Origin of the sequence: Methylomonas sp. EFPC3, from assembly GCF_029643245.1 — a bacterium.
In the GTDB taxonomy this organism is placed as follows: domain Bacteria; phylum Pseudomonadota; class Gammaproteobacteria; order Methylococcales; family Methylomonadaceae; genus Methylomonas; species Methylomonas koyamae_B.
The window spans coordinates 403,251-518,593 of sequence record NZ_CP116398.1 but is presented as its reverse complement, the minus strand read 5'-3'; the positions used below and the strand labels follow the sequence as shown (position 1 = coordinate 518,593).

The window sequence follows — 115,343 nt, the reverse complement described above, 5'->3', positions numbered from 1 at the left end:
ATTGCTGCCGGCCGAGTTGGCGTAGTATTCCTTGTCCAGCAGGTTGTTGATATTCAATTGCGCGGTCAGCCGCTGCTGACCGATTTTTTGGGTGTAAGCCGCCATCCCATCCAAGCGGACGTAACCGGGCAGCAGATAGCTGTTATCGGAATCTCCCGGCCGCGGCCCGACCGCGACCGCGCCCAGGCCGGCTTTGAAGGCCTGGTTAAACTGCCAGGTGCCCCACAGGCTGCCTTGGTGGCGCGGCACGTTCTCCAGCCTGTGGCCTTGCAGGCCCTCGAAATCCTGGGTGTAATTGACCTGGGTATAAGCGTAGGTCGCCAGCAAATGCAGTTGGTCCGTGACTTGCCCGGCCAAATCCAACTCGATACCCCGACTCCGGATCTGCCCGGCCAATATCCGAAAATTGGGGTCGGCCTGGTTCGGATCGTCGGTCAGCATATTGCTTTTGGTCAGATAGAAAAACGCCAACGTCGACGAAAATCGCTGATCCGCCGATTCGGTTTTAATCCCCAATTCGTATTGCTTGCCGCGCTGCGGATCGAATTTCTCGCCGCTGGCACTGACGCCGTTGTTGGCGCTGAACGATTCGCTGAAACTGCCGTACAGCGACAGCCAATCCTGCGCCCGATACAACAACCCGGCTCGCGGGCTGAAGGCGTCGTCGTTGGCCGGGCTGCGCCCCAATTCCGCCGCTTGCAACGAGACCGGCGAAAAATTCGCACCGGTGGTCACGCTGTCGTAGCGCCCACCCAGCAGAATATGCAAGCGTTCGAACAAGGTGATCTGGTCCTGCAGATAGGCGCCGACCCAGGACTCCCGCCGGTAAAAGAAGGCGTTATCGGCGGTCAGGGCATCGAAGTCGACTTGGCCGTAGACCGGCGTGTAAATGTCGATCGGCGCGGTCGGTGCTTGGGCGTCATGGGCGCTGGTCAAGGCATGGAAGCCGTCGAACCCGACCAGCAGATTATGTTTGCTGCCGAAGATTTCGAACTTGCCGTTCAGGTCGATATTGCCGGAGTGGGTGATGACGTCCTGCACCCCTTTCGACGCCATCCGGTCCAGCGTGCGCAAGTCGTCGCGCAGCCCAATGTAGTTGTACAACGTCGGCCCGCTCAAGCTCCAGTCCTTGAACAAATAACGCTGGGTTATTTTCCAGTCGTCGTTGAAATGGTAGGTCCAGTCCACTGCAACCGAGGTGCTTTCCAGGGTTTGGCGGTGGAAGCCGTCCTTCAGGCTCCGGCTGAGCGGAATCCGCGCCGGCCGGCCGTTGATCGCCGGGATACCGTCATCGGCATTGAATTGGTCGTGTTTGTATTCCAGATCGACGTTGGTTTCGAAGCGGGCGTTCGGCCGCCAGGTCAAGCTGGGGGCGACGAAAAAACGCTGGTTACCGACGAAATCGCGAAACGATTGCTGGTCGGTATACGACCCGTTCAGCCGATACAGCAAGGTCTTGCCGGCATCGAGCGGCCCGGTGGCGTCCAGCAAGGTGCGATATTGGTCGAAGGAACCGAACTGCTGCTGCAACGAGTAATACGCGGTATCCAGCGGTTTTTTAGTCACGTAATTGACCAAACCGCCGGGCTCAATCCGGCCGTACAACATCGCCGCCGGCCCCTTCAGAATCTCGATTTGTTCGATGTTGGCGATATCGTAAATGTCCTGGCGGTTGAACAAACCGTTGCGGTAAGCGTCGCCGAAATCGGACCCGGCCAAGCCGCGGATCACGAAATTGTCGTACAGGTAACCGCCGCCGGTGCGGCCCAACACGCCGCTGACGTGGCCGTTGACGGCATCCGGCAAGGTCATGGTCTGTTTGTCGGCCAACACCGCTTTCGGCACGATTTGGATCGAGATCGGCGTTTCCATCACCGGGGTATCGGTTTTGGTGGCCGTGGTGGCGTTGGGCCGGTTGTAATCCGGATTGTCCGGCGCATTCCAGGCATAGACCGGCTTGCCGACCACCGTCATCGCCGGCATCAGCTCCGGGCTGGTTTTGTTGTGCAGCTCCGGCGGCTTGGGCTGAATCGTCACGGTACCGTCGCCGGTGGTTTGCGCCCGCAACGGCGAATCGGCCAACAGCATATTCAGCGCTTCGGCGTCGGTATACTCGCCCTGCACTGCCCGACTACGCAGATGCTCGGCGATGTCGGTGCCGTAAATCAACGGTTGCCGGCTCTGTTTGCCGAACTGCAACAACGCCTGGTTCAGCGCTTGGGCCGGAATGTCGTAATAATGCTTGGCGCCGACGTTTTCCGCCTGAGCCGCCGGGGCCAATGCCAGGGCCGTCGACGCGACTAGCGCACGGCAGATAAAAATCGAACGGCGATGCGTTGCGTGGGACATGAACACTCCTGATTTCGTCTCGGTTACGGGGCCGCACTGCGGCTGCTAAGGGTAAAGACGGAATTGGCGGAAGAATCCACATCGCTGCGGCCTCAATGACTGGGCCAATTACTGCTGCGAGAGGAAAACCCGCCCAAGCCTCGGGCCGGAAAAAGTCTTCATATTGTCACGGCGGCTGCGGCATAATCGATCTAGCGCGCGTCGTGGCGGGCCGCGCTACCGACTTACTCCATAATAACGATGAGGAGCGCGCCCATGTCCAGATCGAACCTGCTTGCCGTGATGTGCCTGACGCTTTGTGCCGCCTTAGCCCACGCCGACTGCGTGGACCCTAAAGACACTTACGATGCCTACAACGAGGTCGCCGACGCCGCCCAAGACCGGCCGTCGGAATTTTACGTGCTGTCCTATTCCTGGGCGCCGCGCTATTGCGCCGAGAAAGGCGACAAACGCCGCCCCGGCCAAAAAGATTATCTGCAATGCGGCAGCAACGCCCGTTTCGGCTACATCCTGCACGGACTGTGGCCGCAAGGCACCCTGGCCAAACCAAACGACTACCCGCGGGCCTGCGCCGGCGACCAGCCCAAAATCGACCGCGCACTGATGGCGAAATATTTCTGCATGACGCCCAGCGCCTGGCTGTTGCAACACGAATACGAAAACCACGGTACCTGCATGATCGACCGGAATCTGCGTACGCCGCAGGCCTATTTCGATAAAGCGCTGGCATTGCACAGCGCGCTGCATCTGCCTGACCAGCAAATCACCAACGAAGCCAAGGGCAAAGCCTGGTTCGTGCAAAACAATCCGCAACTGCCCGAAGACAGCGTCTACTTCGACCGCAAAGCCAAGGAATGGCGGGTCTGTTACGACCGCGATTTCGCCCCGTTCGCCTGCCCCCGCCCCGGCGGCCAAGGCGGCGGCGACTCGGACGGCAACAACGGCAACCCCGACGCCTGCCCGGTCAAAGGCAATATCTCCGGCAAGAACCGCAAATACTACTTCGTCCCCAGCCACCCGAGCTACGCCGGCGTAGTCATCGACTTCAGCAGAGGCGAGCGCTGTTTCGATACGGTCAAGCAGGCAATGGCGGCGGGCTGGAAAAAAGCGCCTTGATTTTTTAGTTATTTGCAGGCGATTTTCAGCGTTTCCGGCGATTTGATTTCGTCGGAAACGTCAGCGCTTGATGTTGCCTTGGCTGATTTCGGCTTTGCGGCGGAAGGAGTGAATTCGGCCAGTTGCGGACGCCCCTCTAGTTTATGATCGTCCGGTAACTTGCTTTTAGCAGATATAGGGCGGGCAAATTTGCCCACCGTTTCGACCCGCGTGGGCACAAAAGGCCGTGACCACCTTACCGGACTGCCATATGGTCGTTCGCAGTATCAAGATGCATAAGGTCTAGGGTACGGCCCTAGTTTCACTATTGAATTGATTGACCGGGAAATATTCCACATGAGCAAACCGCTGAATCATTTTTGCCAAATCACGCTCCTCACTGCCTTTATTACTTTGTCCAGCGGCTGTTCGGTCAATCCAGTAGCGTCCAAATCAACCAAATTTGGTTCGGCCTGGCAAACCGTGGCGTGCAAAATTTTTGACGTGCCTGATGCGATTGCCGCGCAATCGGATTGCGGCTATGTCACCGTCCCCGCACAGCATGACCAACCCAACGGCCCCACCATCCAACTGGCCGTGATTCGGACGCGTAGCAGTGGCAAAAACCCGGCGCTCGATCCCCTGTTTGTCGAACAGGGAGGTCCTGGGGACTCAACCATCGGTGATATTGCCGATGGGGCCTTGCCGAATTTTCCCGAACTCCCTGTCTTGTTAGAGAACCGCGATTTAATCTTCTTAGAGGAACGGGGGACACGTTATTCCAAGCCCTTCCTGTCTTGTCCGGAACTCAATGATCACTATATCGCAGTGGCCAAAGGGGAAATAGGCTACACCGATCCAAGCTGGTTCAAGGCGTGTAACGATCGCCTTAAGGCGCAAGGGATTAATCCCAACGCCTTCAATACCCGCGAAAATGCTGCCGATGTCTACTTTGTGGCAGAGACCTTGGGCTACCCGCAATTCAACTACTATGGCGTTTCTTACGGCACCTTATTGGGGCAATATGTGATTGCGCAGGCGGATAAGCACCAAGCCAAACTGCGCAGCGTGATCCTGGATGGCGTCGTCACCACCAATGTTGATTTCAATCTGGGCGCCGGACACTCGATGAGTTATGCCTTGCGGAATGTGTTCCACTCTTGCGCGCAAGACCAACAATGCGGTCAGGCCTATCCCAATCTGGAGCAGAAATTTTTGGCGCTGGTCGATCAATTTAATCAGAAACCCATTCCCATTACCCTGACCCTTCCCTCCAGCCAAAAACCGATCGCCAGTCAGCTCGATGGCAATACCTTTCTGAATGGTGTCCTACACTTTTTAGCAAGGCCCTATTCCGCTGAATCAGCCCGCGGCAGTTCGCTACCCAAGTTCATTTATGCAGCCAGCAAAGGCAACTTCGATTGGGTGACGGAAAAACTGTCAGAGGACTTGGAAAATCAAAACGGCGCGAAAGAGATGTATCACACCGTCCTTTGTGCGCGGGCAAAATCGGTGCAAGTGACGCCTTCCCAGTTATTGCCGCCAGCCTATCCGCAACTGCTGCCCATTGGCATCCGCGAGGCCGAAGGCGTGACGAAAGCGTGTGATATTCTCCAGGCCGAGTTGAAACCGCCTTTTGCTTACGAAAACCCTGACATTCCAACCCTTTTATTTAACGGTACTTACGATCCAGTCACGCCGCTGCCCTATGGGGAGGCCGTGGCTAAGAACTTGAAAACCGCCTATGTTTACACCTTCCCAGGTGTCGGACATGGGGCCTTGTTTGTGCCGAAGGATATGCCTGCCGGGACCTGTTCGACGCAAATTGCCGCCGAGTTTCTGGCTAACCCGCAGCAAGCACCCGACAGTAGCTGTCTTACTCAGATCAAACCGAGATTTGTGGTTGAATAAAACAGCTTTTCAAACATCTTTGAGCCGTTGGGCTTGATCTGGAGCGGTTAACGTTAAACAAATCCACTCGGTGCTGGTAAAGACTTTGATAGCTAAGCCCTTAATTTGTATTGGACAAACTCAAATTAAGGGTAGGCGGGAGTCTTCGATGGTTGCCGATGCTGCGCCGGGCTAGCGCAACACCACCAGATACCGGGTCAAGGACACGATTTTAAGGCCCGGCACCGCGGAACCGAAGCCGGCGACGGCCTGGTCGAGGGCATCGAGCCGAAACAGGCCGCTGATCCGTTTATCCGCCCAAGCCGAGTTCAGCAGCAATACCTTACCGGGGCGGTAGGCGTTGATGCGTTCGACCGCTTCCGCCAGCGGCACGCCGTCGAATTGCAAGTAACCGTCGCGCCACACCGCCATGTTTTCCGGCCGACCGGGGCGGACGGATATTTGGCCGCCCGCAATTGCGGCGGTTTGGCCGGCCGCCAGCGGGTTGTGCCGGTCGCCGATGCGAATTTCGACCCGGCCTTCGACCAGTTCGACCTGGGTTTGCGCACCGGTGCGGCGCACGCCGAAAGCCGTACCGATCGCCCTTACTTCGCCGGCATCGGTGGCGGCCAAAAACGGCCGCTGCGCATCCTTGGCCACGTCGAAAAAGGCTTCGCCGCGCAACAACTCGACCCGGCGTTGGAGCTTATCGAAACGAATCGCCAATGCGCTGTCGGCGTTCAAAATAAGCCGAGAACCGTCGGCCAGCACCACCCGACGCTGCTCGGCCTTACCAGTCAGATAGTCGGCCTGCCATGCCCAGGGCGGATAAAACGCCGCCAAGGTCAACGCCAATAACACGCAAGCGGCAATTGCCGGTGCCCACCGTAGCCGTCGGCGCCGATTTCGGAGCGGCGGACAGGTCGGCGCGACTGAAACGGTCGCCGCGACATCGGTAGCCGGCTGCCGGCCGCGTTCCTGCAAGCTGGGTTCGGCGCCGGGAATCGGCCGGCCGCGCAATTGCCCCAGCCCTTGCCAGACCGCCTGGGCCCGTTGCCAGGCCTGTTCGTGGGCCGGACCCGCCTCGCGCCAGGCCGCCAAACCTTGGCGGTCCGCGGCGGAAAATTCGCCGGATTCCCGTTTCGCCAGCCAAGCGCAAGCCTGCTCCAGCAAGCGCGAGTCGTCGTCCGGCAGCGGTGCGGTGGTCATGGCAGATTCCTGAGTCAACGGTGAAGGCGATATATGATAGACGAGGCCGGTAGCCTGAACCACATCGTCCGGCTAGGGCTGAGCCAAGGATTTGGCGCAATGCAGCAACGCGCGTTTGATGTTGTCTTCCACGGTGCGTACCGAGATACCGAGTTGCTCGGCAATTTCCCGCTGTTTCATGCCTTCGAAGCGGTTCAGATAAAAGATGCGTTGGCACAGCGGCGGCAATTCCGCCAGACTGCCGATCAGGCTGTCCAGGGCTTGCTCGCTCAAAGCCACGGTTTCGGCGCAGCGCAGATCGGGGGCATCGGGCAAGTCCGGTTCCGGCCAGTCGGCAATCGTCGCGTTACGCACGCTCTGACTGCGGTAATGGTCGTACAGCAAATTCTGCGCGGTGCGAAACAGGTAAGCCCTCAGGTTGCCGACTTTGCTTAGATCCTCGCTACGGCATAAGCGGACGAAGGCTTCCTGGCTGAGATCGGCCGCGGTTTCCCGGCAGCGTAGCCGGGCGAAGAGCACTGCTTCCAGCTCGCTGCGGCAGTCGAGATAAAGCTCTTGTAAGGATTGGCTGACAGAAAATGACATGGGCTGCTGGCTTGGCGGTGCGGAATGCGGGATGTCCTTTGCACACCAGCAAAATTAGCGCCGCAAACCGGAAACCGTCTGCAATCAGCAGGCTAAGCCGCCTGACGAGGTAGCGGTCGGCCCGAAATCAAATAAGCTATGTTAAATAACCCACGCTAAAGCGGCGATATGGCGCAATCGCCGACCGGGTCTCAGCCGGCCGCGGTGTAGTTGGCGGCCGCTTCTACCAACAACTCGTCGATAAAGTACCGGCAGTAATTGGGCACGTACAGTTGTTTCAAATACGCGATCTTGGTGGTGGAGCTGGGTATCAGGCCGGCCAGATCTTTCGCGAGCAAATCGCTATCCCGACCGGGCTCGTAGGACGTACCGGCGATGATGCCGACGCCCATACCCAGCCGCACGTAAGTTTTGATCACGTCGGAATCGGCCGCGGCCAAGGTAATATCCAGCGGCAAGCGCGCATTTTGAAAGGCTTTTTCGATGGCGCTACGGCCGGTAAACCCCGGCGAGTAGGTCAAAATCGGTTCGGCAGACAGACGTTGCAGCGTGATTTCGCCGTCGGCCAGCCGGTGTCCGGCCGGCATGATCGCGATGTGATGCCATTCGTAACACGGCTTGACTACCAGTTTGTCGTCGTCGGCCAACTTTTCGGTGCAAATGGCGAGATCGGCCTGATGCCGATGCAGCAAGTTGACCAGATTATCCGGCGAGGATTGCACCATATAAATCTTGATGCCGGGATATCTGGCCCGGAAGCGGGCGATCGGCCCCGGCAGCAAATATTTGGCCTGGGTATGCGTGGTGGCGATGCGGAAGGTGCCGTGGTTGTTGTCGAGAAAGTCGTCGGCGATCAGTTGAATGTTCTTTTTCGCCTGATTAATCAAATCGACTTCGTCCATGATTTTTTCGCCAAGCGGCGTCAGGCCGGTCAATTTTTTGCCTTGGCGAATAAATAAAGGCGAACCTAATTCGGCTTCGAACAATTGCAATTGCCGGCTCACCGCCGACTGCACCACATGCATTTTTTCCGCGGCCTTGCTCAGGTTGAAATCGGTTTCTTGCAGATTACGCAACAATTCGAGTTGGTTTAAATTCATCTAAATCCTCAAAAAAAACCCACCGTCCTGGAAACTTTTTTTAACTAACCTATACTGTTAGTCGACGGTAGCAAACCAAATCTGATCTGTAGATATAGGATTGTGATTATATCGTTTTATCCTAGAGGTTTAGCACGCTGACATAACGACCGCCTCGCTTTGCCGCAGCGGTCGTTATTTGTGGCTAACCTCCTCCTAGCTACAGGGAAGTTGTTTATGGCGGGTTTAATTACCCGCCATTTTTTTGCGCAGCCCGGCGGCAAATTCTGCCGACATGGCATTCAAGCGCCCCTCTTTCCCGACAGTTCCTGCAAGATTTTCCCCAACAATTCGGCCAATTGCATCGCCAGACCGGACGAGTCGGCTTTTGCGTCCTTGGCCGCCAACTCGGTTTGCTGCGCCAGTTGTAACAACGATTGGACTTGAAAAATCCCGGCAAAGGCTTTCAAGTTATGGGCGACAAATTTGATCGTCGGCAGATCGCCATGCTCTGCGGCCAGCCGCAGTTTTTCCAGATTTTGTTGTTGGCTGCCGTCGAGCGCGTTGTCGATAATTTTATCGACGAAAGTCTGGCGACCGTCGAAACGCTCCAGCATGGCTTGCCAATCGATCAAGCTCGAACATGGCGGCGCTGGCGTATCTAACACGTCCTGGGACGGCGGCGCAGGCAAGTCCTGGTCGACCGGCACTGCAACGACGGCCGACAGGCGCAACGGCACCGCCTTCACAATGGCCCTGACCAAGGCGTTCTCGTCGACCGGTTTAGTGATGCGGTCTTTCATGCCGGCCTCCAGACAACGCGCACGCTCCTCTTCCATGGCATGAGCGGTCAAGCCGATCACCGGCAAATCCGGAGCCAGCGCCAACAGCCGTCGCGTGGTCTGGTAACCGTCCATGACCGGCATTTGAATATCCATCAAAACCAGATCGAACGCCTGAGGACCGGAGCGCTGAATCAAATCCAGCGCCTGCTGGCCGTTCTCCGCGAACACCACCTCGGCGCCTTCCGTATGCAGAATGTCGGCCAGCACCAGCCGATTCAACTCGACGTCTTCCGCGGCGAGTATGCGTAGACCTTGCAATCTTGCACCGCTGGCGGCCAGTGCGCCGCTATCCCCGGTTTCCGGTTCGGCGGCCGGCAGCGGGACCGTCAGCACAAAGGTACTGCCGACGCCGTACGTGCTTTGCGCCTCGATGTCGCCGCCCATTAACCGCGCCAGATCCCGGCTGATCGCCAACCCCAAACCGCTGCCGCCGAACTTGCGCGTGGTCGAATTGTCGGCCTGTTCGAATGCGCTGAACAGGCGCTGTAACTGTTCCGCGGTCATCCCAATCCCGCTATCCATCACCGAGAAGCGCACGTTGGCGTCACGACGGCTGATTTTGACCGCCACATAGCCGCTATCGGTGAATTTGACAGCGTTAGCCAATAAGTTCAGCAGTATCTGCCGCAAACGCAAACCGTCGCCGAGCACCCATTCCGGCAATTCGCCGTCGAACTGCACCACCAACGTCAACTGCTTTTCCCGCACCCGCAGCTCCAGTAACTCGCGGACTTCGCCGATCAGGTCGGCCAGTTTGAACGGATGCGGGTCCAACTGCATTTTGCCCGACTCGATTTTGGAAAAATCCAGGATATCGTTCACCAGATTCAACAGGTGTTGGCCGGCTTCGTAAATTTTGGCCATGTTGGCATTTTCCGCCCCGGCCTTACGTAAATTCATTTTGGCCAAGCCCAGAATCGCATTCAGCGGCGTCCGAATTTCGTGGCTCATGTTGGCCAGAAAATCACTTTTGACTTGCGACAGACGCTCCGCTTGCAAGCGAGCCTGCTCTTGCGCGGCTTGGGTAGCCTTGTGGTTGCTGATATCCCGGATCACCCCGATAAAGATGTTCTCGTAATCGTCGATCAACTCGCTGACCGTCAATTCCAGCGGAAAGGTGCTGCCGTCCGATCTGAGTCCTTCGAATTCCACACAGCGGTTCATGATGGCGCGACTGCGGCTCGTCATATATTTGGCTAGATAGCCATCGTGGCTGGAACGATGGGGTTCTGGCATCAGCAGGCTGACATTGTGGTCTATTAACTGGTTTTCGTCGTAGCCGAACAAGTTACAAACCGCATCGTTAACCAACAGGATAGTCCCGACCTGGTCGATCAATACCACACCGTCGGCCATGGTACGCAAAATCGCCCGGTTGCGGGCCTCGCTCGCCACCAGCTCCTGCTTGGCCCGTTTGCGCTCGCTGATGTCGTGCACGGTTGCCTGCACCAGCTCTTCGTCGCCGATGACGATGCGGTTCAGTTGCACTTCGGCAAAGAACAGCTCGCCGTCCGCGCGCTTATGTTGCCACTCGAAGTGTTGAGCGCCCTCCATTAATGTCCGTTCGATGTACAGTGCGGCCAACTCTGCGGAACAACGGCCGTCCGGCTGATATTCCGGCGATAGCAACACCGGGGACAGACTCAACAGATGCGCCAGATCGCGGCAGCCGAACAAGCTGACCGCGGCCGGGTTGGCCGATAAAAAGCCGCGGGCCTGGCTCAAGGTCATGATCGCGTCCAACGAAAATTCGAATAAGGCCCGAAAGCGTTGCTCGCTATTCCGCAGAATGGCAGCGGCTTGCCTTTCGAACGAAATATCGCGAATAAAGGCGTTGAATTCAACGGCATCGGCCAATTCGATTGGCGTGATAGCCAATTCCACCGGAAACTCGCCGCCGCTGCGGCGCAATGCGGCAACTTCTATGCGTCGGTTGACCGCGCTGCCTTTGCCGCTACTGAGAAATATTTTCAAGCCCTGCAAGTGGGCACTGCGATACCGTTCCGGAAGAATCACATCGTGTAATGGCCGGCCCAAGACTTCCTCGGCTTGCCAGCCGAAGATGGCCTCGGCTTGCGGGTTCCAGCCGGTGATTTCGCCATGGCGATTCATTTGCACGACCGCGTCCAAGGCGGTATTGACGATGCTGCGCAAACGGACCTCGTCTCGTTTTCGCTCCGCCATTAACGCGGCGAAGCCGTCTGCCATTCGATTGAAATGCCCGGCCACCCGGCCGATTTCGTCGCCGGAATCCTGTGCCAGCCGCTGCTGCAAATCGCCTTCGGCGAACGCCTTGGCTGCCTTCGCCAAACCGGCGATGCTGGCACTGATCGACAAATGGGCGCCTATCGAAAAATAAGCGATCAACACCAGCAAAAAACCCGGCACACCCACACTCAAAGCCAATGAGGTTTGCATTTCGGCTATCCGGCGTTGGATAGCCCGCTCCGTCTCGGGCAGAAAACTGTCGTATATTTGCTCGAAAACGCTGTCTATCGTGATGGTCGCGGTAGAAAAAAACTGATCCGGATCGACGGTAAAGCGCTGCTGCAGCATATCGTCGATCAAATGCCCGGCGATCAGAGTAACCGCATCGCGGATACGATCCAACATCGCGGCCATCAGCGGCAGTTGCGCCGGGTTGTAACGCTGGATGTCTTTCGCGGCGTGCTCCAGCGTTTTGACGTCGTCCAATATCCGGCTTTTCAGTACCGCCAGTTCCTGTTTTTGCGCGGCATCGATCTGCTTGGCGGCCAGGATGCCGACCCCCATCGCCCTGACCCGGCCAATGTTTTCCAAGGCCTTTGGCAATTGCTCGACAACCAGCAAAATCAAGTGGTGGGTAGCCAGGCTGGACTCGTTGACCAAGCGGCTTTCCTCGCTGACCAGTGCTGCGAGCTCCAGCAGGCCGGCAATCAAGTTACTATGCAATTCATAGCTGCGCTGCTGACTGATTTCGGTCCCGCCCTGTTGCAACAACAGCGCCCAATCCGTCTGCAGGCCCTCGGCTATCGCGACGCCCGCAGAACCGGCATCGCTAGCGGCCACCAGCTCGGCAAGTGCCGCAGTTGTCCTGGCTTCGACCAAGTCGCGCCGTGCCCGCAAACTTTCAGCTCCGCCGATTAAGCCCGCCGACAAGCCGCGATGCTGCTGAACCAATTGAAACGCCCGGGTAACGTGGGCAATCTGGCTTAATCCGGTCACTTCCCGCTGCGCATAGGACAGCGAGCGATTCAGATTTTGATAAAGGTTAAAAAATACCGCCAGTACCGCCAACAGCGACAACAGCCCGATCACGCTGAACTTTTTGCTGAAGCTCAAGCGGTTCATCACCGCTTCGGCCGGCAAAAACAAGACTTTTATGGGGTTCTGCCCGGTCTTCACGGGTTCCGGCTCACGCTTGCCCGCTTACTTCGGCGTTGCCGGCCAGCAACGCGTTCTGTTTTTCCAGGATCTGATTCAAGCGCAATGCCAGCTGGTGGTCCTTATCGAACAAGCGGTCCAGCTGAGTCGTTAACTCTTCGACATAGCCGTGCAACAAATACTCCTGGCTATCGGTCAGCCCCAAATGGACGAACGCGTTCTCCATGTTGCTGCGGTGTTGTTCGGACAGATTGACCAGCTGCTGATGGTTGACCTGTTGGTTTTGTTCGATTTCGCTCAACAATGCATTCAATTCGCGAATACCTTCCAGCCTGGCTTTGGCCTGCAATTGGCGTTGCTGCTCGCCGACCATCGCCTCCATCCGGGCGCTGGCGCCCTCCACCAGAATCGCCAGGTGATCGCGCAAGCGGCCTATCGCGTCCGGATCGGTCACATCCAGGCCCATCACCAACAAGGTCACGTTCGGAAAATTCAATACCAGTCGGTCTCCGGCCTGATAGATACGGCCGAGTTTGCTCACATAGCTTAGAATCGAGCGCTCCAACGCCGAACATACCGGCTCCGGCCCGAAAACGTGTTCGCCGCAGCTATCGTCCAGTTTCACCAGACCGCTGGCACCGTATTGCGGCAGCGTCTCGATGATCAATGCCCCCAGTTGCGCCGGGGTCCGGCATTGAAACGAAGTGCGCAGAAAATGCAGGATCGCTCCGGTCTCGCCCAAACTGGACATGGCCGTGAATGCCGTTTGCTGGGCGTAATCGAGCTGAGTGCGTAGATTGCGTTTTTGCTGTTCGGTCTCGATCGCCAATTCGACCTTGCGCAGCAATACTTCCTTCTTGGCATTTTTCGGAATGAAGTCGTTGCCGCCGGCATCGAAGGCGGTTAACAGAATTTCCAGGTCATCGTGCGCCGAGACGAACATGACTTGCACCTCGTCGTTATCGTCGGCGCGAATCTGTCGGCAAACATCGATCCCGCTTTGGCCCGGCATCTCAATGTCCAGCAGAATCAGATTCGGCTGCAGATCCAATGCAGCCAAGCAATCGGCACCGTTGGCAAACTCGTGAATCTGATAATTTTGGCCTTGCAACTGGTCGACAATCACCAGCCGCAACAAGGCGTCGTCATCCACAACAAAAATACAGAAGGGTTTATCGGACATCTTATTTCCTCGGTGTCGCGCAAAATCGGGGCGAATACCGTCTACAAGCTTAGTTAATTTCGCCAAACTCACCAGCCGGAAAGGTTACAAAACCAGGCGAATGGTCCGTTCTCGCCAGTTCCGGGCTTTTCTGTTTCAATAGCGGCTTTTCCTTATATGCTGAATTCATGGATTACTCATCTGCGCTCGCCGCCGTTCTCGGCGGCGTTTTAATCGGCGCCTCCGCGGCCTTACTGTTGTTTACCTACAAACATACCGCCGGTATTTCCGGTATCGCTGCCGGTCTGTTGCCGCCTTGGCCGAAGGGCAACGTCTGGCGCATCTGGTTTCTGGCCGGTCTGGTCGCCAGCGCGCCGCTCGCGAAATTGGCCGGCGCCGACCCGGTCACGGAATTGCAGGCGTCGCCTACGCTTCTGGCGCTGGCCGGACTATTGGTCGGTTACGGTTCCCGCCTCGGCGGCGGCTGTACCAGCGGGCACGGCGTGTGCGGTATCGCCCGCCTGTCGCCCCGTTCTATCGTGGCTACGCTGATTTTTATGTTTAGCGCCGGCATCACGGTCTTCCTGACCCGTCATTGGCTTTGAGAGAGGGAAACGTCATGAAACACGGAGTGATACTCTTCGGCTACGGCCTGCTGTTCGGCATCGGTCTGGTGGTTGCCGGCATGAGTAATCCGGCCAACGTTTTGGCCTTTCTGGATGTGGCCGGAGCCTGGGACCCAAGTTTGGCGCTGGTCATGGCCAGCGCGCTGGCGACCTTGGGCGGAGCCCGGCATTGGCTGCACCGCAATACCGAAGCCGCCGACCACGAACAAGACACCGGTGCGGCGCCGGCAGCGATCGACGCGCGCTTGGTCTGCGGCGCAGCGATATTCGGCGTGGGCTGGGGCATCTCCGGCTTTTGTCCGGGACCGGCATTGGTCGGTCTCACCGCAGGGCTGGCCGGAAACTATGTCTTTGTTGCGGCCATGTTTGCCGGCTTCTACCTGTTCAAACGCTTACACCGCAGCAATTGACCGGAAGCGGCTTGCAGCTTTGCCGTCCAGTCTCGCCGCATTTTGTCCGCTTTACCACAACAATCCACGCCGATCCGGCGCCTGATCGGCGCCGGCTAACCGGTACGGCCTCGGCTGAGACCGCGACTAGCGGGCCTTCGGCTGTTATTTCCGGACGCTGGCAGCGGACCGCAAATTCTGGAACCGATTTTGCTGCACGTTAAGCAAACACTTGCCCAGGAGAATTACGATGAGTCTATTTATCGCTTCGATGACGCCGGACCGGGCGTTGGAAGACAGCGCCATCAGCCAAGCCATCACCAAGATTGCAATCGCTTTGGCCGGCTACCGGCAATTGCCGGTGCAAAAACGTTCGCCGGCCCTCGATATCGTATTTATGCTACCCGGCAGCCAGGAGCGCGCGGCGTTCGCCGGCCTGCGCATCCGCGGCTTCGACCAGACCGGGCAGAGCTTGCAACTCGAAGCGGCGGTGCCGGACAACATGATAGGCTCGGCGCACGCGGAACGCTACGTCATTGCCGTGATGCAGGACGCGATCGACGCCGGTGCCGAATTTTTCCGCGAACAGCAAATCTTGTTCGATGCGGCGGAGCATCTGGCTTTGAGCGAAGCGCTGGCCGAGAAACCCCGTTACGCCATTAACTGAATCGCCACTGGCGATCCGGCAATTTGCGGCGGTGATGGGGACGCTTCCGCCCCCATCGAAAACCGTCCCCTACCAGGAAAAGCTACCGGTGACGGAGCCGCCGCCATCGTACAGATAGCCGGTTTTAAACGCACTGTTGACGCTAAAAGCGCAGCTGCCTTTGGCGGAACTGGCAAACGTCGGACTTGTGATGGTGGCTTGGCCGGTGCTGCCGGTAAAGCCGATCGCGGAGGTGGCGAGCAGGGTTTTGCTGGCACCGGCGGTCAAACCACCGCTCCAAACGCCGTAAATCGCCGCACCGGAAACCGTCGAGTTCAGGTATTTCAACGTTACGTTCGCCACACACTGCGCCTTGCCGCCGGCAAGAGTCCGACGCAGAATCCGGGTCGATGCCACTTTCATACTGTTCGTTACCGGACTTTGCTGAGCTTGCAGACTGACGCTGGCGCTGTTCTTCAAACCGCTGTTGTCGGTCACCGTCAAGGTTGCAGTATAAGTTCCCGGCGTGTTGTAGCTATGGGTGACCGTGGCTGAGCGGCTCACCCCGCTGCCGTCGCCGAAATTCCATTCGTAACCGGTGATGCTACCGTCGCGGTCGCTGGAACCGGACCCGTTAAATTCGACACTCAACGGCGCATAGCCTTGGTTCGGCAACGCGCTGATGATTGCCGTCGGCGCCTGCGCCTCGACGGCTTTGGGGTAGCTGCCGCTGATCTGGTAGCGTCCCAGGCTGCCGTAATCGCTGTAGCCGGTGGTCAAGTCGCCGAAGCCGACGCCTTCGATTTGCAGATAATATTGCCCGGGGTTCAGCACCGCAGCGACACTAGCCGACAAACTGTCTGCCGGACTGGCTTGGATAACGGTTCCGCCTTTGGCGTCCAACAGCTTCAATTGAATATCCAAATTTTGCGACACCGGGTCCGGGCTGGCATTGAATTGCACCCCGCCGCCGCCGGTATTGAAGGCAAACACGTCGACGTCGCTGCTGCGTTCGATGATGCCGCTTTGGTCTACGGCACTGGAGTCACCGGCGATAGGTCCGGCGCCAGCCGCATTGTTGGCATAGTCGTCGACTCTGAGCGGGGTACCGGCAGCGTGAATCACCGTAATATCGTCCTGCAGGTTGTTGGCGCCGGGGTATTCGCCTTTGCTCCATTGCGTGACCGATTTGTAATAGCCGACCCCCATGATCGGCCCCCAACCGGTGACGCCGCTGCCGTGACCGGAGTAGTAAGTGGTCGAGGCATTGCCGTCATGGGTCAGATTCAAATTGTGGCCGACTTCGTGCGATACCGCTTCAGCGACGTATTTCGGAAAGCCGTTGCCCAATTTGTCCAGAAACACCCAGGCCGGCTGATAACGGTCCGGCTTGCTGGCCGAATAGTAGGAATAGACGTTGACGTAAGCCACGCCGCCGCAAGCCTGGTTGCACAGTTGCGGCATCGACCGGGTGATCACGGCCCGCGTGCCGTACTGGCCGTCGTCGGCCGCGGTCCGGAACAATTTATCCGCACTCGGCTCTTCCGTGGTCACATCGACATCGAACGGCGCGTAGTCTTCGGCCACCCGTTGCCAGATTTGTTTGATATTGCTCAATTCGGTGGCGCTAAAAGCCGCCGGATTGCCGTCGATGTCGTAGGCCGGGGCCGTCAAAGTCCCGGAATTCCATGCCGTAGCCGTAGCCACATGGCCGTTGAAATCCAGATAAATCAGACGGTTGGCGCCAGGCTTGCTGTGCAAGGCAAAGGCATCGGTGCTGGAAGCAACGCTCATGCCGCCGCTTCCAGCTTGGGCCGGCGCGGTAGCGGTCGCCTCCTGCCCATCGCTCTCGCCCGGCGGTAACGCATCGATGTAAAGCAAGCGACCGCCCTCGTCGATCCAGGCGGTCGAATCGGTGGCTAAAATTTCGGCCAGGCGTTCGGCCGACATGTCGTAAGCTCGGGCGACCGCTTCCAGCTTGTCGCCCAAAGCCTCGATTGCGGCCTTACCGTTTTTCTTTTCCGCCAGCCGGATTTGCGGAAACGGCGTTTCGCCGCCGTCAGCGCCGACCGCTGCCGAATCCGCAGGTACCGCGGTGGCGCTCTGTGCCAGCGTGATCGGATTGTCGGCGCCGGAATCGTTCAGACCGGAAACGAAGGCCTGCACCCGGCCGTCAGGCAAGGCTTTTAAGCCGTAGTTGTAGCCGCTCAAGGCTGCTTCGGCATCCTCCCTGGAAGAGAAATACAAGGGTTCGCCAACCGTACCCGCCCCCGGACTAGGCATGGTTGTGGTTAAATCGTCCGTACTGGAGACATTTTTTTCGGGTTCCGTCGCGCATCCTGCCGCCAAAACCGTCAACGCCAACGAAGTGAGGAATATTTGCTTGTTCATACGCCGCTCCCGAGGTCAATAAATACGCCAGAACAGTATAGCCCTGTCAACCGAGCTTTAGCGTTGGGAGGAAGATTAAAATTGCATCCCCTCGCCAACCAAACAGCGGAGGCTGCTTAACTCAATTTTCAGCCCCCGAGCCCTTGCCCGCTCGGGCTGGGTTTACTTGCCGCTTTCTTTCGACAGCAAGCTGTGGCGCAACGCCGACAACAGCAACACCGAACCGCCGGCCCCGGCCGCAATAAGCATCTCCGCCGTTTTCGGCTGCGCGCTCAACCAAATCAGCACTAGCGTCGCCATGCTCACCAGCAATGCCGCGACAGGGATGGCGCGCAAAACGGCGCGGTACGTCCTGACAGGGGCGGTACGCCGGCGCTCGGCCTGCCAGAGATAAGCACCGACACCGACCAGCAACCCGGCTATCGAGAATCCCCAATTCAATATCGACGCGCCCTGGTTGGTCCCGGTCAGCGCTTGCAGATTCCATTGCATCCAAACGCAGCCTTCCACCAACAAGGCAGCCGGTAGCAGACCACTGGCCCACGTCAGCTCCAGCGCCAAAAACGGCAACGCCAGCGACGCCACACTGGCCGCACTAAGCAAACTGAGCGGATACGCAACCAACACGGCCAACTCCAAAGCGCTGGCGTCTGCGGCGTTCGGCAAATACAAGGCCAAAATGAAACCCAACAGCGCGATAGTCATCGCCAGGGTATCGAGCTTGACGGCCCGTAACCGGGCTGAAGAAACACGACGGCGCAGCGCTTTTAGCAGGCCGCAGGTGAAACACGGCCCCATCAGCAGATAAAACACATCCGATGGCGCCGGAAACGGATTCCAGTAAAACAGTTCTTGCAGATTCCAACAGCATTGGCCGACAAAATACAGGCCGGTACCGTAACAAAACCAGCGGCGATACCAATACTGTCCGGCGTCGCCATGTAGCGTCCCCTGCCAGGCGATAACCCAGGCCGCACCGGCACTGACCGTCCAATGCGCGCTATCCAGCAACGCCAACCAGCTTTCGCCGGCAAACAGCGACAATACGGCTATGGCCAACAACAACAGGCTGGATACGGTCAGAATCGGTTTCAAATCGGCAGGCGCCATCGGTTGCGGAACGGTCATGCTTCATTTTAGCAACTGTTCCGAAATCCGAACCAAATCGGCGGCAAACGCCTGGCGACAATATACCGCTCCGGCTCTGCGGCCCCTACGCTATGAGCGGCCGGCCGTCAAAGGTCCGCCTCGTCGTAGCCGAATGCAGCGACAAACCGTGCCAATTGCGGCATCAGCTCGGCGAAGTTTTGTCGGTATGGCCGCCAGCGTGCCAGTGCCGAGTTGTACAAAGGTTGCGACACCGCGGCAAAGCTGGGCGTCGCCACGTAGCGACCGGCCGTGCGCTCGTGAAAACGCTCGACTTCGGGCCGCCAGTCGACGCCGAGCAGTTCGAATACGCGGCGGAAACTGGCTTCGAAATCGTTTACCACGTCTTCGTAGCGCAGTTCCAGCCAGGCCGGCGCGATCCGGTCGCGCAGGCTCAGCCATAAATCCATCACCGCCGCATACTGTTCGGCCACGCCTTGCCAGGACAACAGATTGACCGTGGCCGGCGACGCGGCGAAGGATTGCATCGCGCAACTCAGGCAAACATCGCGCGGGTCGCGCAACGCAAACAAAATCTTGGCATCCGGAAACAGGCAACTGATCAAGCCGGTTTCGATACTGTTCAACGCCACCTTGTTGACGAAGCGTTTACGCAAGGCCTCCGGCCCGAACTCCTCCGCCACCCGCTGCCAGTAATAGGCGCGCAGTTGTCTGGCTTGTGCTATGCCGATCCGGGCCAACGCCGCCGGCGTGTCATCGCTGATGCCGGCCATGGCCGCCAGTTCGGCGGACAGTTCCTCAAGCAGATGGTTTTCGTCGGAGGTCAATACCTGTGGATGGGCGGCAAGCACCTGTTCGGTCAAGGTCGTGCCGGAACGCAGGAAACCGATCAGAAACACCGGCGCCGGCAAGCCGTCGGCCAGTTGTTCCGGCGTCCAGCGTTTCAGCAAATCGTCGCTGTACCCCTGTTTGAACAAGGCGATTTTTTTAAAAATGTAAGCGGCATCGAGCTCTAGGTTCTCCGGCAATTGCCGCTGCAACGCGCCAGCCTTGGCAAACATCGCGAACGCCTCGGCATAGCGTTTCTGCTTATCGTAGACCTTGGACAGTTCCAGGCAGGCACGGGCCAATTGCCGGGTATCGGTTTCGGCGGCGACCACCCGCTCCAGCCGCTGCCGGGCCGCATCGTAGTGTTTGTTGTCGAACTCCAATATCGCCAGCAGGATATGAGAACCGGCATCGTGCGGCACCAGTTTCAATACCTTCTCCAGCGCAGCGATCGCCGCGTTGGTCTGATGCAAGCGCTGCAGGCAAACCGCTACCCCGTAATGGGCCGAAGCATTGTCCGGCATGGCTTTGGCGGCCGCCCGCGCCAGTTGCAGCGCCAAGTCCATATCGCCCCAAATTTGCATTTGTTCGGCAAATCCCAACAATACCCGGCCGTCGGTTTTATCGGCCTGCCGCAGCAAGGCTTTGGCGGCGCGAGCCAGATAACGTTTGCCTTCGGCCAAACGGTGGCGCCAGCACAAGCCCTGGCCCACGCCGGCCAAGGCCTCGGCATGATTGGGCTTGAGCTCAAGCACCTGGCGATAGCATTGCTCCGCCGCCGCGAAATCGCGGCGTTGGTAGGCATGGTAGCGTGCGGTTTCCAGCAATTGCTGCAAGCCGGTTTCGCCTGCCGGGGCCGCCGTCGGCTGCGCGCAGCAGTGTTTATATTTGCGGCCGCTGCCGCACGGGCAGGCTTCGTTACGGCCCGGTTTGGTCAAAGGCTTCGAATTCATGGATGGGTGTTAGGGTTAAACAGCACGCATCATAACGGGAAAACGCGAAAACGGGAGCACCGCAGCCGGCACTCCCGTCCGCTAGGTCCAAGCCCGGCCGGGTCAGACGGTCGAGGCTTTACGCCGTGCGCGCAAACTCCAACCGGCGACGACGCTGCCGAACAACCAGACCGCGCCCGGCAGCGGTACTTGCGATACGGTAATGCTGTTGCCGTTGCGGGCGAAAATCAGCGTATCGGAACTGAAGGTAATCCGGTAATCGGCGTAGTCCAAAATCGGATTGGCGTAACCGCCGGGCGCCGAGAAGCTGTCGCCGCTGTTGATGCCTGCGGCGGCTTCGGCATCGGTCAGCCGATAGTCGGCGATTACGAAACGATACGCGCCGGCAGCCAAAGCAATGTCGAAGGCGGGATCGCGGCGAAAATGGATGGAGCCGTCGGCCGCGCCTTGCTCTTGGCTGCGGGATGTCAAACTGATGGTACTGTTGCTGACCGTGGCGCAGTTATTGGCGATGTCGTCGCAGCGGGCCAAGTGGTTGGCTGCGCTCAAGCCCGCAGAACCGTCGTCCAGATACCAGTGGGTGTCCGGGTCCAACCAGGTCAGTTCGCCGTCACCGTTCAAATCGGCCGTCGCATAGCCGGCGGTCGCGACATTACTCTGTGAGGCCTCGTAGGCCGCCAGATTGACGCTGAAACTGCCGGCGGTTTGGATAGTGATGTTCCAAACGTCGAACGTGGTGCCGCCCGCTTGGCGGAACAGGGTGCCGTCGACCACCAGAGTATTGGCTTGCGCCGGCGCGGCCGCCGACAAAACCGCCGCCAAGGTGGCGGACAAAGTATATTTCATCATTTCAGTCTCCGAATGGCCTTTAAGTTGCGCCCGAATCGGCCCCGGCGATACCGGAGTTCAGGCTTAGGGCCGGACAAACAAAATCGGCCGGGATGTGCGGCCCGGCCGCCAACCCCGGCTTCCCTGCCGGGGCCGGACCGTCCTGGTCCGTAATCGAGCTTCCTTGGGCGGTCTGACCGTTAACGTTGATTGACGACGGAATTACGCCGATAGCGCTTGGCGTCGTTTCAGGCCCAACATGCCGAACAGCGCGCTGCCGAATAGCCAAACTGCGCCTGGGACCGGAACGGCATTGATCTGCACGTTATAAGACCCTGCCAGCCAGCCGCCGGAACCGTTGGCGGTACCGCAATTGGTCTGGGTATAGCAACTGCCGCCGACGGCCATGATGTAGTAGCCCGGCGCCAAATTCGCCAGATCCAAGGCCGCCCAGTCCAAACCGCCTGTGGTACCGCGGCTGGCACCGGCGCTGCCGCTGCCGACCGCATAACCGGCGCCGTTGGTGAAGCTGCTGTCGGCCGGATTGCTGTTACCGTTCGAATAACCGACGAAACCGGTGACGTGAGTCGAGGTAGCCGGCGGCGTGCCTGCGCCCAAACCGTTCATCCATTGGTTTTTATGGGCGCCGCCGCTCGCTTCCGGGCCGCTGACCTGGCTGTAACGGTGAGCGCCACTGGAATGGTCGACCGGGCCGTTGACGGACCAAATTGAAAAGCCGGGGTGCAACAAGGCATTGGCGTTATTGGCGCTGACCACGATTTTGACGTCGGTGGCACTGGTAACCTGGAATTGGTACCAGTCGGAGGTATGACCCCAACCGGAACCGGCCGGACCGCCGCCGTCGGCCCAGGCTTTAGCGGCCACGGTATCGTTATGGCTGTAAGAAGATCCGGGCGTCACGGTGGCAACTTGGCCGTTGGCAGTCATCGCGGTCAAGCTGAACGCGCTGGCATGGCTGGCGGTTAACGCCAAAGCCGCGCCGGTCAGTAGTTTGGCAACGGATTTTTTTGCGAATTTCATTTAAATTCCTCGTATGTTTTTTAGTCGGCGGCACGCGAATTCCCCGGTTTCGCGATACCACAGTTTGCATCTTCCAATTTGTTCGGCACGGACAGGCGGTACCGGCATCCCTGCATCGGCCTAAGCCGTACCCTGCCGTCACCGGCTCGACAACGAGCCGATAAGCGTGATGCAAATCACATACCAAAATAAAAACATGAGAATTTACGGATGGCTACATTCGAACTGACTCGACAAAAACCGTGCAACTGCTAGGTGATATGACTGACGTACTATGGCATTTGCCGCAGTTTGCGTATTCCTGCCAGGCACCGGCTCGGCCAAGGTCTGACCGACTTCGCTTCCGCCAGACCGATGTGCGTCGCCGCCGGTTGGCGGCGACCTGCGATCTAAACCCGGCTGGCGCCGTTCAAGCGGCCGCCGCGGCGCGATAGCGCAAATCCAAACAACGCGCCGGAAAACAAAAACACCGAAGCCGGCAGCGGCACCGGCGCCGCGGCCAGCGGCTCCATCCGCCAGGCCAACGCATAATCCCAGACGAAATCGCCGGCCGTGGCCGCAACCACCCGCAGCTCGTAAACGTGGCCGCCGCGCAAAGCCAGCCACAGGTGTTCGCTGTTGTCTACGCGGCTATCGGATAAACCGACCGTACGCTGCAGCGTGGTGTCGAACAACTCCAGATCCAGATCGTACAAGACCGTGGCCAAGCTGCTGTCGTCGGCGACGCCGATATTCCAGACCAAAGCCGCCGACAATTGCAGATCCTTTAGCGCGGTGATTTTGTAACTGGCGCTCCTATTCGAGTTCAGCCCCCCGAATGCGTCGTCGACATCGAACCCGGCCGGCCGCAGCTCGGCATTGCCGCCGTCCTCGATGCTGTCCTGCTCGCCGCCGGCGATGATCCGGTAACTATTGAACACATCGAGCTGGCCGGCACCGAAACGGTCGTCCAAGCCGTTGGCGGTCTGGTGGCCGGCGCTGCGGTAATCGGCAAGATTGGCGGCGGTCGAGGTATTATCGGTGGTCCGTTCGGCCCCGGCCATCAGCGCCGCCTTGACCGTCTCGGCGCGTTCGGCGTTATAAACCTGGCCGATACCGGCAATCGTTTGTGCCGCGTTGGACAAATTGCCGGCGCCGCTATGACCGGTTTCGACCAGCAAGGCCGCGGCCGCAGCGACCATAGGCGTCGCACCGCTGGTGGTGGAGCGCGGCGCGACCAAATCCGGCCGGGTGCGGCCGCCGCCGTAGACACTGTCGACCGGGTCCGAACCCCGGTCGTGGCCGCCGTCGCTGCGGCCGACCGCAATCGTGTTGTAAGCACTGCCGAGTAACGGCGAGTCGCTCGGCCCATTGTCCATGCCGACCACCTGAATGAATTCGTAGCGCTGGACGATGCGGTCCGCCAAACGCAGGTAGGCGCCGATGTCGGTTTCGCTGTCGGCCCTGCCGATCCAGCTATGGTTGGCGATCCGGGCCCCGGCAAGCGGAGCTTCGGCGCTAGCGGCGACCAAGCCGTGCAGCCAGTCGTCGGCGTTGTACACGGCAATGTTGGCGATGCCGGGGGCGATGGAGTCGTTACCGAAAAACATGGCGGCAACGCCGGTGGCATGATCGGAGATGCCGTTACTGGCCAGCGGCCCCGGATAACTGAAGGTTTTACCGGCAAACCGGGTTTGCCCGGTGTTGGGTGCAAACACCGGATAGCGCAGCTTGTCGGATTGTGGAACCGTGGAGGCTTCGGCCAGAACGACATTGACGCCGGCCCCGGTCGGCGCGGCACTGCCCAACAACTGCTGCAATTGCCGATAGCCGATATCGTCCCGGTAATCGGCTTGCGCCAATCCGCACCACAGGCTCGCCAGCCCCAAACCCAGCCGTTTCGTCGCACGCATCGCTAACTCCCGTTCCAAGTGACCGCAACCGGCGGGCGGCGCTTGCTTCGGTTCGGCGACTCTAACGCACCAACCGCATCCGCTTGCCGGTCAGGCTACTATAGTCGAGAAACGTGGAGACGCCAGCCGCGGGCTACAACCAGCCGGAGCGCTTCAGGCGCCAGTACAAACCCAGGCTGCCCGCCGCCACGCCGGCCAGTACCAGCGGATAACTGAAGGCCCAATCCAGTTCCGGCATGTGGCGGAAGTTCATGCCGTACCAACTGAACACCATGGTCGGAATCGCCAGAATCGCGCCCCAGCCGGCCAGCCGCTTGACCACTTCGTTTTGGCGCACCGTTTCGAAGGTCAGATGCACCTGCATCGCCGCCAGCAGCATTTCGCGCATGCCCTGAATCGCCCGATCCACGCGTTTGATGTGGTCGGCGACATCGCGAAAATAAAAGCGTACGTCTTTGTGGATCATGCCGCCGTGAAACCGCATCAATTCGTTGCAAATGTCGATCACCGGATTGATCGCGCCTTCCAGCAACAGCAACTCGCGCTTCAATTCGTACAAGCCTTCCATGGTCTGCCGGCTAGGCCGGTTCTGGAAGATGGCCGATTCCAACACATCGAAGCGTTCCTGCAAGCCGTTGATCACCGGCATGTAGTTGTCGACGATGAAATCCATCACCGAATACAACGCAAACCCGGAGCCTTTGGCCAGCAATTGCGGCATGGCCTGACAGCGTTCCCGCACCCGGGCCAGACTGTGCGAGGCGCCGTGGCGTACCGTCACCAAAAAGCGCGGCCCGACGAACAAATGGGTCTCGCCGAAGGCGACGCAGTCGTCGACCAGCTGCGCGGTCTGCAATACGATGAACAGCGAATCGCCGTATTCCTCGATTTTCGGCCGTTGATGCGCGGAACAGGCATCCTCAATCGCCAGATCGTGCAAGCCGAACTCGATTTGGATCGCCCGCAAAATGCCGCTGTCGGCCTCGCGCAGCCCCAACCAGACGAAGGTATCCTCCTTCAGCAGCACTTCGCTGATGTCCTCGATGGTAACGTCGCCGATACCGATGCCTTTCTGGTAGGCCACGCAACGCATGACCTTGGAATTATCGATGGCCTGGTTCAAGAGTTTCTCCGCTTATTTGGCAATGGTGATGGCCGGGGCGCCTTGCTGGTTCAAATTGGCGACCGTCATCTGAAAGATCTGGCACAGCAAGCGGAAACCCTCGCGGTTCCACTGGTAACCGGTTTCGGGTTGCAATGCGTAATTCTGCCCGCCGAATTCGACACTGAGTTCGCCGCCGTCGGCGCCGACCTGCAAGGCCAGGGTCTGCACCGGATTTTCGCGCACCGCCGGCGTCGCCGGGTGTTTGTCCACCGCAAACTCCGGCTCGTCGCCGAGGCCTTCGCCGATGAAGTTCAACACATTATGAAAGCTGCGCAAGCGGAAAACGCCGTGCAGCGGCCATTCGCCGCCCGGATAGCCGGCGCGGATATCGACGCCGACATCGTTATCGGCGCCCTGCCCGGCCTCTTGGTGCAGCCGCCGCCGCTCGTCGTTGCTCAGTAGCGCCGGATCGTAATTGGTCAGCAAGATACGCCCCACCACCCGTTTCTTCAGCCGCACTTGTCCCGATTGCGGCAGAAATTCGACGGCGTAGTCTTTTTCCAGCTCGGCCAGATGTTCCGCTGCCACGCTACCGGCCGGCAACAACCACTCGCGCTCGAACATCAGCGGTTCGGCAAACAGTTGGTGCCGGTCCTGAACCGACGACAGATGCAGCACCGCCTGGCGAAACACGCGGTAGCCTTCGGCATCGGCCGGCCGATTCGAATAGATGCCGTTTTGCGCGCCGCCGGCCAGACGCAGTTCGCCGGCCAGCAAACGCAGCAATAAATCCACGTCGACGCCCTGGCGCAACAGCATCGTCAGTTTGCTCTCCGGAAACGGCGTCAGCATGCGCCTGGTGAATTCCTCGCCTTCGATCGGCACGATGCTGATGGTCGGATTTTCCGAGACGGTGCCGCCGAATACCGGCGTCAACAACGATCCGTTGTCGCCGGTGACCGCCGGCGTCGCCCCGGCATTCAATTGAAAATTAAAGGTCGCGGCAATATTGGACACCCCGGTGAAATGCAGCGGCTGGTGCTGGTGGGCGCGGGCAATGTTCAGCAACAACTGCCGCGACAGCGTATCGGCCGTGGCTTTGTCGTATTCGACCACGGCGCGGTCCAGGGCCAGCGGCGACAAGCAACCGGACAAGGCCAGCGGCACGGCCAGGCCGAGAATCGCAGTCAAACTGGGGAGCGGCATTCGGTAATGAAACAGATTGGGCATCGTGGCAAATACGCAAAAAACCGGCTAAGTTTGCACGCGCAGCCGCCGAAAACACAATCGCATTTTTTCGCCGCCGTGCTCGCCGCGTCCGCAGGCCTGCGCCGCGGCCGGAGAAATTTGGGTTTACACTGTCGCCACCCGCCACTTCGTTAGCGTGCCGAACCATGAAAATCCACCATTTGACCGCTGCGGAAGCTCTGGAAAGCTTGGGCTCCAGCCTGAACGGCCTGGACGATGCCGTGATCGAAGACCGGCTGCGCGAATTCGGTTTCAACCGCCTCGAAGAAACCCGCAAGACCTCGGCTTTGCTGTTGTTCGCCCGGGAGTTTCTGCATTTTTTTGCATTGATCTTGTGGCTGGCGGCCGGACTGGCGTTCTTCGCCGAAGCGCAGCAACCCGGCGAAGGCATGCAGACTCTGGGTTACGCCATTCTGGGTGTGATCGCGATCAACGGCTGTTTTTCGTTCTGGCAACGCCGTCAGGCGGAACAGGCCATCGCCGCGCTGCAAAAACTGTTGCCGCACCAGGTCAAAGTGATTCGCGACGGCGAATTGAACCTGGTCTACGCCGACGAACTGGCGCCCGGCGACCTGCTGGTATTGCAGGAAGGCGATAACGTGCCGGCCGATTGCCGTTTGGTGGAAGCGTTGGCGTTGCGGGTCAACAACGCCACCATCACCGGCGAATCGTTGCCGAAAGGCCGCGACGCGGAGCCGTCAGACGCCGAGGATATTAGCCAGAGCCGCAACATCCTGCTGGCCGGCACCTCGGTGGTGGCCGGCGAAGGCAAGGCCGTGGTGTTCGCCACCGGCATGCACACCGAGTTCGGCAAGATCGCCCACACCCTGAAAACCACGGTAAAAGCCCAATCGCCACTGCAAAAACAAATCGCCCGTCTGAGCCACTTTGTCGCGCTGCTGGCGCTGGCGCTGGGCGTCGCCTTCTTTTTCATCGGCCAAGCCATCGGCCTCACCTTCTGGGAAAACTTCATCTTCGCCATCGGCCTGATCGTCGCCAACGTGCCGGAAGGGCTGTTGCCGACAGTCACCTTGTCGCTGGCGATGGCGACACAACGCATGGCCAAGCGCAACGCGCTGATCCGCAATTTGCCGTCGGTGGAGACCCTGGGCTCGACCACGGTAATCTGCACCGACAAGACCGGCACGTTGACCGAGAACCGAATGGCGGTCGTGCAGTTGTTCCTGGACGGGCGCCATTGCCGCCCGGACCAATTGGACCGCCACAGCCTGCAACAGCACGCTGCGTTTCTGGCCTGCGCCGCGTTATGCCACAACCTGAAGCGTATCGAAGGCAACTCGCCGCTCGGCGATCCGATGGAAATCGCGCTGGCGGATATGGCCCATGCCCGAGGCATGCGCATCGACTATCCGAAGATCGGCGAAGTGCCGTTCGATACCGACCGCAAGCGGATGTCGACGCTGCACGACACGCCGGCCGGCACGATGTTGTTCTGCAAGGGGGCGCTGGAAATGGTGCTGCCGCTGTGCCGGCAGATCGCTGTCGGTAACACCATCGAAGCGCTGGACGACGGCCACCGCCAACAATTGGCGAAAGCGCTGCAAACTATGGCCGACCAGGGGCTGCGGGTATTGGCGCTGGCCTATCGGCCACTGCCGGAACAAATACCGGACAATCCCGAACAAAGCCTGATCCTCGCCGGCCTGGTCGGTCTGGAAGACCCGCCGCGGCCGGAAGTCGCCGCCGCCATCGGCCAATGTCACCGGGCCGGCATCAAAGTCATCATGGTGACCGGCGACCACCCGCACACCGCCGTCGCCATCGCCCGTCAAATCGGCCTGGTGCGCGGCGAGCATCCCAAGGTCATCGTCGGCGACAAATTGAAGAAACTGACGCCCAGCCAATTGCAAGTGGCGCTGGATGCGGCAGAAATTGTTTTTGCCAGGGTCGGCGCCGACCAGAAAATGCAGATCGTCGAAGCCCTGCAACGCAAGCGGCATATCGTCGCGGTCACCGGCGACGGCGTCAACGACGCGCCGGCGCTGAAAAAGGCCGACATCGGCATCGCCATGGGCAAGGCCGGCACCGACGTTGCCAAAGAGGCCGCCGACATGATTTTGCTGGACGACAACTTCGCCAGCATCGTCGCCGCGATCGAGGAAGGCCGCGCCGTATTTGACAACATCCGCAAATTTCTGACCTACATCCTGACCTCGAACATTCCGGAAGTGGTGCCCTATCTGGCTTTCGTGTTGTTCAAGATTCCGCTGCCGTTGACCATCATCCAGATCTTGGCCGTCGATCTGGGCACCGACATGCTGCCGGCGCTGGGCCTGGGCGCGGAGAAGCCGGACGCGGCGGTGATGCAACAGCCGCCGCGCTCGCAAAAGGAAACCCTGATCGACTGGCGGCTGTTGGCCCGGGCCTACGGCTTCCTCGGCCTATTGGAGGCGGTCGCGGCGATGGCGGCGTTCTTTTTCGTGCTGGAGCGAGGCGGCTGGGAATACGGCCAAATCCTGCACGGCCGCCAGCCCTTGTATTTGCAGGCGACCACGGCCTGCCTCAGCGCGATCATCGTGATGCAGATCGCCAACGTCTTCATCTGCAAACAACGCCAGCGCGGCCTGCTCGGTACGGCCTTGCTGGATAACAAGCTGATCCTGTCCGGCATTTTGTTGGAAATTGCGCTGATCCTGGCCATCGTCTACACGCCGTGGGGCAACGCCCTGTTCGGCGCCGCGCCGATCGGCGGCGAGGTCTGGCTGTTCACGCTGCCCTTCGTCGTCGGCATGCTGGTGCTGGAAGAATTGCGCAAATGGCTGGTGCGGCGGTTCCAGCCGTTTCCGGTCCGGATGAAGTCGGCCAGATTGCGTAAATATGCACGCACCCAACGCTGAGTGATACCGGGAAGTAAGCCCCGTCGATGTTAGCCGGGCAGGTCGCAGGGCTCGCTGCTGATTGATACCTCAGATGCCGGAAAATTTAACAACTCAGCTCTGCCCTGAGGCCGATGCCCGAATCAGCTAGCGCGCGATACCGCGCCGGCACCCAAGATTTATGCGACATCCACCCCTAAACCGGGACGCATCTCCAAATCATACCGCCCCATTCCCGCGGTGTTGCGCTTGATTCTTCTAGTGTCGTATTTTTTTACAGTTATGTGAAAACCGCGTTACAAAAAACTCATAACTCTCTGATAAAGATCAAAATAGTCTTATAGGCATATTTCATGCTCAATCTAAAGGGAATTTTTCACTTTTTTGTAACTTATATCTCATCGGGGGAGAGACGCCATGAAATTCAAACACTTATACATTGCAGCAATTGCGATCGGCATCGGGTTTGCCGCACCGGTATTGCAAGCCGCCACCTATACGGTCGACACCTTTATCGGTTCGGCAAACCTGGGCAATTCCGGCGATGCCACCGAATTAAACGCATTGAAAGCCTTGTTGGGACCGAGCGGCAGTAATTTGGTGATGGACTACAAAAGTAGCGGCTCGGTAACGGCAGTCGCCGACGGCGCCGGCCAATGGTACCTCGACGTCACTCCGGACCAACCTGGCTATTTTCTGCTGAAATTCGGCACCGGCGGCTTGGGCGGAGTGAACGATACCTATTTCTTCGAAAACATCGGAGAAATGACCAAACTAGTATGGACCAACGCCCAAGTCAACAACATCACCGGTGGATGCGGTGCGAACAACTGCAATATCGGTAGATTGAGCCACTACGCTTACACCAACGGCACGGGTACCGACAACATTCCGACCATTCCGGAACCAGGCGTCTTGAGCCTGATGGGTATCGGCCTGTTAGGTTTCGGAGCCAGAAAAATTAACGTCAAGCGCTAATCCGTTAGCGTTTTCATACCAAGCCGGCGTCAGCCGGCTTTTTTGTGTCCAGTTTCCGCCGCGTCCTGTTTCCGGATTGGCGCGTCTCAGTCCGCTACGTCAAGCCGCAGTTACCTCGACAATACGGTTCAAGCCAAAGCTAGGCCACACCGTCCGGCCAATAATTAGCTAGACTAACTTCCCGAATTCACAGCAAACCAAACACATGCGGGAAGAAAGCAAAACCGAAGACCGAAAACTGGAGATTCAACAGGTCATCCGCTGGCTGCAAGAGGACCGGATTCTGTCGGCGCAGGATTTGGAAAAATGCCGGCAATATGCGGCAGCCAAGATCAATCTAAACAAGCATCCGCTCAAGGTTTTGTCAGAATGCGAGCTGTCCGACCAAACCCAGCTGGGCAAGGCGCTGTCGCAGGAGGATCTGACCCAGTGGCTGGCGAAGAAGCTGGCCCTGCCCTACTACTATTTCGATCCGTTGAAAATCGATGTGCCGACCGTGACAGCCCTGTTCAGCAAGGCCTACGCCGGCAATTACAACATTCTGCCGATCAAAATCAACGACGACGAAATCGTGGTCGCCACCGCCGAACCGTTCATCCGCGCCTGGCAAACCGATCTGGCGAAAATGCACCACGGCAAGATTCGTTGCGTATTCGCCAACCCGGACGAAATCAAGCGCTACCTGGACGAGTTCTATAACTTTTCCAAATCGCTGAAAGGCGCGCAAAGCCACAACGACGGCCGCACCGCGGAGGGCCAGAATTTCGAGCAATTGGTCGAACTGAGCAAAGTCGCGGATCTGGACGCCAACAACCAGCATGTGGTCAATCTGGTGAACTGGCTGCTGCAATACGCTTTCGACCAGCGCGCCAGCGACATCCACATGGAACCGCGCCGCCTGCAGGGCAATGTCCGGTTTCGGATCGACGGTATCCTGCATAACGTCTACCAATTTCCGATGCCGATCATGAACGCGGTTTTGAGTCGACTGAAAATTCTGGGACGGATGAACATCGCCGAAAAGCGGCTGCCGCAGGATGGCCGGATCAAAACCCAGAACAGCAACGGCAAGGAAATCGAACTGCGGCTGTCGACCATGCCGACCGCGTTCGGCGAGAAGCTGGTAATGCGGATTTTCGACCCGGAAGTGTTACTGCGCGATTACGTACAACTCGGCTTCAGCAAGCAGGAACTTACGCTGTGGAACCGCCTGGTCGGCCATACCCACGGCATCATTCTGGTCACCGGCCCGACCGGCTCCGGCAAGACCACGACGCTGTATTCAACCCTGAAGCGGCTGGCGACGCCGGAAATCAATTTATGCACGGTGGAAGACCCGATCGAGCAAATCGAGCCGGCCTTCAATCAGATGCAGGTCCAGGCCAATATCGGGCTGGATTTCGCCAGCGGCATCCGCACCTTGCTGCGGCAAGATCCGGACATCATCATGGTCGGCGAGATTCGCGATCTGGAAACCGCGGAAATGGCGGTCCAGGCCTCGCTGACCGGCCACTTGGTAATCTCGACACTACACACCAACAACGCGCCGGCCGCAGTGACCCGTCTGCTGGATATCGGCGTGCCGGGTTACCTGATCCAACAGACCGTGCTCGGCATCATGGCCCAGCGTCTGATCCGGGTGCTGTGCAAGCACTGCAAAACTGCGGTACCCACCGACGAAAACCTGTGGCGGGGGCTGGTGGCGCCGTTCAAGGTGGCGCCGCCCAAGCAGTTGTTCAAGGCCGTCGGTTGTAAGGAATGCCGCAATACCGGTTTCGCCGGCCGGGTCGGCATTTACGAAATTTTCGAGAACAGCCCGGCACTGGAAAAGCTGATCGTGGAAGGCTGCGACACCGCCCTGCTGCAAAAACAGGCGATCAAGGAAGGCATGCGGCCGCTGCGGCTTAGCGGCGCCGAAAAAGTCGCGGCCGGTATCACCACCATCGACGAAATTCTCAGAGTCGCGCCGGAACGTATCGAGTTGTAGTCCGGCCAATCGTCCCTCCCGGATAGCCCGCGCCGGCACCGACCGAGTTCCCGGCTGGCCGGCGATTCGTCAAGCGCAAACCGGCAAAACAGCCAGCACACAGCAGCAAATTTTCCCTCGCCGGCTCGACCGTGGGCCTGCTGTCAGCCCGTCAATGGATCGCACAGCCGGCGGCAACCCGGCTTATTGAGCGGCAGACGGCGCCTGGAATGCGCCTTGGCGGTAGAGCTGATCGTAAAGATGGTCGCCGATTCGGCCAAACATGGCGTCCTGGTTCTGCTTGGAAAACGGCAACGCAAACAGCATAAACAGTTCGACGTAGCCTTTATTGGATTCTTCGATACTGCCGCTGTACTTTTTGCCGGTCTTGACGTCGGCCAAGGTGTATTGGATGTCGTAACTCTGGGTCACGGTGTACGGGATCAAGGTCAGCGTCAGCCCGCTCAAAATCTGCATGCCGATACTGGAATCGCCGTACTGGCTGCCGCTCAAGGTCAATTGGTAATCGGCTTTACCGGTAAACTCGCCGGGTTCCACCGCTTCGTGATCGCGGATGTAGCCTTTATCTTGCCAGGCATCCATCACGTTCTGGTTGATCAAGCTACCGGCCAGATTGGACGTGACCATTTTGCCGCCTTCCAAGGTAAACGCGAAGTCGCCGACGGTGTGCTCCACCATCGGTTTCATCGTGTTGGCCGACGGCGAAATCGGCCCCAGCTTGGTCCCGTCGCTAATGTAAGCGCAGCCCGACAGGGCCATACCGCAGGCGGCGGCGATAGAACGCAGGGGTGGGCAAATTGGTGATGTCATCGGTCCGGTTCCTATTGTGGCGTTTGAGCGAAAAGGTGCCGCCATAACTTGCGGCTAAGTTCCTCGAGTACATTCGGCTGACAGCTCCCGGTCCACCCCTTGCCGACGACTTCCGCGACATTGTCGCCCTGACGCCGCAGTTGCAGCCGAACATTGTTCATCGTCCCGCAGGCTTGCTCGCCCTGGTCGATACCGATCGTTGCCCGCAGCAACAAGGCGTCGTCCGCCAACTCGTCGACAAGACGAAAGCCGGCTGCCGCCAACGCCTGTTTTACCTCGACTTTCTGGCGGGCGGCGGTGACGAAAATCGGCGTCCGCGGGCCGTTCGGCAATGCGGCCGCGGCATCCAGCGGCGGAGCGCCCGGCGTGCAGGCGGCAAGCGCCAGTAGCGGTAACAGCGCCAACCCGAGCTTATCGCCTCTTTCCATCGTCATCGTCATTATGCCTTGTGGTTATCGCCGGTCCGCTCCGGCTCAACCGGCCGACATTTTCCGGAATGTCGGCGCCGGGTGCGGACAAATTCACCTTGGCCCAGTGGAAATGCTCACAGCCGGGCCAGACCTGGCCCGATACATTACTTCTACCCTTCAAGCCGATTCGGAACCCGGAACGCCGCCAGATCCATCCGGCGCTGCAGACTCCGAGCCGACTTGGGAAAACCGATTTTCCACAGGAGTTATCATGAAATTTACTTTAATCCATATTTTGATTGCAAGCAGCGGTTTATTGTTGCCGCTGTCCGGTCAGGCGCAGTCGATTCGGGTCGATTACACCGGCACCGTCACCGATATCGGTAGTTTGCTGGTCGGTAACGGCGTTGCCATCGGCAGCGCGATGTCCGGCAGTTTTACCTACGATGTCGACACTGGCGTCGTCAGCGCGTTTTCCCACCGTTTCGGCAACGGTTTCACTGCATCGTTGGCAGCGCCGGTCAATTTGTGGGTACAGAACGACCAGCAAAACGGTTCCGCCACTTTGCCAGCGGACGGTTTGATCGTCGGCGGCGCCAGTATTTCCAATACCGATTGGAACGGACTTGCCAATCCGGCAATGCAATTCGGCTTGCTCCAAGAGAATGCGACCGGTCAACTCTGGAACGATACGCTGCCGCCGGATTTGTCCGACTGGTCCTCGATCCCGCTGGCGGCCATCAACGGCCCCGACTGGCGCTGGCTGGACTTTAACGTCCCCAATCGGCCCAATTTCGCCGACGACCAAATCCGGTTCTCGGTCGATAGTTTTACGGTTACCGCAGTGCCATTGCCAGCAGGTATCTGGCTGTTCCTGTCCGGCGTGATGGCTACGCTGGGGATGCAAAAACGAAAAAATTTTGCATAAACATACGCATAGGAGTAATGAGGGTTTGCGGCTCGCATCAGCCGCCAGACAAGCGCGCCGGGGTCCGGACGTCGACACGGCCGAAACCGGCGTGGACACTTCGATTCGGTGAAGCTAACGCTAAGCGCCCGATCGATGAAAACTAAATCTTGATTGAGGGGGAGTCGCTATGGTCATTAAAACTTGGCTAGTCATTCTCGGCGGTCTGACCGCTGTCGGCCTGTTTGCTTTGATATTTTTTCTGGCAAAGAGTATGGGCATCACCTTTGGCGTTTATGCCGGTGCGATGCTGGTGTTTTACATCCTGGCGGCTACCACCGTCTCCGCCGCGACCGGATTTTCCGAATTCATCCGCGGTATGTTGGTGGGTAGCAATGCCTCGTTAAACGGCTTGTTGATATTCGAACTGCTCAGCCAGACCGGCAATGCCGGCTTGGCGCAGGGCGTGGCGATCGGCTTTTTCGGCTTGAACCTGTTGGCCATCGTCAAATGGATTTCGCAGTTCGAGGTTTACCAGGCCTTGATCGGCTGGTCTAACTGGTGTCTGCCGATGAGTTGGCCCATCGTGCTGCTGGGCTTGCTGTTTCTGTTGTTCAGCCTGTTGCTGGCCGCCGTCACCGGCTTTCAAGTGCAGTACCTGAAACTGCAAGGTCTGCGCGTGGATTGGCCGACCGGCACGATTTTTGTCAAGGGCGGCCTGATCAGCAATCTCAACGTCTGGGATACCGCCTTCAATATGGGTAATTTCGCCTTCGTCGACATGAATTCCGGCGATTGGCACATCGAACACGAATCCGGCCATTCGCTGAATCTGGGCGCATTCGGCTTTATTTTCCATCTGCTGGGCGCGGTCGACGAATTGGTATTCCGTCAAGGCGACGCCTACTCCGAACGCCTGGCCGACAGCAATGCCGGCGGCGGCAACAACATCCCGATGTGGGCCTGAGCGAAGCGGTTCGCTTGAGTTAATCCGCAACGGCATACCGGCCGCGCCGGTATGCCGCATCTCGCAGCTTGGGTTAAGCGCGATTTTAGGGCAGACTGTGTCATCCTTTGATACCGAATGACGCCGATGCCTGTATTCATAGCCTGCAGCCTGATCCTGACCACCCTGATCGAAACCCATAACCCGGTTTTGCCCTTGCTGAATCTGGAAGCCGTTTGGATGTCCGCAGCCGCCATCGCGGCGATATTCTTGCTGGCGGGCGGCTTTAAACGCCTCAGCAGTGCGGTCTGGCAAGACGGTTTTGCCTGCGCCAGCCTATGGGCTTGGTACGGCTACTGGAAACCGCTGTTCAGCGAAGGTTCGCCGCAATTCAGCGTGTTTCCGGTCTATTTCGCACTGCTCGCCGCCTTGATGCTGTTCGGGTTTATCAACCGCAGCCCGCGCTTCGATTGGGAGTCCCAGGAAACCTTCCGCTACTTCGAGACCTACCTGTCCCGCGTCACGCCGGGTTTGATTGCCGCATTGGTACTGGTGTGTCTGGCGCTGCCGGAACATTATCTATCGTTCCCGTTGGCGATGACCTTCTTCATCATCCGGAGTGCGTTCCAGCGTTGTATCGAAATCATAGACCGCCTTTGACCGGCCGCGCCGGAAGCCGGCTTATACGCCGTTTACCGTTCGACGCCAGTCATCCTTATCCGCCGTAAGGTATCCGGTTATACTAAGCATACGCCGTCGAAACCCCTAATGCCGGGTAAGGCCAAGCCGTTGGTCCGCAAGCTGCGGCGGCAAGCGGGGCGTCTGACAAACGTAGCGAATCAGATTTTGGAGGGTGCGACCATGCTGGTGGAAGAAGGCGAGAAGATCAAAGTTCTAGTCAGAGATTTCTTTAAAAAAGGCCATAAGTCCAGTAACAAGCTTTACGACGTGGACCTTAGCGGGCATGCCGTTCTGAAGAATATGAGTACTAAAGGCACGACCCGATATCAGCAAGCGCGCGAGTCTGGCAAACACAGACTCAAAGACACCACGTCTCACTTGGACTTGGCCGAGAAATTGGTCAAGATGACCATTGCCGACCGATCAGGCAACTGCGGCGAAATGGCAGCCATGAGCGCGTATTACGCGAAGAAAATCTACAATATCAAGCGCGACTTACTCTATATCGGCATCGTTTACGACAAAGGCGACCACGCTTTTTGCCTGGTGTCCCAGGAAGCGATCCCCGATTCGGCGCAAGACTATGCGTCGATGGCCGATTTCACCAAACTTAAAGTGGCCCAGTCCTGGTTGATCATCGATCCCTGGCTGAATACCGTTTGCTACGCATCCAACTACCTGACCAAAAGCGGTGAGAAACTCGAGAAATGGGCCTCGGAAGGCAAGCGCGTGGCCTGGGCTGAAGGCTCTCAAGGCGCCGGCTGGTACGTGCCAAACGGCGAATACAAGATCGAGTTCGGCAAAGCGCCGGTGTTGTTGGAGCCTTTCTAGCCGCCCGCTCTCACTACAATAGCGGCTAACTGTACTACGCCGAAATCAACACGTCGTTGAGCTGAATCACCGGTTCAATATCGGTGTAATTCGGCATATCGCCCTGTAGCTCGGCGGCATGCGGCATAAACGCCGCCAAAAAATCGTCCACCGATTCGAACAGAAAATTACACATCGCGACGTAAGCCGGCTCGCTACCCGGCACCGCGCCGCTAAGCCCCCGCTCGACCGACACCCCGCGATACCCTGGGTGCGCGCTGAGGCGTGCTATCGACAGCGGCATGTGGGAATCCAGGTAATAAGCAAAATCGAAGCGGGCACCCGCCTGGTTAGGGTACAGAATACTGATTTTTTTCATCTCCACCTCCTGGTTGCAACCGAAATCAAACGCTATAAAAACAGTGCCGCTCCAGCGTCGGCATAGCCAACACCGAAACCGGGCGGCTTAATCCTCGCCGGCAGACCGGGCCAGCAAGCAGTCCAGTTGGTTGGCGAAGGTTTACACGTCGCGCGGATTCGCGACGGCTGCTTTTTAAATGCCGGTCCGCAAACCGGCGTGAAATTTGACTGCGCGGTAGCGACCCCATAAACCAAGGCATTTCAATCACAACATGCACCGGATTACACGATCGACGCGCTACGCTTCGTTCCGCAGCTAAGGCCCTGCAGCGAATTCGCCGGCCGCGCTATAATCCGCCGAAAACAGCCAGCAGGAGAAAATCATGGCGGAATCCGGCCCTAACGCCACCATCATTGCTACCGTAATCACCGTGATCGGCTCGGTCGCGGTCGCGGCGATCAGCAATTGGGATAAAATTTTCCCCAAACCGCAAGTCTCTCCGCCGCCGGTAACCGCAGTCGCGCCGGAGCCGGCCGCCAATCCATCCCCGCCCCCCAGCGGCAAACCCCAAGTCGCCCCGCCGGTGCCGGTCATCGATATCAGCGGCACTTGGTACAACCCCGCCGCACCGACCAACGGCTCGCGCATCGTCCAGCAAAATACCGGTTTTCAATTCAGCAGTTGGGGCATGCTGCCGCAAGGCATAGGCTACGAGTCCAAGGGCAGCGGGACAGTCGTCGCCCAGAACATCAGCTACAACTATTTCGCCCAATATCAAAACGGCTGGACCTCGCAGGGCAATTGCAGCGGCACTGTCAGCAGCGACGGCAACCAGATCACCGCGACCTGCAGCGACAACGTGTTGGGAACCTTCGTTTCCACCGGCATCAAGCAGTAAACTCAGACTACAGGCCGCCAAGCACCGGCAGCCGCAGCCTCAAGAAGCCTCGCCGATAAATTGAGGCTTAACAGCGGCGCAAACGTGCGTTTAAGCGGCGGAAATGCCGCAGCAAGGGCATTTCCAATCGGCGTGCGCCGGCGGTTTGGGATGGACGGTATTGCCCAGTTTTTGGGTACCGCCGAAATCGTGAAAGTTGCGGCACACTTTTTCGAACGCCGCTTGCGGCGACACCGCGTAGCTGAACTTGAATTTGGGGTATTTACCGACATGCTGCTTCAACCGCACGTTGAGATCTTCTTCAGCCCGCCCGACATACTTAACGACGAATTTATGCGTGTTTTGATTGATGACTCCCAGGGCATAATTGCCCTCGGAGATTTTGGTAACCAATTCGTCGATCTTAGCCAGGCTCAGATCATAAGCGCCGTACATATCCAGTGAAGCCATAATTTACTCCGGTAAAGCCCTGCGTTAAACGTCGGGCAACATCGCCCCTATGCCCGATCATACTCCCTATTGCAGAAACATCTGGTTTTATTGGGTATCCGCCGCGATCGGCCGTAACACTTTTTGATTGCGGCCATGATCCAAAGCTGGAGTTGCGGTCGATTGAACTAGCCCAAAACGGACAGAAACAATCTCCCGACGGCATGCGAGAGTAACGTGATAGGCAAAATCGAAGCCGACCCAGCTAGCACCTGAATCGAGCAGCTTAACGCTCGCCGGCAGGCCGGGCCAGCAAGCGGTCCAGTTGGTTGGCAAAGGCTTGGACGTCGCGCGCACTCAACGCCGCCGGGCCGCCGGTATCGACACCGCTGCTGCGCAAGCCGTCCATGAAGTCGCGCATCGCCAAACGTTCGCCGATATTGTGTTCGCTGTAACGCTCGCCGCGCGGATCGATAACGTGGCCACCTTTGGCGATCGCTTGCGCCGCCAGCGGAATATCGCCGGTCACGACCAAATCCCCCGCCACCATACGCTGCACGATCTCGTTATCCGCCACGTCGAAGCCCCCTGCGACGCGCAGCATACGGATATAACGCGACGGCGGGATTGGGATGCTTTGGTTCGCCACCAGCGTGGTCGTCAACTGGCAGCGCTCCGCCGCCCGAAACAGAATGTCTTTGATCGCCTTGGGGCAGGCGTCGGCGTCGATCCAGATTTGCATGAGTATGGTGTGTTTTGTTTTAGCGGTGTCGCCATCGCGACGATTGATTTACGTCGGGTCTCGGCCCGACAGCCGAGATACTTTCTTTTGCGTCGCCAAAAGAAAGTATCCAAAGAAAAGGCGACCCGGCAGTCCGCCTAGCTCACTCGGCTCATCCCAGAGCCTCGCCCTTCGGATGCTTCGCATGCGAAATAACGGGACCAACCCCGAACCGGTCCCGCAGGTAATCAGCAGCTTACCGGGCAGCAAAATAATGCTCATTGGTATGCTTCCGGCCAGCCGGCGTTAAATCAGGCTTCACGATATCTACACAACTAATACAGTTTCTGGTTCCCAAACTCCAGTTTGGGAACTTTAGCTTGAAAGCTCCAGCTTTCGTTAATTTAACCGAGAAGCGACAGCTTCCAAGATCAGGTAACCAAGCCGGAGCTTGGTTACCAGTCAAAAGGATGGTTTTCGTAGCGAAAGTATCTCGGTTGCCGGTCCGCGAACCGGCGTTAAATCAATCCTCGCGATAGCGAATCATCATTTATGCGAATCAGAAATTCTTCATTTCAATAAAATCATACGTCTGATTACGCTAAAACAAATCGGTTTCTACGAGGGCTTTTTCTCTAAAATTTTGTCGTTCAATATGTCTCTAAATAGAGCTTTGAACATATTGCTAAACGTTTCGTCTGCCGCGTCGCTCGGCGTATTCCCCGCTACAGGAAGCAACCACAACCCAATCCAAGTTGACAGGCTATCTTCGTAAGAATAGGTTTTTAGAAGTTTGCCACTTTTGTCATAAACCTTGCCAGTCAAGGTATAGTTATCCGTGGCAACACTCGGTATTACAAAAAGGGTAAGACCGGTGATCAAGCCCGCACCAGCTGCTTTGCCTGCGCTCCCGTGATTTAGCATTTCAATCTTCAAAACAAAATCCATATTTTGAGCTTGAAAGGTTTCAAACGAATAATCTTTGAATAACGACAAGTCATTTGCCAATTTTTCAATTAATCTTTTTAGAGTCGGCAATGGCGCTGCGGATTCAACATATCCTTTTTCATCACCGGATGATAAATTAGTCAGGAATGTAATTGGGATATAAACACTTGGCTTATTTGCCACATACTCTTGAGAAATCGAGATATCTTCGACTTTGGCAATTTTATGATCTGGAAAAGACGCGCAACCTGAGAAAATCAGCGACGCAAAAATGATAATTCCACGCAAAGACAAGAGTATTGATTGTAACTGGCTCATGGACATCCCTCTAGTTTATAAATCCAAGGTTTCAAAACAGACGTTATAGAAAAACAGCAGTGAATTCAACAGGTTTTAAATTCCGCGTGGGCACAAAAACCGTGCCCACCCTACGCGACTTTAGCTTGAAAGCTCCAGCTTTCGTTAATTTAATCGAGAAGCAAGAGCTTCCAAGATCAGGTAACCAAGCCGGAGCTTGGTTACCAGTCAATGCCCTGTGGCAAAACCAGTCAAAAAGGGCCGCAACGCGGCCACACCTTTTCGCGCGAAGCGCATACCCAATCCCCTATGCCGCGCCGAGCACCGGAGGGTTTGGGCGGAACAGCCCGGCAGGGGCGCGGCAGGGATGCTGCGCGTTTTCGGAGGGCTAGGACAGCCCTTCCGAAAACCCCGCTCAAACCCTTCGGCGCGGAGGATCAAAGCGGCATCGGGGTGGCCTTTTCTTTGGATACTTTCTTTTGGCCAAACAAAAGAAAGTATCGCGGTTGCCGGTCCGCGAACCGGCGTTAAATTAAGCCTCGCGGTAGCGAATCATTGTTGATCCAAACCGACAAATCCGCGTGGGCACAAAAACCGTACCCACCCTACCCGACTTGATCAATGTAAATAATACCTGGGCTACATTTGTAGCCCAGGATTTTTAGACCATCAATGCAATTATCATTTCAGCAATCTCTTTTAGAATTACCAAAACTTTAGCCACATCAATGGTGATTTTTAATGAAATCTTCTTCATAGGAGTTTCCCATAAAGAGCAGATTCCAAGGCCTTGGAAAACTGCGTTAATACGCGGCCTTCCTTTGGTGGTTACGAAATTTTTGGTGGAGTGATCCATCAAGTTTCTTTGCCACCTTACGATGTGAATGCCTCCACACCGGGGATTGCTTCGCGTCGAGAGAGTGTTCACTCGGCTCGGTGCTCCCAATTCTCATATCTTTACTATGACTTTTTGTAAATTCTTATAAAACTTTTTGACAAACACTTAAGGCGGTTCGCCTATCGGCATCCAGCTTACCAATCCAACCGAAATCGCAGTCAGGCAGCCCGATATTGCCTAATATCGAGTTCAACGCCGGCATTAACAGCGGATTCAGCCTGCTCGAGAATTGAGGCGGTAATGTTTTCGTTGAAAAACTCTTCCCCGCAGTTATTACAAATCTGCGCCGGAACGTTTTTAAAAATCAAAGTCGCTCCGCCTCTTTCCAACGTCATGCTTGCAGTACCGTTAATCGTTTCGCCATGTTTGCAAATTGGACATTTCATGACTTTTTCCTCTTAAAATCGCATTCCCACAGTTTTGGATCAGGGCGATAAGCCGTGATGATAATCGTCTGACCGTTTTCCGATTGCGCAGATAAAACGTGAATTGGGTTTCCGTCGATCCAACCCAAAATCAAACGACTGGGGTACGGAGTATCGTTTGGATAATCCGAAATTATTTCGCCTGACGATAATACCGAACGAATATCCTCATCACGGATACTGCGTTCGAACATGCGAATGATCGCATGTTTACGATATATCAAATCCATTGAATAACATCAGGCGAAATTATTAACCACACTTCGACTCCCCACAATTCAAACAAGTCATACACCCATCCATCAACACCATCGCCTTAGTCGAACACTTCACGCACAACACCGCCTTTTCCGGAAACGCCTGGGCATCCGATTCACCATGCGCGGCTTCGAATTCGCGGCGTTTTTCGGCCAGGAACTGTTTTTGGTGGTCGGTCATTTTTTCCGGCTTGATCATGCCGATGTGTTTCATGTGCGACTCGATCGCGGAGCCGATTTCGGCGACCAAGGACGGCATGAACACGCCGCCTTTTTTGAAGTAGCCACCGCGCGGGTCGAACACCGCTTTCATTTCTTCCACCAAAAAGGTGGCATCGCCGCCTTTACGAAACACCGCCGAGATCACCCGGGTCAAGGCCAGTACCCACTGGAAATGCTCCATGTTTTTGGAGTTGATGAAGATTTCGTAAGGCCGGCGCTCTTCGTGCGCTGTACCTTCGTTGAGCAGCATGTCATTGATGGTGATGTACAAGGCGTGTTCGGACTGCGGGGTTTTGATTTTGTATGTCGAGCCGAGCAGCATTTCCGGCCGTTCGACGTTTTCGTGCATCGACTCCAACGAGGGTTTTTCCGCTTCAGCTTGTTGCACCGCTTCCGCGCTGTCTTTGCTCAGCACTTTGTAGCCGACGATTTTTTTGTTGATTTTGTGTAGGGTCATGTCGTTTACCTAAAAAGGTTATCGACTCGCCGATGTAACGAGCCGTGTATGTTCTTAAAAATCAGGAGGCGTTTGCCAGTTTTACCGAATCGAGGTAGAGCGTATCCGGGCAAATATCCTGCTCGTGTGGCCAGACCACCGTGCCGTCGACCACGGCGGCGCGTTTGAAATACTGCCTGTCGCTCAATTCCTTGAATACGCCGAAATCCAACAAGGGTTTGCAGTCGTAAACGCCTTGACTACCGTCGGTGAACTCCAACATTAACGAGTAGTCGTCGCTGGCTTGTACCGATTTGACTCTCGGATTCATGGCTTACCTCAACGGTTCGATTTTGTAGGGTTGCTCGCCGGTAACAGCCAGTTGCCAGTCGGCAATCAGTTCGTCCTTATGCAGCTCGATCCAAGCTTGCAGCAATTTCATTTGGGCTTTGGGTATCTCGCCTTCCAGAACTTCGCCTTCGGGAATCGCGACTACGACTTCGTAATCTTGGTATTTGGCATGGATATGCGGCAGTTTGTGCTGCTTGTTATCCAGAAAATACATATAGACGATGATGCCGTAAAACATTGAAATCGCTGGCATGGCAAATCTCCCAAGACGAATCAAAACTTCCCGTAATACCCTTCCTTCAACGCGTCGAACAAATTGGCCGCGGTGTGAATTTCGCCGTCGTATTCCACTTCGTCGTTGCCTTTGAATTCAACCACGTGGCCGTCTTCCAGCGTAAATTGGTAGGTGGTGTTTTCCAGATCCGATTCCTTGACCAATACACCCTGGAACACTTCCGGATTGAAGCGGAAGGTGGTGCAGCCTTTCAGGCCTTGCTCGTAGGCGTATTCGTAGATCGACTTGAAGTCTTCGTACGGGTAATCGGTCGGCACGTTGGCGGTTTTCGAGATCGACGAGTCGATCCAGCGTTGGGCGGCGGCCTGGATGTCGACGTGCTGTTTGGGTGAAATGTCGTCGGCGGCGATGAAATAGTCCGGCAATTTTTGTTTGGGATCGTCGCTGTACGGCATCGCGTCCGGATTGACCAGATGGCGGTAGGCCAGCAGTTCAAAGGAAAATACGTCGATTTTTTCCTTGGATTTTTTACCCTCGCGGATCACGTTGCGCGAATAGTGGTGGGCAAAGCTGGGCTCGATGCCGTTGCTGGCGTTGTTGGCCAAGGACAAGGAAATGGTGCCGGTCGGGGCGATCGAGCTGTGGTGGGTAAAGCGACAGCCGACTTCGGCCAGTTCCGCTACCAATTCCGGCTCTTCCTGGGCGACTTTCTGCATGTAACGGCTGTACTTGGCGTGCAAAACCCGGCCCGGCACCTGGTCGCCGAGTTTGTAGCCGTCGGCTTTCATTTCCGGACGTTTGTGCAGCATTTCGCCGGTGACTTCGAACATCTGTTCCATGATCGGCGCCGGGCCTTTTTCCTTGGCCAGCTCCAGGCCGGTGCGCCAGCCTTCCAAAGCCAGTTCCTTGGTGACTTGTTCGGTAAAGGCCAGCGAATCGGCGTCGCCGTATTTCATGCCGAGCATGGTGATGGTCGAGCCCAAGCCCAAGTAGCCCATGCCGTGGCGGCGCTTACTGGTGATTTCGTCGCGCTGTTTTTCCAGCGGCAAGCCGTTGATTTCCACAACGTTGTCCAGCATGCGGGTAAAGATGCGGATGGTCTTGCGGTAATCGTCCCAATCGAATTTAGCTTCCTTGCCGAACGGTTGGTGGACGAAGCGGGTCAGGTTGATCGAACCGAGCAGGCAGGAGCCGTAAGGCGGCAACGGCTGTTCGCCGCAGGGATTGGTGGCACGGATGTGCTCGCAGAACCAGTTGTTGTTCATCTCGTTGACCTTGTCGATCAGAATGAAACCCGGTTCGGCGTAATCGTAGGTGGAGGACATGATGATGTCCCACAGGCGGCGGGCCGGCATCACTTTGGTAATGCGGCAAGCCACCAGGCCGGCTTCGTTGACCACATACCCCTTCTTATTGGGCAGATCGCGCCAGATGATTTTGCTGCTGTCGGTCAAGTCCAGTTGGTCGGCGGTGGCTTCCCGCTCGGTGATCGGGAACGACAACGGCCACTGACCGTTGTTTTTGACCGCTTCGACGAATTCGCTGGTAATCAATAGCGACAGGTTGAACTGGCGCAAACGGCCGTCTTCACGTTTGGCGCGGATAAAGTCGACCACGTCCGGGTGGGCCACGTCGAACGTCGCCATTTGCGCGCCGCGACGGCCGCCGGCCGACGACACGGTGAAACACATCTTGTCGTAAATATCCATGAACGACAGCGGGCCGGAGGTGTAGGCGCCGGCGCCGGAGACGTAAGCGTCGCGCGGGCGCAGAGTGGAAAACTCGTAGCCGATGCCGCAACCGGCTTTCAAGGTCAGGCCGGCTTCGTGGACTTTGCGCAAAATGTCGTCCATCGAGTCTTCGATGATGCCGGATACGGTGCAGTTGATGGTAGACGTGGCCGGTTTATGCTCCAGCGCGCCGGCGTTGGAAACGATACGGCCGGCCGGAATCACGCCTTTGCGCAAGGCCCACAGAAATTCCTTGTAATGCTTTTCCTGCAAGGCTTTGGTTTTCTCCACACTGGACAAGGCCTTAGCGACCCGCTTGTAGGTATCGTCGATGGTGTCGTCGATGGCGCGGCCGTCCTTGGTCTTCAAACGGTACTTGCTGTCCCAGATGTCCAGCGAAGCGCTTTGCAGCGGAATATCGGTATCGTTTGACGTCACAACATGAAGTTTTGCGGTCATTCGTAGCTTCCCTTGTTATTTTTGAGTTGATTACGGAACGGTGTTGCCGGCTGGGCCGGTACGCCGGAATGTTCGATGCGGCAAGCGGTGCGACATAAATTAGCCCGCTCAATGCATACTGGATATAGTGCTTTGTAAAAATACTAGCACAATATATTGTGTTAACCGCGGATTTTTTTACTAGTGATTCGCTACTTTCGTACTTGTTTTTTTAACTCAACGGCTTAGCGGAAACTGTTAATTCGGCAGGCTACAATTGCCGCCGGTTGGCAGCGGCGGCGGGTTAAGGCGGGGTTAATAAATCCGGCTAAAATGCGGATACCGGTGCAGCATCTCTAACGCGCCGGACAGCCACCCTGCGGCATCAGCGGCGGTGGGACAAACCTATTTTAGAAGAGGCGAACATGAACAACTTTACTAAAGCCGGCCTGCTGGCCGTTATGGCGCTTTGCCAACCCGCCTGGGCCGAGGTCGATATGCCGCGCGTCGACCGCCGCCAGGAAATCCAGGAACAACGCATCGAGCAAGGTATCGAGTCCGGCGAGTTGACCCGGCGCGAAGCCAAGCGCCTGGAGCATCAACAGATGCGGATCGAACGTCAGGAAAACGCGGCTCAGGCCGACGGCGTTGTCACGCCGGCGGAGCGGGCCCGGCTGAATCACCAGCAAAACAAGGCCAGCCGCAACATCGCCCGCAAAAAACACAATCTACGCCAACCATGAGCGCTCGGAAAATCCGGCTGCGGCCGGATTTTCGTGTTAAGCGTCCCCTTTCATCAAACTCAGCAATTCGTCCGCCGAGACTTTGCCGCTGACGTCTGCGCCGTCCAGCAGGCTATCCGCCAAATCGCGTTTGTGGCTATGCAAGGCGACGATTTTTTCCTCGATGGTCTGCTTGGCAATCATCCGGTAGATCGTCACCGGCCGCTGCTGGCCCATGCGGTGGGCGCGGTCGGAAGCCTGGTCTTCCACAGCCGGGTTCCACCACGGGTCCATGTGGATCACGTAGTCGGCGGCGGTCAGGTTCAAACCGACGCCGCCGGCTTTCAGGCTGATCAAAAACAATTCACCGTTGCCGCGCTGAAAGGCATCCACCCGTTGCTGGCGTTCTTTGGCCGGGGTGCTGCCGTCCAGATATTGGTAAGCGATGCCGCGCTGCTCGACGTATTCCTTGATCAATTGCAGATGGTCGACGAACTGGCTGAACACCAGCGCTTTGTGCTTGTTCTCCAGCAATTCGTCGACAATATCGCCGAAGGCCGCCAATTTACTGCTGGGCAAAGCCACGCCGGAATTGACCAGGCGGGTATTGCAGCAACTGCGCCGCAGCTTGCTGATTGCGGCCAGAATCTGCAATTGTTTTTGCCCGGCCGGCGTCTCGGCAGAGGCCAAGGCTTCCAGCGTTTGCCGGCGTAGCGCTTCGTAAAACGCCATTTCTTCCGCACTGAGTTCGACGTAAACCGGTATCTCGGTCCGCGGCGGCAATTCCTGCAACACTTGGGTTTTGGTGCGGCGCAGGATGAAAGGCTGGATCAGTTTCTTCAACCGGTAGCGGGCCTCGGGGTTGGCATCGCGCTCGATCGGCCCGGCAAATTGGCGGTTGAATTGTTCCAGCGAGCCCAACAAGCCAGGGTTGATGAAACGGAACAGGTTCCACAATTCGCCCAAATGGTTTTCCAACGGGGTGCCGGTCATGATCATTTTGAAATCGGCCTGCAAATTCATCGCTCCTTGCGAGCGGCGGGTGGCGATGTTTTTGATCCATTGCGCCTCGTCCAGAATCACGGTCCGGAACCGGATCTGGGCCAGTATCTCCGCCACGGTTTCCTGCTGCAGCAAGCCGTAACTGCAAATCAGCAGATCGTATGACCCCAGGCTTTCTATCACACCCTGGCGGTCGCCGCCGGCCAGGATTTGCGGGCTCAAGGTCGGGGCGAAGCGGCGCGCCTCGTTTTCCCAATTCATGCAAACCGAAGTCGGCGCGACGATCAGGCTGGGCCCGTCCGGCGCCCGCGCCAACAACAAGGCCAAGCCCTGCACGGTTTTGCCCAGGCCCATGTCGTCGGCCAGACAAGCGCCGACGCCCCAATGCGCCAGCCGCGCCAGCCAGCGAAAGCCGGCGGTCTGGTAGTCGCGCAGCTCGGCCTGGAAGGTCGACGGCAGTTGCGGCTGGTAGTCGCGCGAGTCTTTCAGCCGTTGCAACTGGTTCTGCCAATGCTGGTCGGCCTGAAATCCAGCCTCGTCCTGCCAGTCTTCCAGCGTCAATGCCGCCAGCGGATTGAGCCGGACTTTCTTACCGCTCAGATCCGCGTATGCTCTAAGATCTTCCAGTCGGCGACGAAATTCTTCGGTCAGTGCAAAAAACTGGCCGTCTTTCAATTTGAGGAAGCGGCCCTGGCGCTCGTCCAACAAACCCAGCAATTGGCGGATTTCGACTACGGTATTGTCGTCGACCCGCAATTCGCCCTGGACGCTGAACCAGTCGTTATCGCGTCTGACTTGCACGCTCAACCCGGTGCCCACCGTCTGTCCGAGCAGCTTGAATTTGACGCCTTCCGGCCATTCCAGAATCGCCACCCCTTCGTTCAACCCCTGCAATTGCAGCAATAATTCCAGGCACTGTTCGACCTGCTCCAACAAATATTCGCCGGCAGCGTCTTGTTCGGCCATGCTCAGCACCGGACAAGCTTGCAACAGGTCGAGTGCGCGCCGCTTTTCCAACGCCAAGTCGCGCACGGCCTGCACCGCGCGGCCGTCCAGCTCGGCCAGCACGCTCTCGCCGCCGTGGCCCGGACGGTAATAGGCGCCGCCGTCGGCCAAGGGCCGAATCAACACCGCCACCCGCAAGCCTTCGCCCAGCGGCAGGAGATGTACCCGCGGCGTACTGTCGGCGGCAACCTGCTCGGCGTTGGCGGAGCTGCCGCCGATATCGGAATGTACGGTCAACACGCCGGAAATCGCCGTCAGGGCCTGCAATACCCGTTCTTGCGCCGAAGCCGGCGCTTCGAGGCCGTTTGGGCCGAGGACGCCGTGAATTTTATGGTGCTCGGCGCTGAATTCGATCACCCGCAATCGGGTCGGGGTTTCCTTGCCGACATGAAATTTCTGCTCGTAACCGGGTTGCGGTTCCAGCGTGATCTTGATTTTGCCGCCGCCGTCCAGTTTCTTGACCCGCAACTCGGCATCGCCTTTCAAGACTTCCACTCTGGCGTCCGGCGTATCGGCCCAAAACAATAGCGGGTGGCCGATCAAGGCTTGCGGCATGCCGCTGTCGAAATCGAAGAACGTGGTACCGCCGTACCAGCCGCTATCCCGGTATTCCTTGATGTGGGAGCACAGTTTCAAGTCCTGTTCGGTCAAATAATCGAACTGGTCGGTTTCCTGCGCCAGCCGCTTCAAGGCCACCGCCCGGCCCTTGCTCCAACCACCCTTGGCTTGCAACTTTTGTTCGCGCGGCTCGATCCGCACCCGATGGCCTTGCTCGTCGTAAGCCAACAGCCAGACCAATCGGGTCGGTTTATCCACGGCGGGCGCACTGGTAGTTTTTTTATCGGCCACCGGGAGATTTGCCAGCGCATCCAGCGCCACTTCCCAATCGGCACGACTGGCGAATAGATCTCTCAAAGCCGGACGGCCTTGCAGAAACTCGCTATCCCATTGCTTGGAACGCGGCGGCTCAATGACTTTGAACACGGTTGCCAACTCGGCGGCCGGCCAGCGGTAGCCGTTATCCTGCAGGTGCCGGTATAGTTTCTGGGTCAGCGGATCGACTCGTTGGAAATGGTCGGCTTTGACCCAAAACTTGACCAGCAGCGACATCAGAGGCAATAGCAGCGGCGGCGTGTGTAAGGTCTCCGGTAACCCGCTGTCGCGATAACCATCGCCGATTTTGTAGGGTGGCTCCGGCGCCAGCAATTGGCTGCGCAGCTGCAGTTCGCCTTGCAGGAAGCGGTTGAACAAGGCCAGATCGTGGTAAACGCCGATCCAGTAACCGTCGCCCTTGATCGCTTGGTTCAGCAGCGTACCCAGCTTGGCGCGCTGTTTGGCATCATTGTGCTTCAGAATCGCCAATGGATAAAACACGCCGGCCAGACCGTAGAAGTAGGCGTTGCGCTGACCGGCCAGCTTGCGCTGCGCCGCCAGCGCCGCATCGTAGAGTTTGACGGCTTCGGCATGGTCGCCGCGCAGAAAAGCCAGCGCCGCGGCCAGCGCCTGCAATTCGGGATCGGCTGCGCCGCAAGTCCGAGTCGCCACCGTTTCCCAGTCGCCGCGCAGCAATTGCAACTCCAGACCGATCCGATTCAGAAACCCGAGGCCTTCGCCGTTATCGGCGAACATCAAACTCGCCAGCAATTCGTCGAGTTTCGGATCGGCATAAAGGTACAGCAGCTGATGCATTCCGGCGTAAGCGGCCAAGCCGACCAACAATTGCGGATGGTTTTTGCTGAACCAGGCGCTATCCAGCGGATTCAAAAACCAGGACAGATACAACTCATTGGCCGGCGGCAACTTGCCCAGATAGCGCTCGCCGCTTTCCAGGCATTCGTCGACCTTGCGATAGTCGCCGCGGTAAAACTGCAACCGCGCATCGCGGATACAATCCTCGACGCTGCCGTAACGGTAGTAGCCAATACCGGGCGGATTGGCCGCCAACACGGCCGACGCATAGCGTTTGAATTCGCCGGCATCGACCATTTGCCTGGCGATGACTTCCACCAAAGTCCGGCAACAACGGCTACCGCCGGATTTGGCGTTTTCGTCGATCAGCCCCAATTTCAATAGCGGCTTCAGGCGGCTTTTGACGATATCGGACTTCAATGCTTTACCGGCTTCCTTGATGCCCAAGGCGGCCAAACATTTGGCCAGATTGGTCGGCGAACTGTAACCGTAATACAGGGCCAGCAGCTTCATGATGGTCTGCTGGTCGGCGGTCAGCGATTGGTAAGCTTTGAGGCGCTCTACTAAACGTGCGGATTGCATGATGCGACGGAAAACAAAAACTAACGATGGTAACAGCTTGCCGCCGCGGGATGAAGCCGGGATAACGCGCAGGACAAAAAAAAGCCCGCTTAGCGGGCTTTCTCTCTTAAGTGCCGGACTGCTCGGCCTAGAGCTTGGCCAGTACTCTGGCCACGGTTTCGCCCATCGCGGCCGGCGTCGGCGCGATGGTGACGCCGAGTTCTTGCAACATTTCGACTTTTTCCGCCGCCGATTCGCCGGACGCCGAAATGATCGCGCCGGCATGACCCATGCGTCGGCCTTTGGGTGCAGTCAAACCGGCGATGTAGGCTACCACCGGTTTGCTCATGTTTTCCTTGGCAAACACGCCGGCTTCGACTTCCTGCGGTCCGCCGATCTCGCCGATCATCATGACCACTTTGGTTTCCGGGTCCTGCTCGAAACGCTCGAAAATGTCGCGATGCGAGCTGCCGTTGATCGGGTCGCCGCCGATACCGACCGAGGTCGACACGCCGATGCCCAGCCGCTTCATTTGGTCGGCAGCCTCGTAACCCAAGGTACCGGACCGGCCGACGATGCCGACGTTGCCCGGCATGTAGATGTGGCCCGGCATAATGCCCAGCATCGACTTGCCGGGGCTGATGGTACCGGCGCAGTTAGGACCGGTCAGCACCATGCGCTTTTCTTTCGGAAACCGGCTCAGGAAGATTTTGACTTTCATCATATCCTGGGTCGGGATACCGTCGGTGATTGCCACGCAGTATTTAATCCCGGCTTCGGCCGCTTCCATGATCGAATCGGCCGCGTAAGCCGGCGGCACGAAAACGATGCTGGCTTCGGCGCCGGCTTGGTCGACGGCTTCCTTGACGGTATTGAACACCGGCCGGTCCAGATGTTTCTGGCCGCCTTTGCCGGGGGTAATGCCGCCGACCACGTTGGAACCGTAGTTGATCATGTCCTGAGCGTGAAAGGTACCGATCTTGCCGGTAAAGCCCTGGACGATGATACGAGTGGATTTATCGATAAAAATTGCCATGTTGTTTCCTTATCCTAGGGCCGCGACGACTTGGTTACGGGCTGCAACCGCCTTCTCGGCGGCTTCCGCCAAAGTGTCGGCAGTGATGATCGGTAAGCCGCTGTCTTCGATGATTTTGCGGCCCAACTCGACGTTGGTACCGGACAGGCGTACCACCAGCGGCACTTTCATATCGATGTTTTTCACGGCCTGCACCACGCCTTCGGCAATCCAGTCGCAACGGTTGATACCGGCGAAGATGTTGACCAGCATGGCTTTAACGTTTTTGTCTTGCAATACCATGCGGAAGGCTTTTTCGGTCCGTTCCGCCGAAGCGCCGCCGCCGACGTCCAAAAAGTTGGCCGGCTCGCCGCCCGCCAGCTTGATCATGTCCATCGTCGCCATCGCCAGGCCCGCACCGTTGATCATGCAGCCGATGTCGCCGTCCAGGCCGACATAGCTCAATCCGCGGTCGGCCGCGGCCATTTCCCGCGGGTCTTCCTGAGTCTTGTCGCGCAATTCGGAAATTTTTTGGCGGCGGAACAAGGCGTTGTCGTCGAAGCCCATTTTCGCGTCCAGGGCGATGATGTCGCCGTGTCCGGTCACGACCAACGGGTTGATCTCGACCATGTTGGCGTCCAGGTCGCGCATGGCGCGGTAGCAGCCTTGAATCAGTTTAACCGCGTGCGGCACCTGGTCGGCATCCAGCCCCAGCGCGAACGCCATTTCCCGAGCTTGAAAATCCTGCAAGCCGACCGCCGGCTCGATGTGGATTTTTTTGATCGCATCAGGGTTGGTCTCGGCCAGTTCTTCGATTTCCATACCGCCTTGCGCCGAGCCGACCATGACGATTTTTTCGTGAGCGCGGTCGATCAGCAAGCTGAAATACAACTCTTTGGCGATGTCGGTGCCGGCTTCGACGTACAGGCGCAAACATTGTTTGCCGGCCGGCCCGGTTTGGTGAGTGACCAGGCGTTTTCCCAACAAGGCGTTGGCGGCGTCGCTGACTTCCTCGTGGGTTTTGCAGACTTTGATGCCGCCGGCTTTGCCGCGGGCGCCGGAATGAATCTGGGCCTTGACCACCCAGACATGGCCGCCGATTTCGCGTGCGCGTTGCACGGCGTCCTCCGGGCTGTAGGCCAAGCCGCCGTCGGCGATCTTTACACCGTATTCGGACAGCAATTGTTTTGCTTGGTACTCATGAATGTCCATGGGTTCTCTCGTGGAATTGGAAAATGTAGGTTGGGTTTACCCTTCTGGCATAAAAGCGAAGCGTAACCCAACATTAAAAGCCGTCGTGTTGGGTTACACCTATCGGCTAACCCAACCTACATGTTTTTTTATTGGCTTTTCGCGGCGATCGCCTCGGCCATGCGCACGATGTTGTTGGCCATACGCTCGGAGGCGGCGTCGATCAGGCGACCGTCCAGTGCGGCGGCGCCTTTGCCTTGGGCGGCGGCTTCCTTTAAAGCTTCCAGAATGCGTTTGGCTTTTTCGACTTCGGCCGGCGGCGGGGTGAAGACTTCATTGGCCAAGGCAATTTGCGACGGGTGAATCGCCCATTTGCCTTCGCAGCCCAACGCGGCGGCACGGCGGGCACCGGCTTTGTAACCTTCTGGGTCTTTGATATCGCCGAACGGGCCGTCGATCGGCCGCAAACCATAGGCGCGGCAAGCCACCGTCATCCGGCTGATCGCGAAATGCCATTGGTCGCCCGGGTAATCCGGATTCAAACCGCCGATATTGACGGTGCGAGCCCGGTTGCTGGCGGCATAATCGGCCACACCGAAATGCAAGGCCTCCAGCCGACCGCCGATCGAGCCCTGTTTGGCGATGTCTTCGACGTTGGCCATGCCCAATGCGGTTTCGATCAAGGCTTCGATGCCGATCTTGTTTTTCAGCCCTTGCTGCATTTCCAATTGATTCAGCATCGCTTCGACCATGTAGACATCGCCGTAAACGCCGACTTTCGGGACCAGCAAGGTTTTGATCTTGCTACCGGCCTGTTCGACCAGATCGACCACGTCGCGCACCATATATTGGGTATCCAGACCGTTGATCCGCACCGACAGCGTGATGCCGTGGCCTTCCCAATCCAGATCGTTAATCGCCTGGATCACGTTTTTGCGGGCTTGCAATTTGTCATCCGGCGCTACCGCATCTTCCAGATCCAAAAAGATGTAGTCCACACCGCTTTTCAGGGCTTTTTCGAACATATCCGGATTGGAACCCGGCACAGCCAGTTCGCAACGTTGTACACGTTGAACATTGGCTTGGTAAAGAGTGTGGCTCATGAATGCTTTTCCTAAGGGTCTGAGAGTGTACGGCCGAATCAGCCGGGACAAGTTGGCTAAAAATAGCCGGTCATTTTACTTTCGGGACCGTTAATGTCAATGTTTCCGGGCGCTTACGCGGCCATGAAAACTCAGTCCTGGCTTTAGAAGCCTAATCATGAAACGGATTTTGTCTCAATTTAACGTCGTAATCTAACGACAAACTGACTGGACGTATTTGGATTTCTGCGGAGGGCGCATGGAAAGTTGTTTTGCAGGAATAAGATAGTTTTGAACAATCAAGAAACATCACAAGTGTACAGGCCGCACATTCTGTCGGCCGCAGAAGAAAAATCGGGAATCCGCAACAATGGCCAACGCAAAATAAGGAAGGCCGCGGAACCAGGAATTTAACGAGTCTTGGCCTGTTCCGCCAACTTAGCCTTGCCGATTTGCAACATTTTTTCCTTATACTCAGGCAACATCGCTTTAAATTCGTTTTGAACCGCGTTTCGTTCCTGCTGATTGCCAAGGCTATTATCGAATCGCTCGATATCACGTTGAGCCGAATTCTCAATTGATTTGGCCTCCTCGGACAAGACCCTCAATTCACTTCGACTCGGTATGTCGGTCGGCTGTGTCGACGGCGACGGGGGGAGGAGCGGTCTTTCGCCCGAACCATCGCCTGAACCCGCGTTTTTTAGTTGAGCTGTTTCGTTAGCTTTCTCAGACCGGGCTTTTTCAGACGTAACAGCCCCCTCTTCGCCGGAACAGCCAACCAAGGTTGCGGAACTTCCACCCAATACCGCCACAATGGCTAAGCTCTTGACCGATTGCATAATCGGCGAATACCTTCCCCACCGCAGCCGGATCGAATGACCAGCGAGCTCCCGAAACATATTTACACTCCGTTCTGGTTGCATCTTATTGCACCCCCGTCGTAAATGTCCAATAGGTCCAGCCAATTCCGTTCCCGGCCTGGTCGGTCAAGCTTGCCCAGTTGGAGATGTAAACCCGGTATTGCCGGCTCGCCGTCAATGCCACGCTCGGCGTCAGTGTCACCGTCTTGCCGTCCGCGCTGACACTGTAGCTCACGCTCGGACGCTGCCCGGTCGCGGTGTCGTACAGCGCAATCGTGTCGCTGTTCACCGCCAACGGGTTCAACCGGTCGTTGAAGGTCAGTACCGGTTTGACATTCAAACCTATCCCCGTCGCGCCGTTCGCCGGGCTGTATTGCGCCAGACCGTTGCCTTGCAGGTCGGCTCCCGCACCGCTCGTAAAGCTTCTGTCCTCGGCACTCGCCAATACGTTGCCGCTCAGGTCTTCCACACCTTCGACGTGCAGGCTGTAGCCGGTGTTCGGCTGTAACGGCTGTTGCAATTTCAGCGTCAGCGTTCTCCGATCCCCGCTCAGTTCCCGCGTCACCGCGATCACGTCGCCGCCTTTGCGCAGTTCCACTCCACCCAGACTCAAACCGCTCACCGGCTCGTCAAACCGCACTTGCAGAACTCCGTTCGTCGGAACGCTGGCTTGGTCGGCCTCCACGCTGTACGCGCTAACCTGCGGCGCGGTGTTGTCGGCTGCAATCGCTGTGGTGAAATAGCGCGTGTCGTACTCGCTGTTGCCGTTCATGTCCTGGACGTAGTAGACGTAGAGTCGGTAGTTACGACTGACGGCCAGCGCCTGTTCCGGTACCAAGATCAAGGTTCGGCCGTCGTCGCTCAGACTCCGAGTTGCCGCTACATGGGCTCCGGTGGTGTAGTCGTACAGGTAGAAACTGCTGTCCGTGACCGACACCGGATCGATAGCTTCGTTCAGGCGGACTTTGAGTACGGCATTGACCGGTACGTCAGTCGCGCTCTCCGCCATGCTCCACTCTACTACCGCCGGCGCCGCGGTATCCGGGCCGTTGGCGGTATGGAAGGTGTGGCTCAACGGGGTAACCAGATTACCCGCGTAGTCTTCGGCTTTGTCCACCGCCACCGTGACGTCGCTGTCCGCCGGCCAAGGCTCGTGCGGGATGTAGGTCACTTGCCGGTTGCTGTCGCTGAAATTCAACGAGTAGGTCGACGCGTTGTAGTTCGGCACTTGCGCCAGCGGCAGGTCGGGATCGTCACTTAAGAAGCTGATCGGATTCACGGACTCGTCAAAGCGCATCGAGATGCGGTTGTTGATGCCGACCTGTTCCGCTCCGTCCGCCGGACTCAGCGCCGTGACTTTCGGCGCTACCGTATCCTCCAAGGCGTCCGCCGCCGTCGAATAGTAGTAGACGTAATCGCTGTTGTAGGTCGCTGCCACGCCGCTGGCGTCTTTGACGCCGGCACGAATGCCGATTTGATAGCCACGGTTAGTCTGCAGCAATTCGGTCGGTTGCAGGCGTACTACGCGGTTACCTTTCAGCAGACTCACCGTTGTCGGGATTTCGGCTCCGTAGTAGTAGTACCGCAACGCGAACGTACTGTTGCTGACGCTGGCCGGGTCTAGCGCTTCGTTGAATTGCAAGTCCAATACCGGATTCAGTTTGCTGCCGCTCCAGCCGGTCGCAATCACATACGGTGCCTTCTGCGCCGGATCTTCTTCAATCCGGAATTGGCTATGGAAGCTGTTCAAGGCATTGCCGCTTTGGTCTTGCGCGGTGCTGTCGAGGAACACTTCGATGTAGGCGGCTTTCGCCCACGGCTGTTCCGGCGTAAAGACCAGGGTCCGGCCGTCGCCGAGCAATTGCGGGGTGCCTTTGATCAACACGCCGTTTTGCGAGACGTGTAATGCCGCTGGCAAGCTAGTGGCTTTCAGCGCTTCGTTGCTGTACAGCACAATTTTGTTTTTCGACAGCACGTTGTAAGCGCCATTGCCCGGCAAGGCCGTGACGATACTCGGCCGTGCCGTGTCGACATCCGCCGCGGTGGCAAACACTTTGGCGGCATCGGCCAAGCGGTTGCCGCTCAGGTCTTTGATGTCGTTGGTCAGCAGGACCGTCACGACGCTGGAGGCCGGCAGGTTGTAGTTCAACGTCACCGTGCGGTTATCGCCGGAGAAGCTGATCGACGGCCTGACGATGTTGCCGTTGACGAATAGGCCGACGCTGTTACTGTTGACGGTGCTCCGGTTCAGGGATTCGGAGAAACTCAGCACGATCGGGTTGTTGCCGTACACGTCCATCGCTCCGTCGTTCGGGGTGATGGACACCAGTTGCGGTGCGACGGTGTCGCCACCGGTGCCGGTGTTGAAATAGCTGTAGCGATAGCCGCTGCTGTTGCCGGCAATGTCCTGTACGCCATTGGCATAGGCCCAGATCCGGGTGTTACCGGGGAAGGCTACTAACGGGGTGAACGTCACGATGCTGCCGTTACGGCTGAGGGTTCCGGCCACATTTCCGCTGAAGCCGTCGGCTTGGACATAGATGCCGCTGTCCAGGCTGGTGCTATCGATCTCTTCGTTAAAGCTGAAGACGATCGGCGCTGTCGCGCTGACGCCGGTACTGCCGCTCGCCGGGGTAATGACGACGCTCGGGCCTGTGGTGTCGGCGGTGGCCGAACTGGAGGTGGTGAAACGGCTGGTGACCGCCGCCAATCGGTTGCCGATATAGTCGTACAGACCGTCCAGGACAATGCTGTACTCGGTGTTAACCGCCAACGCGCTGCTGGGGGTAAAGGTGATGGTGCGGTTGTCGCTGCCCAGTACGGCGGTGCCCGCCACCTCGACACCGTTGAGTTGCAAATGCACGCTGCCGGATAGACTGAACGGACTGACCGCTTCGTCGAGTACGAAGCGCAGTTTGCTGTTCACCGCGATGCCGGTCGCGCCGTCTTGGATGTTTTGTCCGCTGATTAACGGTGCTTCCTGGTCGTTGGCCGTACCGGTCGTAAATGTCCAATAGGTCCAGCCAATTCCGTTCCCGGCCTGGTCGGTCAAGCTTGCCCAGTTGGAGATGTAAACCCGGTATTGCCGGCTCGCCGTCAATGCCACGCTCGGCGTCAGTGTCACCGTCTTGCCGTCCGCGCTGACACTGTAGCTCACGCTCGGACGCTGCCCGGTCGCGGTGTCGTACAGCGCAATCGTGTCGCTGTTCACCGCCAACGGGTTCAACCGGTCGTTGAAGGTCAGTACCGGTTTGACATTCAAACCTATCCCCGTCGCGCCGTTCGCCGGGCTGTATTGCGCCAGACCGTTGCCTTGCAGGTCGGCTCCCGCACCGCTCGTAAAGCTTCTGTCCTCGGCACTCGCCAATACGTTGCCGCTCAGGTCTTCCACACCTTCGACGTGCAGGCTGTAGCCGGTGTTCGGCTGTAACGGCTGTTGCAATTTCAGCGTCAGCGTTCTCCGATCCCCGCTCAGTTCCCGCGTCACCGCGATCACGTCGCCGCCTTTGCGCAGTTCCACTCCACCCAGACTCAAACCGCTCACCGGCTCGTCAAACCGCACTTGCAGAACTCCGTTCGTCGGAACGCTGGCTTGGTCGGCCTCCACGCTGTACGCGCTAACCTGCGGCGCGGTGTTGTCGGCTGCAATCGCTGTGGTGAAATAGCGCGTGTCGTACTCGCTGTTGCCGTTCATGTCCTGGACGTAGTAGACGTAGAGTCGGTAGTTACGACTGACGGCCAGCGCCTGTTCCGGTACCAAGATCAAGGTTCGGCCGTCGTCGCTCAGACTCCGAGTTGCCGCTACATGGGCTCCGGTGGTGTAGTCGTACAGGTAGAAACTGCTGTCCGTGACCGACACCGGATCGATAGCTTCGTTCAGGCGGACTTTGAGTACGGCATTGACCGGTACGTCAGTCGCGCTCTCCGCCATGCTCCACTCTACTACCGCCGGCGCCGCGGTATCCGGGCCGTTGGCGGTATGGAAGGTGTGGCTCAACGGGGTAACCAGATTACCCGCGTAGTCTTCGGCTTTGTCCACCGCCACCGTGACGTCGCTGTCCGCCGGCCAAGGCTCGTGCGGGATGTAGGTCACTTGCCGGTTGCTGTCGCTGAAATTCAACGAGTAGGTCGACGCGTTGTAGTTCGGCACTTGCGCCAGCGGCAGGTCGGGATCGTCACTTAAGAAGCTGATCGGATTCACGGACTCGTCAAAGCGCATCGAGATGCGGTTGTTGATGCCGACCTGTTCCGCTCCGTCCGCCGGACTCAGCGCCGTGACTTTCGGCGCTACCGTATCCTCCAAGGCGTCCGCCGCCGTCGAATAGTAGTAGACGTAATCGCTGTTGTAGGTCGCTGCCACGCCGCTGGCGTCTTTGACGCCGGCACGAATGCCGATTTGATAGCCACGGTTAGTCTGCAGCAATTCGGTCGGTTGCAGGCGTACTACGCGGTTACCTTTCAGCAGACTCACCGTTGTCGGGATTTCGGCTCCGTAGTAGTAGTACCGCAACGCGAACGTACTGTTGCTGACGCTGGCCGGGTCTAGCGCTTCGTTGAATTGCAAGTCCAATACCGGATTCAGTTTGCTGCCGCTCCAGCCGGTCGCAATCACATACGGTGCCTTCTGCGCCGGATCTTCTTCAATCCGGAATTGGCTATGGAAGCTGTTCAAGGCATTGCCGCTTTGGTCTTGCGCGGTGCTGTCGAGGAACACTTCGATGTAGGCGGCTTTCGCCCACGGCTGTTCCGGCGTAAAGACCAGGGTCCGGCCGTCGCCGAGCAATTGCGGGGTGCCTTTGATCAACACGCCGTTTTGCGAGACGTGTAATGCCGCTGGCAAGCTAGTGGCTTTCAGCGCTTCGTTGCTGTACAGCACAATTTTGTTTTTCGACAGCACGTTGTAAGCGCCATTGCCCGGCAAGGCCGTGACGATACTCGGCCGTGCCGTGTCGACATCCGCCGCGGTGGCAAACACTTTGGCGGCATCGGCCAAGCGGTTGCCGCTCAGGTCTTTGATGTCGTTGGTCAGCAGGACCGTCACGACGCTGGAGGCCGGCAGGTTGTAGTTCAACGTCACCGTGCGGTTATCGCCGGAGAAGCTGATCGACGGCCTGACGATGTTGCCGTTGACGAATAGGCCGACGCTGTTACTGTTGACGGTGCTCCGGTTCAGGGATTCGGAGAAACTCAGCACGATCGGGTTGTTGCCGTACACGTCCATCGCTCCGTCGTTCGGGGTGATGGACACCAGTTGCGGTGCGACGGTGTCGCCACCGGTGCCGGTGTTGAAATAGCTGTAGCGATAGCCGCTGCTGTTGCCGGCAATGTCCTGTACGCCATTGGCATAGGCCCAGATCCGGGTGTTACCGGGGAAGGCTACTAACGGGGTGAACGTCACGATGCTGCCGTTACGGCTGAGGGTTCCGGCCACATTTCCGCTGAAGCCGTCGGCTTGGACATAGATGCCGCTGTCCAGGCTGGTGCTATCGATCTCTTCGTTAAAGCTGAAGACGATCGGCGCTGTCGCGCTGACGCCGGTACTGCCGCTCGCCGGGGTAATGACGACGCTCGGGCCTGTGGTGTCGGCGGTGGCCGAACTGGAGGTGGTGAAACGGCTGGTGACCGCCGCCAATCGGTTGCCGATATAGTCGTACAGACCGTCCAGGACAATGCTGTACTCGGTGTTAACCGCCAACGCGCTGCTGGGGGTAAAGGTGATGGTGCGGTTGTCGCTGCCCAGTACGGCGGTGCCCGCCACCTCGACACCGTTGAGTTGCAAATGCACGCTGCCGGATAGACTGAACGGACTGACCGCTTCGTCGAGTACGAAGCGCAGTTTGCTGTTCACCGCGATGCCGGTCGCGCCGTCTTGGATGTTTTGTCCGCTGATTAACGGTGCTTCCTGGTCGTTGGCCGTACCGGTCGTAAATGTCCAATAGGTCCAGCCAATTCCGTTCCCGGCCTGGTCGGTCAAGCTTGCCCAGTTGGAGATGTAAACCCGGTATTGCCGGCTCGCCGTCAATGCCACGCTCGGCGTCAGTGTCACCGTCTTGCCGTCCGCGCTGACACTGTAGCTCACGCTCGGACGCTGCCCGGTCGCGGTGTCGTACAGCGCAATCGTGTCGCTGTTCACCGCCAACGGGTTCAACCGGTCGTTGAAGGTCAGTACCGGTTTGACATTCAAACCTATCCCCGTCGCGCCGTTCGCCGGGCTGTATTGCGCCAGACCGTTGCCTTGCAGGTCGGCTCCCGCACCGCTCGTAAAGCTTCTGTCCTCGGCACTCGCCAATACGTTGCCGCTCAGGTCTTCCACACCTTCGACGTGCAGGCTGTAGCCGGTGTTCGGCTGTAACGGCTGTTGCAATTTCAGCGTCAGCGTTCTCCGATCCCCGCTCAGTTCCCGCGTCACCGCGATCACGTCGCCGCCTTTGCGCAGTTCCACTCCACCCAGACTCAAACCGCTCACCGGCTCGTCAAACCGCACTTGCAGAACTCCGTTCGTCGGAACGCTGGCTTGGTCGGCCCCTACACTGAAAGCGATGATTTTAGGTCCACTGGCATCCTTTTCGAAGGAAGTAGTGAAATAGTAATTCGAGTAATTTAACGAGTTGCCAAACAGATCCTTAATCGCATTGGTTAGCGCAATACGGTGCTGCCGTCCGACAGCCAAAGCTTGGTTCGGCACAAACGTCGCGCTTTGACCGTCTCCGTTTAGCGTGACGACACCCAACACTTGTTGCCCCGTTACGCTGTCATAAAGCAATACCGATTGGTCATTCACCGAGTCGGTGTGCACCGGCTCGCTAAAACGCACTCCGACGACAACGTTGACCGGAACATTGCTACTGTTCGAGTTCGGATCGACTGCGGCAACAGTCGGCGGCGTAGTATCTACCGTGTTGCCGGTTTTATAGTGAAAGCTATGGGGTGAAGCTATCGGATTGCCGGCTCTATCCCTAACACCATCGACGACAACTTTGTAATCCGTGTAGTCGGCAAGAATATCGCTCGGTGTGAAAATCAATTGCAGACCGTCGCTCGATAAGCGTACCCGCCCACCCACTTTGGCGGCGCCTTCCAGTAGGCCTTGGTAAACGGAAATCGAATCGGTGTTGATGGACTTCGCCTGTAAAGGCTCGGCAAAAGTCACGATAATCGGGTTGTTTTCCGGTATATCGGTTGCCTCATTGGCCGGCGAAGTTGAATTCACCGTCGGCGGCGTCACATCCGGATTCAGCGGATCGGTGCCTTTTTGCAATTCAACGCCGTCCTCAATGCCGTCATTATCCGAATCGGCGTCGGTCGGACTGGTATGCATATCAACTTCGTCGCCGTCTTTAATACCATCATCGTCCGTGTCCGGATCGGCCGCATTGGTTCCATAAACCGCTTCCTGTTCGTCACTCAGACCGTCACGGTCGGTGTCGGCTTGTACCGTTAATGTTAAAGTCGGCGTAGTTGTTTGGTTCCCGCCGAAATCTACCGCCCTCGCTGTAATAGAAATGCTAGTGCCGACCGATCCGAACGGCACTGAAACCGGGTATTGATAAGGACGCGAAGTATCGGTGTAAATCACTTCGCCATTCAGCAGGAAAGACACCGATTTCACGCCGATGTCATCGTCTGCGTTGGCAGTAATCGTTATTTTTTTGCCTTCCACGACCACAGTGTCTTGCGGCGGCTCGGAAATTTCGATGGTCGGTGCCACACCGCCTTTGTCTTCGGTGAGCCGGTATTGGGCGATGAACAATCGGGTATTGCCGTCGGTACCGTAATCCTGACCAACTACGTAGGCTTCTTCCGTCACGTAAACATAATTGCTATCCAAAGCAATACCGGTACCGGCATAGTCGCCTAAACGGGACAGATCGATTGTACCTTGAAATACCGCGTTTTCCGGATCTTCGATGTTGACGTAAGCAGTCACGTTGGGAAACAGTTGCTCCGCTGCAAATGCGAATCCGTCGGTCAATTCGATGTCGCGGGGGACAAAATTAGCATCGCCGCCTATGACAACCGGATTAGCGGCGTCGCGGATATCGACGACTTTCCAGCCAGACGAATAGGCCGCAACGTAAGCGTAACCATCTTTTGCTACGACATCTTTAACCGGGCCGATACTCAAGCTGCCTGTCTTCAGCGGGTTGGTCTTATCGGTAATGTCGATGACGTGCAAAGAGGAGCCAGCGACCGCAACTACGGTGGTTCCTTGAACATCGACGCCTTTGGTCTCGCCTAAACCGCTCAAGGCTCCAGCAAATAGCGGTTGATTTGGCTTGCGGACATCGACGATCTCGAGCCCGTTATTGCCGTCCGCAATATACGCGAATTGGTTGTCGATCTTAACGTCCTGGGCTATGCCGGCCGTTTCGTAGGAGGCCATCAAGCTGGGCGCGGTCGGATCGGTGACGTCGATGATCTGCAAGCCGTGGTCGCCGTCGGCCAGATAAACCAAATTGCCGACAACACGCACGTCAATCGCGGTACCGGCAGTATCCAGACTGCCGACAATACTGGGTGCGGAACGGTTCGCTACGTTAAGAATTTGTAAGCCTTTGCTACCCGCAGCCACATACGCATAGTCTCCTGCGACATCGACGTTATTGGCGTAGCCAGGAATCGCGATCGAAGAAAGGGCGGTTGGATTGAAGGTGCCGATGGTCACCGTGACCGTTTTTTCCAATCCGCCGTTGCGCACGGTCAAATTCGCGGTGCCGGACTGGCCGGCGAACAATAAACCGTCCTTGGCGCCGAAACTCACTACACTCAAATTGCTGGAGCTGTAAGTAGTGCCAGTCGATTTTGCGGTGAGATCGACCAAACTGCCGTCGCCGCGTTTGCCGGAAACTTTTACCTGTAAATTGGCCTCGTTATAAACGGTATTGAAGGTCATGGTCGGATTAGCGGGCGACACCACCAATTCTAAGTAGTTACGCCCTCCGCCATCGGTACCATCCGTCGGGTTGTAGCCGGCTATGATCTCGTCGTTGTCGTTGACCCCGTCGCCGTCCGTATCGGCTTTCAACGGATCGGTGACATATCCTTTCGACCCGGAAACCTCAACACCATCACTCAAACCGTCGCCATCACTGTCGGCCAGTTTAAAATTGGTACCCGCCTGATATTCCTGTTTGGTGGTCAAGCTGTCGTTATCAGGATCTTCCAAAGCATCTAACGGGTCATTGGGATTCAAGCCGTTAGCAATCTCAAAATCGTCCGGCAAACCGTCGTTGTCGGCATCGCCGGTGGTCACCACATTGATGCGCTTAAAGGCGACAACTTCGTCCTTGCGAGCAGTGATCAATGCGCTACCGCTGGACACGGCGGTTACCAAACCTTCGGCATTGACACTAACGATGGCGGGATTACTGGAGGTATAGTTTATGCCGTTGCTCGATGCCGTGACATCCTTGACGGTACCATCGCGATAGGTCGCAGCGACTTTCAATTGCGCGGTGGCGCCTTGGCTTGACAAGGTCTCCACGGCTGGTTCGGTGACTTTCAAACTGACCGGGATCGGTTCGATGTTTTCGAACTTGATTTCAGGGACACTGACGATGCCGTTTTGCACGACGTTAAAATAATCGCTTTCCCCGGAAAAAGTGTCGCCGAGAATGGTACAGGTGGCCCGCGCCCTAACCCGGCCCATTTGCGACGGCACGTTAGGCATCGACCAACCGCCATCCTTGCTGACCTGCACGGTTCGGTTGAGAATGTTGACGACGCAGTTTTGATCCAACACATTGGCCTTAGCGGTTTGCCAACTTAGGGCCAAACCTAACCAAACAACCAAGGTATAAAAGGATTTCATTATCTGTATGTACATCGTCGTTATCTCCCGATCCCTAAGACGCCTTCTATAAAATTATTTTTTTAAACCATCAATGACTCCGGCAAAGGTTTCAAACGACTGTACGCCGTCGAACCGCCGGTAATCGACCAACTGATCATCTTTAATTTTGCCGATCAAAAAGGCCGGCGTGCCTTTGACACCCAACCTGGACCCCAAGGCTATATCACTTTCAACTTTGCTCAGCTGTGCGGGCTTTTCCATGCAAGCTTGCAATGCGGTCATATTCAGTTCCTGGTTTTTAACCACTTCGGCGACCAATTCATCGGTCACCTGCCCCCTGGCCTCAAAAATGGCGTCGTGCATTGCAAAATACTGACCTTGTTCCCCGGCGCAACGGGTAGCCAAGGATGCCTTTTTGGCATGGGCATGAAACTCCAAAGGAAAATCCTTCATCACATATTTAACGCCGCCCATGTCGATATAACGCTCCAGCAGCTTGGGTAATACGTTTTTGTAATGCTTGGCGCAGAACGGACATTCATAGTCGGAAAACTCGATGATCGCGAGTTTGGCGTCGGCCTTGCCCCTAGTCATGGCTTCGGTTCCCACCAACGAAACTGGCGCTACCTTGGGCTGCTGATCCGCCAGCCTTTGTTCTAAATAGGCGACCTTTTCCTTGAGTTGGCCGATTTCTTTACGCATTTCCGAGATCTGCATGAAGATCTCGTCTGCGACCCATTTTTCTTCGGCATAGGCGATATTCGCCAACCCCATCCACATAACTATTAATGCAATCGACTTTATCCAAATCATTTATTTTTCCTGACGCCACTCTATATAGCCTTTATTAAGCCCCAATCAACGATTAACTTAACAGGTTGGTGAAAAACTCATTTTTGACCCTGACTCAGCCTGTATTTAGTTGAAGTATCATATTGCAGACACTATATATTGAGTAAGCTGAACAAAATTAGCGCCTGAAATATGGTTTTTCACCAACCTGTTAAGCCCCGATCAACGATTAACTCAAGCCGGTCATTGATGATAAATTTCCCATCTTTATAATGCGGAACTCCTTAGGATCGATTAATAATACCCAAAAAATATCAGAAATATTAAGCCAATCAAGTGACCATCACATACTGCAAATCGTTATTGAAAAAAATACTATCGGATTCGCTTTGCCCTTATTACTGCCTTACTTAAGGTTTACGGATCAACTACAGCAACCGTCAGAGAAAGCTAATTTACGTATCTGCTCGATCTGAATTCTAGAATTCTCTACGTTTCTACAACAATTTCCAATACTTATTGAAAAATAACCTTTCGCATCCGGTGCCATCCATTTTCCAGTTTGATAAGTACCAAATACTTGGGCACAATCATTTTCATCAAGACGCAACTTTAAAATAACCGACTTAACGTTTCTTTCACTGAGCCCCACATACGATTCTCCAACTTTATCCCATAAAATAAAAATAAAACCGCTCATCTCGTTATTGATGATGTATACGCCTTTCTTATCTGCGGCAAAAACGACCCATCTACGCCACATTTTTTTACTAAGCAAAGAAAGCAGAATGCCAAAACCTATCGCGTAAACAAATAATTTGACTCCAAATGGATGCCTATTCCAATCTACGTTATAAATAAGAGCTAAACACCCCATTTCTGCGAAAATAAAAAGGGTTATACCGATAAAATGAATACCTTTTGGCACGTCAAGAACCCAGTATGGAGACTCCAATCTCGAAAGCATTGACGTATACAAAATAGAAGCCATCAAAATAACCGGTTAAATATTACTTTTTTTCTACCTCTTGCTTTATGTAATCGCCCAACTGGAATGCAATCTTCTGAAAGAAAAAATCATGCATAAGAATATTGCTCAAATAGAGATTTTTATCCTCTATTTTGATTGGATATAACTTGACATAAGGTCCTACGCCTTTAAGATCATGTTCCACATAACACAAAACAAAACCACCATATTGAAGCATAGCTAGAAACTTTGACGATAAGATGTTGTTATAAAGCGCCAAATTTTTGTCATAAGCAACAGGATCATCCATCATTGGCTTTATTTGGGATCGCTCGCTAGGATTCCAAAGCTTTAGCATCGCATCTTTATCGCCTCCTTTATAAACTTGAATTACCTGCATAATAAATTTTTCTTCCTTCGTACCACCACCTAACGAGAGTATCTGATCAAAAGTGTTTTTCTGTTTATCTGTATATAACTTGCCGTTAAATCGCAAACTTATAGGATGGGATTTATTGGAATCCGATGAAAAATCCAAACTTATCGATTTGAAATCTGAGGCATAAACCATTCCAATATGGCTACAACAGCTAATACACAAAACCAACAACAAATTATTAATAAGCCTATTTATTCTGAAATAAACCACTTAAAGATGCTCCTTCAATATAGATTCGTTTTTCATGCATGAAGTAATTCCTCCTAGGGATAACATGCAACCAAGTCATACCACGTATAGTCAATACCCGTGCCTATAAAGCCACCTAGAGTTACTGTGCCATATGCTTTAGGCGGTCCAATACAACCTTGACCGGACACATCTCCACATTTGTCGGAAATACTCACGGAACCGGCACCGCTGACCCCCCTTCAATACGAAGTATGTCATTGCTCACCACGACTAGTGCTAAGCCACCATTAATAGTTAGGCCTAAGCTACCGCCTATCTCCCAACCACAATTACCGTCACACTCGCTTTTATAACCCTTAGCACTAACGGATCCTTTACCTTCGACACCCACCGTACCAGCCAAGGTGGCGACGCCGATAGAATAGAAAGGCAAATCACATTGAAACTTAGGTAATGCAAGACCTACAGCGCCTTCGATACCGGTGGCATCAACCATTGACTTCTTGGCTTCACAGCACTCCTTGGCGAAATTCATTTTGATCTCGCCGGTTACCACCATACTACTTCCACTTACACTACAGCCAGGAACAAACTTGGCCGCTAATTCCGCTCCCTTTATGAGCTCTTTAAGTTTTGTAAGATCATATGAACGACCGGCGCTTACCACATCCGAACGTCCAATTTCCTTTCCTTCGCAGGTACCATTTACGCACTGATCTGGCCCAGGCGAAGTGCCTGATGCGGATGTACAATACTTATTGTCATCGCAAGTCGCTCCGGCGTCTTTGTTCGCGAGACTACCGTCTTTGCAGGCTTTACATTGTCCGGCATCCGCAGGAGGATCATTCGCATTTTCAGTGCTCGGCGTCCCGCCGTTGCAAATCGGTTTTTTACAATCCCCCGGCTGATCTTTAGGAACATCGCCCGGATTAGGCTCCTGAGATTCGCAATCTTTGGGCGATTGGCAATCACCTGCTGTGTCCGCCATCTTCGGCTTATTGACAATATTACAGCTGGCATCCGTCGTCTGACATTTTCCTGGGCTTGTGCAACAACCACTACCGCCCGGCTGCGATCCACAATGCCACCCGGCCTTTATCACGCCTACGCCTTGATTGGACTTGATCACACTGCCGTCTGTGGCGACGGTACCCAAACCGATCGCCACAAACTCTTCCAGGTCATGGTCGTAGGAATACATCTCGACTTGTGCGCCTGGCTTATGACCATCGACATTCGGCAAAGTAAGCCTGGCCGGCGGATCGAACTTGGCGCCGACCGGCTGAATGGTGACGATAAACTGCGGCTGCATGCCGTTGGGCGGCGCCATCGGGATTTTGCTGGCATTCACCGGCGTTACGGATAACTTGCCGGTCTTTTTGCCGTCCGGGAAGGTGACCGAGCCTTTTTTGACCTCCAACGCAAAGCCCGGCACTTCGGGCAAAGTGAGTGTAACGTCCTGATCCCCGACGATTTTGGCGTTAACGGTATCCAGTTTGACTAGATAGATCGGTGCAGACAGGGGGTTATCGGCACCGGCGATAGTGACAAGATTAAAAGCCAACGTCGGCCATTCGCCTTCGGCGGTAGTGGTACTGCCATCAGCGATTAAACGGACCGCACCAACCGGCACTTCGGTGATTTTAAACTGGCCTTTGTCGTCGCTTTGCGCTTCGCGGGTGGTGCCGTCGACGCGCACGGTGACTTTGGGTAGCGGATGTTCCTGATTGTCCAGGACCACACCGCTAATGCTGGTTTGGCCGGGATTGCCGGTCTTTAGGGCTGAAGCGGTGAAACCAGCGTACAGCTCGGTGCCGACCAAAGTGGCACTGACCCTATGAACGTCCAGCCCCTCTTCGCTACCCAGCGTGAATTCGGCGGTAGCGCGGCCGTCGCTGTCGGTGGTGCTGGTGATGGCTGTTTGGCCGTTTTGGAATTTGCCACCACCTTGGGTAACCTTGAACTCTATTTTGGCTCCAGGTACGACGTTCGCGCCGTCGTCGACCACAGCGACGACAAACGGCAACGGTAAAGGCTGACTAACCGCGCCACGTTGGTTGTTGCCGCTGTTGACGGTAACTTTGTTGCCGGCCCCGACCGTCGCGCTGGCATAAAACAGCACTTCGCCGTCAAAACCAACTGATGTAGCTCTAACGCGCTGATTGCCGGTACCGGCCCGGCTGCCGAGCTTGAAGGTGGTGGAAGCAACGCCTTGGACATCAGTTTGTACCAGCACGCCTTGGCCTTGGTCGCTGTTGCCGACGCTTAATACGCCATCGCCCTCGGTGACGCGGTAGATCACCGGCTTGTTGGCAACCGGTTTGTTGGCGCTATCCAGCAACTTTACTTTCAAAGGTTGCGCCAAAGCGGCGTTGATTTTTGCTGTTTGGTCCTGGCCGCCAAACAGTTCAATGTGCTGCGGAGCCAAGGGTTGATAAGTGACTTTGATGCTGATGCTACTGGTATTGCCCACATTATCGGCAGCATCGATCTTGATCGTGTTTTCGCCGACGTTTAATACCACGTTTTCGGCCAAATAACTGCGGTTGGCAATCGAGGCTGCTACGCCATTTACTTTGACGTTGGCTTGACCTTCGGCGACGGTACCGCGCACGATATCGTTGATCAGGCCGGATACCGCGATTTTATCGGTGCGCACGGTATCGCCGTTTTTAGGCGATTCGACTGTTAAATACGGCGGCGTCATGTCCAAGGATAGCGAAATGGCGTCGCTGACATCTTCGCCTTTAGCGTTAACTGCGCGGGCCGTGATGGTGTTATGGCCCTCATCCAACGAGACGTCAGCTTGAAAGCTACCGTTGTTGTTGGTGACTGGTGCACCGTTTAGCGTAATCTGGGCAGCAGGATCTGAGACGGTGCCTTTGACGGTTTGCGGCGTATGGCCAACGGTGAGCAGCGTCGCCGGGCTGATGATTTGCACCTTCAAGGCTTGTGCGACGGCTTTTTCGACCCGAGTGGAAAAACTGAAGGTATTGGGGCCGCCGCCAGCAACGATGACAGTCACCAAGCCGCTACCGCCAGCGGTAAAGTTGCCGCCAACGTAGCCGGTCAAATCGAAATAAGGTTCGCCGGCGTCGGTGGTACCGCTCGCATTGCTAATCGAGACTTTGCCGGCCGGTGCCAAGCCGGTGATAACTAACCGCAACGGTCCGGCGATTTCACTACCACTGGTATTTTGGAGGCTAACGCCGACCGTTGCGTCGTTGCTGCGGCGGTTGCGCACCGGAGTAGCTAGTTTGACGCCGACCTGGCTGGCAGAGACCGTTTCCCAACTTCCGGTTGCGGCTTCGGCGGTTTCCGGAAACTGCACAGACAAGAAAAACAACATAAAAAAAGCCGCGATGGGAAATAGCGGCTTTATCGGTGTTGAGAAATAAGCTCTCGACTGTGCGACTGTCCTACCCATTAACAAAACTTGCAAACGCTGGATAACCGACATCCGTTACTCCTTATTTTTCTTTTGTCATCGCGACACCCATGCATCGCCGCTTGTTGAACTGTCAGGCTCCGTAGCCTTCCTGATGGACACAAAAAACGCAGATGTGAGCAATAAACTCTGACACCTGCGCCTCCACGTTAGCCACTGAGCCGCACTCTAGCAAATTATATTTTGCGAAACAACTCTAAGTTATTGGATTCGATTTTGAACTTTACGGCGACTTACGGATACACGGCCGCAATAAGCCAATCCGCCAAGCATCATCAGTCCGAGTGTTCCGGGCTCAGGCACGCTAACCGGTGGTTCTGAGCGCTGTTCCAGACGAACGTTATCCAACAGAACCCTGGAATCCAGACCATCGTCTTCATCGTTCAATTCGAACGAAAATGCCACAGAACGACCTACGTAAGCACTAAGGTCCAGCGAAAAAGACGTTGCACTGGTCAAGGCATCAATGGTTGCCAACAAGACATCACCCAAACCATTGGCGTCGTACATCCAAAGCGATAAATTGTCGCTAAACAGACCTGCGGGGCTTTCCGAGCCGTCATTCCCCAATGAACTAAACAGCGCATCGAACTTGAGAAAATCGTCACCGGCCCCCAATAAAATCGGGCTGCCGAAACTAAACAAGCCATCGTCGCCCTGCACTATTACTGCAGAAAAAGGTGCCGTACCGGCTCCCGTGACCAGTTCAGCGGCGCCGGCTGAATTCCAATTCACCGCGCCGTTACTGGTTACGGTAGACCAGCCGTTAAGATCGCTATTGAACGTTCCGTTAACAATGGCCGCCGCGGAAACCGAATCAGCGTAGAGCATCGCAACCAAAACAGCCGCGCCGAAAGGAAACAATTTTGTTTGCATGTTAAATTCCTGTGATTTGAACAATGCCCTGTCCGCACACAAAAATTATGCCTTTTTGTAGGTTTTAACAGAAATTCAACCCATTACATTCGTTAAGGTAAATTTCCGCGCCCGCACTTGAGTACGAATGTAAAATTTCCCGACAAAAAGCCAAGCGACACCTTGCAGTGATTTACTGATCATAGGCCGCATTCGCAACCTGGGGTCTGATTTTGACCGGCAACGTCAAGGATGTCGCAGCCATTTCAACAATCGGCAATTCGAGCCGCTCATCCTTGAATGCCCAGCGGGCATAGCGGTTATTCAATTTGCGATAGTTGATGCCCGCAGTCACCGTCAACGGGCCTTTCGTGTCGTCCGAAATAGTAAAGGTGTAACTAGTCACGTCACTTCCGCCCGGCGGAATCGTGCGCTTAAAGCTGTCCCCCACCATATTGAACAAATCATGCCGCCAAACGGCATTGCCTTGCCGATCTATCGGAATCGACCGGTAGAAATAGGCGTTCGGCTCGACGTTATTGCCGGCGTCGAGTTGGCCGGATTCGTAAACCGTGCGCCCCTGGCCATCCTTAACCAGAAAATGAATCCAGACTTCGTTGATGTCGGTAGTACCTCCGGGAAAGGCATGACCGACCTGCGCATTAGTCACAGCCACTTTCAACGTCACTTTTTCACCTAAGTAACAATAGGCCGGAGCTTCGGTCGAAGGAATCAAACTCGGATCGACATGGCGCGCCGTTTCTACCGCGTCGTTACGATTCGGCTTGTCTATGCTGATCCGCACCTGATCGGCAGTCAAAAACCGCCTTGTTCTTTCCAGCTGACCTTCGTTGCGTGTTACCCACGGAACCGCCATGTTTGCACCAACATTGAAATGTGTTTTGATCAATCCCTCCGGACTCGCAGAGGGATCTTTGCCAGGCTGAAGCGGAAAATGGCAATCCTGGCAACGGCGTTGCTGGGCATGAGCAAACGTTTGCCGGGTTTGTCCCGAGTAAGGACCGTTCAACCATGCGGTGTAATCGTCCTGCATCTTCACCCAACCCCAGTTATTAAAGTCTTTGTCCATAAACTGCGCATGGCAAGTAGCGCATATTTCCGGCGCCGCCAACACGCTTTTCGCGAGATCCGCTTTGTGCTGCTCGGGTTTCAAGCGTATCAAAAAGTTATGCAGAAACACCGGCAGCGATCTATCCGCACCATCAAACAAATACGCTTGCGGTGGCGCAAACCGGTAGCTGGCAACGCCTTTCAAATGTTCTATGCGCTCGATGCCATGGCAAGCCATGCAACTGACACCCTGCTGCATGTGGCCGGGCGTGTCCAGCTTTCCGCCCTTGGTCAGTTGACCGCTCAGCAACGCGACCGGCGCGTGACAGCCCTCGCAATAGCGGGTTGCATCCATGCCCTTGCGTTCCGATAACAATTTAATATTGGTTTGGTAGGTTTTATCGGATGCGGCTTGCGCATGAATCGAGGCTTGCCATTGCTCAGCGATCTCTAAATGGCAACTGGCGCAACGCTCGGAACCGCCGACGCGCTTCACATCAAAAAACCCTCCCGTGCTGGTTTCCGTTTGACTTGGACGAAACGGATGTTCGCCGTAGCTGTAGCCGTAGGGCTCTATCGCAGGCGTGTCGCTATAGGGACTGGTGCGGAATTGATACGCAAACGTCGCCCCGGCAACGAATAAAAAACCAATTACAGTAATCGTCACCAAACCCTTTGCCGAAGAACCGGCCAATGACGGAAACCGGCTGGGCTCCTTGTTTTTGCGGCGCTCCGGCAGCGAAAGCGCGTGAAAGGCGACATGCCCGACGAGAATTGCGACCGCAACGGCAGACAACCAAACATGCGATTGAAACACCCAACGCTCTGCTTCCGATTGGCCGAACAAAACCACATGCAAGCCAGTGACAACCAAAGCGACGACTAACAAAGCGGCCAAAATACCGGAAAAAGCTACCCAAGAGCGCTTCAGGCCAATCGTTCGGCGAAAGTGCAAGAATAGGTAAGGCAGCAATGCTGCTGACAACGCCAGCCCCAAAAACGTATGTAACAACCAAAGCCATTGTTGAAATACCGAAAAAGCCGGCCAACCCCAACTCAAGTATCCACTCCAAATCAGCACCAGGATCAGCCCGGCAAGCGGCCTGGCATAACGCCGTTCTGCGAGCATTTGACTGTTTTGTAGACTCATGTCTTACCCTCCGAACCTTGACCAAATATCAGCATTTTCGCCGACGGGTCGTTGCGTTTAAGCAAAAACTCGACCCCACTCAGCCGAAGATCGTCTTGCTCGTTAGCGCTACCGGCAATCTTGCGCGCGAACTCGACTAACGAATCGTCGTTAAAGCTGAATAATTTTTCCAACAGAGCAGGCCGTAGCGGATCTTTCTTGTTTTGTGCCGCGGCGTAAAGCTGATTCAATGCATCGGGATCGAACTCAGTGGTGTATCGTTTCAACACCGCTTCGCGTAACGTTAAGTCGAGCGTAGTATCCAGCAACATCCGCCGCGCGGCTTCGCGCTTGTCCGGGCTTGTTTCTCCCGCGTAGATTAACACCGGGCAGAATTCCTTGAACGCGGCGTCCGCAGTGAAGCAAACCGCTGTCAGACTCGGCGTTGATTGCGAACCCGTATTTTGTGCCGACAATACTGCTAACAACCTATTCGGCGAGGAAATGCCGTGTGCCGACCAAGACCGTAGCGCCTGACCCCGCAATACCGGATCTTCTATCAACGTCCGGAGTTCTTCCTCGCGAAAATCGGCGTTTCGCGCCAGCATCTCTCCCAGCGCCCACTCTCGAATCGCCGGATCAACATCGCGCCATGCTTGGCGTGACAATTCGTTCGTGGCACCCTCGGCCTTGACCGACAATGCTCGGTAAGCCGACGCTCGAACTTCCGGTTCTTTGGCTTTCAACTGTTCCCACAACCAGCTACGAACGTGGGGATCGTCATAATGCTGCCAAATACTGATCCACGCCAACCGCTGGCCAATATCGGCCGGCTTGAATCGACTGAATAGGTCGAGCGCTTTTTGCCGTAGCGGCCCGCCATCGAACACCGCCGCGTCGTCTCCCAAAACCAGCAATTCGTTTAACACAGCCAATCGTTGTGCCAGTAGCCGATCGCGAAATGCGCCGCTTCCATCTAGAAAATTCGTCAATTTGGCTGGAGCGTCAACATCGCCCAGGCGCTTCGCCGCGACAAACAGTCGTGCAATAACATAGGCAGGTTGTTTGTCGTCCGCCAACAAAGCGTTTAATTTTGGCAACGCTTCGGTCTGACGAATCAGCCCCACTGCCCTGACCAATTCGCCGCGCGCGCTCACATCGCTGTCATCTAACCGGTCAAGCAACGCATGAACACCGCGAAAACGCTCCGCGTCGGCCAAGGCCCTGGCAGCCGCGCCCCTGACCTGCGGAGAGATATCGTCCAATAATCGGATCAGATAAGGTACTGCAAGATACTTACGGTAGACCACCGCCTCTTCCTCGCGGAAAAAATACCCAAACGTGTCCGCTAGAGCGACTTTGACCTCGACACTGTCGCGACTGAAAGCACCTAATAACCAACGCACCGACGCTTCGTCTTCCATAGTTCGCAAACCCGCAATGGCTGCAACGGCATTCTCCGGCTCAGAATCGTCTAACCCCCTTACCAATACCGCCAATCCGCGTGGATTTGCAGCCTCTGTAGCCAGTTGAATTGCCGCCTTCCGTACCTCGGGTTCCGAATCGGCCAAGGCCTCACGCAGTTCGCGAAAAAAATCTTCGTCACTCAATATATCCTTCGTCATCCTTAAGTAACGGGCTTTCAGTGCCGGTTGGTCGCCGCCTAAGGCCATCGGCAGAAGCGCTTTGGCGTCGCGCGCTAGCTTGGCATCCAATGGCTGGAGCTCGTTTTGGCCCTGGGCGACTAACCAATAGCGATCGACTTGCTTGGGGTAAACAATCTGTTGCGCACCGTCGGGCCACTCAACCACCACCTTCTCGACAGATGGGTTGGGACCTAACCCAAACAGCAGACGCTTGTCGCTATCCGACAAAAATCCTTCGCCGCTAACAAGGGTTTTGGTTTGGCGTCCCGTAGCCGTGTAGGCGTGGACAATGGCTCCCAAGCCGTCGCGGTTGCTACGCTGACCCTGCAATTTCAAGCCCAGCCAGTGTCTGGCCTGGGAATCGTTCCGGAGGTACTGGCCCAATTCGTTGTTTTGGGTAAAGTAAAGATCAATGTCGCCGTCGTTATCGAAATCTGCCGCTACCGCCCCGCGCGCGGATGTCTGATCGAAAAACGCCGATCCGGAATTCGCTGAAACAAATTGACCTCGAGTATCGTTTAGCCACAATTGTTTCGGTTGCCCTTGGCTAAGCCTTGCCGTATCTGGGTCGGGTTCTAAATGTCCAGCAGCGAGCACGACGTCTTCGAATCCATCGTTGTTGAAGTCCCGCACCAACGGCGACCAACCGGATACGTTCAAAAACGCGTCGCTGCCGATGCCAAGCTCCCGGGACCTATCCAAAAAACCAAGGGAACCGTCTCTATCTGCCTGCCAAAACAACGCTAAGGTATTTTCTCCGCTAGGACTGGCCAACAGCAGTTCGGCGCGTCCATCGCCATTCAAATCGCCAGCGCCGATCCCCCTGCTGCCCAAAGCCGAACGTAGCCCCAGAGTTTGGCCTGCCGATTCGAATCGTTTACCGTTACGGTTGAGATATGCAGTGTTTGAGCCGGTGCCCTTGTCGTTGCTGACAAGCAGATCCGGCCAACCGTCTCCGTCAAGATCATGCCAAGACACGTCCAGGGTACGACCATCGGCGCCCTGCACGCCAAACTCCGCCGCCACTTCCTTGAATTTGAACCCGCCTTGATTGACATACAAGCGATTAGGTAACGCCGGATACAAACTGGCGTCGAAGGTACCCTTCTTTTCCGCCACAAACTGACTGTTGGCCTCGTACGTTTTTTTTCCCTTCTCGAACTCGATAAAACGCCCCACGTAGATGTCGAGCAAGCCGTCTCGGTTGAAATCGGCTGCAGCAGCTGAAGTGCTCCAACCGTTATCCGTCAGGCCGCTTACCGCTGTAACTTCGGCGAATTTGCCGCCGCCGGTATTCCGATACAGAAAGTTGCCTTGTTTTGCTGTAACCAGTAAATCGCTATTTCCGTCATTATCAAAATCCGCAGCCAAACACCCCATTCCCCAAAGGGTTTGCTCGAGACCGGCATCGGCCGTGGCATTGCGAAACCTGCCGTCGCCAGTATTGAGAAACAAAGCATTGCCTTGATTTTGTTGCCACCAATACGCCTTACCGTAATAACGCGTCTGGCCGCTGCCATTGACCAAAAACAAATCGACTAGTCCATCGCCATTAAAATCGGCCGCGCACGCGCCGGCACCCAAAGACTCGTCGATACCGGCCAGTTGTTCGTCGCCTTGCTGATGACTGAAAAACAAATCGGCGTCCAAGGTTCGATCGGAAAACACAGGCCTATCGATGTCAACCGCGTGGTTTTCATCGTCAGTGGTTTTCGGGCTGCCCGAGTTCAAAAAGCCTGGCGGTACTCCGACTGGAGTATTCGATAGGGTTACCGCCGACAAAACCAGCAATATTGAAATACCGAATATATCGAGAGAAACCAGCTTCAAATCCTTGATTATGGAACGCATAAATAACTCAAAAAGATAGGGCTGCAGCATAGCCCGAGCGAAGCGAAAAAGTGTACCGGCTATTCTTATATCAGAATCGTTACAAACGATCGATTTATTCTGGACCGAACGCCGAAACTCTGCGGCAGCATCTATTTGATTCGTATCTCCGGAACCATTCAACGAGTATTCCTGCATTGGTCGGACTTGCTCAAGCCTGCCTTCTATGGCACCATCCGGCGATTTTCTAAGCTTCCAAAATTCCAAGGAGAAACCAGATGGCGGGTCGCAATCACCTTTTTGTTCCAGGTCCAACCAATACCCCACACGAAATTCTGAGCGCGATGCACGTGCCGATGGAAGACCACCGCTCGCCGATTTTCCCTAAATTGTTGTCGCCGATTTTGGAAGACCTGAAAAAGGTGTTCCGCACCGAAACCGGCCAATGCTTCGTGTTTCCGGCCACCGGCACCGCCGGCTGGGAAGTGGCAATGACCAACTGTTTGAACCAGGGCGATAAAGTCCTGATTTACCGTTTCGGCCAATTCGGCCATTTGTGGGCGGAAGCCGCGCGCAAACTGGGTTTCGATGTGGAAATTCACCAAATCGAATGGGGCAAGGGCATTCCGCTGGACCATTTGGAAGCGCGCCTGAAAGACGATAAAAATCACGAAATCAAAGCCGTACTGGCCACCCATAACGAAACCTCGACCGGCGTCACCAGCGACATTCCCGGCGTCCGCAAAGCCTTGGATGCGGCCGGACACCCTGCCCTGCTGTTTTCTGACGGCGTCAGCGCGATCGGCAGTATCGATTTCCGCCAGGACGAATGGGGCGTGGACGCAGCGATCGCCGGCTCGCAAAAAGGCTTCATGTTGCCGGCCGGTCTGGCGATTTTGGGTTTCAGCCAAAAAGCCCTGGCCGCGATCGACAACAGCAACTTCCCGCGTTCTTTCTTCTCGTTGAAAGACATGGCGGCCTCCAATAAAGATGGTTACACCCCTTACACACCGTCCACGCCAATGCTGTACGGCTTGCGTAAAGCGCTGGAATTGCTGCTGGAAGAAGGCATGGAAAACGTCTACGCCCGCCATCACCGTCTGGGCGAAGGCGTACGCCGCGCCGTGGCGGCCTGGGGCTTGCAAACCTGCGCCCAGGAAGGCTGGGCTTCCGACACCGTCACCGCCATCGTGGTACCGGCCGATAAGGACGCGCGCCACGTGATCAGCACCGCTTACAACAAGTACAACATTTCCTTGGGCGCCGGCTTGAGCGAAGTGGCCGGCAAAGTGTTCCGCATCGGCCACGTCGGCGACATGAACGACGTTTCCTTGTTGGGCGCGATTGCCGGGGTGGAAATGGCGATGCTGGATCACGGTTTTGATATCAAAGCCGGCAGCGGCGTCGCCGCAGCGATCGAATACTATCGCTCTACCGCGAAATAGCCCTCGCTGATGGTCGGGCGGCGAATCCAGATTCGCCGCCCGACCACTCCCCCCGTTGCCCCGCTCTGCTGCCGGCATTTTCCGGCCTAAGGTTGTGCGCAGCACACCAAAATCGATCGAAAGTCGCACCAAAATTCGGCAAAAACACTTAACCGGACGGGTTGCGCACCGACCAAAAAACAAATATCCAACTGAAATTAATATATTTTTTTCATGTCGGCGCCATTTTTGCTGTTACATACCGAGGACCAACTGTTTTCAACAGCCAAGGGAGGACGTCATGAGACATTCATTATTGCTAATCGCTATGTTGGCCGTTCCGGCCCAAGTTAAACCGTTAAACCAGCCCGATCCCGGTTTATATGGCAGTTTCGCTGCCGCGCCGCTGCAGATTCCCAATCTATTACCCTCGCCCGAAACCGTAACATCAAGCCGCTGGTTATTTCCAGCAGCCCTCCAGGGCTGCCAAAACGCCACGGTTCCGAGCGAATTGTGCAAATTAGTCGAATGGTCGGCCATGGATTATCCGACACTGAGCCAAGTGGCCTGGACCCTAATGCCCAGCGCCGGTTATGGCCTGGCTCAAGCCGGGTTCGCATCGACCGCGGCCGGGCACAATATCGATGCCGATCAGACCGAAGCGCAAAATCTATCGGGACTGCCGTTGGCGGCCATAGCCTGGTTTTCGCTGGGCTGCCTGCTTGGGTCGCTAGCCATGCTGCGCCACCGCCAGACTCGCCGCGCTTACGCGATCGCTTAAGGTTTTTAAAGGGTATATTTGCGCTTGAGCTTTGAGTTGCCTATAGTCGCTGCCATTGACAATCCAATCGGCGGCGACAGACGGCAAACTCACCGATACGCCGTCTCGACTCACGACCAAGCAAGAGGCGACGGCCATGGCGAAAACCCTGTACCAATTGCTGAACCTTCCGGAAACGGCTACCGCACAACAAATCCATAGCGCTTTCAAAACCGTCGAACGGCTCTACACCGGGCGCCATGACGATGCTTCATTGGCGAGTCTGGCCCGCGCCAGAGAGGCGTTCCTGATCCTGTCGGATGCGCAGCGCCGCTTGGCGTACGACCGTAAACTGGCGATGGCGCAGGTCGCGGCCGACTCGGTTATTGCCCCGGCAGAGCGGCATCGGCCTTTCCAACTTGCGCCGCGGCAGATTATGGTCGCCGCGCTACTGGCGGTGGCGGCCGGGCTCTGGCTGTACCGCGATTACCAAAAAACCGAACGACTGGCCGCTGCGGCGGAAAGTCTGCTGCGCCAGCAAGAATGGCTAGCGCAGCAAAGCCGGGGCGATCGGCAACAAGCCCAAATCGAGGCCGAACGCAGCCTGCGTCAGCAACAACTGGAAGACGCCAATCGCTTGGCGGAACGCCAGCTAGCCAACCAACAACGAGCGCTGGAACTATTGCAAAGCCAGGCGGATACCCAATCTGAGCTTAAGCAACAGGATATCGCCAACAGCAGCCTGGAAATGCAATATCGAAAACCCGAATTGGCACTGGAATTGCGGCAGCAGAAACAAGAGTACGCGGCGGCCCAACGCGAACGCGCACTGCATCAGCACGACGAGAACATTGCCAGTATCAACAGCCTGAGGGCCGCGCGGATCAGAGCCTACGACCGCGAACACACCACCGGCGAGATTTCCCGCTCAAATCCGGCCTTGGATCCTTAGCCGCCGCGCCGAAAATCGCCGCCGGCTGGCTTATACTGGCGGCCCGAACGCAGCCATACAGGAATTTTTGATGAGTAAACCCAAAGTGTTGATCAGCCGGCGCTGGCCGGCGACCGTCGAAGCCAAATTGCAGGAACTGTTCGATACCACCTTGAATGGCGACGACCACCCGATGAACGCCGACGAGTTTCGAACGGCTCTGCAAAACTACGATGCGGTCTGCCCGAGCGTTTGCGATGCGCTACCGGCCGAGGTGCTGAACGTCGCCAACAAACGCTGCCGGATCCTGGGAAATTTCGGCGTCGGCTACAACCATATCGACATCGCGGCAGCGCGGGAACAAGGTTTGGTCGTGACCAATACCCCCGGCGTACTAACGGAAAGCACCGCCGATATTGCGATGACTTTATTGCTGATGACGGCACGGCGCGGCGCCGAAGGCGACCGCTTGGTCCGCTCCGGCCAATGGCGCGGCTGGTGTCCAACGCACATGATGAGCAGCGACGTCACCGGCGCCACGTTGGGATTGGTCGGCTTCGGCCGCATCGCCCAGGCCATGGCCCGCAAAGCGCACCACGGCTTCGGCATGAAGATTTTGTACGTCAAACCCAGCCCGGCTGATCCGGAAATCGTCGCCGATCTGCAAGCGGTGCGGTGCGAGACACTCGAAGAACTCTTGCCGCAGTGCGATTACGTGTCGCTGCATTGCCCCGGTGGCGCCGACACCCGGCATCTGATCGACGAACGCCGTTTGGACCTGATGAAACCCAGCGCGCACTTGATCAATACCGCTCGCGGCGATGTGGTCGACAGTAAAGCCTTGATTCGGGCGTTGCGGGAAAAGCGCATTGCCGGTGCCGGCCTCGATGTTTACGAAGGCGAGCCGGACATCGACCCCGGCTTTTTGGCATTGGAAAATGCGGCCTTGTTGCCGCATTTGGGCAGCGCTACGATCGCCACCCGCACGGCGATGGGCGAAAAAGTGCTGGCCAATTTGCAAGCGTTTTTCGCCGGCCGGACGCCACCGGACCGGGTGGTGTGAGGCCGGTGGCGCGGCACGTCCGACCCCGACCGCCGGTGGCTGAGATCAGACCGATTATTCGCTTCGGCGTTTTTTCAGACCCAAGATACCGATCACGCCGGCCAGAAACGACCACACCGCGGCCGGCAGCGGTACCGGCGAGGCTTCCAGGTGGTTATCCATCCGCACGTCGGCGTATAAACCTTCGGTCTGGCCGGCCGCCAATTCGAAGCCGAACAGGCCGCTAGTGCCGGCTCGTGACACGTTCAGGTCATTGAACGCGGTATCGACCCGGTCGGCACCTTGCCACAGGCCGTCACCGTTAAAGAAATCGATCGCCACGGAACTGGAATCGGTGGCCGAGCCGGCCGCCGCGCTGAGCAGATAATCCAGACGCAAATTGATGGCGTAGCGATCGCTGCCGTTATTGCGAAACTCCAAGCCGTACCAACCCAAATGGTGCGCATCCAGGGTACCGTTGGTCAAGGTGCCGCTGGCGGCAAAGGTGTAATTGAAATCGCCGCCGGTCGACAACTCCGGATTGTTGGCGATCACCGAGCCGACGCCGTTGATTTGCACTTGCGAATATTCGTCGCCGGGATTGGCCGGAGCGTCGATCTGCTGGAAATAGCCGACTATCTCCAGGCCGGACAGATCACCCGGATTGCTCAGGTTGACGATGCTCTCAATACTGTAACTTAACGCTGCGGAACTGTTGAAACTTGTAGCGGCAGTCGCCGTACCCGCGGTAAACAGCCCCAACCCTGCCAGCCATACCAGAACGGCTCTGTGTTTTATTGAAGTTTGCATAAGTTAATCTCTACTTGACTTTTGTGTCCGGAAATCCCGCGCGACTCGGCGGCGCGCGGGCCGGTGTTTTCGATACGGCATTCAGCCGCTCAGTGCGCCAACAACTGGTCGAACGGCAACAGCGGGTCGACTGAACCATTGGCACCGACGGCCGGGACGACTAATACTTCGTCTTGCGCCAGATCGGCTTGCAACGGATTGCCGGATACAACAGCTTCATGGTTACCGTCGTGGCCGTTCGGCACGATCACCTCCGGATGGTCGAACGGCGCTTTTTCATAGCGCACCCGGTCGTCAGTGAACGACTTCAGGTACGCGATCAATTTGGCCCGGTTAGCCGGCGAATTGATCGACGACGAGATGGTACCGACCTGCTCGTGCAAAATATCGTTGTGGAAATTGCCTTGCCGGCCATAAAACTCGATCACCTGCTCCAGCGTTGCCATACTGCCGTTATGCATGTACGGCCCGGTCAGCTCGATATTACGCAGGGTTGGAACTTTAAAGGCCGCCTTGACTGCCACGCCCAGATTTGCGGCATTGGCTTCGTTGCGTGCCGCGCTGGGCGACGGAATGAAAGCTGTGGCCGGATCCGCACAGTTTTGATTGCGCGACACACCCTCCCGACTGCCGTCCGCCTGGATACCTTCCACTGCGGTAAAGTAATAAGGCTCGGAAACGTCGGTATTAATCGCGATCGCGGTGATGAAATCGCAAGCGCGAATATCCTTAACCAGACGATCCTTGATCCCGGCGGGACGGTCCTGCAAATACTGAAGGTACTGAGCGGCAAAGGATAGCGGATTGCCGAAATCGTCGAGACCGCCAACTCCAGGATCGCCATTCGGATCGGCAACACCGGTGTTGATGTACCCCAAGTCCATCAGCAAAGGCATGCCGTCGCTACTAAAATCCCGGGTTACCGGATTGACATATTGGGTCATGCCGGCTGCTCGCGCGCCGCCGGAAGGACCGAACGCATCCGGTCCGTACGAAATTGGCGTCGCTGCCAAACCGAAGGTTTTGCCGGGCTCGGGCTTTAACAACGCCGCATTGGTAGCGACCGCGGCCAGACTCAAGCTCGGGCCGGCATGACACAAATTACAATGATTGTTGAAAAACAAGTTGCCGCCGTCTTTCAGCGCTTGGCGCTTGGCCTCAGTCTCGGCCGGCGTGGCGCCGACAATATTGGTCCAGGTCGGGCGCAGACTGCCATCCACCGGGCTCAAATCGAAAGGCGATTGATCCGCCACCAAGGTCGACTGGTAAAGCTGGAGCGCCAAGCCGAAGAACATCGGGAAATTGGCCTCCATTTGGTTGTAGGCGGTTTGTCCCGGCGGAGCACCGAACGGGCCGATGCCGCTATAAGACCAGTATTTGGCATTGAAAGCCTGCATGATCAGATTTTTATAGGTCGTATTCAGGCCGGGCTTTAGATTTCCGATGCTGCTCAAGCTATAGGGGCCCAACACACTGTCTTCGTGGTGCACCTTCTGATGTTGCAAGGCTTGGCGTCCCAACAGTTTGCGGCCGATATCGGCCCACGTCCGCTGCCGGCAGCTCATTTCGGTATCGCTCAAACCCGGCGCCGTCGCCAACGATGCTAGAGACGAGTTCTCCAGATGCAGCTTCTCTTTAATCACCGAGCGTGAATTGAGTTTGACCCAAACCCCGGCATTCGGGTCGCGTTCGCCCCAGGGGCTGCTACCGTTAAAGATATTGTTGGCCCGCCCGTCCCAGAAATTGCGGTGGTTGAACACCGCATTGATTACAGTCGGCGCATTCCGCGGTTCCACCCGCCGGGTACCGGTTTGGTTAACGTGAAATACCGCATCGACGCTACGCGAACATTGGTCGGTACTGCCGCTGAAACGCGAAGCACCTTTGAATTCGCCGCTAAAGGTACCGGACGACGCCACCACATCATCGGTGGTAAAGGTCACGGCGCTGAATTTATCGGCCGGATCGGACAGCCGGTGCAGCGGAAAGTCTTGCGAACGCAAGGTATGATTGGGGCCGCCACCGCCCGACGCCAACGTATCGAACGTCTGCCCGCTGGCTTTGCTGCTCTTGGCGCCGGGATTCAGCTGATTTTTGACCCGGGCGTCGGCCCCGGCGTGAAAATGGCAGGACCCGCAGGCCATGCCGTCGCTACCGACGTTCATATCCCAAAATAAGGCCTTGCCCAACGCAATCGCTGCCGCCTTATTCACCACGATCGGGCTGGAACCGTCCAACAAACCTGGCACCGGCGGCACCGGTACCCGCTGTAACGATACCGGAACCGGTCCGTGGGCCGCCACCGGCAGCGCCGCCAGCGAAGCGATCGCTATTAAAAAGATTCTCGGAAATACCTTCATACCTGCCTCGTAAAACCCGCTATTCACCCGGCGCCGCATCTGCTTTAGCTCCGGTCTGGGAGTCGGATAAAGACTGAACCTGTGCACGCCTTCGATTGCATCAGTTCAGTCGAAACCAAAGAAATCAGGGCCGGCCCCAACCTAGACAACCCCGGGAACCGACCACTAAATTATTGTGAGCGCCAGCTAATCGGGGCAACATCGGACATAAGGCATTTGGACCTTGTTACCCGAGCACGCCCCATTCGGCAAAGCGGATAGGCTGGCGCTGTAAGCTAGACCGGTTTTTTTCGACCTAACGCGGTAAAACCCAATAGAGCCGAACCGAACATCCAGACAGCTCCGGGCAACGGCACCGCACTGACTCCGGTATTGTTGATAGTCAACATGTAGTTTTGGCCTGCACCGATTCCGCAATTTTGACCATTGGCATTATCATCCGGGCAACTACCCGCCCAGCCGATCAAGTAATAACCGGCTTTCAAGCCCTGCAGGGTCAACATCGCCTCGCCGGCACTCAGGGTCGCGAAACCGGTGTAGACGTAGGGTGAATCTTGGTTGACGTTGGTGAGTGCCGTACCATTCAGCGGATCGCTGGCACCGCCGCCGTATTGACCGACATTTCCGGGGTTGGTGGCACCCGCGAGCAGACCTTGAATCTTATCGCCATCGCCGTTAGTGAAGGAGTAGCCGGCATTGGCATAACCGATCCATCCGTCATGGCCGCGGACTATGTTTCCGCCGCCGCCTTCACCCAGCCAGCCGTTGCTACCCTGAGTCAAATCGGCGCCGGGCACCCCCAGCAATCCCGTGCCGCCCAGGCCGGGAGGCGCGACGTAACCGGCGACACCGCCATCGTAAGGCCCGCGCACCTGACTCCAGGCATGTCCGTAACCGCTGCCGTCGGCGGCACCGGTAACCATGGGCGCGGTTCCACTGGTCCAGATCGAAAATCCCGGATAGTTCATCGGCGCCGTGCCGCCGTTTTGTTTCAGATTGACCGTGACATCGAATCGAGTACCCGCGGCGGCGTCGGCATCATCGCCGACTTGAAAAATCCTGAAGGGTGGCGTATGGGTCCAACCGTAGTTAAAACCGGTACCGTAGTCAGCCCAAGCCCTTTTCGGCGCCTTGCCGGATAAGCTAGCGCTGTCGCCAGCGTCGATAACACCCAGACTGGCCGGACTAATAGCGGCGGCCTGTCCGGAATAAGCGGCCATAACGCTGGCGCCGAGCGCAGCCAGAATTGCGCGGCGTAAGCTCTGTTGATTAATGCCTATCATATTGATGCCTCAATAACTGATTCGAAGTGAAGAAATTGCATAATTGCCTAGTCCAGGGCAGTCAGGCCGTCTCGCCGTGAGACCCCTGAATTTCCGTCTCCTCCTCGCGGCAGGTTCGGCTTTTTCCCGGAGGTGATATCGCTTCCGTTATCACTCGAATGAGAAAGCACAATTTGTACCTATTTTTTTTAATTAATTTTCAATAAGTTACAATCAATCCAACCAAGACTTGCGGATTTTGCCGCAGTATTGGCCGTCTGCGGCAACGCCTTGGCCAGCACGACAAATCAACACTAATACCTGATTAAATTCATTAACTTATTAAACATTCACAGCAAAAAACGGTTACCAGCCGATCCGGCATCGGTACCGCGGTGCAGCCGGAAAACAGCTGGGTAACGACGGCTAAGTGCCCGGCAGGCCTAAGCTGCAACGCATACTCTAGTCCTTTGTTTTAACTAATGAATTACCCATAGACACCGTTTGTGTAAGTCCGGTTGGCCAACCGCAAGTCGCCTGCAAATGCATAAAAAACACACATATTGTGTGATTTCACTTAGTGTGTGCGCGATATCACATAATTTGGATTTACCCGGCACCTGCATCCGGGCAACAGCGCGAATCGGGTACCGCCACTATCGGACGATCGGATACTGAGATCCACACCCTCGAAAACCGCGCAATCCTTAGGTTTTCAGTCGCGCCGCCTAACACTGGAAAACTCGCGGAAACGATAGTCGATAGCAAACCGCCGATTTTCCCGTGCAAGCCGATCGCCAGACAAAAAACGCCAAAATTTTGATTTATAAAGGATTTATATAAAATAGGCATGGCTATTGCTATCCGCAACTATCAATTGACCGCCCGGTCCGAGGTAGCCGCACCGCTGCCTTCTACACCATCGGCTCAATCGCATGGCCTGAACAACGACGGATAACATTATGAAAATACGCTATAAACGCGCGCTGGCATTCTCGGCTGCGCTTGGCATCGGAACCATGGTGACGCCAACCCCGGAAGCGCCATTTACCGGCCACGGCGACCCGGAAGTTTTAAGCCGGCTGTACCAGCGCTGGAAATATGCTCACGAACAATCCTCCAGTCCGGACAGCTTGCAAATCGGCTTGAGCTATTCCAAGGCATTGTCCGCAAGCTTCAGCCCGGCCGCCGGCCACCTTCAACTGAATCTGCGCACCGGGCGCTTGCAGGCAACGGTATCGGGTTTACCGGAAACCGGCCAATACGAACTTTGGTTGCTGGACAATCATCAGCAGTCTCGGCAAGGATTGCGCGTCGGCCAACTGGAGCCGGCGGCGGGCCGCCATGGTTTGACGCTGCAACTCGACCCGCAGCGAATGCGGAACTTTACGCTTGACGGCGCGGCAGTCGTCCAAGCCGGAACCTCTCCCGAAAACGGCGGCCTGCTGTTCGGCTCGCCCAACCTGCTGCAGCGGCTTTATTTCACCGAGCACGACTGGCCGGGCGCGAACTTGGCTGCCGCCGGCGGCGAGATCGCCGCGAATCGCCTGCCGTTCGAATTCTTACTGCCGAAGACCGCTCAAGCCGGCAATTTCGGGAGCGAACCGCAGTTAGCGCAGCTGATAGCCCGCGGCCAAAAAATATTTACAGAAGAGACTTTCGGCGGCAACGGACGTACCTGCGCCACCTGCCACCGGCCGGATAACAATCACACGATCGACCCGAGTTACATCGCCAAGTTACCGAAAAGCGACCCGCTGTTCGTCGCCGAAACCCGGCCGGAATTGGCCGATCTGGAAAAGCCGGCACTAATGCGCCAGTTTGCCTTGTTCGTCGCCCACGCCGACGGCTTCGACCGGCCACCGGTGATGCGCAGTTCTCCCCATCTGTTGGGCATGGCCAATACCCTCACCTTCGAGCGTGCCGTAAATCCTGGTTACGGCAACGGCGAGTTTCCGCAGGACGAAGAATACTTCAAACGCCACGATGAAGAAGCGCAGCAATCCGGCAGGCACACCGAAGCCATAGGCTGGTCCGGTGATGGCGCGCCGGATGGGGGCTCCTTGCGTGACTTCGCCAAAGGCGCGATCAAGCAGCACATGCCGAAAACATTGATCCGGGCCGAAAACATCGATTTCAGATTACCCAGCGAAGACGAACTCGACGCCTTGGAAGCCTATATGCTGTCATTGGGGCGTAGCGGCGAATTGAATCTGGCCAATATGTATTTCAAATCCCCTTTGGTGCAAAACGGCCTGATGTTGTTCAATACCAAGAACAATCCGAAAGCGGCCGACGGCTCGGTGATTTTCGGCGCCACGGCAAACTGTAACGGCTGCCATTCCAATGCCGGCGGCATCAGTTCGACCACCAATGCCAATCCGACCCGCGATACCGGTGTGGAACGAATGCGCGACCAATTGCACCATTTGGCAGACCCGACGCTGGCCTATGACGGTGGCTTCGGTCAGATCCAACAAAACGACTGCGGCCCGAATTATGACGAAGTCTGTTTTAGCGACGGCAGCGTTGCGCCGAGCGGTACTACCTCGCGACCGGCAGGACACCAGGGCTTGAACCGTTTCAATACGCCGTCCTTGGTCGAAGCGGCCGACACCGCACCGTTCTTTCACAACAACAGCGTAACGACGCTGGAAGAAAGCGTCGCCTACTACAGCTCCGATGCCTTCAACAGCTCGCCCGGCGCATTTACCTCTAGTAAAGCGAATCGGCAAGGCAAATTGGATTCGTCGCAAGTAATAGCCGTAGCAATGTTCCTCCGTACGATCAATGTGCTGGAAAACATCCGCAGCTCCAATTCGTTGGACAAAAAAGCGTTGGAACAGAATGGCGAACAAAGTATGAAGTCCCTGAAGCTGGCAATCGCCGACACTCAGGACGCGGTGGAGGTATTACAGCAAGCGGTAATCAATCCCTATCCGGAAGCTTTGGAAAAATTGCAGCAAGCATTGAATCTGGAGGCAATGGCCTGCAACCGATTTTTTCCGGGCAAAACCGGTCTGCTGCGCCGAGCGATTGCGCTGAAAGAGCAGGCCCGCAACCTGATGGTTAGCGGTGGCTAGTAAGACAAGGATAACGGTATTGCCGACTACGACAGACAGTACGCTTGGGCGTTACCGACCCCAAGCGTTCCGATACCGCAGATTTCCGGCGGACATAAAAAAAGCCGGTGAGGATACCCTCGTCCGGCTCTCAGAGAACTTAAGCTTGCGCTTAAGCCAAGGTTTTACGACGTGTGTTGTAGAGAAAACCCAACAAAGCGCTTGTCATGAACCAAATAGAGGCAGGAAGTGGAACCACAGAACCACCGCTTTGGTCAGCCGCAGGCTTGATATCGAAGCCGTACAGCAAGCTAAGGGTATTGGTCAAACCTGCTTTGGTGAAAGACAACAAATAGGTGTTGCCGCTAAAGCCATAATTGGCATCTTCGCTGACCCATTTACCGCCGGTCCACAAACCGAATTTGAACGCGCCGGCTGGCGAATAGCTACCGACTCCGCTAAAAGAATACAACGGAGAGGCAATGCTTAAATCCGCGTTCGCCGCGAAGATACCGAAGGTATCACCACTGGGAAACGGAGATGAAAAACTCACGCCCAAAAAGTTGCTGTTCCCATCGGTCGATTCCCAAATAATACCTGCCGAACTTGCAGTCGAAACTGCAAACAGGCACACAGCAAGCCACAGTCTTAAAGATAGAAGCGTTTTCATGGATATTCCCCATTAATTAACGTTAACAAACGGCCATCCATCTGGCCACACAGCTGGAATTGACGATTTTTCCGAAATTGCCGCCCCCAAGCCGAGAGCAAAGACCGCAGCCTCCACTCCAAAATGAATTATACAAAAAACGTGCCAAAATTTACAGCCCCCGGATTTCAAGGAATTAGCTCGCCCGAACAGTAGCCAATGTAAAATAAGCTGACACAAATTCCGGGAATTTAAGTCATTCGCGTTTCGGCTGCGCCATTTTGGCGCTATTTGCAATCCGCAGCCGGAATCCGCTGATATCCGCCGCTCCCCGGAAAAGCGGCAGCGGTGCCGAAATGCAGGAATAAAGCCTGACGGGTTTTGCTGCGCTGCCTAAGCTCCGCCCGGACACCACGCGCGGCAAGTTGCTCCTTAAACGCCAGCGCTCTCGCTCTATCGACAAATACACCCAAAGATAGCGCGCCTTTAATCTCTCCGTCCGGAACCATCCAGACGTCGTCAATGCCTTTGGCGTGCAACGTCAACTTGTTAAGCCGAGCCTGTTCCGCATCCTTGGCCGGGGGCAAGTAGAGCTGGTAATCGGCGGAAACCGTCGTTTCGCGCACAAACGGCTTCGTGAAAAGCAAGGGTTTGCCGCGCAGCCAGCGCTGCAATTCGCGGTCGTCGCTGAACGGCCCCGCTTCGTAACAAATCACTCGAACCGGCTCCGGTTTCCCGGCTGCCGCCGGAAGCGATTTTTTTTCGGATTTAACCGCGGCACCCGCCAATTGTTTTGGCTTAGACGCCGCAAAAGCGGCGGGCGCGGCCAAGCGTTGCAGTTCGGCGGCATCGCGATCCAGGACCCGCGAAATCGCCACGCTACGGAGCGCGGCATCCCGTTCGGCAACCAGTACAATCGACGGCAGAACGGCCTGGACTTGGTTGGCCGGCGTCGACGCACCAAAATGGAGCTTCCAGAAAAAAAATAATACATTAGCCAGACACAACAGCAGAAAAACCTGCTTCATCCCGATGCCTCCGCTTCAGCGCAGTAGTGCAACAAGCCTTTGAATACCAGCTGCGAATCCAACACTTTGTCACCTGCAAGTTGCTCCGCTAACTGTGCTGCATCGCCCCCCGTCAACAGCAATCGATACGGTTGGTTTTGCCGGCCTAGCGCGGTTTCGACCAAGCCGACAGCCGCCCACAGCACTCCGGCGTCGATCGCCGCATCGGTATCGGCCGCCAGTCCGACCCCTCCGGCACCGGCGGCAACCGGTAAAGCGTGAGTATTCGCCGACAAGGCTTGCTTCATTAAACGCAAGCCGGGGCAAATCAAGCCTCCCTGGTGCAGCCCATCGGCGGCGACAAAATCGACGGTAATTGCCGTACCGCAATCGACAATACAATTGGCGCCCGGATAGGCGTGCAGCGCGCCAATCATCGCCAACCAGCGGTCGACGCCCAATTTTTCGGGCTTGACGTAAGCGCTGGTGACACCGAAGGCTTGGCCGGCAGCGCTCGGCTTGACAACCGTGGCGGCAGGCCACATCACCTGAGCCAATCCAAGCACCTTTGCCACAACTTCCGGCGCAGCAACAGCCGCTAGCCCGATTTGTTCCGGTTCCGATAACGAGGTCCAGGCTTGGGTCAAAACCGACATAAAATCCGATTCGCGGTAATTCAAATAGTGCGGTTCGGCAATCATTCCAGAGTCAGCCAGCGTCCATTTCAGAAAGGAATTGCCGATATCGACCAGCAAAATCATGATTGACGTAGACTCACTTCACCGGATGCAAAGGCACGTATTTCGCCGTCGGCCTGACGTAGTAGCAGCAAACCTTGATCATCAATACCGGCCGCTTCTCCGCTAAACCGCTGCTCGCCCAAAAACACACAGACCGGACGCAGCAACATACAATCGTAGCTGCGCCATTCGGTCAACCAGTAAGCAAGAGTGCGCGATTCAAACTCGGCTAAGGCCGGCAGCAAATGGTTTAGCAATTCCGCCGTCAGCCGGTTGCGCATACCGTGAGCACCATCGGCCAGAATACGATGCAGGTCCACCCAGGCTTGGTCAATCTCTGCCGCATCTCGGCCGGGCATGAACACATTTAGCCCCAAACCCATCACGGCATGGCAAGGTCCGCCGCTTTCGCCGCCGACTTCGATCAATATGCCGGCTAACTTACGTTGCCGCCAATAAATGTCGTTAGGCCATTTCAGGCCAACCTCTTCGACGCCCAATGCCCGCAGTGCCCGCACCACGGCCACGCCCATCGCCAAACTCAAACCGCTCAAAACAGCCGGTCCGCCCTGAAAACGCCAGAGGATAGACAAATACACATTGTGGCCGAAGGGTGAAATCCATTTCCGGCCACGGCGTCCGCGTCCGGCGGTTTGCTGCTCTGCCAGGCAAACCACGCCGCTCTCGCCCGACTCGCGCGCGAGCTCAAGTAAACGCCCGTTGGTGGACTGGATACGGTCGTGGATCTCGATGCGTCGCAGCAAGGCTGAGGCATCCTGAGTCAAATGCTCCAGAATTTGTCCTTCCTGCAACAATTGCAACGGCTGGTTCAAGCGATAGCCCTTTCCGGAAACCGCAAGCAAATCGACACCGGCATCCGCTAACGCCTGTTGGTATTTCCAGACCGCTGACCGGCTGATACCCAGAGATTGCGCCAACTCGGTACCGGAGTGGAAACGGCCGTCGCCCAACAACCCGATCAACTGTTTGAGTTTCGGCGCCAGCGGTGTGGCTCCATCCGCGACCCCGTTACCGGATTTGGACATAAGGAACGCGGTTCAGGATTCGTTTTTGTCGCGCAGTTGTTGCAACTGCTTTTTGATGACATGCTTGATCAACAATTCGCGGTTGTCTTCGGTCAGATTAATGTATTCCACACAAATCGCGAACGGCCGCTGCGGATTATCCTGAGAAATGTCCTTGCATTGCACGACTCTGGCGTAAGCGACAATTACCGCCATGCATGAGGTCAACAGCATCCGCAGCTCGAGGATTTCACCGACCGCAATCGCTTGTTCGTTACTGAACGCCAAGCCGGTGGCGCTCAGACTGACTTCTCGAGTATCGTGCTCGGAAAACTTATCGGTCTGGGCATTGATTGCCTGTGCGATCAGGTTGATTTTGGTGTCGATAATCTTCAGATATTCGAACATTTCCGGGTCGCGCCGTTCCAGGCGCGGCCCGAGCATCCGAGCTTCTTGAGCCAATACGTCCAGGGCTGAGGACAAAGTGCAATTGCTCAATACGTCGTTGGAAACATGGCTGGCGGCGTCGAAATTCTTTTTATCGATCACCTTGTGCAACAGGTTGATAGTATCGTTGACCCGGAAATAGCGCCGTTTTTCTTCAATTTCTTCCGCCATGGCGTGCTCTATCCTCGTAAAATAATTTGGAATGTTTAAACGGCAATTCTAGCCGATGCAGCGTCGGCCGGGTAAAGCCGGGGACATCAATCGGGAATGATCGTTGTGAAACCGCCGATCAAATCATGGACGTCGCCCCGGCCGACCAAACGTACCGGCAAGATCAATTCGTCCGCCGTGAGCCCTCTTGCCTGCAAGGATTCGCGCTCCAGATACAGTTCCGTCACTTCGTAAAGCTCCAAAGCCTTAAAAATAGCCGAGGTATCCTTCAGCGCCAAACTTTCCGGCTGTTGCCGCGCCAACAGCTGAAACACGCCATCGTCCAGCCACAACACCGCCACCCGCTGATCGAACGCTGCGGCTGTTAATAAGGCGTCTAAGGTTTCCGCCAGGCGAACCCCAGTGTACGGTGGCCGGCGCATTACGAACAAAAACGACTTCATGGCCGCCTCAAGCGAATATCAAGCTGCGGTCGGCCAACAACTCGGCCTCCAGCCACTGCCCCAAGCCGGCGATCCGAAACCCGGGCGCGACATCGTCGTCGAGCTTGCCTTGCCGGCGCGCTTCGTCGGCACACAATAAGCCGCGACGCTGGGCAGCGGAAATACAAACGGCTAGATCGACTCCTCGGTCGAGCGCCAATTCCGACCATTTTCGCCCCAGTTGCAGTTCGTCCTCCGGCGGACTGGCGTAGCGAAAAGCATGGTAAACCCCGTCCTTGTAAAAAAATACGCGAACCACCTCGTGACCGGCATCGAGCGCGGCCGAAATAAATCGGTAAGCACATAGTCCGGAGTTGCCGGAGCAAGGCCCGGCATTAACTTGAACGGCATATTTCATCGCACTGTAGAATATTGTCTTTGCAAAAACATCGTTGCATTTTAATACGCGCCCACCAATCTTGCCTGTTTTGCCGCCGAGCATTCGCGATGGAACCAAATTCGATACCTCAGGTCCGATCCGCCATGAGACTAATACCCGTTACGCTCGCCCTTGGTTTGAGCCTGTTTTGCCCCCCGCCGCATGCGCTAGAAATTGACAAAATCCAGTTGCCGGACATGGGCGACTCCGCCGGAGCGATCATCTCGCCGATTCAGGAAAAGGAATTCGGCGAAGCCTTCTTCCGCAATCTGCATCGGCAAGCCGAAATCAGTCAAGACGTCGAAATCCAGCAATACATCGAGAACATAGGCCGACAACTGGCATCTCACAGTGATACGCCGTCCAACCCGTTTCATTTCTTTGTCGTGATGGACCAGAACATCAACGCTTTCGCCGGCCCCGGCGGCTATATCGGCGTCAACTCGGGGCTGATTTTGCTGACGGAAGCCGAAAGCGAACTGGCTTCGGTCATGGCGCACGAGATCGCCCACGTCACCCAACGCCATCTGTATCGCTCGATCGAAAAAGCCAGCAAACTGTCGATTCCGACCGTTGCCGCGACGCTGGCGGCGATCCTGATTGGGACCCAGTCACCGAACATGGGACAAGCGGCGCTGATGGCAATCCAGGCCGGCAACATTCAGTTTCAAATCGACTTTACCCGCGACCACGAGAAGGAAGCCGACCGGGTCGGTATGCAGACGCTGGCGGAATCTAACTTTGACCCGCGTGCGATGCCGGCGTTTTTTGAAAAACTGCAGCAGTCTACCCGCTACTACGGGAAAGGCGTTCCGGAATTTTTGAGAACTCACCCGGTGTCGGAAAACCGGGTTGCCGACACCCGCGGCCGCGCCGAAATTTATCCTTACCGGCAGTATCCCGACTCGCTGGCCTACCAGCTTGTCAAAGCCAAGTTAGCGGTGGTTACCGCGCGGGATACCAAAGCGGCAATGCAGCATTTCACTACACTGGAAATGCAAGGCACTAGCGAGCAACGCGCGGTCGCCCGTTACGGCATGGGTCTGGTGCAATTGCACAATCTGCAATTTGCGGCCGCCAACCAAATATTCCAGCAGTTGGCGGAGCAATACCCCAATCAACCTCAATATATCGCTGCCTTGGCGCGCACCGCCAGCGAAAGCCACGACTACGATAAGGCCGGCAAACTCTACGAAGCCGCCCTCGCCCGCTTTCCGAACAACGCTGCAGTGAAGATCGAATATACCCGCAGCCTGTTGAAAGGCGGACGCCCCGAACGTGCCAAACAAATCCTACAAAGCCTGCCCGAAGACCAAAAAGACCAACCTTACTACTACGAACTGCTCGCGCAAATCTTCGCCGACCTGAAACAACCGGGCGAATCGCACCGCTATACCGCCGAATACTATTACGCCAGCGGCGATACCGAATCGGCCATCACCCAGATCCGGCTGGCCAAACAACAAAACGACCTCAGTTTTCAATTGCAAGCGATCCTTAACGAACGCTTAAATTTTTTCCTGAGCGAAGAAGAATCCCGCCGAATGGAGCGCTGAAGCAAACATTAGAAAACCCTAACACTCTCTAAGCTTCTGTTTAAAAAAATCAATTTCGAGGCGAAACCATTTCTTCGCAAAAAAGCATTTTTTTGTTGGACACTCCGATTTTTTTAAAATACACTTCGGCCACCTTTTACGGAGTGCATTCAACCCGACAGGGTTGTATCTTTGAGGGGGAGGGAAGCGGCCTGTAACAAAGGCTGACAATAATAATAATAAATAGTAACTGCTTGACTAAACTGCCTTAAGGCAGGCGTCCAACACGATAACAATAATAACTACAACAAACAGGACGGGCCCGCGCTGAGCGGGCTTTTTATTGTCCGCCACCCTGCCTTGCCCCGCCGCCGTTCCGTATCTGGCTTAAGACTTGCTTTTGTCTTATAATTCAGCCCTCTCCGCTTGAAACCTTTGCGGTTTTACAAGCCTCCAATCCCATAAACTCAACCAAGGTTTAATCATGGCCCGCGTGACTGTCGAAGATTGCTTAGAAAATGTAGAAAACCGCTTCAAACTGGTACTGCTGGCCAGCAAAAGAGCGCGCCAGCTGGAAAAAGGTGCCGACGAATTCGTGCCGCGCGGCAAGGATAAAGACACTGTAGTGGCACTGCGCGAAATCGCCGCCGGTTTCGTCACCGAGGAAAATGTCGACCGCCTGCACCGCTCCAGCTACGTCTCCGAAACCCACCTGGAACTTTAAGCGGTATGCCCGAGATAGCAGCCAAGCCGACTCCAGCACTTCCGGCCATAGAACACCCGGAAGAAAAACTGTTGCACCAGCTGTGCGACGTTCTGCGCAGCTATCTCGACCAAGACCAAATCAACGATATTGTTCGCGCCTACCATTTCGGCGCGGCCGCCCACTCCGGCCAATTTCGCCGTAGCGGCGAAGCCTATATCTGCCACCCGGTTGCGGTTGCGATCACGTTGGCCGGCATGCATATGGATGCCCACGGCATCATGGCGGCCATTCTGCACGATGTAATCGAAGACACCCCCATCACCAAGGAGCAACTCGGCGAACAATTCGGCGCCGAGGTTGCCGATCTGGTCGACGGCGTGACCAAACTGTCCAAGATCGACAGCCGCTCCCGCGCCGAAGCGCAAGCGGAAAACGTCCGCAAAATGTTTCTCGCCATGGCGCAAGATCTACGCGTCATCGTCGTCAAACTGGCTGACCGGCTGCACAACATGCAAACCATGGGCAATATGCCGCTGGACAAAAAGCGCCGGATCGCCAAGGAAACACTGGAAATCTACGCGCCGATCGCCAACCGCCTTGGCATGAACGATGTCCGCCACCAGCTCGAATCGCTTGGTTTCAAGGCCCTGTACCCGAACCGTTATGCGGCGATCAACAATGCGGTAAAAAAATCGCGCGGCAACCGCAAGGAAATCATCGACACCATCCAGAACGCGATTCAAAACCGGCTGAAAGAATCCGGGCTGGACGGCACGGTAGCGGGACGGGAAAAAAACATCGCCAGCATTTACCAAAAAATGCTGAACAAGCGGATTTCGTTCACTGACGTGTTCGACGTATACGCGTTCCGGATTTATTGCTCCCAAGTGGACGATTGCTACCGCGCGCTCGGTTGCGTGCACAATCTGTATAAACCGGTACCCGGCCGGTTCAAGGACTATATCGCCCTGCCCAAAGCCAACGGCTACCAGTCGCTGCACACGATTCTGATCGGCCCTTACGGGGTACCGATCGAGATCCAGATCCGCACCCACGAAATGCACCGCCTGTCAGAATCCGGCATCGCCGCACATTGGCTGTACAAGTCCGACAACGATAAAAGCGAGACGATACAGGCCCGTGCCAACGAATGGCTGCGCGACCTGTTGGAAATTCAGAAATCGGCCGGCGACTCGCTCGAGTTCATCGATAATCTCAAAGTCGACCTGTTTCCGCAGGAAGTATTCGTGTTTACGCCGAAAGGCAAGATCATCAAGCTGCCGCGCGGCGCTACCGTGGTCGACTTTGCGTACATGGTGCATACCGATGTCGGCAACGCCTGCATCTCGGCCCGGATCGACAAAAAACTGGTGCCGTTGCAAACCAAGCTGGAAAACGGCATGACGGTCGAAGTCATCACCGCCACCTGGGCCCGACCCAATCCGCTGTGGCTGAACTACGTGATAACGGCCAAGGCGCGCAGTTGCATCCGCGCTTATTTGAAGAATTTCAACCAACAGGAAGCCATCAACCTCGGCCGCCGCCTGTTGGAAAAAGAACTGCACAGCCTGGGCATCCAACTAGAAAGCGTCGACAACACCCGAATTCTGCAGGTGCTGCAAGTCTTGAAAAAGCACTCGTTGAACGAATTGCTGGAAGACATCGGCCTCGGCAACCGAATGCCGTTCCTGGTGGCCAAGCGTATCAGTCAAACCGACGTCAACGCCGCAGTCAAACTGGACGATAACGAACCGCACCATAAAACACCTTTGATTATCAAGGGCACCGAGGGCATCGTCGTCAGTCTGGCCAAGTGCTGCCGGCCGATTCCGGGCGATCCTATCATCGGTTTTTTCAACCCGGGCAAAGGCATCGTGGTTCACCACCACGAATGCCGCAACAGCAACGAAGTCCGCAAAAAACAAACCACCTGGCTGGATGTGGAGTGGAGCCCGGAAGCCAGCGGCGAATTCCCGGCCGAAATCCGGATCGAGTTGCTGAACCAGCGCGGCTCGTTGGCCACGATTGCGTCGACCATCTCCAGCATGGACTCGAATATCGAGAACATCAACGTGGTCAGCCAGGATGACCGGGTTTCGGTGGACTTGCTGGTTCTAGCCGTGCGCGACCGGGTACACCTGGCCAACATCATCCGCAAATTGAAAAAGCTGTCCATCGTTTTAAAAATCACCCGCATCAAGGCATAACATGAGCAAGGAAACCATCTCCACGCCGCTGGCGCCGCAAGCCATCGGCACTTACTCGCAAGCCGTCAAAGTCGACAATACCGTCTACCTGTCCGGGCAAATTCCGTTGGATCCGCAAACCATGCAAATGGTCGACGGCGACATCGACCTGCAAATCCGGCGGGTATTCGACAATCTGAAGGCCGTGGCCGAAGCCGCCGGCGGCAGCTTGAACGACATCGTCAAACTGAACGTGTTTCTGACCGACCTGAGCCATTTTCCGATCGTCAACGAAATCATGGCCGAATATTTCCACCAACCCTACCCTGCCCGCGCCGCGATTGGCGTTGCCGCACTGCCCAAATCGGCCGACGTCGAAATGGACGGCATTTTGGTTTTACCCAACGAATATTACTGAGCTCGGCGTCGTGGCGGCGGACACAGTCGCCTTAGCCCTGTCCCAACCGTAGCGACGATGCGCAGCGAACCGCAACAGCATCCGGACCCGCGGCTGTTGCCGGTCACCGCATTGAACGGCATCGGCGCCCAATCGGCCGCCCGCCTGGAAAAACTCGGCATCCGCCATGTGCAAGACCTGCTGTTCCACCTGCCGTTACGTTACCAGGACCGCAGCCGGATCACGCCGCTCAACCAATTGCTGCCCGGTATGACCGCCTTGGTCTGTGGCCGCGTCGAATTCACCGACCAGATTCAACGCGGTCGAAATAGCGTGATTTGTCGCATCGCCGACGGCAGCGGCGAATTGTCGCTCCGCTTTTTTCATTTCTCGGTGCAGCAAAGCCAGCAATTGAAGCCCGGCGTACAGATCGGCTGTTTCGGCGAAATCCGTTACGGCTTTGCCGGGCTGGAAATGGTACATCCGGAATACCGACTGGTCGACGATCCGGCGCAACTGATCGAGCAGACGCTGACACCGGTGTATCCGTTAACCGAAGGCGTCTCCCAATCCGCATTGCGCAAAGCCGCCCGCCAGGCTCTGAGCCTATGCCTGCACAGCCGCGATGCGATAAAGGACTGGTTACCGGCCGAACTGCTGCAAAGCCGAGACTACCCCAGCTTGCAGGACGCTTTGCGCACGCTGCACACACCGCCGCCGCAGCTTTCCGCGCAGATATTGAGCGGAACGCCGTTACCGGCGTTGCGGCGTCTGGCGTTCGAGGAATTTCTGGCCCACCATCTGGCACTGTTGCAAGGCAAACTAGCCTACAAACAATGGCCGGCGCCGACTCTGAGCCTGGATGCGCAGACCAAACAGGCCTTTCTGGCCGTTTTGCCGTTTCGGCTGACCGCCGCCCAGCAGCGGGTGGTCGCCGAAATCGAGGCCGATTGCCGGCAAAATCGGCCAATGCTGCGCCTGGTGCAAGGCGATGTCGGCTCGGGCAAGACCGTGGTCGCCGCGCTGGCCGCACTGGCCGCGCTCGCGTCCGGCTACCAGACTGCGATCATGGCGCCGACCGAATTACTCGCCGAGCAGCATTTTCGCAATTTCAGCCATTGGTTCGCCGACCTGCCGACCCGAGTGCTGTTTCTGAGCGGCCAACTCAAGGGCAAAGCCCGACAACAAACGTTACAAGCGCTGGCCGACGGCAGCGCCGGGATTGTGATCGGCACCCATGCCTTGTTCCAGGACAGTGTGCATTTCCACAAACTGGGGTTGATCGTCATCGACGAGCAGCACCGTTTCGGCGTCCATCAGCGTTTGGCCTTGCGCGAGAAAGGCCAAACCGGCGGTTTGCGGCCGCACCAGCTGATCATGACCGCAACGCCGATTCCGCGAACCTTGGCGATGCTGCAATATTCCGATTTGGACATCTCGGTGATCGACGAACTGCCGCCAGGCCGCAAACCGGTCGCAACCAGCGCGATATCGTCGGAACGTCGAGCTGACGTGATCGGCAGGATCGAACATTGGGTCGCTCAACAACGCCAAGCCTATTGGGTTTGTACCTTGATCGAAGAGTCGGAAGCGCTGCAATGCGAGGCGGCGGAAAAGACCGCCGCCGCGTTGCGTGAGGCCTTGTCCAAGGTCCGCATCGGCTTGGTCCACGGCCGGCTGAAAGCTGCCGAGAAGGACGCGGTGATGCAGGCGTTCAAAAACCGGGAGTGCGACCTATTGGTGGCAACTACGGTGATCGAAGTCGGCGTCGACGTTCCGAACGCCGGCCTGATGGTAATCGAAAATCCGGAACGACTGGGACTATCGCAATTGCATCAGTTACGCGGCCGGGTCGGGCGCGGCAATCAGGACAGTTATTGCCTGCTGCTCTACCAAGCGCCGTTGTCGCAAACCGGCAAACAACGCCTGGCAATTTTGAAACAAAGCAACGACGGCTTCGTCATCGCCGAAAAAGACCTGGAATTGCGCGGCCCCGGCGAAGTGATGGGTACCCGCCAGACCGGACAGATTCAGTTTAAAATCGCCGACCTGGAACGCGACCGCGAACTGCTGGAATCGATTCCGGCCGCGGCGCAGACCATCGTTCAACATCATCCCGAAATAATCCAACCCCTCATCGACCGCTGGATCGGCCGCAGCCGCCATTACGCCGAGGTTTAGACATTGCCCGACAAGAGTTTTCTATTTAAACGCCCGCCGCTGTGGTCGGCCCACGAGACCGCAGCACAACGACAACTAACGCCGGAGTTGCAATCCTGGCTAAACGAGACTGGTTCGTTGACCAAGCGCTTGCGCGGGATTTACGGCAACCGCTTCGGCGTCGAGTTACTGTTCCACCGTTGGAAACCGGCATTCAACGACGAGTGCCGGCTGCTGGCATTGCCGCCGGCGCGTTACCAGTTGATCCGCGAGGTTTTGCTGCATGCCGATGGCCGGCCGCTGGTATTGGCCCGGACCGTGTTGCCGGACCCGACCATCAAAATTGCCCACCGCAATCTGTCTCACCTCGGCAACCGGCCTTTGGGGGAAGTCATTTTCGCCTACCCCGACCTTGAACGCCGCCAACGCCAGTTCAGCCGCGCCGAGCCGAACCAATGGTCGACTGCTGTGCAAACCAGGCTCTCGATGGCAGGGCCAACTTGGGGCCGGCGTACGGAATATGCGATTCACGGCCACCCGTTGTTGGTCGCCGAGTTTTTTCTGCCCGCGCTGCTGCAAAAGGTTTAGGCGAATCCATTATTCGAACAATTTGAACACGACCTCTGCAATCGTCTCCAACACCTCGAACTCATCGCCGGCCTGGTTGGTAGGTGCCGCATAGTTGCTGCGAAATTCAGTTTTCGCGGTTTCGGTCCGGCCTCTGACTTGGCGTTCCACTGCCTTTTTCCGATCGAGCAACTGGCCGCCGGCCTTTTTCCATTCCAACAAATGACTGATCTGGCCGTTATCCAGCCACACGCCGTGGCCCTTGCAACGGTTGACGACCACACCGCTCTGGTAGCCGTAAAGCATCCGGTTCATTAACACCTGACAGACCGGACATTTCAAATATTTGACCGGACGATCGGCTTGGTAACGTTCGCGGTTGATGTTTTGCAGCAGAGGCAGATTGAAGTCGGCCACCGGCGCAACCGAGTCTTCCAGCAGCACCTCCAATTCGCCCGGATCGAAAAACAAGCCGAAACACTCGGAGCAACGCTCGATATGCAGCGTACCTTCACGGCTCAACGCAACGGTTTGCAGTCCGATTTCGCAGTTAGGGCATTGGCGCTTAACACCGGCGTCGGCGACACGAACAGCTTGTCGCCCGAGTAAGTCCATGTCGTTACGCACGCCGCAGTACCGGCATACCTGACTATTGGCCGGCAGCGGTGCGGCACAATTTGCGCAGCTCGCCATCAGCATCTACCCCTGCGGCGACCAACCGCATTGGAATCCCACGTCCGTTCAGCCCGCCAAGACCCCGAAAGGCCGACATTTAACGGGCACCGGCGCCACACTTCTAACTGATCTGCCATCAATCCTCGCCACACTGGAGAACACTCCGATAATTGCGTAATATCGCCGCTCAATTATGGCAAAAATACGGAGTTGCAGTGGCAATCAGAACTTATAAAGGCAAATGTCCCCTGATCGGCGCGCGGGCTTTCGTCGACGATACCGCAGTCGTGATCGGCGATGTAGAACTGGGCGAAGACGTCTCGATCTGGCCTACCAGCGTCGTGCGCGGCGATGTCGAACGCATCAAGATCGGTAACGGCACCAACGTCCAGGACGGCGCGGTATTGCACGTCTCCCACGCCGGCGACTTTTCGCCGAAAGGCCATCCGCTCAATATCGGCCGGGGCGTCACGATTGGGCATAGGGCCGTGGTCCACGCCTGCACGATAGGCAACTACTGCCTGATCGGCATCGGCGCCATCGTCATGGACGACGCCGAATTGGGCGATTACGTGATGCTGGGCGCCGGCGCACTGGTGACGCCGGGCAAGAAATTGGAAAGCGGTTTTTTGTATGTCGGCGCCCCGGCCAAGCAAATCCGGGCCTTGACCGATGCCGAAAAAGAATTTTTGGAATATTCCGCCAAACATTACGTCCGTCTGAAAGACGATTATCTCGACTGATCGCGCCATAGAGCAAAATCAGCGGACAAGCTAGCTAAGAATACCCATTCTGTCGCATCCAAGCGTTGCTAAGATCGCCAGTCCGTCCGTCCAAGCACGAACGGACCGGGGACTCCGATTTGTAAAAGGCTTGCCGAAAACCGGTTCAAGCCATAATATTGATACGATATTTGTTTGACAAGCCCCTGCACTTGCTTTATTGTTTCGATTCGACACTAATTGACGAATCGAAACAGCCACAAGCCGTTTCGTTGCCAGACCACTCCCGATCCGGATAGCTGCAAGGCAACCGTCCGTTACAACCGACCCGTCGGTAAATCCAGGCCGCGATCATACACACCCAATGCGGCGAGTGTCAGACTGCAGAGGTCCGCCCCGGATGCGGGCCGGTTTAACAATAAGTTTTCGGCGGTTTACCGGCCGAAGCGACAGCTAGCGAGGCGCAACACCATGTCACAAGTTACAGAAGAAAAACCGGAAAAAGATAATTTCGTCCTCTACGTCGTGTTGGTCACAGCCGTGGTCGTGGGCGCGATTTTGGCGGTTAAGATGAGCGAGAATGAAAAATTCGCCCCCATCAAAGACCAAATCGCCGAAGAGCACCGGCTGATGAATATCCGTGTCATCGCCAATCGCGAGGATTAAGTTATGATCAAAACGACTTTCATCGGCAGCTTATTCGCCACCTTACTATTGGCTTTTCCAGCCCACGCCACTGAGTATATTTATCGCGACATCATGGCGAATACGCTGGCGCCCGAGCACTGCCAAGCTGAATCCAAAGCCAAAGAAAACGCGACGAAAAACTACAATATCGACCGTTTCAGCAAGAAGTTTTGCCAATCGCAAGGTTACGGCTGGCACGTAGATGAAGTAAAAAGCGTCGGCAATACCGTCTGCGACAGTTGCGGCAACAATCAGGAAGCCAGATGCCACCAGGAGGATGTGGTTGTAGCCTGCAAACGCATCAAACCGGGCACGGTAGGTATGCTGCCGGGTAAAGGCTAACGCCCCCTGCGGGACACACTCTGCAACGTCCCGGTTTTTTCCAGCCTGAATGCCGCCGAAAACACCGTTTTCGGCGGCACGTTTTCAACCGGCTAAGGTTGCAACCAGTCGATGATATGGTCTTCCAGGTCCGTGACCTGAGATTCTTTGATAGCGTAACTGCTAATCGATACTCCGGCATCTCTGACCGAGTCGGCCGAACCGGAAACCAAGGGGTGCCAATCAGGCAAGGGTTTGCCGTCTGCCAGTAGCCGATAAGCACAAGTTTTCGGCATCCAACGGTACTCGGCAAAATCATGCTGCTTCAAGTCGAGGCAATCCGGCACCAGCGTGCAGCGTTCGCTGTAACGGGTACAGCTACAAGTATCCAGATCGATCAAGTCGCAGACGACATTGGTAAACGCAATTTCACCGGTGTCTTCGTCCTCGAGTTTATGCAAACAACACTGGCCGCAATGATCGCATAAGGACTCCCACTCGGTAGGGGTCATTTGCGCTAGGGTTTTGGCTTCCCAAAATTTCATCGTTTACTGAGGTTTTAGTTGGCGTAGTTGATAGTGCAACACCGCCCAAGAACCCAGCACCGCCAGCGCGGCCGAAATCATCAGTAACAGCAGGAACTCGGAAAAACTCAAAAACAGCAATTCGAACGAACTGTTGTATAGGGTAGACAATTTCTCCACCGGCGATTCCAGGATCAGCAGCATGACCGTGACGATCAGCCAACCCAAGAAGCCGGAGATGAAGCCGAGCCAGAATCCGGTGTATAGAAACGGACGCTGGATAAAAGCATGGGTAGCACCGACCAGCTTGGAAATGAACACCTCGTCCTGACGGTTTTGCAATTCCAGGCGAATCGTGTTGCCGGTGATGAACGTCACGGCAAATCCGAGCAGCAAGCTGACCAATAGCACGCCCCGGCTGGCGATCAGCATAATGGTTTGCAGTCGCGCTACCCATTGCATATCGACCTGGACGAATTCGACTTGCGGCAATTGTTTGAAATCGGCCATCAATTTCTCGATATCCTCGCTGTGTTCCAGCGCGTTCTTCGGCAACACCTGAATCACGCTGGGCAAGGGATTGCGCTCCAGCGCGTTTAACGCATCGCTGAAACCGCTATTGGCTTTGAACTCCTCCAACGCCTGCTTTTTGCTGATGTACTTGACTTCGGCAACGCTAGCATTTTGCTGCAACTGCTCCATCAGCTTCTGCCCGGCCGCATCGGTAATGCCCTCATGCAGGAACAGAGACATTTGGTTGCTCGACTCCAGATTGCCGGTTAGCTGCTCGACGTTTGCGACGACGATATAGAAACTGCTGGCCAGCGAAACCGCAATCGCCAATACCAACACAGTCATCGCCGAGGTAAACGGCGTGCGGGTCAAGCGACCCAGGCTGGAAAACAGGCCGTGGGCGTGGTTTAGCAGATAGGCCTGAAATAATTCCACGATGCGGTTGCCGGCATGTTTACGGCGGATTTGTTTCATCATCAGCTTGCTACCAAGTGGCCTTTGTCGAGCGTCAGTACCCGATGTTCCAGATGATTGATCAATTCTATGTCGTGCGTCGCGACCAATACCGTTACCCCGACCTGTTTGAATTGCTCGAACATATGCATGACTTCGGCCGACAAATCCGGGTCCAAGTTACCGGTGGGTTCATCGGCCAATATGAGTTTCGGTTTGTTGACGATGGCTCTGGCGATGCCAACCCGCTGTTGCTCGCCGCCGGATAAGGCCAGCGGATGCTTACGTTCCTTGCCCAGCAAGCCGACCTTATCCAACGAGGCTCGCACCCGGCGCGCGACTTCCTGATGGTTATAACCGGAAACCACCAGCGGCAATGCCACGTTATCGAACACGGTCCGGTCGTTCAGTAACTTGTAATCCTGAAAGATCAAACCCAGGTTACGCCGCATATAGGGTATTTTCCGGTCGCTGATGCGGCTGATATTCTGGCCGTCCAGAAAAATATTGCCTCGCGTGCATTGCTCCATCATTGCAATCAGCTTCAACAAGGTACTTTTGCCGGCGCCGGAACGCCCGGTCAAAAACGCCATCTCGCCACGTTGCAAATGAAAACTGACGTCGGTCAACGCCTCGCCGGCATCCGGATAGCGTTTGCTGACGTGTTCGAATTTCAGCATAGGTTTAGTCTTTCACAAACAGCGCATCGACGAAGTTCTTCGCATCGAAATCCTGCAAATCGTCAATTTGTTCGCCGACGCCGATAAAACGGATCGGCACCCTCAGTTGGTTGGCCAACGCGAAAATGATACCGCCTTTGGCGGTGCCATCCAATTTGGTCAAAGCAATACCGGTCAGCTCGACCGCTTCATTGAATAACTTGGCTTGCGACAGGGCATTCTGGCCGGTGCCGGCATCCAGAATTAGCAATACTTCGTGCGGCGCGGACTCGTCCAATTTGCCCATGATGCGTTTGATCTTCTTTAACTCGTCCATCAAATTGGATTTGGTGTGCAAGCGACCGGCGGTGTCGGCGATCAGGACATCGATGTTCTTGGCTTTGGCCGATTGCAAGGCATCGAAAATCACCGAGGCCGAGTCGGCGCCGGTATGTTGAGCCACAACCTGAACATTGTTGCGCTCGCCCCAGGTCTGTAATTGTTCGACCGCCGCCGCGCGGAAGGTATCGCCGGCCGCCAACATTACGCTGTGCCCTTGCTGTTGCAGGCGTTTGGCCAGTTTGCCGATGGATGTGGTCTTACCCACACCATTGACGCCGACCACCAGAATCACGAACGGCCCGTCCTGTTGCGGAATCCGCAACGGCTGGCTGCAAGGCTGCAGCATGTTTTGCAAGTTCTGCTTCAACGTAGCGGTCAACACCTCCCCATCGCTGAGCTGGTCGCGTTCCAGGGTATCGGTCAGTTGTTTGATGATTTGCGTCGTGGTCTCGATACCCATGTCGGCCATCAATAAATTCGCCTCCAGTTCGTCGAGCAATTCCTTGGTGACGGCTTTCTGACCGAACGCCAGGCTACCCAATACGCCGCTGAGGCCGCTGCGGGTTTTTCGCAATTGGCTGGACAGCCGCAGGTATAACGATTCCTGGCTGACCGGCGCTTCCGCAGGGACTTCGGCGGCCGGTGCCGCAGGCACAGCCAATTCGATTTCCGCTCCGGTTTCGTCGGCTTCTTCGCCCAGCCGGTAACGGCTGAACAGTAAAATCGCCAACAACGGCAACATCAACAAAGCCGCGAACGCATTGTGCGCAACCGCCAGCGGCAAGGGCAGCGTGTATTTGACGCCGAAGACACCGAGAGCGATTTGAATCAACAACAATAGACTCAGAGCATTACTGGCCATGCGCACCGGTTTTGGGTAACGCTCGGAAGTGGCAACCAGCATCAATCCGCTCAACACCAAGAAGGTAAACCCGGCAAATAGCCGGTGCACCGCCTGAATCGCCATTTTCGCATCGGCCGACAAGGCATCGGCATTGCCGAATAGATCGAATGCGTGTTGGTAATCGGTCTCCGGCAACCATTGGCCATTACAACGTGGAAAATCGGTGCAGGCCAGACCGGCGTAATTGCTGCTGACCCATCCGCCCAAACCGATTTGGGCCAGTAATACCAAAATCGCAATCCAGGCAAACCAAGTCGGCCCGGACTTCACCGATCTCGGCGTCAACTGCGGATGCAAGCGCAAATAGCTCCAGGCGATGGCCCAGAACGTGGCAAAACCCAGCAGTAGATGGCCGGTGACCACCAGCGGCATGGTGCCCGAGGCAACGGTCCACATGCCCAGCGCCGCCTGCGCGGCAATCAGTAACAGTACCAACCCGCTCCAAGCCAAAGCGGCAGCCCGCTCGCGCTGGCGCCAGGCGAATCCGAACCAGACCAGCGCCAAAACGGCCAAACCGCCCGCCAAATAACGATGCGCCATTTCTTTCCAGGCCTTGGCGGTATCGAGCGTTTGCTGCGGAAAACCGGCTGCGGCGTCGGCTTTGAATTGCGGGCTGTCGCTGACGAAGGCTTTACCGTAGCAACCCGGCCAATCCGGACAGCCAAGGCCGGCATGGGTCAGGCGGACATAGGCGCCGACGACGATGACAAGCAGCGCCAGCAGCGCGCAACACAGGGTTAGTTTTCTGAACATGTGATCAACCGATTTGTGAAATTCTGAGTAACTTGCCTAAGTCGTCTCTGACCTGATACGGATCGTAACCGGGCGCGTATTTCATCATTACGTTGCCCAACGGGTCCATGATCAGCAGGCTACCATCCGGTAGCGGACTTGGATTTATTGTTGTGATTTTTTGTTGCAAGCTTGGCGCAGGCGCAGCCTTCAGCAGACGCCCGTCTTCGCGCCACTCGGCCGGTAGCGGCAGTTTGTTATCGAATAGCAATGCCAGGCGCCGGATTCTGGCAATGTCCTTACCCATCATCAAGCCGATTTGGTTGGTTTTATGGAGTGCCACCCGGCAGGTTTCGCCACATTCGCCCGCCACCGGATTAACCAAGATCCAATGTCCTTTCAACTCGCCGATATGCTCTGCGGAAAAAGGATCGGCCCCGGAAAACTCCCCCGCGTCCGTGACCAACGGCGGACTGATCAACTCGCCGTGGTTGGTACCCAGACGCACGGCGTCAGGATGTTTCGCCAGATACCAGGCAATGCCGAACGGAATTACCGACATGGCGAAAATCACCAAAATAGTGATGCGGTTTTTACGATGTTGTTTATCCACGATGTGTATTACGGCTGCTGTGCCAAACAAATAGCACGGTTAAGGTCAACGCTAAACCGAACCATTGTACTGCATAGGCCCGGTGTTTTTCAGGCGGGATCGTCACCGCTGTCTTCCATTCGCGGCGATAACCGGCGGGTTGATCCGGACTTAATTCGATTTGGTAATCGGCCAGGGCGTACCCCATTTTCTCGGCCAATAGCCGGGTATCGATCACTTGTACCCTCACCGGCCAACTATCGCCGGGTACTTCGGCGCCCTGCAAGCGGATACCGGGCTCCGGAAAGCGGTTGATCCTTCCCGTAACTGCCCCGATTTGGCCGACTACGCTCAGATCGGGCGCTGTGTCGCGCGAAACGCCCATTCCAATCCAACCCCGGTTGATCAAAACGGCGGCCTGACCGTTACCGGGCAAAAACGGCGTTAACACCAGATAGCCCGCTTTACCGTCCAAGACCTGATTGTCGAGCAAAATCTGATGCGCGTGATCGTAATGTCCGTTCAGAGTCGCCGGACGGTAACGGTACTCCGCTACGTCGATTAACACATCGCCGTTTAAATCCAAGGCCGGAGCAGACAACGCCGCCTGCTGCGCATCCAACAGATTTTGCTTTTCAGCACCGCGCCGCAATTGCCAAAAGCCCAAATTGCACAACAACCCGACCAGCAGCAGATAGCCGGCCAACATCGGCCAGGCGAACTGAAACTCGACCCCGAAAAATTTGAATCTGACCATATTGTTTTCCAACCGTTATCCGCTATTGGCAAGCGCAGTTTATTCGCCGAAAATGTTTATTTTTATCCGGTTTCGCCGACATGCCCATCAAAATCCTCATCATTGCCGCATTCATCGCCATTGTCGTCAGCCTCGGCTCCGCCTTGTTCCACATTGTCAAACACAAGGACGACGAAGATTCGAAAAAAACGGCAAAGGCCTTAACCGTCAGGATCGGCGTATCGTTGGGCGTCTTCATTTTACTGTTTCTCGCCTTGGCCACCGGCCTGATCCAGCCTCACGGCATCGGCACACGCATACACAACGCTCCTCCAGCCTCGACCAACCCGTCCAACCCCTGATTTCGAACAAAAAAAAAGCGCGATCCGCAAAGACCGCGCTTTTTATTGGGTGGTGCTTGGATTTACAGCAGGTAAACGAACACGAACAAGCCTAACCAGACCACGTCGACGAAGTGCCAGTACCAGGCGGCGGCTTCGAAGGCAAAATGGTTTTCCGGCGTGAAGTGGCCTTTCCAACTTCTGAACAAGACTACCGACAAGATGATCGCGCCGACGCAGACGTGGAAACCGTGGAAACCGGTCAGCATGAAGAAGGTCGAACCGTAGATGCCGGAGCCCAAAGTCAACCCCATTTCGGCATACGCTTCATGGTACTCGCTGGCTTGGAAAACCACGAACAAAAAGCCCAAACCGACAGTTGCCGCCAAGCCTTTGATCAATTGGCTACGATTTTTCGCCAACAAGCCGTGGTGAGCCCAAGTGCAAGTAACGCCACTGGTCAACAGAATCAGGGTATTCAAGAACGGCAACCCAAAGGCGCCCATCGGTTCGAAATCGCCGCCGACTTTGCCCGGGCCGTTGGTGGGCCATACCGCTTGGAAAGCAGGCCACAATATCTCGTGAGTGGAGCGACCCGGACCGCTGACGGGGCCGGTTTCGCCCAACCAGGGCACCGACAGGTTGCGGGTATACCACAACGCGCCGAAGAATACGGCAAAGAACATGACTTCCGAAAAAATGAACCACATCATGCCCATCCGGTAGGAAATACCGACGCCGTGGTTGTACATGCCGGACTCGCTCTCGGTAGCTTGCAACGCAAACCAGGCTCCCAGCATTGCAATGAAAACCAGCAAGCCGGTAATCATCATGCCGGAACCGGCCGAGTTACCGTTCAAATAGTTGGCAAAGCCCGCCAGCGTCAGCATCAAGCCGGCGGTCGCCATCACCGGCCACGTGGCTTTATGCGGGATGTAATAAGCTGTGTTTGTCGACATAACCTTCCCCTTCGTTAATTTTCAGAATTTTCAGTAATTTCAAAAAAAGTGTAAGACAGCGTAATGGTTTTATAGCGTTCCGGGAGCTTGGGATCCACCACCAGACGTACGGTCATATTCTTTTCTTCGTTCGGCTCGAAGATTTGCTCCAATTCGCAGAAACAAATCACTTTGTTCACGTAATCCTTGACCTGACCCGGCGAATAAGTCGCTACCGCCCTCACCTTCAACCGGCGCTCGCTCAGATTCTTGGCATAAAAGCCCACCGAGTAATACTGCCCCGGATGAACTTTCAAGCTCGGCGTCTCGGCCTTGAACGCCATCGGCACCGACCGGTTCAACGACGTCAGAAACTCCATCGTCACCTCGCGGTTTTGCTCGGGCTGGAACGCCGTTTCCTGTTTTGCCACGGTCTCGACTTTGGCATTCTGCCCTACCAAATCGCATAACACGTTGTAGAGCGGAACCAGGGCATAACCGAATCCGAACATCATTGCGGCGAACAAAACCAGTTTCGCCGCCAAACGAGTATTTTTTTTATCTAAACCGTCGTCGCTCATTGCGACATGGCCTTGATGACCGCCAACACGTAGATGGTTATCGCAATTGCTGCCAACACCACCGCCGTCAAAATATTTTTCTTTTTAATATCCATGTTGCTCCTCGAGACGCTCCATCGGCAACATCCCGATGGAGCGGTCAACCGGCATCGCTAAAACCGAATCAGAAATGCTCGGTCGGAATTTTTTCCGGTGGAGTCGTAAAGGTGTGGTATGGCGCAGGCGAAGGCACGGTCCATTCCAGACTGTGTTTGCTGGCATCTTCCCAAACTTCGTCGCTGACTTTCTCGCCGGTACCGCCGCGAATCGTGTCGATCACGATATAGACGAACAACAACTGACTGAAACCGTAAATGAAGGCGCCGATACTGGACACCATGTTCCAATCAGCAAACTGGACCGCGTAATCCGGAATCCGACGCGGCATGCCGGCCAGGCCCAGGAAGTGTTGCGGGAAGAACAGGATGTTGACCGAAATCGCCGACAACCAGAAATGCAGTTTGCCGATTTTCTCGTTGTACATATTTCCGGTCCACTTAGGCAGCCAGAAATAGCCGGCGGCCATCAGGATGAAGACCGACGCCGGTACCAGCGTGTAGTGGAAGTGAGCAACGATAAAATAAGTGTCGTGGTATTGGAAATCCACCGGCGCCACCGACATCATCAAGCCGGTGAAACCACCCATCGTGAACAGCACCACGAACGCAATCGAAAACAACATCGGTGTTTCGAAAGTCATCGAGCCTTTCCACATGGTTGCCGTCCAGTTGAAGACTTTTACCCCGGTCGGAATGGCGATCAGCATCGTCGCATACATGAAGTACAACTCACCGGCAATCGGCAGACCGACGGTAAACATGTGGTGAGACCAAACGATGAACGACAGGAAGGCAATCGCACCGGTCGCATACACCATGGAGGCGTAACCGAACAGCGGTTTACGGGCGAATACCGGAATGATGGTAGACGCCACGCCGAAGGTCGGCAGAATCATCACGTACACTTCAGGATGACCGAAGAACCAGAAAATGTGTTGGTACAACACCGGGTCGCCGCCACCAGCCGCGTCGAAGAAGCTGGTTGCGAAAAATTTATCGGTCAACAACATGGTTACCGCGCCAGCGAATACCGGCATGATCGCGATCAGCAGGAATGCGGTGATCAGCCAGGTCCAGACGAACAACGGCATTTTCATCAATGTCATGCCGGGCGCGCGCATGTTGAAGATGGTCGCGATCACATTGATCGCACCCATGATCGACGAAATACCCAGCATGTGCACCGAGAAGATCGCAAACGGAAACGCTTTTCCGGTTTGCAAGACCAACGGCGGATACAAAGTCCAACCGGCGGCAGGCGCACCGCCCTCCATGAACAGTGTGCTGGCCAGCAATAAAACGCCGGCGACCAGCATCCAGAAGCTCATGTTGTTCATCCGCGGCAACGCCATATCCGGCGCGCCGATCATCATCGGGATCATCCAGTTGGCCAGACCGACGAATGCCGGCATCACGGCACCGAATACCATGACCAGCGCATGCATCGTGGTCATCGAGTTGAAGAAGTTCGGATCGACGAATTGCAGGCCGGGTTCGAACAATTCCGAGCGAATGATCAGCGCCATGGTCCCGCCAACGAAGAACATCGCCAGTGCAAATACCAAGTACAGGGTACCGATGTCCTTATGGTTAGTGGTAATTATCCACCTTAGAATGCCCTTCTCCGGGCCGTGATCGTGGTGATCGTGATGATCATCATGTTCAGCTACGACAGCAGTCATGTTTTATACCTCAGCAAAAATTAGAAAATGAGTTCAATGCGTACATCAACGAATTACTCATCATCGTCCCATTTGGGTGTGATTTTGTTGGGCTGAATTTCATCACCCACGTTGTTACCCAGCGCCGGAGCGTTTCTGATATAGGTAATCAGCTCGGCCAACTCGTTGTCGGGCAGCTTGCGGAAGGCCGGCATTTTGCTGGTACCGGCTTGGATAAAGCCGATCAACTGATCCATGTTGCCGGTCACTTTGGCACTGCCGCTCAAAGCCGGAAACCAGCCCGGAATACCTTTGCCGTCGATCTGGTGGCAGGCCACGCAGTTTCTCAGGTAAACCGATTCGCCATGGGCCATCAGCGAATTGCGGGTTTGGTCGCTCAGATCGGGGGCTTGGTTTTGCTTTTCCAGAGTCGCCTTCACCCAGGCGTCATATTGGTCCTGCTCCATCGCAATCACCACCACCGGCATGAAGCCGTGGTCCCGGCCGCACAATTCGGTACATTGACCACGGTAGGTACCGGGCTTGTCGACGTAAGTCCAGGCCTCGTTGACAAAACCGGGGTTGGCGTCTTTTTTCCAGCCCAGTTCAGGAACCCACCAGGAATGGATCACGTCGGCCGCGGTAAACAGGAAACGGATTTTCTTTTTAACCGGAACCACCAACGGTTTGTCGACATTCAGCAGATAGTTAGGTACTGAACGAGGGTCCATAGAGCTGACGCGGTGGACGCGTTCGCTGGCTTCATCCAAGTGGCTTTCGAAATGAATGCCGTTGTCCAGATATTCGTAGTCCCAATACCACTGCTTGCCGGTCACCTTGATCGACATTTCCGATTCTTGAGTCCGGTCCAGATCGACCACGGCTTTGGTTGCCGGAATCGCCATACCGACCAGAATCAGCGTGGGGATGATAGTCCAGATGATCTCGACCGTGGTGTTTTCATGGAACTGCTCGGCTTTATGACCTTTCGATTTACGGTGATGGAAAATCGAATAGAACATCGTGCCAAATACCGCGATGCCGATAAACACGCAGATCCACATGATCAACATGTGCAGGTCGTACAACTCGTTACTGAGCTGGGTCACGCCTTTCGTCAGATTGAGTGTGTAGTCCGCATGCGCCGATCCGAGCCCTAAAGCCATCAGAACCGAACATGCGAGCAGTTGCTTAGTTTTCTTCACGGAGCAGCCCCCATTGGTAGTTATAAACTTGTATGCGTTATATCGTTGTAATCTTGCCGCCCGACACCAAACAGACAACAAACTCCCTTTACAGATAATTGTCATAAATAAACTGGGCAATTTTAACCCATGACTCCCCGGCAGACCAGAAGAGCTTTTCCCGTTTGTACACTATGCACATAAAAAAGGCTCACGGACATTGCTGCCCGCAAGCCTTCATGACTGTTATGCCGTAAACAGCGATTGACTTAGCTTAAAACTTCTGCGTAAGCCTTATCGTAAGTCGGAATGTGGCTATCCAGCCAACCTTTCACCATTTGCCCCACCTCGTCGGTGACGTCGGCTTCACCGGCATGGAATTTCTTTTGCAAATCGGCGCAAATACCCACCAACGCATCGTGTTCGGCCTTATGCCGCTCGTAACCGCCGAAACCCTTGGCTTGCATTTCCTTTTCCTCGTGGGCGAAATGGTCGACCACATAGGCGATCAACGCATCCAACGAAGCGCCGACGGTTGCCCGCGCCGCGCCGCCGGTTGCTTCGTCGTACAACTTGTTCAACAACCCGAACAGAGTTTGGTGTTCTTGATCGGCAAAGCCAACGTTGGTGCCGTATTGTGCTGCGGTCCAAGTGATTAAAGCCATAAAACGTCTCCTGGTTATAGTTGTAATGGAGCCGTCATTCTCAACATCCGCCGCTTAATTTTCTTGATGCAGATCAATATTTTGCCAGGTTGGCAACTGCAGGCCGCTTGACAAAAATTCAAAATCGCCAGTCTCCGAATAGGGCAAGACCCCCAGAAATGGCGCCGGCAGCGCCTCCTGCAAATACGCCACATTTTCTGCAAAGTACGGCATATTTTCGAGGATTTGCACACCAATCCAGCCGGCACAGCGCAAGCCGGAATCAACGACGGCCTGCACCGTCAACCGCGCGTGATTCAGGCAACCGAGCCTGATACCGACCACAACCAGCACTGGCAGCCCCAATATCCCAGCCAATCCGGCGTTATCCAAAGTTAGGCTCATCGGCGAATACCAGCCCCCCGCACCCTCGACCAAAACGACTTGAGCCCGCTGCTGCAAAGCGCCGAAAGCTGCCAGGATCTGTGCCGGCTCAACGGTTTCGCCGCCGCAGGCCAAATGCGGCGACACCGGCTGTTCGAAGGCATACGGATTGACCAACTCGTATTCCGCGTCGACCGATGCATTTTGCATCAACAGCAACGCATCTTGGTTTCGCCACTTGCCGCCATGGCGTTCGCAACCGGCCGCTACCGGCTTCATCCCCGCAACCGCATAACCCTCGCGTCGGAAACGGCGCAACAATGCGGCAGTGGCCCAGGTTTTACCGATATCGGTATCTGTACCGGTGACAAAATATCCGATCTTCATCGCATCGCTCGTAGATAAATAATTTCATAACTGGCAACAATCTCGCCGCCGGCCATCGCCGATTCGTAATGGGCAATCATGCTTTGCAACGCCGCCCGACTGGTCGGCCGCGGATTACGGTAAGTACTGACGTTGTGCGCGCCGATTCCTTTCAGCTCGCGCATCAGCGCCATCACCGACGGATATGACTGGGTGATTAACTCGGTTTCCAGTTCGAACCGGCGCCAA

General features: G+C 56.2%; 94 protein-coding genes (2 of these 94 cut by a window edge). 29 read left to right on the top strand and 65 right to left on the bottom strand.

The genetic code is table 11. The features are described 5' to 3' along the window. A protein-coding gene (locus PL263_RS02300; protein ID WP_278211513.1) for a TonB-dependent receptor crosses the window boundary here: on the bottom strand, positions 1–2,349 show its 5' portion. Its footprint begins 60 nt before the window's first position; the window shows 2,349 of its 2,409 coding nt (coding positions 1–2,349); its start codon is at positions 2,347–2,349; the stop codon falls past the left edge of the window. Between the two features lie 255 nt (positions 2,350–2,604). Between PL263_RS02300 and PL263_RS02295 the strand changes: the two genes are divergently transcribed. Then, positions 2,605–3,465: a hypothetical protein gene (locus PL263_RS02295; protein ID WP_278211512.1), complete on the top strand. Its 861-nt coding sequence runs from the start codon at positions 2,605–2,607 to the stop codon at positions 3,463–3,465. 8 nt (positions 3,466–3,473) lie between these two features. On the opposite strand, the gene PL263_RS02290 is transcribed toward PL263_RS02295, so the two are convergent. Further along, on the bottom strand, positions 3,474–3,662 hold the full coding sequence (locus PL263_RS02290) for a hypothetical protein (RefSeq protein WP_278211511.1): 189 nt from the start codon (positions 3,660–3,662) through the stop codon (positions 3,474–3,476). A gap of 139 nt (positions 3,663–3,801) precedes the next feature. On the opposite strand from PL263_RS02290, the gene PL263_RS02285 reads away from it, so the two are divergent. Beyond that, positions 3,802–5,355 (top strand): alpha/beta fold hydrolase, encoded by a 1,554-nt coding sequence (locus PL263_RS02285; RefSeq protein WP_278211510.1) that lies wholly within the window; start codon positions 3,802–3,804, stop codon positions 5,353–5,355. A gap of 171 nt (positions 5,356–5,526) precedes the next feature. On the opposite strand, the gene PL263_RS02280 is transcribed toward PL263_RS02285, so the two are convergent. The 5 genes from PL263_RS02280 to PL263_RS02260 form a co-directional block, all read right to left on the bottom strand. Next, positions 5,527–6,543, bottom strand: coding sequence for a FecR family protein (locus PL263_RS02280; protein WP_278211509.1), 1,017 nt, complete (start codon positions 6,541–6,543; stop codon positions 5,527–5,529). A 72-nt stretch (positions 6,544–6,615) separates the two neighbouring features. Continuing rightward, entirely contained in the window at positions 6,616–7,128 is a 513-nt protein-coding gene (locus PL263_RS02275) for an RNA polymerase sigma factor (protein ID WP_278211508.1), read from the bottom strand. Between the two features lie 191 nt (positions 7,129–7,319). After that, positions 7,320–8,228: a LysR substrate-binding domain-containing protein gene (locus tag PL263_RS02270; protein ID WP_278211507.1), complete on the bottom strand. Its 909-nt coding sequence runs from the start codon at positions 8,226–8,228 to the stop codon at positions 7,320–7,322. A 281-nt stretch (positions 8,229–8,509) separates the two neighbouring features. Beyond that, positions 8,510–12,436, bottom strand: coding sequence for a PAS domain S-box protein (locus PL263_RS02265; protein ID WP_278211506.1), 3,927 nt, complete (start codon positions 12,434–12,436; stop codon positions 8,510–8,512). Between the two features lie 10 nt (positions 12,437–12,446). Beyond that, entirely contained in the window at positions 12,447–13,598 is a 1,152-nt protein-coding gene (locus tag PL263_RS02260; RefSeq protein ID WP_278211505.1) for a response regulator, read from the bottom strand. A gap of 167 nt (positions 13,599–13,765) precedes the next feature. Here PL263_RS02260 and PL263_RS02255 point away from each other — a divergent pair, with 167 nt between their 5' ends. The 3 genes from PL263_RS02255 to PL263_RS02245 all read left to right on the top strand — a co-directional run bounded on the left by PL263_RS02255 (position 13,766) and on the right by PL263_RS02245 (position 15,259). Continuing rightward, complete coding sequence (locus PL263_RS02255) at positions 13,766–14,182, top strand: YeeE/YedE thiosulfate transporter family protein (RefSeq protein WP_278211504.1); 417 nt, start codon at positions 13,766–13,768, stop codon at positions 14,180–14,182. A gap of 14 nt (positions 14,183–14,196) precedes the next feature. Further along, positions 14,197–14,613, top strand: a complete 417-nt coding sequence (locus PL263_RS02250) for a DUF6691 family protein (RefSeq protein ID WP_278211502.1) — start codon at positions 14,197–14,199, stop codon at positions 14,611–14,613. 229 nt (positions 14,614–14,842) lie between these two features. Next, entirely contained in the window at positions 14,843–15,259 is a 417-nt protein-coding gene (locus PL263_RS02245; protein WP_278211501.1) for a hypothetical protein, read from the top strand. Between the two features lie 69 nt (positions 15,260–15,328). On the opposite strand, the gene PL263_RS02240 is transcribed toward PL263_RS02245, so the two are convergent. From PL263_RS02240 to PL263_RS02205, 8 genes are all read right to left on the bottom strand, one after another. Continuing rightward, a complete protein-coding gene (locus tag PL263_RS02240) occupies positions 15,329–17,629 on the bottom strand; it encodes a PKD domain-containing protein (protein WP_278211500.1) in 2,301 nt (766 codons plus the stop codon). Positions 17,630–17,791: 162 nt separating this feature from the next. After that, a complete protein-coding gene (locus PL263_RS02235) occupies positions 17,792–18,757 on the bottom strand; it encodes a hypothetical protein (protein WP_278211499.1) in 966 nt (321 codons plus the stop codon). A gap of 107 nt (positions 18,758–18,864) precedes the next feature. Then, the gene (locus tag PL263_RS02230; protein ID WP_278211498.1) at positions 18,865–20,517 is read right to left on the bottom strand and encodes a sulfotransferase; all 1,653 of its coding nucleotides are present in this window, start codon (positions 20,515–20,517) and stop codon (positions 18,865–18,867) included. A 102-nt stretch (positions 20,518–20,619) separates the two neighbouring features. After that, the gene (locus PL263_RS02225) at positions 20,620–21,366 is read right to left on the bottom strand and encodes a hypothetical protein (RefSeq protein WP_278211497.1); all 747 of its coding nucleotides are present in this window, start codon (positions 21,364–21,366) and stop codon (positions 20,620–20,622) included. Positions 21,367–21,567: 201 nt separating this feature from the next. Next, complete coding sequence (locus PL263_RS02220; RefSeq protein ID WP_186289680.1) at positions 21,568–22,386, bottom strand: PEP-CTERM sorting domain-containing protein; 819 nt, start codon at positions 22,384–22,386, stop codon at positions 21,568–21,570. 389 nt (positions 22,387–22,775) lie between these two features. Next, positions 22,776–24,278 carry a hypothetical protein gene (locus PL263_RS02215; protein ID WP_278211496.1) on the bottom strand — a complete coding sequence of 501 codons (1,503 nt, stop codon included), beginning with the start codon at positions 24,276–24,278 and terminating at the stop codon, positions 22,776–22,778. A gap of 133 nt (positions 24,279–24,411) precedes the next feature. After that, complete coding sequence (locus PL263_RS02210; protein WP_278211495.1) at positions 24,412–25,401, bottom strand: magnesium and cobalt transport protein CorA; 990 nt, start codon at positions 25,399–25,401, stop codon at positions 24,412–24,414. A gap of 12 nt (positions 25,402–25,413) precedes the next feature. After that, positions 25,414–26,589, bottom strand: coding sequence for a hypothetical protein (locus PL263_RS02205; protein ID WP_278211494.1), 1,176 nt, complete (start codon positions 26,587–26,589; stop codon positions 25,414–25,416). A 188-nt stretch (positions 26,590–26,777) separates the two neighbouring features. On the opposite strand from PL263_RS02205, the gene PL263_RS02200 reads away from it, so the two are divergent. The 3 genes from PL263_RS02200 to PL263_RS02190 all read left to right on the top strand — a co-directional run bounded on the left by PL263_RS02200 (position 26,778) and on the right by PL263_RS02190 (position 32,433). After that, entirely contained in the window at positions 26,778–29,489 is a 2,712-nt protein-coding gene (locus tag PL263_RS02200; protein WP_278211493.1) for a cation-transporting P-type ATPase, read from the top strand. 396 nt (positions 29,490–29,885) lie between these two features. Then, positions 29,886–30,446, top strand: a complete 561-nt coding sequence (locus tag PL263_RS02195) for a PEP-CTERM sorting domain-containing protein (protein WP_278211492.1) — start codon at positions 29,886–29,888, stop codon at positions 30,444–30,446. Between the two features lie 205 nt (positions 30,447–30,651). Further along, a complete protein-coding gene (locus tag PL263_RS02190) occupies positions 30,652–32,433 on the top strand; it encodes a GspE/PulE family protein (protein ID WP_278211491.1) in 1,782 nt (593 codons plus the stop codon). A gap of 183 nt (positions 32,434–32,616) precedes the next feature. Here the strand turns inward: PL263_RS02190 and PL263_RS02185 are convergent, their stop codons facing one another. Together PL263_RS02185 and PL263_RS02180 are read right to left on the bottom strand one after the other, a co-directional pair. Beyond that, positions 32,617–33,243 carry a hypothetical protein gene (locus PL263_RS02185; RefSeq protein WP_278211490.1) on the bottom strand — a complete coding sequence of 209 codons (627 nt, stop codon included), beginning with the start codon at positions 33,241–33,243 and terminating at the stop codon, positions 32,617–32,619. Between the two features lie 11 nt (positions 33,244–33,254). Further along, the gene (locus PL263_RS02180) at positions 33,255–33,677 is read right to left on the bottom strand and encodes a hypothetical protein (protein WP_278211489.1); all 423 of its coding nucleotides are present in this window, start codon (positions 33,675–33,677) and stop codon (positions 33,255–33,257) included. A gap of 247 nt (positions 33,678–33,924) precedes the next feature. On the opposite strand from PL263_RS02180, the gene PL263_RS02175 reads away from it, so the two are divergent. The 4 genes from PL263_RS02175 (at position 33,925) to PL263_RS02160 (ending at position 37,018) form a co-directional block, all read left to right on the top strand. After that, positions 33,925–34,581 carry a hypothetical protein gene (locus tag PL263_RS02175; protein WP_278211487.1) on the top strand — a complete coding sequence of 219 codons (657 nt, stop codon included), beginning with the start codon at positions 33,925–33,927 and terminating at the stop codon, positions 34,579–34,581. 169 nt (positions 34,582–34,750) lie between these two features. Further along, positions 34,751–35,527 (top strand): hypothetical protein, encoded by a 777-nt coding sequence (locus PL263_RS02170; RefSeq protein WP_278211486.1) that lies wholly within the window; start codon positions 34,751–34,753, stop codon positions 35,525–35,527. A 126-nt stretch (positions 35,528–35,653) separates the two neighbouring features. Next, positions 35,654–36,166, top strand: a complete 513-nt coding sequence (locus PL263_RS02165) for a hypothetical protein (protein ID WP_278211485.1) — start codon at positions 35,654–35,656, stop codon at positions 36,164–36,166. A 108-nt stretch (positions 36,167–36,274) separates the two neighbouring features. Next, entirely contained in the window at positions 36,275–37,018 is a 744-nt protein-coding gene (locus PL263_RS02160) for a hypothetical protein (protein WP_278211484.1), read from the top strand. Positions 37,019–37,052: 34 nt separating this feature from the next. Here the strand turns inward: PL263_RS02160 and PL263_RS02155 are convergent, their stop codons facing one another. After that, the gene (locus PL263_RS02155) at positions 37,053–37,376 is read right to left on the bottom strand and encodes an EthD family reductase (RefSeq protein ID WP_278211482.1); all 324 of its coding nucleotides are present in this window, start codon (positions 37,374–37,376) and stop codon (positions 37,053–37,055) included. 364 nt (positions 37,377–37,740) lie between these two features. On the opposite strand from PL263_RS02155, the gene PL263_RS02150 reads away from it, so the two are divergent. Next, positions 37,741–38,256: a hypothetical protein gene (locus PL263_RS02150; protein WP_278211481.1), complete on the top strand. Its 516-nt coding sequence runs from the start codon at positions 37,741–37,743 to the stop codon at positions 38,254–38,256. 90 nt (positions 38,257–38,346) lie between these two features. Here the strand turns inward: PL263_RS02150 and PL263_RS02145 are convergent, their stop codons facing one another. The 10 genes from PL263_RS02145 to PL263_RS02100 all read right to left on the bottom strand — a co-directional run bounded on the left by PL263_RS02145 (position 38,347) and on the right by PL263_RS02100 (position 45,664). Beyond that, the gene (locus PL263_RS02145) at positions 38,347–38,706 is read right to left on the bottom strand and encodes a hypothetical protein (RefSeq protein ID WP_278211480.1); all 360 of its coding nucleotides are present in this window, start codon (positions 38,704–38,706) and stop codon (positions 38,347–38,349) included. A 265-nt stretch (positions 38,707–38,971) separates the two neighbouring features. Continuing rightward, entirely contained in the window at positions 38,972–39,427 is a 456-nt protein-coding gene (locus PL263_RS02140) for a YaiI/YqxD family protein (RefSeq protein ID WP_278211479.1), read from the bottom strand. 597 nt (positions 39,428–40,024) lie between these two features. After that, positions 40,025–40,672 (bottom strand): hypothetical protein, encoded by a 648-nt coding sequence (locus PL263_RS02135; RefSeq protein ID WP_278211478.1) that lies wholly within the window; start codon positions 40,670–40,672, stop codon positions 40,025–40,027. A gap of 640 nt (positions 40,673–41,312) precedes the next feature. Then, complete coding sequence (locus PL263_RS02130) at positions 41,313–41,507, bottom strand: hypothetical protein (protein ID WP_278211477.1); 195 nt, start codon at positions 41,505–41,507, stop codon at positions 41,313–41,315. 200 nt (positions 41,508–41,707) lie between these two features. After that, positions 41,708–41,935 carry a type II toxin-antitoxin system MqsA family antitoxin gene (locus tag PL263_RS02125; RefSeq protein WP_278211476.1) on the bottom strand — a complete coding sequence of 76 codons (228 nt, stop codon included), beginning with the start codon at positions 41,933–41,935 and terminating at the stop codon, positions 41,708–41,710. Continuing rightward, a complete protein-coding gene (locus tag PL263_RS02120; RefSeq protein ID WP_278211475.1) occupies positions 41,932–42,204 on the bottom strand; it encodes a DUF4258 domain-containing protein in 273 nt (90 codons plus the stop codon). Before PL263_RS02120 ends, PL263_RS02125 begins: the two co-directional genes overlap by 4 nt. A gap of 22 nt (positions 42,205–42,226) precedes the next feature. Continuing rightward, the gene (locus PL263_RS02115; protein ID WP_278211473.1) at positions 42,227–42,910 is read right to left on the bottom strand and encodes an NrdJb; all 684 of its coding nucleotides are present in this window, start codon (positions 42,908–42,910) and stop codon (positions 42,227–42,229) included. 61 nt (positions 42,911–42,971) lie between these two features. Continuing rightward, the gene (locus tag PL263_RS02110; protein ID WP_278211472.1) at positions 42,972–43,220 is read right to left on the bottom strand and encodes a DUF2442 domain-containing protein; all 249 of its coding nucleotides are present in this window, start codon (positions 43,218–43,220) and stop codon (positions 42,972–42,974) included. A gap of 3 nt (positions 43,221–43,223) precedes the next feature. Further along, the gene (locus PL263_RS02105) at positions 43,224–43,493 is read right to left on the bottom strand and encodes a DUF4160 domain-containing protein (RefSeq protein ID WP_278211471.1); all 270 of its coding nucleotides are present in this window, start codon (positions 43,491–43,493) and stop codon (positions 43,224–43,226) included. Between the two features lie 20 nt (positions 43,494–43,513). Next, positions 43,514–45,664 carry an adenosylcobalamin-dependent ribonucleoside-diphosphate reductase gene (locus PL263_RS02100; protein WP_278211470.1) on the bottom strand — a complete coding sequence of 717 codons (2,151 nt, stop codon included), beginning with the start codon at positions 45,662–45,664 and terminating at the stop codon, positions 43,514–43,516. Positions 45,665–46,068: 404 nt separating this feature from the next. Here PL263_RS02100 and PL263_RS02095 point away from each other — a divergent pair, with 404 nt between their 5' ends. Next, positions 46,069–46,386 (top strand): hypothetical protein, encoded by a 318-nt coding sequence (locus PL263_RS02095; protein ID WP_278211468.1) that lies wholly within the window; start codon positions 46,069–46,071, stop codon positions 46,384–46,386. A 36-nt stretch (positions 46,387–46,422) separates the two neighbouring features. Here the strand turns inward: PL263_RS02095 and PL263_RS02090 are convergent, their stop codons facing one another. The 13 genes from PL263_RS02090 to PL263_RS02030 form a co-directional block, all read right to left on the bottom strand. Then, positions 46,423–50,643: a DEAD/DEAH box helicase gene (locus PL263_RS02090; RefSeq protein WP_278211467.1), complete on the bottom strand. Its 4,221-nt coding sequence runs from the start codon at positions 50,641–50,643 to the stop codon at positions 46,423–46,425. A gap of 127 nt (positions 50,644–50,770) precedes the next feature. Then, complete coding sequence (gene sucD, locus PL263_RS02085; RefSeq protein WP_140914155.1) at positions 50,771–51,658, bottom strand: succinate--CoA ligase subunit alpha; 888 nt, start codon at positions 51,656–51,658, stop codon at positions 50,771–50,773. Between the two features lie 9 nt (positions 51,659–51,667). Further along, on the bottom strand, positions 51,668–52,849 hold the full coding sequence (locus PL263_RS02080) for a malate--CoA ligase subunit beta (protein ID WP_140914154.1): 1,182 nt from the start codon (positions 52,847–52,849) through the stop codon (positions 51,668–51,670). Between the two features lie 128 nt (positions 52,850–52,977). Then, complete coding sequence (locus PL263_RS02075; protein ID WP_140914153.1) at positions 52,978–53,931, bottom strand: CoA ester lyase; 954 nt, start codon at positions 53,929–53,931, stop codon at positions 52,978–52,980. Between the two features lie 389 nt (positions 53,932–54,320). After that, positions 54,321–54,749: a hypothetical protein gene (locus PL263_RS02070; protein ID WP_278211465.1), complete on the bottom strand. Its 429-nt coding sequence runs from the start codon at positions 54,747–54,749 to the stop codon at positions 54,321–54,323. Positions 54,750–54,834: 85 nt separating this feature from the next. Beyond that, complete coding sequence (locus PL263_RS02065; protein WP_278211464.1) at positions 54,835–64,596, bottom strand: Ig-like domain-containing protein; 9,762 nt, start codon at positions 64,594–64,596, stop codon at positions 54,835–54,837. Positions 64,597–64,635: 39 nt separating this feature from the next. Next, positions 64,636–65,376, bottom strand: a complete 741-nt coding sequence (locus tag PL263_RS02060) for a thioredoxin domain-containing protein (RefSeq protein WP_278211463.1) — start codon at positions 65,374–65,376, stop codon at positions 64,636–64,638. 403 nt (positions 65,377–65,779) lie between these two features. After that, on the bottom strand, positions 65,780–66,346 hold the full coding sequence (locus tag PL263_RS02055; protein ID WP_278211462.1) for a hypothetical protein: 567 nt from the start codon (positions 66,344–66,346) through the stop codon (positions 65,780–65,782). A 19-nt stretch (positions 66,347–66,365) separates the two neighbouring features. Further along, positions 66,366–66,974, bottom strand: coding sequence for a hypothetical protein (locus PL263_RS02050; protein WP_278211461.1), 609 nt, complete (start codon positions 66,972–66,974; stop codon positions 66,366–66,368). 193 nt (positions 66,975–67,167) lie between these two features. Next, the gene (locus PL263_RS02045) at positions 67,168–70,416 is read right to left on the bottom strand and encodes a carboxypeptidase-like regulatory domain-containing protein (protein WP_278211460.1); all 3,249 of its coding nucleotides are present in this window, start codon (positions 70,414–70,416) and stop codon (positions 67,168–67,170) included. Between the two features lie 189 nt (positions 70,417–70,605). Further along, positions 70,606–71,280 (bottom strand): PEP-CTERM sorting domain-containing protein, encoded by a 675-nt coding sequence (locus PL263_RS02040; protein WP_278211459.1) that lies wholly within the window; start codon positions 71,278–71,280, stop codon positions 70,606–70,608. 172 nt (positions 71,281–71,452) lie between these two features. Beyond that, the gene (locus tag PL263_RS02035; RefSeq protein WP_278211458.1) at positions 71,453–73,480 is read right to left on the bottom strand and encodes a cytochrome c family protein; all 2,028 of its coding nucleotides are present in this window, start codon (positions 73,478–73,480) and stop codon (positions 71,453–71,455) included. After that, a complete protein-coding gene (locus tag PL263_RS02030; RefSeq protein WP_278211457.1) occupies positions 73,477–77,250 on the bottom strand; it encodes an FG-GAP-like repeat-containing protein in 3,774 nt (1,257 codons plus the stop codon). The genes PL263_RS02035 and PL263_RS02030 overlap by 4 nt, the downstream gene beginning before the upstream one ends. On the opposite strand from PL263_RS02030, the gene PL263_RS02025 reads away from it, so the two are divergent. The 4 genes from PL263_RS02025 (at position 77,214) to PL263_RS02010 (ending at position 81,113) form a co-directional block, all read left to right on the top strand. Then, positions 77,214–78,380 carry an aminotransferase class V-fold PLP-dependent enzyme gene (locus PL263_RS02025; RefSeq protein WP_278211456.1) on the top strand — a complete coding sequence of 389 codons (1,167 nt, stop codon included), beginning with the start codon at positions 77,214–77,216 and terminating at the stop codon, positions 78,378–78,380. The two genes, PL263_RS02030 and PL263_RS02025, sit on opposite strands and share 37 nt — an antisense overlap. 280 nt (positions 78,381–78,660) lie before the next feature. Beyond that, the gene (locus PL263_RS02020) at positions 78,661–79,140 is read left to right on the top strand and encodes a hypothetical protein (protein ID WP_278211455.1); all 480 of its coding nucleotides are present in this window, start codon (positions 78,661–78,663) and stop codon (positions 79,138–79,140) included. A gap of 136 nt (positions 79,141–79,276) precedes the next feature. Beyond that, the gene (locus PL263_RS02015) at positions 79,277–80,071 is read left to right on the top strand and encodes a hypothetical protein (protein WP_278211454.1); all 795 of its coding nucleotides are present in this window, start codon (positions 79,277–79,279) and stop codon (positions 80,069–80,071) included. 70 nt (positions 80,072–80,141) lie between these two features. After that, entirely contained in the window at positions 80,142–81,113 is a 972-nt protein-coding gene (locus PL263_RS02010) for a D-glycerate dehydrogenase (RefSeq protein WP_140910694.1), read from the top strand. A gap of 54 nt (positions 81,114–81,167) precedes the next feature. On the opposite strand, the gene PL263_RS02005 is transcribed toward PL263_RS02010, so the two are convergent. The 3 genes from PL263_RS02005 to PL263_RS01995 all read right to left on the bottom strand — a co-directional run bounded on the left by PL263_RS02005 (position 81,168) and on the right by PL263_RS01995 (position 85,545). Next, positions 81,168–81,902 carry a hypothetical protein gene (locus PL263_RS02005; RefSeq protein WP_278211453.1) on the bottom strand — a complete coding sequence of 245 codons (735 nt, stop codon included), beginning with the start codon at positions 81,900–81,902 and terminating at the stop codon, positions 81,168–81,170. 89 nt (positions 81,903–81,991) lie between these two features. Beyond that, on the bottom strand, positions 81,992–84,262 hold the full coding sequence (locus PL263_RS02000) for a cytochrome c peroxidase (protein ID WP_278211452.1): 2,271 nt from the start codon (positions 84,260–84,262) through the stop codon (positions 81,992–81,994). A 275-nt stretch (positions 84,263–84,537) separates the two neighbouring features. After that, complete coding sequence (locus PL263_RS01995) at positions 84,538–85,545, bottom strand: hypothetical protein (RefSeq protein WP_278211451.1); 1,008 nt, start codon at positions 85,543–85,545, stop codon at positions 84,538–84,540. 941 nt (positions 85,546–86,486) lie between these two features. On the opposite strand from PL263_RS01995, the gene PL263_RS01990 reads away from it, so the two are divergent. Continuing rightward, a complete protein-coding gene (locus PL263_RS01990; protein WP_278211449.1) occupies positions 86,487–88,607 on the top strand; it encodes a hypothetical protein in 2,121 nt (706 codons plus the stop codon). A 151-nt stretch (positions 88,608–88,758) separates the two neighbouring features. Here the strand turns inward: PL263_RS01990 and PL263_RS01985 are convergent, their stop codons facing one another. From PL263_RS01985 to tusD, 7 genes are all read right to left on the bottom strand, one after another. Continuing rightward, positions 88,759–89,256: a hypothetical protein gene (locus PL263_RS01985; RefSeq protein WP_278211448.1), complete on the bottom strand. Its 498-nt coding sequence runs from the start codon at positions 89,254–89,256 to the stop codon at positions 88,759–88,761. Positions 89,257–89,522: 266 nt separating this feature from the next. Continuing rightward, positions 89,523–90,263, bottom strand: a complete 741-nt coding sequence (locus PL263_RS01980) for a hypothetical protein (protein ID WP_278211446.1) — start codon at positions 90,261–90,263, stop codon at positions 89,523–89,525. Further along, positions 90,260–91,003, bottom strand: coding sequence for a type III pantothenate kinase (locus tag PL263_RS01975; protein ID WP_278211445.1), 744 nt, complete (start codon positions 91,001–91,003; stop codon positions 90,260–90,262). Before PL263_RS01975 ends, PL263_RS01980 begins: the two co-directional genes overlap by 4 nt. Further along, complete coding sequence (gene birA / locus PL263_RS01970; RefSeq protein ID WP_278211443.1) at positions 91,000–92,028, bottom strand: bifunctional biotin--[acetyl-CoA-carboxylase] ligase/biotin operon repressor BirA; 1,029 nt, start codon at positions 92,026–92,028, stop codon at positions 91,000–91,002. The genes PL263_RS01975 and birA overlap by 4 nt, the downstream gene beginning before the upstream one ends. Before the next feature lie 12 nt (positions 92,029–92,040). Beyond that, a complete protein-coding gene (locus tag PL263_RS01965) occupies positions 92,041–92,625 on the bottom strand; it encodes a PilZ domain-containing protein (protein ID WP_278211442.1) in 585 nt (194 codons plus the stop codon). Positions 92,626–92,711: 86 nt separating this feature from the next. Continuing rightward, on the bottom strand, positions 92,712–93,068 hold the full coding sequence (tusC, locus tag PL263_RS01960) for a sulfurtransferase complex subunit TusC (protein WP_140910684.1): 357 nt from the start codon (positions 93,066–93,068) through the stop codon (positions 92,712–92,714). Positions 93,069–93,075: 7 nt separating this feature from the next. Continuing rightward, entirely contained in the window at positions 93,076–93,465 is a 390-nt protein-coding gene (gene tusD, locus PL263_RS01955; RefSeq protein ID WP_278211441.1) for a sulfurtransferase complex subunit TusD, read from the bottom strand. Between the two features lie 125 nt (positions 93,466–93,590). Between tusD and PL263_RS01950 the strand changes: the two genes are divergently transcribed. The 6 genes from PL263_RS01950 to PL263_RS01925 all read left to right on the top strand — a co-directional run bounded on the left by PL263_RS01950 (position 93,591) and on the right by PL263_RS01925 (position 101,058). Next, positions 93,591–95,042 (top strand): M48 family metalloprotease, encoded by a 1,452-nt coding sequence (locus tag PL263_RS01950; RefSeq protein WP_278211440.1) that lies wholly within the window; start codon positions 93,591–93,593, stop codon positions 95,040–95,042. A 463-nt stretch (positions 95,043–95,505) separates the two neighbouring features. Then, a complete protein-coding gene (rpoZ, locus tag PL263_RS01945; RefSeq protein ID WP_064021268.1) occupies positions 95,506–95,745 on the top strand; it encodes a DNA-directed RNA polymerase subunit omega in 240 nt (79 codons plus the stop codon). A 5-nt stretch (positions 95,746–95,750) separates the two neighbouring features. Further along, positions 95,751–97,934, top strand: coding sequence for a bifunctional (p)ppGpp synthetase/guanosine-3',5'-bis(diphosphate) 3'-pyrophosphohydrolase (locus PL263_RS01940; RefSeq protein ID WP_140910681.1), 2,184 nt, complete (start codon positions 95,751–95,753; stop codon positions 97,932–97,934). Position 97,935: 1 nt separating this feature from the next. Next, positions 97,936–98,331 (top strand): RidA family protein, encoded by a 396-nt coding sequence (locus PL263_RS01935; RefSeq protein ID WP_278211439.1) that lies wholly within the window; start codon positions 97,936–97,938, stop codon positions 98,329–98,331. A gap of 57 nt (positions 98,332–98,388) precedes the next feature. After that, positions 98,389–100,491 (top strand): ATP-dependent DNA helicase RecG, encoded by a 2,103-nt coding sequence (gene recG / locus PL263_RS01930; RefSeq protein ID WP_278211438.1) that lies wholly within the window; start codon positions 98,389–98,391, stop codon positions 100,489–100,491. A 3-nt stretch (positions 100,492–100,494) separates the two neighbouring features. After that, positions 100,495–101,058, top strand: coding sequence for a chorismate lyase (locus PL263_RS01925; protein WP_278211435.1), 564 nt, complete (start codon positions 100,495–100,497; stop codon positions 101,056–101,058). A 9-nt stretch (positions 101,059–101,067) separates the two neighbouring features. Here PL263_RS01925 and PL263_RS01920 read toward each other — a convergent pair whose 3' ends face one another. Further along, positions 101,068–101,730, bottom strand: coding sequence for a zf-TFIIB domain-containing protein (locus PL263_RS01920; RefSeq protein WP_278211434.1), 663 nt, complete (start codon positions 101,728–101,730; stop codon positions 101,068–101,070). Positions 101,731–101,927: 197 nt separating this feature from the next. Between PL263_RS01920 and PL263_RS01915 the strand changes: the two genes are divergently transcribed. The 3 genes from PL263_RS01915 to PL263_RS01905 all read left to right on the top strand — a co-directional run bounded on the left by PL263_RS01915 (position 101,928) and on the right by PL263_RS01905 (position 103,463). Continuing rightward, the gene (locus tag PL263_RS01915) at positions 101,928–102,455 is read left to right on the top strand and encodes a gamma carbonic anhydrase family protein (RefSeq protein WP_278211432.1); all 528 of its coding nucleotides are present in this window, start codon (positions 101,928–101,930) and stop codon (positions 102,453–102,455) included. A 450-nt stretch (positions 102,456–102,905) separates the two neighbouring features. Beyond that, the gene (locus tag PL263_RS01910) at positions 102,906–103,100 is read left to right on the top strand and encodes a hypothetical protein (RefSeq protein ID WP_140910675.1); all 195 of its coding nucleotides are present in this window, start codon (positions 102,906–102,908) and stop codon (positions 103,098–103,100) included. A gap of 3 nt (positions 103,101–103,103) precedes the next feature. Then, positions 103,104–103,463 (top strand): hypothetical protein, encoded by a 360-nt coding sequence (locus PL263_RS01905; protein ID WP_278211431.1) that lies wholly within the window; start codon positions 103,104–103,106, stop codon positions 103,461–103,463. A 92-nt stretch (positions 103,464–103,555) separates the two neighbouring features. Here the strand turns inward: PL263_RS01905 and PL263_RS01900 are convergent, their stop codons facing one another. Genes PL263_RS01900 through PL263_RS01875 form a run of 6 tightly spaced genes read right to left on the bottom strand, consistent with a single transcriptional unit; the run spans position 103,556 to position 108,918 of the window. Then, entirely contained in the window at positions 103,556–103,987 is a 432-nt protein-coding gene (locus PL263_RS01900; protein WP_140910673.1) for a YcgN family cysteine cluster protein, read from the bottom strand. Positions 103,988–103,990: 3 nt separating this feature from the next. Next, positions 103,991–104,956: a permease-like cell division protein FtsX gene (gene ftsX, locus PL263_RS01895; protein WP_278211430.1), complete on the bottom strand. Its 966-nt coding sequence runs from the start codon at positions 104,954–104,956 to the stop codon at positions 103,991–103,993. Next, the gene (ftsE, locus tag PL263_RS01890) at positions 104,956–105,612 is read right to left on the bottom strand and encodes a cell division ATP-binding protein FtsE (RefSeq protein ID WP_140910672.1); all 657 of its coding nucleotides are present in this window, start codon (positions 105,610–105,612) and stop codon (positions 104,956–104,958) included. The genes ftsX and ftsE overlap by 1 nt, the downstream gene beginning before the upstream one ends. A gap of 4 nt (positions 105,613–105,616) precedes the next feature. After that, entirely contained in the window at positions 105,617–107,590 is a 1,974-nt protein-coding gene (gene ftsY / locus PL263_RS01885) for a signal recognition particle-docking protein FtsY (protein WP_278211429.1), read from the bottom strand. Positions 107,591–107,594: 4 nt separating this feature from the next. Beyond that, a complete protein-coding gene (locus tag PL263_RS01880) occupies positions 107,595–108,182 on the bottom strand; it encodes a hypothetical protein (RefSeq protein ID WP_278211428.1) in 588 nt (195 codons plus the stop codon). Further along, the gene (locus PL263_RS01875) at positions 108,175–108,918 is read right to left on the bottom strand and encodes an SURF1 family protein (protein WP_278211426.1); all 744 of its coding nucleotides are present in this window, start codon (positions 108,916–108,918) and stop codon (positions 108,175–108,177) included. Before PL263_RS01875 ends, PL263_RS01880 begins: the two co-directional genes overlap by 8 nt. 80 nt (positions 108,919–108,998) lie before the next feature. Between PL263_RS01875 and PL263_RS01870 the strand changes: the two genes are divergently transcribed. Then, positions 108,999–109,259, top strand: a complete 261-nt coding sequence (locus PL263_RS01870; protein ID WP_278211425.1) for a twin transmembrane helix small protein — start codon at positions 108,999–109,001, stop codon at positions 109,257–109,259. A 62-nt stretch (positions 109,260–109,321) separates the two neighbouring features. Here PL263_RS01870 and PL263_RS01865 read toward each other — a convergent pair whose 3' ends face one another. From PL263_RS01865 to bioC, 7 genes are all read right to left on the bottom strand, one after another. Continuing rightward, positions 109,322–110,197 carry a cytochrome c oxidase subunit 3 gene (locus PL263_RS01865; protein WP_140910667.1) on the bottom strand — a complete coding sequence of 292 codons (876 nt, stop codon included), beginning with the start codon at positions 110,195–110,197 and terminating at the stop codon, positions 109,322–109,324. 14 nt (positions 110,198–110,211) lie between these two features. After that, positions 110,212–110,757 carry a cytochrome c oxidase assembly protein gene (locus tag PL263_RS01860; RefSeq protein WP_278211423.1) on the bottom strand — a complete coding sequence of 182 codons (546 nt, stop codon included), beginning with the start codon at positions 110,755–110,757 and terminating at the stop codon, positions 110,212–110,214. A gap of 163 nt (positions 110,758–110,920) precedes the next feature. After that, positions 110,921–112,537 (bottom strand): cytochrome c oxidase subunit I, encoded by a 1,617-nt coding sequence (gene ctaD / locus PL263_RS01855; RefSeq protein WP_140910665.1) that lies wholly within the window; start codon positions 112,535–112,537, stop codon positions 110,921–110,923. A 53-nt stretch (positions 112,538–112,590) separates the two neighbouring features. After that, a complete protein-coding gene (gene coxB, locus PL263_RS01850; RefSeq protein ID WP_140910664.1) occupies positions 112,591–113,721 on the bottom strand; it encodes a cytochrome c oxidase subunit II in 1,131 nt (376 codons plus the stop codon). Positions 113,722–113,969: 248 nt separating this feature from the next. Beyond that, positions 113,970–114,365 (bottom strand): bacteriohemerythrin, encoded by a 396-nt coding sequence (locus tag PL263_RS01845; RefSeq protein ID WP_140910663.1) that lies wholly within the window; start codon positions 114,363–114,365, stop codon positions 113,970–113,972. A 54-nt stretch (positions 114,366–114,419) separates the two neighbouring features. Beyond that, complete coding sequence (bioD, locus tag PL263_RS01840) at positions 114,420–115,115, bottom strand: dethiobiotin synthase (RefSeq protein ID WP_278211420.1); 696 nt, start codon at positions 115,113–115,115, stop codon at positions 114,420–114,422. After that, positions 115,112–115,343, bottom strand: the 3' end of a protein-coding gene (gene bioC / locus PL263_RS01835) for a malonyl-ACP O-methyltransferase BioC (protein WP_278211419.1). It continues 554 nt past the right edge of the window; 232 of the gene's 786 nt are visible here — the last part of the coding sequence; its start codon lies beyond the right edge, outside the window; it ends in the stop codon at positions 115,112–115,114. Before bioC ends, bioD begins: the two co-directional genes overlap by 4 nt.

Bases quoted from the DNA above. Each gene is read 5' to 3' on its own strand.
- PL263_RS02075 (WP_140914153.1), bottom strand. From the start codon at position 53,931: ATGAGCCACACTCTTTACCAAGCCAATGTTCAACGTGTACAACGTTGC.
- PL263_RS02145 (WP_278211480.1), bottom strand. From the start codon at position 38,706: ATGGCTTCACTGGATATGTACGGCGCTTATGATCTGAGCCTGGCTAAG.
- PL263_RS01950 (WP_278211440.1), top strand. From the start codon at position 93,591: ATGAGACTAATACCCGTTACGCTCGCCCTTGGTTTGAGCCTGTTTTGC.
- PL263_RS02165 (WP_278211485.1), top strand. From the start codon at position 35,654: ATGCCTGTATTCATAGCCTGCAGCCTGATCCTGACCACCCTGATCGAA.
- PL263_RS02235 (WP_278211499.1), bottom strand. From the start codon at position 18,757: ATGACCGTTCCGCAACCGATGGCGCCTGCCGATTTGAAACCGATTCTG.
- PL263_RS01935 (WP_278211439.1), top strand. From the start codon at position 97,936: ATGAGCAAGGAAACCATCTCCACGCCGCTGGCGCCGCAAGCCATCGGC.
- PL263_RS02270 (WP_278211507.1), bottom strand. From the start codon at position 8,228: ATGAATTTAAACCAACTCGAATTGTTGCGTAATCTGCAAGAAACCGAT.
- PL263_RS01965 (WP_278211442.1), bottom strand. From the start codon at position 92,625: ATGGCGGAAGAAATTGAAGAAAAACGGCGCTATTTCCGGGTCAACGAT.
- tusC (WP_140910684.1), bottom strand. From the start codon at position 93,068: ATGAAGTCGTTTTTGTTCGTAATGCGCCGGCCACCGTACACTGGGGTT.
- recG (WP_278211438.1), top strand. From the start codon at position 98,389: ATGCGCAGCGAACCGCAACAGCATCCGGACCCGCGGCTGTTGCCGGTC.
- PL263_RS02100 (WP_278211470.1), bottom strand. From the start codon at position 45,664: ATGACCGCAAAACTTCATGTTGTGACGTCAAACGATACCGATATTCCG.
- PL263_RS02150 (WP_278211481.1), top strand. From the start codon at position 37,741: ATGGCGGAATCCGGCCCTAACGCCACCATCATTGCTACCGTAATCACC.
- PL263_RS02245 (WP_278211501.1), top strand. From the start codon at position 14,843: ATGAGTCTATTTATCGCTTCGATGACGCCGGACCGGGCGTTGGAAGAC.
- PL263_RS02120 (WP_278211475.1), bottom strand. From the start codon at position 42,204: ATGGATTTGATATATCGTAAACATGCGATCATTCGCATGTTCGAACGC.
- PL263_RS02170 (WP_278211486.1), top strand. From the start codon at position 34,751: ATGGTCATTAAAACTTGGCTAGTCATTCTCGGCGGTCTGACCGCTGTC.
- PL263_RS01845 (WP_140910663.1), bottom strand. From the start codon at position 114,365: ATGGCTTTAATCACTTGGACCGCAGCACAATACGGCACCAACGTTGGC.
- PL263_RS01870 (WP_278211425.1), top strand. From the start codon at position 108,999: ATGCCCATCAAAATCCTCATCATTGCCGCATTCATCGCCATTGTCGTC.
- PL263_RS01920 (WP_278211434.1), bottom strand. From the start codon at position 101,730: ATGGCGAGCTGCGCAAATTGTGCCGCACCGCTGCCGGCCAATAGTCAG.
- PL263_RS02195 (WP_278211492.1), top strand. From the start codon at position 29,886: ATGAAATTCAAACACTTATACATTGCAGCAATTGCGATCGGCATCGGG.
- PL263_RS02180 (WP_278211489.1), bottom strand. From the start codon at position 33,677: ATGACGATGGAAAGAGGCGATAAGCTCGGGTTGGCGCTGTTACCGCTA.
- PL263_RS02015 (WP_278211454.1), top strand. From the start codon at position 79,277: ATGGCGAAAACCCTGTACCAATTGCTGAACCTTCCGGAAACGGCTACC.
- PL263_RS02090 (WP_278211467.1), bottom strand. From the start codon at position 50,643: ATGCAATCCGCACGTTTAGTAGAGCGCCTCAAAGCTTACCAATCGCTG.
- PL263_RS01980 (WP_278211446.1), bottom strand. From the start codon at position 90,263: ATGAAGCAGGTTTTTCTGCTGTTGTGTCTGGCTAATGTATTATTTTTT.
- PL263_RS02060 (WP_278211463.1), bottom strand. From the start codon at position 65,376: ATGATTTGGATAAAGTCGATTGCATTAATAGTTATGTGGATGGGGTTG.
- rpoZ (WP_064021268.1), top strand. From the start codon at position 95,506: ATGGCCCGCGTGACTGTCGAAGATTGCTTAGAAAATGTAGAAAACCGC.
- tusD (WP_278211441.1), bottom strand. From the start codon at position 93,465: ATGAAATATGCCGTTCAAGTTAATGCCGGGCCTTGCTCCGGCAACTCC.
- PL263_RS02115 (WP_278211473.1), bottom strand. From the start codon at position 42,910: ATGACCCTACACAAAATCAACAAAAAAATCGTCGGCTACAAAGTGCTG.
- PL263_RS02200 (WP_278211493.1), top strand. From the start codon at position 26,778: ATGAAAATCCACCATTTGACCGCTGCGGAAGCTCTGGAAAGCTTGGGC.
- PL263_RS01975 (WP_278211445.1), bottom strand. From the start codon at position 91,003: ATGATTTTGCTGGTCGATATCGGCAATTCCTTTCTGAAATGGACGCTG.
- ftsE (WP_140910672.1), bottom strand. From the start codon at position 105,612: ATGCTGAAATTCGAACACGTCAGCAAACGCTATCCGGATGCCGGCGAG.
- PL263_RS02295 (WP_278211512.1), top strand. From the start codon at position 2,605: ATGTCCAGATCGAACCTGCTTGCCGTGATGTGCCTGACGCTTTGTGCC.
- bioD (WP_278211420.1), bottom strand. From the start codon at position 115,115: ATGAAGATCGGATATTTTGTCACCGGTACAGATACCGATATCGGTAAA.
- PL263_RS02205 (WP_278211494.1), bottom strand. From the start codon at position 26,589: ATGCCGCTCCCCAGTTTGACTGCGATTCTCGGCCTGGCCGTGCCGCTG.
- birA (WP_278211443.1), bottom strand. From the start codon at position 92,028: ATGTCCAAATCCGGTAACGGGGTCGCGGATGGAGCCACACCGCTGGCG.
- PL263_RS02045 (WP_278211460.1), bottom strand. From the start codon at position 70,416: ATGTCGGTTATCCAGCGTTTGCAAGTTTTGTTAATGGGTAGGACAGTC.
- PL263_RS02255 (WP_278211504.1), top strand. From the start codon at position 13,766: ATGGATTACTCATCTGCGCTCGCCGCCGTTCTCGGCGGCGTTTTAATC.
- PL263_RS02135 (WP_278211478.1), bottom strand. From the start codon at position 40,672: ATGAGCCAGTTACAATCAATACTCTTGTCTTTGCGTGGAATTATCATT.
- PL263_RS02140 (WP_278211479.1), bottom strand. From the start codon at position 39,427: ATGCAAATCTGGATCGACGCCGACGCCTGCCCCAAGGCGATCAAAGAC.
- PL263_RS02005 (WP_278211453.1), bottom strand. From the start codon at position 81,902: ATGCAAACTTCAATAAAACACAGAGCCGTTCTGGTATGGCTGGCAGGG.
- PL263_RS01985 (WP_278211448.1), bottom strand. From the start codon at position 89,256: ATGAAAACGCTTCTATCTTTAAGACTGTGGCTTGCTGTGTGCCTGTTT.
- PL263_RS02250 (WP_278211502.1), top strand. From the start codon at position 14,197: ATGAAACACGGAGTGATACTCTTCGGCTACGGCCTGCTGTTCGGCATC.
- PL263_RS02095 (WP_278211468.1), top strand. From the start codon at position 46,069: ATGAACAACTTTACTAAAGCCGGCCTGCTGGCCGTTATGGCGCTTTGC.
- PL263_RS02175 (WP_278211487.1), top strand. From the start codon at position 33,925: ATGAAATTTACTTTAATCCATATTTTGATTGCAAGCAGCGGTTTATTG.
- PL263_RS02240 (WP_278211500.1), bottom strand. From the start codon at position 17,629: ATGAACAAGCAAATATTCCTCACTTCGTTGGCGTTGACGGTTTTGGCG.
- PL263_RS02225 (WP_278211497.1), bottom strand. From the start codon at position 21,366: ATGATGAAATATACTTTGTCCGCCACCTTGGCGGCGGTTTTGTCGGCG.
- PL263_RS02155 (WP_278211482.1), bottom strand. From the start codon at position 37,376: ATGAAAAAAATCAGTATTCTGTACCCTAACCAGGCGGGTGCCCGCTTC.
- PL263_RS02185 (WP_278211490.1), bottom strand. From the start codon at position 33,243: ATGACATCACCAATTTGCCCACCCCTGCGTTCTATCGCCGCCGCCTGC.
- PL263_RS02110 (WP_278211472.1), bottom strand. From the start codon at position 43,220: ATGAATCCGAGAGTCAAATCGGTACAAGCCAGCGACGACTACTCGTTA.
- PL263_RS02280 (WP_278211509.1), bottom strand. From the start codon at position 6,543: ATGACCACCGCACCGCTGCCGGACGACGACTCGCGCTTGCTGGAGCAG.
- PL263_RS01990 (WP_278211449.1), top strand. From the start codon at position 86,487: ATGAAAATACGCTATAAACGCGCGCTGGCATTCTCGGCTGCGCTTGGC.
- PL263_RS02040 (WP_278211459.1), bottom strand. From the start codon at position 71,280: ATGCAAACAAAATTGTTTCCTTTCGGCGCGGCTGTTTTGGTTGCGATG.
- PL263_RS01910 (WP_140910675.1), top strand. From the start codon at position 102,906: ATGTCACAAGTTACAGAAGAAAAACCGGAAAAAGATAATTTCGTCCTC.
- PL263_RS02220 (WP_186289680.1), bottom strand. From the start codon at position 22,386: ATGAAATTCGCAAAAAAATCCGTTGCCAAACTACTGACCGGCGCGGCT.
- PL263_RS02160 (WP_278211484.1), top strand. From the start codon at position 36,275: ATGCCGGGTAAGGCCAAGCCGTTGGTCCGCAAGCTGCGGCGGCAAGCG.
- PL263_RS01905 (WP_278211431.1), top strand. From the start codon at position 103,104: ATGATCAAAACGACTTTCATCGGCAGCTTATTCGCCACCTTACTATTG.
- PL263_RS02010 (WP_140910694.1), top strand. From the start codon at position 80,142: ATGAGTAAACCCAAAGTGTTGATCAGCCGGCGCTGGCCGGCGACCGTC.
- PL263_RS01860 (WP_278211423.1), bottom strand. From the start codon at position 110,757: ATGAGCGACGACGGTTTAGATAAAAAAAATACTCGTTTGGCGGCGAAA.
- PL263_RS02125 (WP_278211476.1), bottom strand. From the start codon at position 41,935: ATGAAATGTCCAATTTGCAAACATGGCGAAACGATTAACGGTACTGCA.
- PL263_RS02130 (WP_278211477.1), bottom strand. From the start codon at position 41,507: ATGGATCACTCCACCAAAAATTTCGTAACCACCAAAGGAAGGCCGCGT.
- PL263_RS02065 (WP_278211464.1), bottom strand. From the start codon at position 64,596: ATGTACATACAGATAATGAAATCCTTTTATACCTTGGTTGTTTGGTTA.
- PL263_RS01940 (WP_140910681.1), top strand. From the start codon at position 95,751: ATGCCCGAGATAGCAGCCAAGCCGACTCCAGCACTTCCGGCCATAGAA.
- PL263_RS02190 (WP_278211491.1), top strand. From the start codon at position 30,652: ATGCGGGAAGAAAGCAAAACCGAAGACCGAAAACTGGAGATTCAACAG.
- ftsY (WP_278211429.1), bottom strand. From the start codon at position 107,590: ATGTTCAGAAAACTAACCCTGTGTTGCGCGCTGCTGGCGCTGCTTGTC.
- PL263_RS02260 (WP_278211505.1), bottom strand. From the start codon at position 13,598: ATGTCCGATAAACCCTTCTGTATTTTTGTTGTGGATGACGACGCCTTG.
- PL263_RS02285 (WP_278211510.1), top strand. From the start codon at position 3,802: ATGAGCAAACCGCTGAATCATTTTTGCCAAATCACGCTCCTCACTGCC.
- PL263_RS01995 (WP_278211451.1), bottom strand. From the start codon at position 85,545: ATGATAGGCATTAATCAACAGAGCTTACGCCGCGCAATTCTGGCTGCG.
- PL263_RS02070 (WP_278211465.1), bottom strand. From the start codon at position 54,749: ATGCAATCGGTCAAGAGCTTAGCCATTGTGGCGGTATTGGGTGGAAGT.
- PL263_RS02055 (WP_278211462.1), bottom strand. From the start codon at position 66,346: ATGGCTTCTATTTTGTATACGTCAATGCTTTCGAGATTGGAGTCTCCA.
- PL263_RS02105 (WP_278211471.1), bottom strand. From the start codon at position 43,493: ATGCCAGCGATTTCAATGTTTTACGGCATCATCGTCTATATGTATTTT.
- PL263_RS01875 (WP_278211426.1), bottom strand. From the start codon at position 108,918: ATGGTCAGATTCAAATTTTTCGGGGTCGAGTTTCAGTTCGCCTGGCCG.
- ctaD (WP_140910665.1), bottom strand. From the start codon at position 112,537: ATGACTGCTGTCGTAGCTGAACATGATGATCATCACGATCACCACGAT.
- PL263_RS02275 (WP_278211508.1), bottom strand. From the start codon at position 7,128: ATGTCATTTTCTGTCAGCCAATCCTTACAAGAGCTTTATCTCGACTGC.
- PL263_RS02025 (WP_278211456.1), top strand. From the start codon at position 77,214: ATGGCGGGTCGCAATCACCTTTTTGTTCCAGGTCCAACCAATACCCCA.
- PL263_RS02230 (WP_278211498.1), bottom strand. From the start codon at position 20,517: ATGAATTCGAAGCCTTTGACCAAACCGGGCCGTAACGAAGCCTGCCCG.
- PL263_RS02080 (WP_140914154.1), bottom strand. From the start codon at position 52,849: ATGGACATTCATGAGTACCAAGCAAAACAATTGCTGTCCGAATACGGT.
- PL263_RS02215 (WP_278211496.1), bottom strand. From the start codon at position 24,278: ATGCGTGCGACGAAACGGCTGGGTTTGGGGCTGGCGAGCCTGTGGTGC.
- PL263_RS02020 (WP_278211455.1), top strand. From the start codon at position 78,661: ATGAGACATTCATTATTGCTAATCGCTATGTTGGCCGTTCCGGCCCAA.
- PL263_RS01865 (WP_140910667.1), bottom strand. From the start codon at position 110,197: ATGTCGACAAACACAGCTTATTACATCCCGCATAAAGCCACGTGGCCG.
- sucD (WP_140914155.1), bottom strand. From the start codon at position 51,658: ATGGCAATTTTTATCGATAAATCCACTCGTATCATCGTCCAGGGCTTT.
- ftsX (WP_278211430.1), bottom strand. From the start codon at position 104,956: ATGATGAAACAAATCCGCCGTAAACATGCCGGCAACCGCATCGTGGAA.
- PL263_RS02000 (WP_278211452.1), bottom strand. From the start codon at position 84,262: ATGAAGGTATTTCCGAGAATCTTTTTAATAGCGATCGCTTCGCTGGCG.
- PL263_RS01900 (WP_140910673.1), bottom strand. From the start codon at position 103,987: ATGAAATTTTGGGAAGCCAAAACCCTAGCGCAAATGACCCCTACCGAG.
- PL263_RS02035 (WP_278211458.1), bottom strand. From the start codon at position 73,480: ATGAGTCTACAAAACAGTCAAATGCTCGCAGAACGGCGTTATGCCAGG.